We start from the raw sequence: 112,316 nt of genomic DNA, 5'->3' as shown, positions 1-112,316 counted from the left end.
TTCGCTTTGCGCCCCCGCCGTGTGCCGGCGTGAGGGTGGCGTTCTTCACTTCCCGTACCGGTGTGAGTTGTCTCTCACGCAGGGGTGTTCGGGGTCGGGGGCGCATCGAGGCCGAGGACTCTGGCGGTGAACGCCGCGAGTTGCGCGCGCATCTCGTCGCGGGGCAGGGCCTTTTCACCGGCGAGGTGTTCGACGAGGTCGGCCCGGGTGGTGGCGAGCAGGGCATGCGCGGTGAAGCCGCCGTCGGACAGTCCCGGAATCCGCTCCAGCAGCTCGCGCAGCAGTGTGTGCCATCGCTCGTAGTGCTCCGCGCCGTACGGGCTGGTCCCGCCGGTCTGCTCCAGGGCGAGCGCGAGATGACGGTTGTCGAGCTTGAAGCACAGGACGGCGTCGAGCAGAGCCGGCACGCGCACCAGGGGTGGGGCGGCGGGTCCCAGTGGGGGCGGCCCCTGCTCGACCGCGCTCCTGATCGGTTCGAGGCGCGCCTCGTACAGCGCGCGGATCAGCCCGGTGCGATCGCCGAAGGCGCGGAAGAGGGTCGCCTTGCCGACGCCGGCCGCGGCCGCGATGCCGGCCATGGTGACGCTGTCGGGGCTCTGGCATTGCGCGAAGAGCGCGTCGGCTGCCGCGAAGACGGCCGCCCGGTTCCGCAGGGCGTCCTTGCGGGGTCTGCGCTCGGTCACGTGGTTCCTCCCTTGGGGTTCTTGCGGGGTTCTTGCGGGGGTTCTTGCCGCGCCTTGCCGCACTTCGCCGTGCCGCGCCTTGTCCTGCGTCCCGCCTCGCTTTCGCCTTCGCTTTGCGTTGCGAAGCGGACCCGCGGTCCGTATTGTCGACTGAAGCGGACCACGGGTCCGTATCGTACGGGACGGAGGAATCCATGCCCACACCCACGTACACCGCACCGGAAGAGCTCTACCGCCACAGCCTGCGGCTGCTCCTCGACAAGGACATCGCCGGCTGGGTCGGCCTGTGGGCCGAGGACGGTGTCATGGAGTTCCCCTTCGCGCCGCCGGGCTGGCCCGGGCGGCTGGAGGGACGGGAGGCGATCGCCGCCTACATGCGCGACCATCCCGCCCACATCGACCTGCACGACTTCCCCGACCTGCGGATCCACCAGACCACGAGCCCCTGGACCATCGTGGTCGAGATGCGCGGAGTGGGTCGCCTGGTCGAGACGGGGGCACCCTTCGACATGACCTACATCGCCGTCGTGACGGTCCGGGAGGGACGCTTCACCTCCTATCGCGACTACTGGAACCCCCTCGCCGTCCAGCAGCCCGGCCTGGACTTCGCAGGGGGCGGTGCCCGATGAGCGGCACCCTGGTTCTCGGGGCCACCGGTACCACCGGCAGCCGTACCGTGGCGCAGCTGGTCGCCGCCGGCCAGCGCGTGCGGGCCGCGAGCCGCCGGGCCACCCGGCTTCCGGGCGCGGAAGCGGTCCGCTTCGACTGGTACGACCCCGCCACCCACGCCGACGCGCTCGCCGGAGCCGCACGCGTCCATCTCGTCCCGCCGGTCGGCGATCCGGACCCGGCCGCCGTCATGCTGCCCTTCCTCCGCCGGGCCGGCGCCGCGGGCGTGCAGCGCGCCGTACTGCTCAGCTCCTCGGCCATCCCCGAAGGGGGCCCCGGAGTGGGGGCGGTGCACGAGGCTCTGCCCGGCCTGTTCGACCAGTGGGCGGTCCTGCGGCCCTCCTGGTTCATGCAGAACTTCACCGGCACGCACGCCCACGCCCGGAGCATCCGCGAGGAGGGCGCCATCCTCACCGCGGCCGGGACGGGCCGGGTCGGATTCGTCGACGCCGACGACATCGCCGCCGTCGCGGTCCGTGCCCTCACCGACGACCGGGCACCCAACAGTGCTCCGGTCCTGACCGGACCGGAGGCGCTCGGCTACGACGACATCGCCGCCGTCCTCACGGAGGTCACCGGTCGGCCCGTGGTCCACCGGCAGCTGACGTACGAACAGATGCGGGACCGGCTGGTGGCCGCCCAACTGCCGCTGGAGTTCGCCGCGATGCTGGCCGGGATGGACCGCGCCATCGCCGAGGGCGCCGAGGACCGCACCACCGACGCCGTCCAGCGCCTCACCGGCCGCCCTCCGCACAGCTTCCGGGCGGTCGTGGAACGGGAGTTGAAGAGCCGGCAGTCGTCGGCCGACACCGGTCCCACCCGGTAGGCGAGGGCGACCGCCCGGACGCGGTCGCGCAGTCCGAAGGCTAGGCGGGGCGCGCAGGCCGACGGCCGGGGGCTGCCGGGGGCTGCGGCGTGGTGCAAGGGGATCCGATGCCCTGTTGTGCCCCAGCTGTGCCCCACCGGATCTGACGCATATCGGCCATCGGTTGTACGGTCGGCACGAGTTGATGTTCGTGCGGACGGCTGTACGCGCCGTACGCGTTGGTCGTACGCGGTGTACGGGGGAGGCGGTCGCGATGACCGGTGCCGGTGGGGAAGTGGCGGACGCGATGGACGCGATGGACATGGCGGACGCGGTGGGCGTGGTGGACGTGGCGGACGCCGTGGAGCGGGGCATGCGCCGGCTGCCCAGGGTGAGCGGCTTCGCCCAGTGGCCGCGGCAGGGCTCGCCCAAGGAGGAGGGCAAGGCACTGCGCACCAGCGTGCCGCGCAGCGCACACCGCACCCTCGACCTGGACGCCGACCGCCCCGACGCGGTGCGCGCGGTCACCGAGTCCAACGCCGGCCGGATACCCGAGCTGACCCCCATCCGCGTCGGCCGGATGGCGGCCACCCCGTTCGCCTTCCTGCGCGGCTCGGCCGGACTCATGGCGTACGACCTGGCCCGCACCCCCATGACCAGGATCGGCACCCAGATATGCGGAGACGCGCACGCGGCCAACTTCGGCCTGTACGGCGACCCCCGCGGCGATCTCGTCATCGACCTCAACGACTTCGACGAGACCGTGCATGGCCCCTGGGAATGGGACCTGAAGCGCCTCGCCGCCTCGCTGGTCCTCGCCGGGCGGGAGGCCGGCGCCGACGAGGACACCTGCCGTGCGGCTGCGCAGGACACGGTCGGCGCCTACCGCCGCACCATGCGGCTGCTGGCCAAGCTGCCCGTGCTCGACGCGTGGAACGCCATCGCCGACGAGGAACTGGTCTCCCACACCGACGCCCACGATCTCCTCGGCACCCTGCAGCGGGTCTCGGAGAAGGCCCGCGCCAATACGAGCGGCCGGTTCGCGGCGAAGTCGACCGAGGCGGTCGAGGACGGCGGACGCCGGTTCGTGGACGCCGCGCCGGTGCTGCGCCGGATCCCGGACGAGGAGGCCCACGCGGTCGCCGCGTCCCTGGAGTCGTACATCCACACGCTCAGCGAGGACCGGCACCCCCTGCTCGCCCGGCACGCGGTGCACGACGTGGCTTTCCGGGTGGTCGGCACCGGCAGCGTCGGCACCCGGTCCTACGTCGTGCTGCTCCTCGACCACCGTGAGCAGCCGCTGGTGCTCCAGGTGAAGGAGGCCCGGCCCTCGGTCCTGGTCCCGCACCTGGCCACCGTCGGCTTCGAGACACCGCCGGTGGACCACGAGGGCCGCCGGGTGGTTCTGGGCCAGAAGCGGATGCAGGTCGTCAGCGACATCCTGCTCGGCTGGACGACCGTCGACGGGCGCCCCTTCCAGGTCCGCCAGTTCCGCAACCGCAAGGGCAGCGTCGACCCCGCCGCCCTCGCCGCCGACCAGGTCGACGACTACGGCCGGATGACCGGCGCCCTGCTGGCCCGCGCCCACTCCCACAGCGCCGACCCGCGGCTGATCGCCGGGTACTGCGGCAAGAACGAGGAACTGGACGAGGCGATCGCCGCCTTCGCCGTCGCCTACGCCGACCGCACGGAGGCGGACCACGCCGAGCTGGTGACGGCGGTACGCGCGGGGAGGATCGCGGCGGAGCCGGGGGTGTGAAGCCTGGCTGGGCCTGGGGATGCCGAGAAGGTGGGGAAGCCGAGAAGGTGGGGAAGCCGAGAAGGTGGGGAAGCCGAGAGCTTGGGGGAGCGACCAGCCACGAAGGGACCCGCACCCGGCCCCCGGCCCACACCGCCCCGGCCCACACCGCCCCCGGTCCAGGCCGGGCGCAGCGCTACGCTGAGGGCGTGACGACCCCGGAACCCGATCAGTCCCAGGCGCCGCGGCCCGAGGAGGAGCCCCAGGAACGGTCCCAGCAGCGGCCCGAGGAACGGCTTGAGCAGGCCGTACGGGCCGCCGAGCAGGCGCTGATCGAGTACGAGATCGCCGTGGAGACCTTCCGCGTCGAGGTCGAGAACTTCTCCCGGCTGCACGAGCAGAAGCTCGGCCCCCTCTACGCCCGGATCGAGGAGCTGGACGCCGAGATCGCCGAGGCGAAGGCCGCCCGTACCGGCGACCCGGAGGACATCCGCCGCGCCGAGGAGGCCCGCGCCCGCGTCCTGCCGATCCCCGGCGTGGAGGAACTGCTGCACGGCTGGATGGACGGCCAAGGCCTGTTCCCGGAAGCCGGCGCCATGCTCACCGACCAGGCCGTACGGCCCCCGGAGCGGGTGCGGCCCAGCGAGGAGGCTCGCAAGCTCTACCGCGAGCTGGCCCGCAAGGCCCACCCCGACCTCGCGCAGGAGGAAGCGGAACGGCAGCGGCGCGAGGAGTTCATCACCCGCGTCAACGCCGCCTACGCCCGCGGCGACGCGACCCTGCTGAAGGAGCTGGCCGAGGAGTGGGCGGCCGGCCCGGTACCGCCCGAGCGGCGCCCGAGCCCCGCCGAGGAGCTGTACGCCCGCCTCGAATGGCTCGCCCAGCGCAAGGAACTGCTCACCCTCGTCGCCCGCGAACTGGAGGAGGGCGCGATCGCCGGCATGCTCCGGCTCGCCCCGGACGACCCCGACGGCCTCCTGGACGAGATCGCCGGCCGACTGCGCACCGACATCGCCGAGCGCGAGGCAGAGCTGGCGGCCCTGCTGACCCAGGGCTGAGCCGCAGCCGGGGCGGGGCTGAGCCGCGGCCGGGGAGAGCCGAGCCGCGGCCGGGGCAGAGCCGAGCCGCGGCTCGCCTCCGATGGTGCCCGGACCTTCGGGTAGCGTCGGAGACATGAATTTCGCAGCCCGGGTACCCACGGTCGAGGTCACGGACCTCAAGGACGGCGACTTCCTGCTGGACGTCCGCGAGGACGACGAGTGGCAGGCGGGCCACGCCGAGGGGGCGCTGCACATCCCCATGAGCGACTTCGTGGCCCGCTACGGCGAGCTGACCGAGGCCGCCCCGCAGGACGGTCGCGTCCACGTCATCTGCCGCTCCGGCGGCCGCTCGGCCCAGGTCACCATGTACCTGGTCCAGCAGGGCATCGACGCGGTCAACGTCGACGGCGGCATGCAGATCTGGCAGGCGGCGGGCCGCCCGGTGATCACGGACGAGGGCGAGCCCGGCTTCGTGCTGTAGCTCGTCCGCGGCCGAGGGCGGTAGCTCTTCCGCAGCCGGGGCGGCAGTTCTACCGCGGCCGGGGGCGGCGCGGATCAGCCCAGCGGATGTGCGGCCAGCAGATCCCCGAGCCTCTCCTCGTGTGCCGACGCCGGGCCGAGCGCCAGCTCCAGCTGCTTGGCCCAGGCGTGATACCGGTGCAGTGGAGAGTCGGTGTCGGCGCCGAACCCGCCGTGCAGATGCTGTGCCGTCTGCACCACCCGGCGCACCCCCTCCGCCGCCCAGATCTTCGCCACCGCGACATCCCCGGCGGCGGGCAGTGCCCCCGACGCCCCCGAGGCGATCCGCCAGGCGGCCTGCCAGAGGGTGGCCTCCATGGCGCGCAGATCGATGTACCGGTCCGCGGCCTGCACGGCCACCGCCTGGAACGTCGCGATCGGATACCCGAACTGCTCCCGCTTCCCGGTGTACTCGGCGGTCATGCCCAGCACCCGCTCGCCCAGCCCGAGCGCCAGCGCGCACGTACCGGTGGCGAGCAGCGCATACAGCCGCTCCCAGGCGCCATCGGCCTCGATGACGTCACCCGCGTCGATCCGCACGGACCTGAGCCGCAGTTCGGCCAGCCGCTCCCCGCTGGTGGACACCTGCTCGGCGAGGACCACCCCGTCCCGCTCGCGCGGCACCAACGCGAGCACGGTCCGCTCGGCGCCCGTCCCCTCCGCGTGCGCCGGTACGACGACCAGGTCCGCGTCGTACGCCCACGGCACCGCCGTCTGCACCCCGTCCAGCACCCAGTCCGTACCGTCCCGCCGTGCGCCGACGGCCAGTTCGGCCGGGTCATGGCCACTGCGGCCGTTCGCCGCGACCGTCAGCACCAGCTCGCCCCGCCCGGCCCGCGCCAGCAGCCGCCGCGCCAACTCCGGCCCGCCATACGTCTGCACGGCCGCTGCCGCCGCGCTGTGCTCCAGCAGCGGCACCCGGGCGAGCACCTTGGCGGACTCGCGCAGCACCAGGCACAGTGCGATCGCGTCCAGCCCGGAACCGCCGTGCGCCTCGTCGAGCAGCAGACTCAGCAGATCCGCCTCGGCCAGCCGGGACCACAACTCCCGGTCGAACCCCTCGGCCACGGCACCGGTGGTGAGCGCCGGGCTCGGCACCGCGTCCGGCACCACGCCGGCGAACACCCCGCGCGCCGCCTCGGCCGCCGCCCCCTGCTCCTCGGTGAAGGTGAAGTCCACGACCTGTCCTCCCGGCGAGTCCGCTGATCTGACGGTCCGTCAAGATAGAACAAGTTCTAGGAGAAGGAAATGCCCCGGCCTGAAGCTCAGCTACTCCTGGGGCTCCTGGGGCTCCTGGGGCCCTCCCCCCTCCCCCCTCCCTCCCCTTCCCTTCCCCATGTCCCGTCGTCCCGTGCAGCCCTCAACGGTCGAAGTCCAGCTCCACCTGTTCCGTCAGGGGATGCGACTGGCAGGCCAGTACATATCCGGCTTCCGTCTCCTCCGTTTCCAGGGCGAAGTTGCGGTCCATGCGGACCTCGCCCGAGACCAGGAAGGCGCGACAGGTCCCGCAGACTCCGCCCTTGCAGGCGTAGGGCGCGTCGGGGCGGTTGCGCAGGACCGTCTCCAGCAGGGACTCGCTTTCCTGTACCGGCCAGGTGCCGCCGCGTCCGTCGAGCCGGGCGGTGACCGTGCTGTGCGCGGGGGTCCCCGCGGTGGCGGACGAGGGCGCGCCCGCGTCCACGTGGAAGATCTCCTGGTGGATGCGGGAGCGGTCCACACCCAGCTCGCGCAGCGCCTGCTCCGCGCCCCCTACCAGCCCGTACGGCCCGCACAGGAACCAGCCCGCGACCCGGTCGACCGGCAGCAGCGCGGGCAGCAGCCCGCTGAGCCGCTCGCGGTCGAGCCGGCCGGACGGCAGGCCCGCCTGCTGCTCCTCGCGGGAGAGCACCGTCACCAGCTGAAACCGCTCGGGGTAGCGGTCCTTCAGGTCGGCGACCTCCTCCAGGAACATCGTCGAGGCCGCCGTGCGGTCACTGCGTATGAGGCAGAACCGGGCCGCCGGCTCGCGTGCCAGCAGCGTGGAGACGATGGACAGGACCGGGGTGATGCCGCTGCCGCCGACGACCGCCGCGTACAGCCCCGGTGCCGGTTCCAGGATGAAGCGGCCGGCCGGAGTCATCACCTCCAGGACGTCGCCGACGTTGATCTCCTTCAGCGCGTAGGCCGAGAAGGCCCCGCCCTCCACCAGCCGCACCCCCACCCGCAGCGTGTCCGGGCCCGCGCCGGCCGGGTCGGGCGCGGGGGAGCAGATCGAGTAGGTGCGCCGTATCTCGGCGCCGTCGACCTGTCGGCGCAGCGCCAGGTGCTGCCCGGGGGCGTGCCGGTACTCCTCGCGCAGCTCGGGCGGGACGGTGAAGGTGAGGGCGACGGAGTCGTCGGTGATCCGGTCGACCGTGGCCACCGGGAGCGGGTGGAAACGCGCCATCACAACTCCTTGAAGTGGTCGAACGGTTCACGGCAGGCGAGGCAGCGGCGCAGTGCCTTGCACGCGGTGGAGGAGAACCTGCTCAGCAGCTCGGTGTCGGCGGAGCCGCAGTGCGGGCAGTGGACGGGATCGGTCAGTACGGCGGAAGCGGTGGATGCGGTCGGCTTGGTGGGTGCGGTGAGTTCGTCCTCCGTCCGGGTCCGGCCCAGGGTCAGCGGGACCGGGCCGGATGCGGCGTGCACGCGTGGGGGAGCGATGCCGAACTCCTGCAGTTTGCGCCGCCCTTCGGGGCTTATGTCGTCGGTCGACCAGGCGGGTGTGAGCACCGTGCAGACCGTGACCTCGCGCATGCCATGGGCGCGCAGCACCCGTTCGATGTCCACGCTCATGGCCTCGATGGCGGGGCAGCCGGTGTAGGTGGGGGTCAGGTCGACCTCGACCGCGTCGCCGTCGTGGAGGTGCACCGCGCGCACCACGCCCAGCTCCTGGAGTGTGAGCACCGGCAGTTCGGGGTCGGGCACCGAGCCGGCGAGCTCCAGCAGCTCCGCCTCCAGGGCGGTGGCGGTCACCATGACGCCCCCGGGTGGCTGCGATGCAGATGCTGCATCTCGGCGAGCATCCGCCCGAACGGCTCGGTGTGCAGGCCCTGACGGCCGGCGCCGGCCGACCAGGCGCCGGTGCGCGCTCCTTCGGGCACGGTCAGGGTGGCCCGGCCGAGGACGTCGGTGACCGATTCGAGCCAACGGTCCTCCATGGCCGGCCAGTCGACGTCCAGGCCCTCCGCCTGCTGGAACATCTCCCCGGTGAACCGCCACAGTGCGTCGCAGGCCCGCTGCATCCGCTCGTGGCTGGTCTCCGTGCCGTCGCCGAGGCGGAGGGTCCACTGCTCGGCGTGGTCGCGGTGGTAGGCGACCTCCTTGACCGCCTTGGCGGCGAGGGGCGCGAACGGGCCGTCACCGGCGGCCAGTTCGGCGTAGAGCAGCTGCTGGTAGGTGGAGAAGTACAGCTGGCGGGCGATCGTGTGGGCGAAGTCGCCGTTCGGCTGCTCGACCAGCTGGAGGTTGCGGAAGGCCCGCTCCTCGCGCAGGTAGGCCAGTTCGTCCTCGTCGCCGGCCAGGGAGAGCAGGATCCGGGCCTGGCCGAGCAGGTCGAGGGCGATGTTGGCGAGGGCGACCTCCTCCTCCAGGACGGGGGCGTGCCCGGCCCACTCCCCCAGCCGGTGGGAGAGCACCAGGGCGTCGTCGCCGAGGGCGAGCGCGGCGGTCACCGGGACGGTGGCGGGGCCGGTGGCGGTCACAGGTGCTTCACCCCTTCCGGGATCTCGTAGAACGTCGGGTGCCGGTAGGGCTTGTCGGCGGCCGGTTCGAAGAACGGGTCCTTCTCGTCCGGCGAGGACGCGGTGATCGCGGCGGCCGGGACGACCCAGATCGACACGCCCTCGCCGCGGCGGGTGTACAGGTCGCGGGCGTTGCGCAGGGCCAGCTCCGCGTCCGGGGCGTGCAGGCTGCCGGCGTGGGTGTGGGAGAGGCCGCGCCGGGAGCGCACGAAGACCTCCCACAGGGGCCAGTCGGTGGTGCTCATGCTCGCTCCGCTCCTGTCTCGCCTGTCTCGCCTGTCTCGTGTGGTGTCTCGCCGGGGGTGCCGGTGTGCTTGGCCGCGTACGCGGCGGCCGCTTCCCGTACCCAGGCGCCCTCGCCGTGGGCGCGTCGGCGTTGGGTGATCCGCTGCTCGTTGCAGGGGCCGTTGCCCTTGAGGACCTCCCAGAACTCCGTCCAGTCGATGGGGCCGAAGTCGTGGTGTCCGCGCTCCTCGTTCCACCGCAGGTCCGGGTCGGGAAGGGTGAGATCCAGGGACTCGGCCTGGGGGACGCAGATGTCGACGAAGCGCTGGCGCAGCTCGTCGTTCGAGTGGCGCTTGATCTTCCATTCCATCGACTGCGCCGAGTGCTGGGAGGCGTCGTCGGGCGGGCCGAACATCATCAGCGAGGGCCACCACCAGCGGTTGACCGCGTCCTGTGCCATCGCGTGCTGCTCCGGGGTGCCCTTGCTGAGGGCCAGCAGCAGCTCGTAGCCCTGGCGCTGGTGGAAGGACTCCTCCTTGCAGATCCGGACCATCGCGCGGGCGTACGGACCGTAGGAGCAGCGGCACAGCGGGACCTGGTTGGTGATCGCGGCGCCGTCCACCAGCCAGCCGATCGCTCCGACGTCGGCCCAGGTCAGGGTCGGGTAGTTGAAGATCGAGGAGTACTTCTGGCGGCCGCTGTGGAGCTTGTCGAGCAGCTCGTCGCGGCCGGTGCCGAGGGTCTCGGCCGCGCTGTACAGATACAGGCCGTGGCCGGCCTCGTCCTGGACCTTGGCCATCAGGATCGCCTTGCGGCGCAGCGAGGGGGCGCGGGTGATCCAGTTGGCCTCCGGCTGCATGCCGATGATCTCGGAGTGCGCGTGCTGGGCGATCTGGCGGACCAGGGTCGCGCGATAGGCGTCGGGCATCCAGTCGCGGGGCTCGATGCGTTCGTCTGCGGCCACGGCCGCGTCGAAGGCGTGCTGGTAGGCCGCCGTGTCGACGGTGTCCGGTGCGCCGTCCGCCGGTGTGCGGGCCGTGCGCTGCGCGGCTGCTGTGGCCATGCGGTCCCCCTGACCTCGGGCTCTTGGGTGAATCTGTCCCGACCGATCGTTCGGTCCGTGCGCATCAATGGTGTGCCGGGGCGTCGTGGGGTGTCAACCGCTGTGGAAAACTCCGGCGGGCGGCCTGTGGACAACGTCCGGGAGGGCGGGCGCCGGCGGTCGCGGCGCCGTACCGCGTGGCGAGGACCACGGACCTCGGCCGTACCCGGGGCTGCGCCCGGTGGGCGGGGCTGAGTACCGTTCCGTGGAACGCCGAGAAGTGGCGTGGGTGAAACGTGGGGCGCTCGTGGTGGCGCCACAGCACCGAGCTGGATACCTGACGAACGACCGAGCCGAAACGGGGGACGGGGCGGAATGGACGCGTACGACGAGGACTCGGGGGCCCGACCCGGCCCCGACGGGTCGGCCGGGGCGCGTCTCCCGGAGACTCCCCCGGCCGGCGTGGACGCCGGCGCGGTCCCCCTGACGGGAGCGGATGCCGCGGGCCGTGCGGATTCCGGCGCGGACTCCAGCAGTGCGGATTCCGGCGGCGCGGACACCGCACCCCGCTCGGACACGGCGGCCGAGTCCGCCGCCCCGGCCGAGCCTGCCGGCTTGGTCGAGTCCGCTGCCCCGGTCGAGCCCGTCGGCTTGGCCGAGCGCGCCGTCCCGGTGCCGTCACCCGAGCCCGCCGCCCCGGTGCCGCCGTCCGCGCCCGGTGCCCCGGTGTCGCCCGGCGTATCCCGTACCGGCGTGGCCGCCCTCTCCCCCCGCTACCAGGTCGTCGCGGCGCTGGCGCTCGCGGTGGTCGGTGTCGCCGCCTGTGTCCATGTGCTGATGGTGTTCCTCAGCCTCGCCCCCGCGAACACGGTGACCAAGCAGCACGGCAAGGCCGTCGAGGAATGGGTGTACCCGGAGTTCGAGCAGAACTGGAAGCTGTTCGCGCCGAACCCGCTGCAGCAGAACATCGCCGTCCAGGTGCGTGCCGTGGTGCGCGTGAAGGACGGCGGGCTGCGCACCACCGGGTGGACCGACCTCTCCGCACAGGACGGTCGCGCGATCGACGGCAACCTGGTGCCGAGCCACACCCAGCAGAACGAGGTGCGCCGCGCCTGGGACTTCTTCACCGCCACCCACGGCCCCGACAACCGCTCGGTGGGCATGCGCGGCTCCCTCGCCGAGCAGTACCTGCGCCGGATGGTGGTGATGCGGCTGTACCGGAGCTATCCGGCCGACCGGGAGGGCGTCATCCAGCGCGTGCAGATCCGTTCCAGCACGACCAATGTGCAGCCGCCCGAGTGGGGCCGTGAGCGCGTGTCCGACAAGCCCGTCTACCGCGTGCTGCCCTGGTGGACCGTGACGGCCGGCGAGGCCGCGGGAGGTGTGCGGTGAACAGGCTCTCCCTGATCCTCTCCCGCGGTATCGCCCGAGCCACCGGCGCGGCTCTCGGGCCGTATCAGAGCGCGGTGATCCGCATCGGGTTCGCCGGGACCTGGCTGCTGTTCCTGCTGCGCGAGTTCCCCCACCGCCAGGAGCTGTACGGCCCGGCCGGACCGTGGGGCTGGAACCTCGCCAAGGAGCTGACCGCCGACAACCACGCGTTCACGGCTCTGCTGTGGTCCGACGGGCAGGCGTGGTTCGAGTGCTTCTACCTCCTGGCGATCGCCGCAAGCGCGGCGCTGCTGCTCGGCTGGCGCACCCGGACCGCGTCCGTGCTGTTCATGGTGGGGGTGCTGTCGCTGCAGAACCGCAGCGTCTTCGTGGGCGACGGCGGCGACAACGTCCTGCACCTGATGTCCTTCTACCTCGTGTTCACGCGGTGCGGACAGGTGTGGTCCCTGGACGCGCGGCGGGCGGCGCGCGCCGAGGCGGCACGCGCGCGTGGGGAGCGGGTTTCCGCCGACCGGGTGGGACCGGCTCTGTGGGCGGTGTTCGGCCTGGCGCTGGGCATAGCGACGTTCACCGGCCGGTTCGACAACGGCTGGATGATCCCCGCGCTGCTGTGGAGCGCCTGGGCGGTGCTCGGCCTGTGGTGGGCCGTCGGCCGCTGGGCGAAGTCGCCGGAACCGCGGATCCTGCTGGACGTCATCGCCAACATCCTGCACAACGGGGCCCTGGTCGTGATCATGGCGGAGGCCTGTCTGATCTACGCGACGGCCGGCTGGTACAAGATCCAGGGCTCGCGCTGGCAGGACGGTACCGCCGTCTACTACCCGCTCCACCTGGACTACTTCTCGCCCTGGCCCGGACTCGCGGACCTGATGTCCGCCAGCGGCACGATGATGATGATCGTGGCCTACGGGACGGTCGCGGTGCAGGTCGCCTTCCCGTTCACCCTGTTCAACCGGCGGGTCAAGAACGTCCTGCTGATGCTGCTGATGATCGAGCACTCGGTGATCGCGGTCGTGCTCGGGCTGCCGTTCTTCTCGCTGGCGATGATCACCGCGGACGCGGTCTTCCTGCCGACGTCGTTCCTGCGCCGGCTGGGCGCGCTGGTGGCACGCGCGCGTGTGCGGACCGTCCGGCGCGGCGACCCCACGGTGCCCGCGCCGCGCTCACCGGAGGAGAGCCCGCAGGGGGCCGCGTAGGGTGCACGGCATGACCGACCCGCTGACCCGCTGGCGCAAGCACGCCGATGCCGCCGTGCTGCTCGACGGCTTCCATGCCCTCAAGCACGCGCTGCGCTTCGGGGCCGAGGTCCCGGTGGCGGTCACCACCGACCGGGGCGCCACGCTCGCCCTCGCCGAGGAACTGGCCGGGGACGTACGGGACGCGCTGGACGGGCTGCTCACACAGGTGTCCGCGGAGACGTACGCCTCGCTCGTCCCGCGGCCCCATCCGACCGGCGTGGCCGCGCTCGCCGTACGGCCCTCGCGCGAGGCCAACCTGCGTACGCTCGCCCGCATCCCGCGCGGCGCGCCCGTCGTGGTCCTGGACAACCCCCGCAACCTCGGCAACGCCGGTGCCGTGATCCGGCTGGCCGCCGGCTTCGGGGCGACCGGCGTGGTCACCACGGGCACGCTCGACCCCTGGCATCCCACGGTGGTGCGCGGCGGCGCCGGCCTGCACTTCGCGACCGCCGTGGAACGCCTGGGCGTCGACGAGCTGCCCGCCGGGCCGCTGTTCGCCCTCGACCCGGAGGGCGAGGACATCCGGGGCAGCAAGCTGCCCGACGACGCCGTGCTGGCCTTCGGTTCGGAGCGCAGCGGGCTGTCGGCCGAGCTGCGCGCGCGTGCCGACCATCTGCTGGCCCTGCCGATGCGCCCCCAGGTCTCCAGCTACAACCTCGCCACCAGCGTGGCGATGACGCTGTACCACTGGAGTGCCACCGGGGGCGCACCCTCCTGAGCGGTCGCTACGCCTGCCGGCGGACCTCCACCACCCTGAAGCGGTTGGCCACGAACGCGCCGTCGGTGAGGGCCGCGTTCGCCGCCGGGTTGCCGCCCGAGCCGTGGAAGTCGGAGAAGGCCGCGGTCTGGTTCACGTACACCCCGCCGGTCAGGTTGAGCGACAGCTGGGCCGCCTCCTCCAGGCACACCTCCTCGATCGCCCGCTCGACCTCGGGGTCGGTGGTGTAGGCGCCGACCGTCATGGCGCCCTTCTCACGGATCGTGCGGCGCAGCAGCTCCACCGCGTCGCCGGCCGAGTCGACCGCGACGGCGAAGGAGACGGGGCCGAAGCACTCGCTCATGTAGGCGGCCTGGTCGTCCGGCTTGGCGCCGTCCAGCTTGACGACGACCGGGGTACGCACGACCGCGCCGGGGAACTCGGGGTTGCTGATCTCCCGTGAGGCGAGGGCGACTTCGCCGAGGCCGGCGGCGGCCTCCAGGCGGGCCTTGACGTCCGGGTTGACGATCGCGCCCAGCAGGGCGTTCGCGCGCGCGTCGTCGCCGAGGAGACCGTCGACCGCGCGGGCGAGGTCGGCGGAGACCTCGTCGAAGGTCTTGGGGCCCTGGTCGGTGCGGATGCCGTCCCGCGGGATGAGCAGGTTCTGCGGGGTGGTGCACATCTGGCCGCTGTACAGGGACAGCGAGAACGCCAGGTTCGACAGCATGCCCTTGTAGTCGTCCGTGGAGTGCACGATCACCGTGTTGACGCCGGCCTTCTCCGTGTAGACCTGCGCCTGGCGGGCGTTGGCCTCCAGCCAGTCACCGAAGGACGTCGACCCGGTGTAGTCGATGATCCGGATCTCGGGGCGGGTCGCGAGGGTCTTGGCGATGCCCTCGCCGGGGCGCTCGGCGGCCAGCGCCACCAGGTTCGGGTCGAAGCCGGTCTCGGCGAGCACCTGGCGCGCGAGCTGCACGGTGAGGGCGAGCGGCAGCACCGCGCGCGGGTGCGGCTTGACCAGGACCGCGTTGCCGGTCGCCAGGGAGGCGAACAGGCCCGGATAGCCGTTCCAGGTCGGGAAGGTGTTGCAGCCGATGACCAGGGCGAGGCCGCGCGGGACCGGTGTGAACCGCTTGGTGAGGGCCAGCGGGTCGCGCTTGCCCTGCGGCTTGGTCCACTCGGCCGTCTCGGGCGTGCGGACCTGCTCCGCGTACGCGTACGCCACCGCCTCCAGGCCGCGGTCCTGGGCGTGCGGGCCGCCGGCCTGGAACGCCATCATGAACGCCTGCCCGCTCGTGTGCATGACCGCGTGCGCGAACTGGTGGGTGCGGTCGCTGATCCGCTTGAGGATCTCCAGGCAGACCATGGCCCGCAGCTCTGCGCCAGCCTCCCGCCAGGCGCGCTGTCCGGCCTTCATCGCGGGCAGCAGCACGTCGATGTCCACGTGCGGATAGGTCACGCCCAGCTCGATGCCGTACGGGGAGACCTCGTCGCCCACCCAGTCGTCGATGCCGGGCTGGTCGGCGAGGTCGAGGCGGTTGCCCAGCAGGGCGTCGAAGGCGGCCTTGCCCGTCGCCGCGTCCAGGCTGCCGTTCTCGCCGTAGGCCTTCGGATGCTCGGGATGCGGCGACCAGTACGCGCGCGTGCGGATCGCTTCCAGCGCCTGGTCCAGAGTGGGCCGGTGCTTCGCGATCAGAGCGTGGGCGGTCAGTTCGGCGGCCATGCGAGACCAACTCCTCATCTGGAGAACTCGTCGTCGAGTTCACAACCTGGGAAGAAAGTGGCGCGGTTTCGAGCAGTCAGAGCTAGAGTAACCGAACGATCGGTCGGGACAAGGGGGTCCGCCGCATCTGTGGAAAACGTCGTGCGGGAGGATCGCGCACATGACAGCACTCGACCTCAGCAGCCCCGTGGCCGTCGTCGGCACCGGCACCATGGGCCAGGGCATCGCCCAGGTCGCGCTGGTCGCAGGCCACCCAGTGCGGCTGTACGACACCGTCGCCGGGCGCGCCCGGGACGCTGCCGCGGCGATCGGTGCCCGCCTCGACCGGCTCGTGGAGAAGGGCAGGCTCGGTGCCGCCGACCGGGACGCGGCCCGTGCCCGCCTCGCGCCCGTGGAAAGCCTCGCGGAGCTGGCGGACTGCGGACTGGTCGTCGAGGCCGTCCTGGAACGGCTGGACGTCAAACAGCAGCTCTTCGGTGAGCTGGAGGAGATCGTCGCCGAGGACTGCCTGCTCGCCACCAACACCTCCTCGCTGTCGGTGACGGCCATCGGCGGTGCCCTGCGCCGTCCCGGCCGCTTCGTGGGCCTGCACTTCTTCAATCCGGCCCCGCTGCTGCCGCTGGTCGAGGTCGTCTCCGGGTTCGCCACCGACGTCACGTCGGCCACGCGCGCGTACGAGACCGCCCGCGCCTGGGGCAAGACCCCGGTGGCCTGCGCCGACACCCCGGGTTTCATCGTCAACCGGATCGCCCGGCCGTTCTACGCCGAAGCCTTCGCGGTCTACGAGGCCCAGGCCGCCGACCCGGCCACCATCGACGCGGTCCTGCGCGAGTCCGGCGGCTTCAGGATGGGCGCCTTCGAGCTGACCGACCTGATCGGGCAGGACGTCAACGAGTCGGTGACCCACTCCGTGTGGCAGTCCTTCTTCCAGGACGTGCGCTTCACCCCGTCCCTGGCCCAGCGCCGGCTCGTGGAGTCCGGCCGCCTCGGCCGCAAGACCGGGCACGGCTGGTACGACCACTCCGAAGGCGCCGAGCGGCCCGAACCGCACACCGCCGACAAGGAGCAGCCGCCCGCGTACGTCGTCGCCGAGGGCGGCCTCGGCCCCGCGGCCGAACTGCTCACGCTGATCCGCGCGGCGGGCATCCAGGTCCGCGAGGAGGACGAGGACAACGGCACCCGCCTGGTGCTGCCGAGCGGCGGCCAGCTGGTCCTCGCCGACGGGCAGACCTGCGTGGAGTTCCGGGACGTCGTCCACTTCGACCTCGCCCTGGACTACCGCGCGGCCACCCGCATCGCCCTGTCCGCCTGCCACGAGACCTCGCCGCAGACCCTCGCCGAGGCCACCGGCCTCTTCCAGGCCCTCGGCAAGGACGTCAGCGTCATCGGTGACGTCCCCGGCCTGATCGTCGCGCGCACCGTCGCCCGGATCATCGACCTCGCCCATGACGCCGTCGCCAAGGGCGTCGCCACCGAGGAGGACATCGACACGGCCATGCGCCTCGGGGTGAACTACCCGCTCGGCCCGTTCGAGTGGGACCGCAGGCTCGGCCGCGAGTTCGCCTTCGACGTGCTGGACGAGATGCACGAGCGCGATCCCTCCGGACGCTACGCGCCCTCCCTCGCGCTCTACCGCCACGCGTACGCCATAGACAAGCGGGAGAGCACCTCATGACCACGGCCAAGCGCGACACGTACACGCCCGAGACACTGCTCTCCGTGGCCGTCCAGGTCTTCAACGAGCGCGGCTACGACGGCACCTCCATGGAGCACCTGTCCAAGGCCGCCGGCATCTCCAAGTCCTCGATCTACCACCACGTCAGCGGCAAGGAGGAGCTCCTGAGCCGGGCCGTCAGCCGCGCCCTGGACGGCCTGTTCGCCATCCTGGAAGAGGAGCACGCGCGCGTGGGGCGGTCCGTGGACCGGCTGGAGCACGTGGTGCGGCGCATGGTCGAGGTCCTCATAGGCGAGCTGCCGTACGTGACGCTGCTGCTGCGGGTGCGCGGCAACACCGCGACCGAGCGGTGGGCGCTGGAGCGGCGGCGCGACTTCGACCACCGGGTCGCGGAGCTGCTGAAGGCCGCGGCGGCCGACGGCGACGTCCGCGGCGACGTCGAGGTCCGCCTGGCCACCCGGCTGGTCTTCGGCATGATCAACTCGATCGTGGAGTGGTACCGGCCGGACCCGCGGGGCGTCGGCGAACGCGAGGTGGCCGACGCGGTGGTCCGGCTGGTCTTCGCGGGCCTGCGCCGGGACTGACGTCAGGCCGCCGGCGCACCTTCGGTCACGCCGGCGGCACACCTTTACGCCTCCGGTGCACCTTTTATGCCTCCGGCTCCAGGTCCTCCTCCTCGAACACCAGCAGCGTGCGGGTGCTGAGCACCTCGGGGATCGCCTGGAGCCGGGTGAGCACCAGCTCGCGCAGCGCCCTGTTGTCGGGCGTGTGCACCAGCAGCAGCACGTCGAAGTCACCGCCCACGAGCGCGATGTGGGAGGCACCGGGCAGCTGCCTGAGCTGCTCGCGGACCGTGCGCCAGGTGTTCTGGACGATCTTCAGCGTGATGTACGCCGACGTGCCGTGCCCGGCCCGCTCGTGGTCCACGCGCGCGGCGAAGCCGCGGATGACGCCGTCCTCGACGAGCCGGTTGATGCGTGCGTAGGCGTTGGCGCGCGAGACATGGACGCGTTCGGCGACGGACCGTATCGAGGCGCGGCCGTCCGCCTGCAAGATCTTCAGAATGTCCTGATCGATGGCGTCGAGCGGCCGTGGCGGCGGCAAGGGGGCGCCGTCCAGCGGGCGCGGCGGCGAAAGTGCGGCGCCGTCCTGCGGTCCGTCGGCCATTTGTTCAGCTGCCATTGCCCCCCGCTCCCTCGCCGTGGACGTCCTGCTTTCATTCCAGGCTGTGGAGAACCGTTTGTCCACAGCCTGGAGGGGCCTGTAGCCAAAATGTGCCGACGACCGAACAATCGGTTGGTGAGGCGCTTCACAGCCGACGCGCCTCCCGTAGCCGCTCCCACGAGGAGGTGCCGTCATGACGGTCATGGAGCAGCGGGGCGCGTACCGGCCATCGCCGCCGCCCGCCTGGCAGCCCCGTATGGACCCCGCGCCGCTGCTGCCCGACGCCGAGCCCTACCGCGTCCTCGGTACGGAGGCGGCCGCCAAGGCCGATCCGGACCTGCTGCGCCGGCTCTATGCCCAGCTGGTGCGCGGCCGCCGCTACAACACACAGGCCACCGCCCTCACCAAACAGGGCCGCCTCGCCGTCTACCCCTCCAGCACCGGCCAGGAGGCCTGCGAGGTCGCCGCCGCCCTGGCCCTGGAAGAGCGCGACTGGCTCTTCCCCAGCTACCGCGACACGCTCGCCGTCGTCGCCCGCGGCGTCGACCCCGTCGAGGCCCTCACCCTGCTGCGCGGCGACTGGCACAGCGGCTACGACCCCTCCGCCCACCGCGTGGCCCCCCTCTCCACCCCGCTGGCCACCCAGCTGCCGCACGCCGTCGGTCTCGCCCACGCCGCCCGCCTCAAGGGCGACGACGTGGTCGCGCTCGCCCTGGTCGGCGACGGCGGCACCAGCGAGGGCGACTTCCACGAGGCGCTGAACTTCGCCGCCGTCTGGCAGGCACCCGTCGTCTTCCTCGTACAGAACAACGGCTTCGCGATCTCCGTCCCGCTCGCCAAGCAGACCGCAGCGCCCTCCCTGGCCCACAAGGCCGTCGGGTACGGCATGCCGGGCCGGCTGGTCGACGGCAACGACGCGGCGGCCGTGCACGAGGTCCTCAGCGACGCCGTACGGCACGCGCGTGCGGGCGGCGGCCCGACCCTGGTGGAAGCGGTGACCTACCGGATCGACGCCCACACCAACGCCGACGACGCCACCCGCTACCGCGCCGACGCCGAGGTCGAGGCCTGGCGCGCCCACGACCCGATCGAGTTGCTGGAGGCGGAGCTGACCGGGCGCGGGCTGCTCGACGAGGCCGGTATCGAGACCGCCCGGCAGGACGCCGAGGAGATGGCAGCCGACCTGCGCGACCGCATGAACCGCGACCCCGAACTGGACCCCATGGCCCTCTTCGACCACGTCTACGCCGAGACCACCGCCCAACTACGGGAACAGCGCGCCCTGCTCAGGGCCGAACTGGAAGCCGAGCAGGAGCAGCACGGCGAGCGGGAAGGCGGCGCCCGATGACCACTGTGGCCGTCAAGCCCGCCACCATGGCGCAGGCCCTCACGCGCGCGTTGCGTGACGCGATGGCCGCCGACCCCGCCGTGCACGTCATGGGCGAGGACGTCGGCGCCCTCGGCGGTGTCTTCCGGGTCACCGACGGCCTCACCAAGGAGTTCGGCGAGGACCGCTGCACCGACACCCCGCTCGCCGAGGCCGGCATCCTCGGCACCGCCGTCGGCATGGCCATGTACGGCCTGCGCCCGGTGGTGGAGATGCAGTTCGACGCCTTCGCCTACCCCGCGTTCGAGCAGCTGATCAGCCATGTCTCCCGGATGCGCAACCGCACGCGCGGCCGGATGCCCCTGCCGATCACCATCCGCGTCCCGTACGGCGGCGGCATCGGCGGCGTCGAGCACCACAGCGACTCCTCCGAGGCGTACTACATGGCCACGCCCGGAGTGCACGTGGTCACGCCTGCGACCGTCGCCGACGCCTACGGCCTGCTGCGCCAGGCCATCGCCTCCGACGACCCGGTCGTCTTCCTGGAGCCGAAGCGGCTGTACTGGTCGAAGGACACCTGGAACCCCGAGCATCCGACGGACGTCGAGCCCATCGGCCGGGCGGTCGTCAGGCGCCCGGGCCGCAGCGCCACCCTCCTCACCTACGGCCCCTCCCTGCCGGTCTGCCTGGAGGCCGCCGAGGCCGCGCAGGCCGAGGGCTGGGACCTGGAAGTCGTCGACCTGCGCTCGCTGGTGCCGTTCGACGACGAGACGGTCTGCGCGGCCGTCCGGCGCACCGGACGCGCGGTCGTCGTCCACGAGTCCACCGGGTTCGGCGGACCGGGCGGCGAGATCGCGGCCCGGATCACCGAGCGCTGTTTCCACCACCTGGAGGCGCCGGTGCTGCGCGTGGCCGGCTTCGACATCCCCTACCCGCCGCCCATGCTGGAGCGGCACCATCTGCCCGGCGTCGACCGCATCCTGGACGCCGTGGCCCGGCTGCAGTGGGAGGCCGAGGGCTGATGGCACAGGTGCTGGAGTTCAAGCTCCCCGACCTCGGCGAGGGACTCACCGAGGCGGAGATCGTCCGCTGGCTGGTCCAGGTCGGCGACGTCGTCGCCGTCGACCAGCCGGTCGTCGAGGTCGAGACGGCCAAGGCGATGGTCGAGGTCCCCTGCCCCTACGGCGGTGTGATCACCGCCCGCTTCGGCGAGGAGGGCACCGAACTGCCGGTCGGCGCACCGCTGCTGACCGTCGCGGTGGGACCGGCGGTTCCCGCGGGCGAGACCGAGGGATCGGGCAACGTCCTGGTCGGATACGGCACCTCGGAAGCGCCCACACGGCGCCGCAGGGTACGGCCGACGCCGGTGGCGACCCGCGGCGCGAACACCGGGACCGGAAGTGACGGCACCCCGCTCGCGAACCCCGGGCCCGGCGGAGCCGGTACGCCGGTCGCGAGCGCGCCGTCCGGGACGCCGGCGGCCGGGCGGCCGGGCGCGGCCGTGGCGTTCACCGAAGGGGCGCGGCAGAACGGGACCCCGGTCTCCCCCGGTACGGCTCACGCAGGCGTGGCCGCACCGCACGCCGAAGGCCCCGTGCCCGTGATCTCCCCGCTGGTGCGCAGGCTCGCCCGCGAGGGCGGCGTGGACCTGCGGCAGCTGGCGGGCTCGGGCCCGGACGGGCTGATCCTGCGCGCTGACGTCGAGGACGTCCTGCGCGGCCGGGCCGCCCCGGGCAGCCGTACGGCCGAGGCGGCCGGCGCGGCGGCCGCGGCCGTCACGACCCCGCCCGCCCCCACCTCTTCGGCCACGCGCGTCGCAGGCATCCGCGTCCCCCTCAAGGGCGTGCGCGGCGCCGTCGCCGACAAGCTGTCCCGCAGCCGCCGGGAGATCCCGGACGCCACCTGCTGGGTCGACGCCGACGCGACCGAACTCATGCGCGCGCGTGCCGCGATGAACGCATCCGGTGCGCCGAAGATCTCCCTGCTGGCGCTGCTCGCCCGCATCTGCACGGCCGCGCTCGCCCGGTTCCCCGAGCTGAACTCGTACGTCGACGCCGAGGCCCGTGAGGTCGTCCAGCTCGACCACGTCCACCTCGGATTCGCCGCGCAGACCGAGCGCGGGCTCGTCGTGCCGGTCGTCCGGGACGCCCACGCGCGCGACGCCGAGTCGCTGACCGCCGAGTTCGCCCGGCTCACCGAGGCCGCCCGCACCGGGACGCTGACCCCGGGGGAACTCACGGGCGGCACCTTCACGTTGAACAACTACGGGGTCTTCGGCGTCGACGGCTCCACCCCGATCATCAACCACCCCGAGGCGGCCATGCTCGGCGTCGGCCGGATCGTCCCCAAACCCTGGGTGCACGAGGGCGAGCTGGCGGTGCGCCAGGTCGTCCAGCTCTCGCTCACCTTCGACCACCGGGTGTGCGACGGCGGCACGGCCGGCGGCTTCCTGCGCTACGTGGCGGACTGCGTGGAGCAGCCGGCGGTGCTCCTGCGCACGCTGTGACCCCCGCGGGGCTCGGAAGCAGGGCCCCGCGGACGATACAAGCGCGGTCTCCCGGGACATACTCGGGGGATGAGCGACAACGCCCCCGCCACCGGGACGCCAGTGCCGTACGACGCCGTCGTGCTGGCCGGCGGCGCCGCCCGGCGGCTCGGCGGGGCCGACAAACCCGGACTGCGGGTCGGGGGCCGGACGCTCATCGACCGGGTGCTCGCGGCCTGCGCGGGCGCCGGCACCACCGTCGTGGTGGCCGGCCGGCGGCCCACCACGCGACCGGTGCGCTGGGCGCGCGAGGAGCCGCCCGGCTCCGGACCGGTCGCCGCGCTGGCGGCCGGCCTGCGGCTCACCACCGCCGAGCACACCGTCGTCCTCTCCGCCGACCTGCCCTTTCTCCAACCGGACACGCTGCGGCACCTGTTGACCGTGCTGCGCGAGACCGACGCCGACGGCGCGCTGCTCACCGACGCCGACGGCCGTGATCAGCCGCTCGTGGCCGCCTACCGGACCGCCGCGCTCCGCCGCGAGCTGGCCGCCCTCGCCGCCGCGCCCGACGGCCTCGCCGGACTGCCCCTGCGCCGCCTGACCGGCGCCCTCAGCCTCACCCGAGTCCCGGACCCCCTCGCGTCCTTCGACTGCGACACCTGGGACGACCTCGTCAACGCCAGGGCACGCATCAGGGAGCATGGGCACGTGTTGGAAGAATGGATCTCCGCAGTCAAGAACGAGCTGGGCATCGACCTGGACGTCGACACCGGCGTCCTGCTCGACCTGGCCCGCGACGCCGCGCACGGCGTGGCCCGGCCCGCCGCCCCGCTGACCACCTTCCTCGTCGGATACGCAGCGGCCCAGGGCAAGGGAGGCCCCGAAGCGGTCGCCGAGGCCGCGCGCAAGGCGGTCGCGCTCGCGCTGCGCTGGGAGGAAGAGAACAACGGCGGCGGGAAAAACGGGGGCGGAAAAGAGGGCAGCGGGGGCGCGAGCGCCCAGGACGCCGGATGACCGCCCCCGGAACCCGGGCCGCAGCGCCCGCCGAGGACAGCGACGACCTCGACGTCGAGGAGGCCCTGGCCCTCGTGAGGGAAGCCAAGGACGACCACCCGGGCCAGGTGCCCGCACCGGCACCCGCAGCGCACGGCGAGGAGCACCGCGCCATCCCATGGCGCCAGGCCCGCGAGACCGCCGCCCGCGCCGCCCGCGCCCGTGCCCGCCGTGCCCCCGTCACCGTGCCCCTCGGCGACACCCTCGGCCTCGTCCTGGCCGCCCCGCTCGACGCGCTCACCGACCTGCCCTCCTTCGACACCTCCGCGATGGACGGCTGGGCGGTCGCCGGGCCCGGCCCCTGGGACGTACGGGACGAGGGCGTGCTCGCCGGGCACGCGCAGCCGGAGCCGCTCACCGACGGCGAGGCGGTCCGCATCGCCACCGGCGCCCGCATCCCCGCCGACACCACCGCCGTGCTGCGCAGCGAGCACGGCCGCACCGACGCACAGGGCCGGCTCCACGCCACCCGGGAACTGGCGCACGGCCAGGACATCCGCCCGCGCGCCCAGGAATGCCGCGGCGGCGACCAGTTGCTGCCCGTCGGCACCCTGGTCACTCCCGCCGTCCTGGGCCTCGCCGCGGCGGCCGGATACGACACCCTCACCGCCGTACCGCGTCCGCGTGCCGAAGTCCTCGTCCTCGGCGACGAATTGCTGACCGAAGGACTGCCGCACGACGGGCTGATCCGGGACGCGCTCGGCCCCATGCTGCCGCCCTGGCTGCGCGCGCTCGGCGCCGAGGTCGTCGCGGTGCGCCGGATCGGCGACGACGCCGAGGCCCTGCACCAGGCCGTCACCGGCTCCGCGGCCGACCTCGTCGTCACCACCGGCGGTACCGCGGGCGGACCGGTCGACCATGTCCATCCCGTCCTGGAGCGCATCGGCGCCGAACTCCTCGTCGACGGCGTCAAGGTGCGCCCCGGCCACCCCATGCTGCTGGCCCGCACCAAGGACGCCCAGCACCTCGTCGGCCTGCCCGGCAACCCCCTCGCCGCCGTCTCCGGCCTGCTCACGCTCGCCGAGCCGTTGCTGCGCACCCTGGCCGCCCACCCGGCCCCCGAGCCGTACACGCTGCCGCTCAAGGAGGCGATCCAGGGGCACCCGCACGACACCCGGCTCGTCCCCGTGGTGCTGCGCGGTGACTGCGCCGCTCCGCTGCACTACAACGGTCCGGCCATGCTCCGCGGCATCGCCGCCGCCGACGCACTCGCCGTCGTACCGCCCGGTGGGGCCGGGCAGGGTCAGGAGACCGAGCTGCTGGACCTGCCGTGGGCGGCCGCGGGCATCGAGGTGTGTTTCACGTGAAACTTCCGGGCCATGACGCCATCGCCCGCCAGGCGGGCGACCATCTGGTGACCCATCGGGTGAAACTCCCGAAGAAAGTGGTGGAGCGCCCGATCCGCCAGGTCGTCAAACGGCTGCTCATGGCCCTGCTCGTGCTGGTCGCCACTGCCCTGGTCGTCTACGCCGACCACGACGGCTACCACGACAACGCCGATGACTCGGTCGACCTGCTCGATGCCTTCTACTACGCCACCGTGACGCTCTCCACCACCGGATACGGCGACATCACCCCGGTCAGCGACGGTGCCCGGCTCACCAACATCTTCGTCATCACGCCCCTGCGCGTGCTGTTCCTGATCATTCTGGTCGGCACCACGCTGGAGGTCCTCACCGAACGCACCCGGGAGGAATGGCGCCTGAACCGCTGGAGGTCCGCCTTGCGCGACCACACCGTCGTCATCGGCTTCGGCACCAAGGGACGGTCGGCGATCCAGACCGTCTGCGCGACGGGGCTGAAACAGGAGCAGGTGGTCGTGGTGGACCCGAGCGCCAAGGCCGTCGACGCGGCGACCGCCGAGGGCTACGCGGGGGTCATGGGTGACGCCACCCGCAGTGATGTGCTCCGGCGGGCCGAGCTGCACAAGGCCCGGCAGATCATCGTCGCTCCCCAGCGCGACGACACCGCCGTCCTCGTCACGCTGACGGCCCGGCAGCTCAACCGGAGCGCGAAGATCGTGGCCGCCGTACGCGAGGAGGAGAACGCACCGCTGCTCCAGCAGTCCGGGGCCGACGCCGTCATCACCAGCGCCAGCGCCGCCGGCCGGCTGCTCGGCCTCTCCGTGCTCAGCCCCGCCGCCGGCATGGTCATGGAAGACCTGATCCAGCAGGGCAGCGGGCTGGACCTCGTCGAACGCCCGGTGGTCCGCGCCGAGGTGGGCAAGCGGACGCGTGAGACCGACGACCTCGTGGTGAGCGTCGTACGCGGGCACCGGGTGCTCGGTTACGACGACCCGGCCATCGGCGCCCTCCAGCTGACCGACCGGCTGATCACGATCGTCCGCGCGTCCCCCGGTGCCCAGGTCACCCCGGACAACCGGCCGTTGCCCCGCAGCTGACGCGGCGTCCTGCACATCCGGCGGCGAGCGGGTCAACCCCGGACAGGCCGGCTGCGGGGAGTAGCGTCACGGGCATGCATGCGATCACGATTCCCGAACCTGGCGGTCCCGAGGCGCTGGTGTGGGCGGAGGTCCCCGACCCGGTGCCCGGCGAGGGCGAGGTGCTGGTCGAGGTGGTGGCCAGCGCCGTCAACCGTGCCGACATCCTGCAGCGACAGGGCTTCTACAACCCGCCGCCCGGCGCCTCCCCCTACCCCGGCCTGGAGTGTTCCGGCAGGATCGCCGCACTCGGCCCCGGAGTCTCCGGCTGGGCCGTCGGCGACGAGGTGTGCGCGCTGCTCTCGGGCGGCGGATACGCCGAGAAGGTCGTCGTACCGGCCGGGCAGCTGCTGCCTGTGCCCGAGGGTGTCGACCTCACCCAGGCCGCCGCGCTGCCCGAGGTGGTCTGCACGGTCTGGTCCAACGTGTTCATGATCGCCCACCTGCGGCCCGGCGAGACGCTGCTCGTGCACGGCGGGTCCAGCGGCATCGGCACCATGGCGATCCAGCTCGCCAAGGCCGTCGGGGCCAAGGTCGCGGTGACGGCCGGTACGAAGGAGAAGCTGGAGCGCTGCGCCGAGCTGGGCGCGGACATCCTGATCAACTATCGCGAGCAGGACTTCGTCGCCGAGGTCAAGGCGGGCACCGGGGGCGACGGGGCCGATGTGATCCTGGACAACATGGGGGCGAAGTACCTGGAGCGCAACGTCCAGGCGCTCGCCGTCAGCGGGCGTCTCGCGATCATCGGTATGCAGGGCGGGGTCAAGGGCGAGCTGAACATCGGCACGCTGCTCGGCAAGCGGGCCGCGATCAGTGCGACCTCGCTGCGGGCGCGGCCGCTCAGTGAGAAGGCGGCGATCGTGGCGGCGGTGCGGGAGCATGTGTGGCCGTTGCTCGCCGGCGGGCATGTGCGGCCGGTTGTGGACCGGGAGTTGCCGATGGCCGAGGCGGCCGAGGGACATCGGGTGGTGGAGGCGAGCGGGCACGTCGGCAAGGTGCTGCTGGTGACGCCGTAGCGCCATGGGATGGTGCCCTGCCCTTGGGGGAACGGCCTGCCGTCGTCAGTCCTTGCGGAGTCTCAGGCCCAGGAAGGCCAGGGCCAGGCCGAGGCCGATGAGGACCAGGCCGGTGCCCAGGGGGAGGATCTGCAGAACCGGCTGGGTGGCGGTCCGGCCCTGCTGGGGGGCGTTCTGGGTGCGGGGCTGGTCGAGACCGGCCTGGTCGGGGGCGTCCGAGGGGGGCGAGGTCGCGGACGGGAGGACCGCGGTCTCCGGTTCCTCCGGCCGGCCGGTGCCCGGAGCCTGGGTGGGTACGGGGTCGTTGTCACCCTCCACCTCGGCCGCGGGCCCGTCCGGCCGGCCCGGCCGCATCCGCCCCTCGCCGGCCCGGCTGCCCGCACGGGTCGGCTCGACCGTCGACACCGGGCGGTAGGAGGCCGAGGCCGAGTCGGAGGGCATGGCGGCCGGCGAGGGGCGGATGCCGGGGGAGCCCCCGGGATCGTGCCTGCGGGCCCGGTCGTGGCCGGGAGCGCGAGCGTGATCGGCGGGGGCGAGGGCGTCCGGGGTCTTGTGGGCCGTCTCCCGCGAGTGGCCCGGGGGGTCCGGGCGGCGGAGGTGCCTCGGTGCGGCGGGGCTGCCCGCGGCGGGGATGTGGCGGTGGGCCGGGACGGGGGAGGTTCCGGCGCCCGGGGCGGCGGCGTAGGCGGGGGCGGTGCCGTACGCGGGCACGGTCGTCGCGAGGACGAGGAGCAGTCGTACCCAGTGGTGGGTGATGCGCAGCCATGGAGTCACGCCGGTGACCTCCCGGAGCCCGGATGTCGTGATCGATGGATGACCGACGGAATCCAGCCTCACATTCCATGGCAAACAGGGCATTTCAGGATGCGCCGTAGGGTCTAAACGGTGGATCACCCCCATGAGGGGGCACCACGGTGGTGAGGTGTAGGGGTGCGAGAGAATGGCTGCATGGAGATGCCGAGGAACGAACGGTCGCCGGAGAATCCGCAGATCCTGGTCGTGGGCCAGGACGGTATGGCGCTCAGTGGCGGCAACGGAGACGAGGACTCCCGCGAGATCCCGGTGACGGACCAGGTGGAACAGCCCGCCAAGGTCATGCGCATCGGCAGCATGATCAAGCAGCTCCTGGAGGAGGTGCGTGTCGCTCCTCTGGACGAGGCGAGCCGGGCCCGGCTCAAGGAGATCCACCGCAGTTCGGTGAAGGAGCTGGAGGACGGCCTCGCCCCCGAGCTGGTCGACGAGCTGGAGCGGCTCTCCCTGCCGTTCATGGACGACGTGACCCCCAGCGACGCGGAACTGCGGATCGCGCAGGCGCAGTTGGTGGGCTGGCTGGAAGGCCTCTTCCACGGGATCCAGACCACGCTGTTCGCCCAGCAGATGGCCGCGCGGGCCCAGCTGGAGCAGATGCGCCGCGCGCTCCCGCCGGGCGTGACCGGCCACGAGGGCGACGACCCCCGCGCCGCGGGCCGCTCGGGCGGGCCCTACCTGTAACGCCCCCGCCCGACAGCTTCACCTGACAGCCCCGCCTGACAAGCCCCACCCGACGACGAACGGAGCCCGGCACGCAATCGTGCCGGGCTCCCCTGTCATCCGCAGGCGGCCGGTGTCAGGCAGGGTTGCCTGTCGAGACCGTGAGCTCGATCGTTCCTGGGTTCTTCTTGTCGACGGCCGTGCCCTCGGACGGGAACTGGTCGAGGACGGTGTCCTTGCCCCAGGTGTTGTCGTTCTGCGACGTGATCTTGTACTCCCAGCCCGCGGCCTGGAAACACGCCTTCACGGAGTTGAGGTCCTTGTACCGGAAGTCGGGCAGATCGATCTTGGTCTCGTCGTTCCAGTTCTTGTCCGGCTCCGTGCATTTGGTCTTGTCGATCACCCGGGTCCGGTCCGGCCCGCGGTAGCCCGCCTGGTGGGACGAGGCCGAGGCGCTCGCGCCACCGCCGCCGCCCTTGTCGTCACTTCCGCCGTTGCTCATCGTCAACGCGACGACGAGGGCGACAACCGCGACGAGCGACACCACGACCGAGCCGATGATCACCGGCTTGTTGCTCTTGCCGCCGTCGGCACCCGGCGCGGACGGCTGTGCGGCCGGCTGCGGCGCGCCCGCGTACGGCGGCGGGGTCTGTGCGCCCTGCGGGCCGTAGCCCACCGGAGGCGTCTGATAGCCGGCCTGCTGCGGGTAGCCGTAGGCCGCCGGGGCGGGCGTCTGCGGTGCGCCGTACGGGCCGGGCTGGTACGGCGTCTGGACCGGCCCCGGGGCCGCCTGGGCGGTCCGGTCGACCGGCGGGAACACCGCGGAGCCGACGCCCGAGCCGCTCTGCATCGGCATGGCGCCCGGCACGATGCTCGGCGCGGCCGCCTGGAAGGAGGCGGCGACGCGCAGGCACTCGTCGCGCATGGCCTCGGCGGTCGGAAAACGCTCGTTCGGGTTCTTCTTCAGCGCACGGGCGACCAGCGCGTCCACCGCGGGCGGCAGGGACCGGTTGATCGAGGAAGGAGCCACCGGCTCCTCCTGCACATGCGCGTACGCGATCGCCAGCGGCGAGTCCGCGTCGAACGGCAGCCGCCCGGTGACCAGCTGGAACAGCATGATGCCGACCGAGTACAGATCGGAGCGGGCGTCCACGCCACGGCCGAGGGCCTGCTCCGGCGAGAGGTACTGCGGGGTGCCGACGACCATGCCGGTCTGGGTCATCGACGTCACGCCGGACTGCATGGCACGGGCGATGCCGAAGTCCATGACCTTGACCACGCCGCGCTTGGTCATCATCACGTTGCCCGGCTTGATGTCGCGGTGGACCAGCCCCATCTCATGGCTGATCTCCAGCGCCGCCAGCACGTCCGCGGTGACCTTCAGCGCCTTGTCGGCGGGCATCGCGCCGTACTGCTGGATGTCCGCATCGAGGACCGAGCCGAGCGGGCGGCCCTCGATGTACTCCATGACGATGTACGGCGTCGTCAGGCCGCCGAGATCGTCCTCGCCGGTGTCGAAGACGGAGACGATGTTGGTGTGCGTGAGCTTGGCCACGGCCTGGGCCTCGCGGCGAAAGCGCTCGCGGAAGGCCTGTTCCCGGCCGAGTTCCGTGTGGAGTGTCTTGATCGCGACCTGGCGGTCGAGCACGGCGTCGTACGCCAGGTGCACCGAGGCCATGCCGCCCTCGCCGAGCAGGTCCCGCAGCTGGTAGCGACCGCCGGCCAGCGACTGCCCCGTATACCGGCCGTGTGCGCCGTCCTGGCTCATCTCTCCGTGTCCCCCACTGGCCGTCCGGCGTCTTAGCTCATCGCACGGGCCTTGATCGAATGTGTCATTCCCGGCCAAGTCTGCCCCAGGGCACTGACACGTCAAGCTCGGTGCCCGTTCCGTGACCGTACGCGCAAGAAGCGTCGCGCAAGCGTTACAGGGGGCGTACCAGCGGTACACAGAATTTGCACGACAGCGCGTGCTACAGGTTTCATGGCCGGTCTGGCTCCGGCCGGTCCCGGTTCCGGTTCCGAACCGGCGGCTGGCGCCGAGGCTGTAGCGTGGCCGACGGAGACCGTGACAACACCGCGCGCACCGCGGGCAGAAACGACGGCGAGGACTGATGGCACAGACGCAGCGCGCCCAGGGCCCGTCCGACCCCGAGGCGACTGGCGGCGGCATGTCGGACGCGCCGGAGATGTGGGGCAACGGAGGGCTCGTCGGCGACGGCCGGTACCGGCTGACCCACCGGCTCGGCCGGGGCGGCATGGCCGAGGTCTTCGCGGCCGAGGACGTCCGGCTGGGCCGTACCGTCGCGGTCAAGCTGCTCCGCGCGGACCTGGCCGAGGACCCGGTCTCCAAGGCCCGCTTCACCCGCGAGGCACAGTCGGTCGCCGGTCTCAACCACCACGCGATCGTCGCCGTGTACGACTCCGGCGAGGACTTCGTCGGCGGTCAGTCCGTGCCGTACATCGTGATGGAGCTGGTCGAGGGCCGCACCATCCGCGATCTGCTGATCAACGCCGAGGCGCCGGGCCCCGAGCAGGCCCTGATCATCGTCTCCGGGGTGCTGGAAGCGCTCGCCTACTCGCACCAGCACGGCATCGTGCACCGTGACATCAAGCCCGCCAACGTGATCATCACCAACAGCGGCGCCGTCAAGGTGATGGACTTCGGCATCGCGCGCGCCCTGCACGGCGCCTCGACAACGATGACGCAGACCGGCATGGTCATGGGCACGCCGCAGTACCTGTCTCCTGAGCAGGCGCTCGGCAAGGCCGTGGACCACCGCTCCGACCTGTACGCGACCGGCTGCCTGCTCTACGAACTCCTCGCGCTGCGGCCCCCGTTCACCGGCGAGACCCCGCTGTCGGTGGTCTACCAGCACGTCCAGGACATCCCGACCCAGCCCTCCGCCATCTCCGACGGCTGCCCGCCGGAGCTGGACGGCCTGGTCATGCGCTCGCTCGCCAAGGAACCGGACGACCGGTTCCAGACGGCCGAGGAGATGCGCGGCATGGTCCAGTACGGCCTGCAGATGCTGTACGAGCAGGGCGGCCACACCGGCACCTGGAACACCGGCCCGGTGGCCGCGCACGACGGTCGGCACACCCCGCCGGGCGGCTTCACGGGCACGACCGCGATGCAGCACCCGGGCGAGTACGGCGCCGGGACCGCGCAGATCCCGCAGCCGATCCTGCCGTCCGGTTACGGCAACGGCGACGACGGCGGTTTCGAGGGGCACGGCAACAAGGGCAGCGGCCGCGGCAAGCTGTGGATCCTCGCCGTCCTCGCGGTCATCGCGATCGCGGTGGGGGTTGCGCTGGCCGTGCGGGGCACGAGCGGCAACGCCGGCACCGGCTCCGACACCAAGCCGCCGACGACGCACTCGCAGACCTCGAAGGACGACTCGACCTCCCCGAGCCCGTCGGACGACACCACCGACCAGCCTTCGGACCCCGCCACCGGCAACGGCTCGGGCACGGACTCGGGTGGGTCCGGCTACACCCCGTCATCCACGCCGTCGCAGTCGCAGAGCACCGGCCCGACCAACCAGCCGACGAATCCGTCGACCTCGCCGTCGGACTCCTCGAACCCGACGACCGGGGGCACCGACGCGGGCACCACGGACGGCGGCACGGACGCGGGTACGACGGACGGCGGCACGACCACCGGCACCACGAACGGCGGCACGACCACCGGCACCACGAACGGCGGCACCAACGCGGGCACCACGGCGGACGGCGGCACGAGCCTGCCCACCGGTTGAAGGACGCCTACGGCGCCGGCGCCGGCCTCTCCTTGAGCCCACCCGCCGGCGCCCGCCTCGGCCGATCCACGGCGTCCGCGTGAGCAGGTCGGGTACTCACTCCACGAACGCGTCGCACACCGCGTCGTACGCGCGGGTCCACCACACCACGAGCGCCGAAGCGGCCGGAAACTGGCAGTCCGCGCGCGTGTCACCGCGTTCGTAGTGCCAGCGCAGCATCCAGAAGTCGTTCAGGCGCTCCCACCACACCCGGTGCACGGCCGCCGCCAGCTCGGAGGGCGTGGCACCGGCCGCGCGCCGGTACGCGCGCGCGTAGGCGCGCACTTTCGGCAGGTCCAGGGCGCCCGCGGGCCGTACGAAGAAGATCGCGGCGGCGCGTACGGCCTCCTCGGCGCGGGGCTGCACGCCCAGCCGGTCCCAGTCGACGATGGCGGCCGGTGCGTCGCCCTTGTAGAGCACGTTGAACGGGTGGAAGTCGCCGTGCACCCAGCCCACCGAGCCGCCGGGCGGCGGGCGCCGGTCCGCGTGCTGCTCCACGAGCGCGCGGCGTTCCAGCAGCCGGTGCCGGGCCAGTTCGTCGAAGGCGTCGGCGGGGCGGTGCCGGCGCACCTGGGCGAGCAGGTCGTCGATGAGGGCGAACGTGTCGTCGGGGTCGGCGCTCTCCACCGGGTGGGGGCTCGTGGCCGGGCGTGTGCGCCCCTTGGGTGGCATCACGCGCTCCAGACAGGCGTGCACGGCGCCCAGAACCGCCCCCAGGCGTGCGCTCTCCCCGCGGGTGAGCTGGCCGCCGTGGCGGTGCCTGCCGTCGATCCAGGGGTGCAGGGCGTAGGCGTGGCCGCCGACGACGGCGACCGTACGGCCGTCGCGGTGCGCGAGCGGCACGGAGACCGGGACACCGAGGTCGGCCAGGCGCTGGGTGGCGCGGTGCCGGCGCTCGATGGCGGCCGGGTCGGCGGTGTCGGGGTCGAAGTGATGCTTGAGGAAGTAGCGGCCGCGGGTGGTGCACAGCCGGTAGCCGCGGTTCAGCAGACCCTGCTCGACCGGCTCACAGGTGACGGCGCTACCGGCCGCGTACAGGCGGAGCAGGGCGCCCAGAGGGGGCGCATGAGGTACGAGCGGTGGTACACATGAGCGCGGCACGCCGCAGATGGTAGGGCACGAAAAGCGGCTGTGAGCTGGGGCTTGTCACAGGCAGTCGCTGGCGATCGCTTTCGGTCACAGGGCAGGCCGCACACGCCAGGTTTTATCAAAGATTTCCGTTGCTGCCGCTCTTTTCCGCCTGCATACGGGCGACATAAGCGGCGGCCTGTGAACGGCGCTGCATGCCGAGTTTGGAAAGCAGACTCGAAACGTAATTCTTGATCGTTTTCTCGGCGAGATGCAAACGCTCGCCGATCTGCCGGTTGGTGAGCCCTTCACCGATGAGATCGAGGAATTTCCGCTCTTGCTCGGTGAGTTGCGCGAGCTTGTCGTCCGTCCGCGCGCCGCCGCCGTCGCGCAGCCGCTCCAGCAAGCGCGCGGTGGCGACGGGGTCCAGCAGGGACTTTCCGGCGGCCACGTCCCGTACGGCCTGCAGCAGTTCGTTGCCGCGGATCGCTTTCAGGACGTATCCCGAGGCACCCGCCATGATCGCGTCGAACAGCGCCTCGTCGTCCGCGAACGAGGTCAGCATCAGGCACCGAACCGTCTCGTACTGGGAGCGGGCCTCCCGGCACACCTCGACTCCGCCGCCGTCCGGAAGCCGCACGTCCAGCACCGCCACGTCGGGCCGGGTGGCCGGAATGCGCACCAGCGCGTCGGCCGCCGTGCCGGCCTCGCCCCCCACCTCGATATCCGGCTCCACGGAGAGCATCTCGTGGACGCCCCGGCGGACCACTTCATGATCGTCGAGCAGAAATACGGTGATTTTTCCTGCTTCGTGCGCTGAATCAGTCTCACACACAAACTCTTCCCGTGAGCTGGGTCAGCGGGATAACGTGCGGTTGCTCCGGCCTTTCGCAAGGCTGTGACCAGCACGCTTCCACACGTTCTCGATTTACTTGGAAATCCAAGCAAAATCGCAGGTCAAGTGGGGTTTCACAGAAATGTGGAGCACTGGGTAACGTGATGGTTGCAGGGCGCTCGCCGGGGTACCTGTCACGCCTGTTCCCGGCCGAGTGGCACCCACCCCGTGCCCGGTGGCCGAGACAGGTGAGCCGCACTGGCCTACCGGCAACCCCGGGGGCCGGAACGACGGAGGAGCACACGTGACCGTGGACAGCAGTGCCGCGCGCAAGCCGCGACGCAGCGCCGCAGGCAAGGCCGGCACCACCGGCAGCAAGGCCGGCACGGCCGGGGCGAAGTCCGGCACGGCCGGGAACGCGTCCGGAACCACCGGCACCAAGCGCACCACCCGCACCAGCCGCGCCGCGGCCAAGAAGAGCACCGAACCGGAGCTCGTACAGCTGCTGACACCCGAGGGCAAACGGGTCAAGAACGCCGAGTACGACGCCTACGTCGCCGGCGTCACCCCCGAAGACCTGCGCGGCCTGTACCGCGACATGGTGCTCACCCGTCGCTTCGACGCCGAGGCCACCGCCCTGCAGCGCCAGGGCGAGCTGGGCCTGTGGGCCTCGCTGCTGGGCCAGGAGGCCGCCCAGATCGGCTCCGGCCGCGCCCTGCGCGACGACGACTACGTCTTCCCGACCTACCGTGAGCACGGCGTCGCCTGGTGCCGCGGGGTCGACCCGACCAACCTGCTCGGCATGTTCCGCGGCGTGAACAACGGCGGCTGGGACCCGAACAGCAACAACTTCCAGCTGTACACGATCGTCATCGGCTCCCAGACGCTGCACGCCACCGGCTACGCGATGGGCATCACCAAGGACGGCGCGGACAGCGCGGTCATCGCCTACTTCGGCGACGGCGCGAGCAGCCAGGGCGACGTGGCCGAATCGTTCACCTTCTCCGCGGTCTACAACGCTCCCGTGGTGTTCTTCTGCCAGAACAACCAGTGGGCGATCTCCGAGCCGACCGAGAAGCAGAGCCGGGTGCCGCTGTACCAGCGCGCCCAGGGCTTCGGCTTCCCGGGCGTCCGTGTGGACGGCAACGACGTCCTGGCCTGTCTCGCGGTCACCCGCTGGGCCCTGGAGCGGGCGCGCAGCGGCGAGGGCCCGACCCTGGTGGAGGCGTACACGTACCGCATGGGCGCCCACACCACCTCCGACGACCCCACCCGCTACCGGCACGACGACGAGCGCGCCGCCTGGGAGGCCAAGGACCCGATCCTGCGCCTTCGCCGGTATCTGGAGGCCGCAAACCACGCGGACGAGGGATTTTTCGCGGAACTCGAGACCGAGTCCGAGGCGTTGGGCAAACGAGTGCGCGAGGCGGTTCGTGCCATGCCCGACCCGGATCACTTCGCCATCTTCGAGAACGTGTACGCGGACGGGCACGCGCTCGTCGACGAGGAGCGAGCGCAGTTCGCCGCCTACCAGGCGTCGTTCGCGGACGCAAGCGAAGGGGGTCGCTGAGATGGCCGAGAAGATGGCGATGGCGAAGGCCATCAACGAGTCGCTGCGCCGTGCCCTGGAGACGGACCCCAAAGTCCTCGTCATGGGTGAGGACGTCGGCAAGCTCGGCGGCGTGTTCCGCGTGACGGACGGTCTGCAGAAGGACTTCGGCGAGAGCCGCGTCATCGACACCCCGCTGGCGGAGTCCGGCATCGTCGGCACCGCGATCGGCCTGGCGCTGCGCGGCTACCGCCCGGTGGTGGAGATCCAGTTCGACGGCTTCGTCTTCCCGGCCTACGACCAGATCGTCACCCAGCTCGCGAAGATGCACGCCCGCTCGCTGGGCAAGGTCAAGATGCCGGTCGTCGTCCGCATCCCCTACGGCGGCGGCATCGGCGCGGTCGAGCATCACTCGGAGTCGCCCGAGGCACTGTTCGCGCATGTGGCGGGCCTGAAGATTGTTTCCCCGTCGAACGCCTCGGATGCGTACTGGATGATGCAGCAGGCCATCCAGAGCGATGACCCGGTGATCTATTTCGAGCCGAAGCGGCGTTACTGGGACAAGGCCGAGGTCGATGCCGAAGCGATCCCGGCGCCGTTGCACAAGGCGCAGGTGGTCCGCGAGGGCACGGACCTGACCCTGGCCGCGTACGGTCCGATGGTGAAGTTGTGTCAGGAGGTGGCGAACGCGGCGGCCGAGGAGGGCAAGTCCCTGGAGGTCCTGGATCTGCGTTCGGTCTCCCCGCTGGACTTCGACACCATCCAGGCGTCGGTGGAGAAGACCCGCCGTCTGGTCGTGGTCCATGAGGCGCCGGTGTTCTTCGGTTCGGGTGCGGAGATCGCCGCGCGGATCACCGAGCGGTGCTTCTTCCATCTGGAGGCGCCGGTGCTGCGGGTGGGCGGCTACCACGCGCCGTATCCGCCGGCGCGGCTGGAGGAGGAGTATCTGCCGGATCTGGACCGCGTGCTCGACGCCGTCGACCGCTCGCTGGCGTTCTGAGGAGAGGGTCGTGACGACGATGACGGAAGCGTCTGTGCGCGAGTTCAGGATGCCGGACGTCGGCGAGGGACTCACCGAGGCCGAGATCCTCAAGTGGTACGTCCAGCCCGGTGACACGGTCACCGACGGCCAGGTGGTGTGTGAGGTCGAGACCGCGAAGGCGGCCGTCGAGTTGCCGATTCCCTACGACGGTGTAGTCCGGTCCCTGCACTTCCCCGAGGGCACCACGGTCGACGTCGGCACCGCGATCATCGCGGTAGACGTGGCGGGCGGTGCGGCACCGGCGGAAGCCCCGGCGGAGCAGCCGAAGGCGGAACCCGTCGCCGTGGCGGAGGAGCCGAAGCCGGAGGGCCGCCAGCCGGTCCTGGTGGGCTACGGCGTGGCAACGTCCTCCACGAAGCGCCGGCCCCGCAAGGGCGCCGAGGTCACCGCCCCGGCGGCGGCCCAGGCGATCCAGACCGAGCTGAACGGTCATGGCCACGGCGCGGTCGCCGAGAAGCCCCGCCCGCTGGCGAAGCCGCCGGTGCGGAAGCTGGCCAAGGATCTCGGTGTCGACCTGGCCATGGTCATCCCGTCCGGTGCGGACGGGATCATCACCCGCGAGGACGTCCACGCGGCGGCCGCGCCTCAGTCGGCCACGTCGGCCGGGCCGGCCCAGCTGGCCGAGCCGGTGCCTGCGGTCGCCGCTCCCGCTGTGTCGCAGGGGCCGGTCGCGTCGTACGACACGGGTCGTGAGACGCGTATCCCGGTGAAGGGTGTGCGTAAGGCGACGGCGGCGGCGATGGTGGGTTCGGCGTTCACGGCGCCGCATGTCACGGAGTTCGTGACGGTGGATGTGACCCGGACGATGAAGCTGGTCGAGGAGTTGAAGCAGGACCGGGAGATGCAGGGCCTGCGGGTCAATCCTCTCCTTCTGATCGCCAAGGCCTTGCTGGTCGCGATCAAGCGGAACCCGGACATCAACGCTTCCTGGGACGAGAGCGCCCAGGAGATCGTGGTGAAGCATTACGTCAATCTGGGGATCGCTGCGGCCACTCCGCGTGGTCTGATCGTGCCGAACATCAAGGACGCGCACGACAAAACGCTGCCTCAACTGGCTGCTGGTCTGGGTGAGTTGGTGGCGACGGCACGGGAGGGGAAGACGTCGCCTGCGGCGATGCAGGGTGGCACGGTGACGATCACGAATGTCGGGGTGTTCGGTGTCGATACCGGTACGCCGATCCTCAATCCCGGTGAGTCGGCGATCCTTGCGGTGGGTGCGATCAAGTTGCAGCCGTGGGTGCACAAGGGCAAGGTCAAGCCGCGTCAGGTGACCACGCTGGCATTGAGTTTCGATCACCGGCTGGTCGACGGTGAGTTGGGCTCGAAGGTACTGGCGGACGTGGCGGCGATCCTGGAACAGCCGAAGCGATTGATCACCTGGGCCTGACCGCCTCTGGTGGGTAGTTTCTGGAGTCCGGGAGGACGGCCGCAAAATCGGCTTGCGGCCGCCCTCTCCCAGGCCTTGGTTTCTGCCAGTACCTCCTCGGCGGACCGCTCACGCGAGGTGACGATGCTTCTGACGCAGCTGCCGTAGATTTACGGCATGGCAACGGGGGAGAAGACTGCGGCTCGGCATGCCAGGTCTCGGGCGGCGGAGCGCGGTGGGGTCGGGCGAGCCTCTGTGCTCATGGCCGGCGGGACCGTCGTATCGCGGGCCGGCGGGCTGATCCGGCAGGTGCTGCAGGGAGCCGCGCTCGGGACAGGGCTGCTGGCCACCACGTACAACACGGCGAACACCGTGCCGACCAGCCTGTACACCCTGCTGATCGGCGGTGCGCTGAACGCCGTGCTCGTGCCGCAGCTGGTCCGGGCCCGGGCCACGCACGCCGACGGCGGGCGGGCGTACGAACAGCGGCTCGTGACGCTCGTCGTGAGCGTGCTGGCCGTCGGGACCGTGCTCGCCGTGTGGGCGGCGCCGGAGATCGTGAGCCTGTACATAAGGGATACGCCCAAGGAACACGACGCGTTCCGGCTGACCGTCGTCTTCGCCAGGTTTCTGCTGCCACAGATCTTCTTCTACGGGCTGTTCGCCATCGTCGGCCAAGTGCTCAACGCCCGCGAGAAGTTCGGCGCCATGATGTGGACGCCGGTGCTCAACAACGTTGTCCTCGTCGCCATGTTCGGCGTCTACCTCGGGATGATGACCGTCCCTCACTCCGTCGCCGACGTCACCGGCACCCAGGTCCGCTGGCTCGGTGTCGGTACGACCCTCGGGATCGCCGTACAGGCCCTCGCGCTCATCCCCTTCGCGCGCGCCGCCGGTTTCCGGTTCCGGCCCCGTTTCGACTGGCGTGGCGCGGGACTCGGCTCCGGTATCCACGCGGCGAAGTGGACGCTGCTGTTCGTGCTGACCAACCTGGTCGCCCTCACCGTGGTCACGCATTACGCCAACGCCGCCGACACGCGGCTGCCGACGGCCGGCGTCGGCTACACGGCGTACAGCTACGCGCAGACCATCTGGATGCTGCCCCAGTCCATCGTCACCGTCTCCCTGGTCACGGCCCTGCTGCCGCGTATGAGCAACGCGGCGGCCGAGGGGCGGATCGGTGATCTGCGCGCCGATCTGTCCCGGGCGCTGCGGGTCAGCGGGGTCGTGATCGTCCCGGCCGCCTTCCTGTTCACCGCGCTCGGGCCGGACATCGCCGCTCTCCTCTTCGCCCATGGCGCGGCCGACCCCGCCACCGCCCAGCCCCTCGGCCATATGCTCCAGGCCTTCGGGCTCGGACTGATCCCGTTCTCGGCGCAGTATCTGCTGCTGCGTGGCTTCTACGCCTTCGAGGACACCCGTACGCCGTTCTTCATGGCCGTGTGGATCGCCGTCGTCAACATCGCCCTCGCCACCGCCTGCCATCTGCTGCTGCCCGCGCGATGGGCGGTCACCGGCATGGCCGGCGCCTACACGGTCTCCTACTTCGCCGGACTCGTCCTCACCGCCCGCCTGCTGGCCCGTCGCACCGGCGGCCGGCTCGACGACGGCACCCTGCGCGGCACCTACGCAAAGCTGCTGTGCGCCGGAGGCGGAGGCGGGGTGGCGGGCTGGGCGGCGGCACGGGGCTGTGCCGGTGTGCTGGGGGACGGCACGGCGGGCGCGATCCTGACCACCACGGCCGGCACGCTCGCCCTCGCCCTCGTCTATCTGGTGCTGGCCAGGTTGCTGAAGGTCGGCGAACTCCGACGGATCCCGGGCCTCGGCTGAACTCCAGCAAGCCCTCGTCCCGGAGTTCCCGCAGGTCGCGCAGGACGGTGTTGACGTTGATGTCCAGGGTCGCGGAGAGATGGCGGGCCGAGGGCAGGCAGCAGAACGGGCCCGTCGCTGGTCGCGACGGGCCCGTGCTGGTGTCCGCTGGTGTGTCAGCCGAGCTTGGCGAAGCCGTAGTCGAGGAGCTTCTTCGCGTCCGCCTCACGCTGCGGGATGGAGGTGGAGGCGAGGACGGTGCCGATGATCGTCTTGCCGTTCCGGGTCGCGGCGAAGACCAGGCAGTACTTGGCCTCCGGGCCGGAGCCGGTCTTGACGCCGATGGTGCCGCTGTAGCTGCTGAGGAGCCCGTTGGTGTTGGTCCACGCCGCCATCGTGCGGATACTGCCCGTCTTGGTGACGGTCTTCGCGGTGTACGACTTGGTCTGCACGATCGTGCGGAACGTGGAGTTCTTCATCGCGCTGCTGGCGATCTTCGTCAGATCGCGCGGCGTCGACCAGTTGTTGCCGTTGCCGATGCCGTCGAACGAGTCGAAGTGGGTGTTCTTCAGACCCAGGCCGCCGGCGGCGGCGTTCATCTTGCCGATGAAGTTCTTCACGCGCGCGTCGCGGGTGGAGCCCGAGCCGTAGGTGTCGGCGAGCGCGAAGGCGGCGTCGCAGCCGGACGGCAGCATCAGGCCGTACAGCAGCTGCCGGACGGTGACCTTGTCGCCGACGATCAGGTGCGCCTGGGAGGCGTTGTTCTTGACGACGTAGTCGCTGTACGCCTTCTGGATCGTCACCTTGCGGTCGAGGTTGAGGTTCGACTGCGCGAGCACGACCTTGGCGGTCATGATCTTGGTGGTGGAGCCGGTGGACCGCTGGGTGTCCGCGGCCTTCGTGTAGAGCGAGGCGCCGTTCGCGTTGTTCATCACGTAGCCGCCGGCGGCCACGATCGAGGGCGTCGTGACGGCCTGAGCGGGCGCCGCGGTGAGGGCGCCGGTCGCGAACAGCGCGCCGGAGGTGACGGCGACGGCGGCGGCTCTGCGGATACGCGTGGCGCGGGTGCCCTTAATGCCGGTAATCAAAGTGATGTACCCCGAATGTGTTGAATGCCCCTGAGGTGCGGCCGAGTCGAGTGGCAGAGCAGAGGGCCGCACGTGTGAGACACGTAAGTAGCACAGAAGGTTGTGTCGTTGCTGCGGGCGATTTTCGCCACGCCCGACGCCCTGACCGGTGTCGGTCCGGATGCTGGACGCCGCTGCCGCATGCGTACGTGTTGTATCTATCATGTGGGCATGAAGACGGCCGTACACCACCCCGCCCGCGCGCACGAAAAGCCACCGCCCGCCGCCGACCGTGTGTACGCCCATGTCAAACAGGGTGTACTGGACCGTCGCTACGAGGGCGGCACCCTGCTCACCGAGGGTGAGCTGGCCGAGGCCGTCGGGGTCTCGCGCACGCCCGTGCGGGAGGCGCTGCTGCGGCTGGAGGTCGAGGGCCTGATCCGGCTCTACCCGAAGAAGGGTGCCCTGGTGCTGCCCGTCTCCGCGCAGGAGATCGCCGACGTGGTGGAGACCCGGCAGCTGGTCGAGGAGCACGCCGCCCGCAAGGCCGTACCCGCCGCGCCCGGTCTGCTGGAGCGGCTGACCGAGCTGCTGGAGCTGCAGAAGGCCCAGGCCGCTGCCGGTGACCTGGCCGGGGCCGCGATCACCGACCGCTCCTTCCACGCCGAGATCGTGCGCAGCGGCGGCAACGAGATCCTGTCCCGGCTGTACGACCAACTGCGCGACCGGCAGCTGCGGATGGGCGTCGCCGTCATGCACTCCCACCCCGACCGGATCGCCAAGACGCTCGCCGAGCACGAGGAGATACTGGACGCGCTGCGCGCCGGGGACGCGGAGGCGGCCGTCGAGGTCGTGCACCGGCATGTGAGCTGGTTCGAGCACCTCGCCCGGGGTGAGGTCCGATGAGCGGTCCGGCGCGGAATGTCACTCTTCCGGGTGATCCGCCGGGCGGCCGGCCTGCCATCACCGTGTGGTCAATCGGCGTCGCCGTCTACTTGGTCGCCGTCATCTTCCGTACGTCACTGGGCGTGGCGGGACTGGACGCGGCGGACCGCTTTCATGTCAACGCCTCCGCCCTGTCGACGTTCTCCATACTCCAGCTGCTGGTCTACGCCGGCATGCAGATACCCGTCGGCCTGCTGGTCGACCGGCTCGGCACGAAGAAGGTCCTCGGTATCGGGGCGGTCCTCTTCACCGCCGGGCAGCTGGGCTTCGCCTTCTCGCCTTCGTACGGCACCGCCCTCGCCTCCCGCGCCCTGCTGGGCTGCGGTGACGCGATGACCTTCATCAGCGTGCTGCGGCTCGGCACCCGCTGGTTCCCGGCCCGGCGCGGGCCGCTGGTCGCACAGCTCGCGGGGCTGGTGGGCATGGCGGGCAACCTGGTCTCCACCCTGGTCCTCGCCCGGCTGCTGCACGGCATCGGCTGGACCCCGGCGTTCGCCGGCAGCGCCCTCGCGGGTGCCGTCGTCCTCGTCCTGACGCTGCTGTTCCTGAAGGACCACCCCGAGGGGTTCGAGCCGGAGCCGTCCCCGCATCAGGGCGCGGCCTACGTGCGCCGGCAGATCGCGGCGGCCTGGCGGGAGCCCGGCACCCGACTCGGGATGTGGGTGCACTTCACCACGCAGTTCCCGGCGATGGTGTTCCTGCTGTTGTGGGGGCTGCCGTTCCTGGTCCAGGCGCAGGGGCTCAGCCGGGCCACGGCCGGTGAACTGCTCACGCTCGTCGTGCTGTCCAACATGGTGATCGGCCTGGTCTACGGCCAGATCGTCGCCCGGCACCATGCGGCGCGGCTGCCGTTGGCCTTGGGCACGGTGGGGGCGACCGCGCTGCTGTGGGCCGCGACGCTGGTGTATCCCGGGGAGCGGGCGCCGATGTGGCTGCTGGTGACGCTGTGTGCGGTGCTGGGGGCGTGTGGGCCGGCCTCGATGATCGGGTTCGACTTCGCGCGGCCGGCCAACCCGCCCGAGCGACAGGGGACCGCGTCCGGAATCACCAACATGGGCGGGTTCGTCGCCTCGATGACGACGTTGTTCGCGGTCGGGGTGTTGCTGGATGCGACGGAGGACGACTATGCCGTGGCGTTCAGTGCCGTGTTCGTGCTGCAGGCGCTCGGGGTCAGCCAGATACTCCGGCTTCGGGGGCGGGCGGCTCGGCGTGAGCGTGAGCGGCTTGTGGCCAGCCGGGTGGAGACGGTGCACGTGCCTGCGGCGTGACCGGGTTCTCCCACCCGCGCACCCCGTTTCCAGTCGGCTGAGAGGCCGGCCTACCCGCTCGGGCCCTCGCCGTTGAAGCAGGTTTCGGCTACGGCTTTCGGCTACGGCGTTACCGTGAAGTTGTTCAGGATTGCTGTCGTCAGGGCCGGGTCGCCCTCTGTTTTGATGCGGTCTGTCGCCGTCTCCGGGGTGATGCGGCCGCAGGCGAGGCGGACGTAGGTCTCCCAGTCGAGGGTGAGGGTGGCGGCGGGGCCGAGGGCGGGGGCGGTTTCCAGGGTGCCGCGGCCCTGGATGTCGACGCGGATCGTGCGCAGGAACTCCACCGGGCCGTGCACGTCGAACACGATCGCCGAACTGCGCGGTGCGTCCGCGTCCTTCGCGACGACCTTGGGGAGTGCTTCCAGGAGGGCGTCCCGGACCACGTGCGCGCCCGGCGAGTCCAGGTTGCCGGGGCGGCCGAGGGCCGTGCGGAGGTCCTGCTCGTGCACCCACACGTCGAAGGCACGGGCGCGGTAGGCCTGTTCCACCGTGATGTCGGTGCCCAGCGGGCCGCGTACCGTGGTGCCGGGGTCGCGGGACTCGTTGCGCAGCTGGCGGTTGCGGCGGATGACCGTGTACTCCAGCTCGGCCGTCATCTCCGGCGCCGTGTGGTGGCGGCGGACGTCGACCTGCATCTCCATGTACCGCTGGTGCTCGGTGGTGACGTGGAAGAGGTCACGCGGGAGCGAGTGGATCGGGCGCGGGTCGCCGAGCATCTCGCAGTCCATACCGATCACATGGGACACGACGTCCCGCACCGACCAGCCGGGGCACGGGGTCCGCCGGTTCCACTCGCCGTCCGCGAGCGACTGGACCATCTCGGATATCGCTTCGATGGAGTGCGTCCAGGCGTCGGCGTAGGGCTGGAGGGTGGGATGCAGACTCACGGAACGGGACCCCTCGGCGGTCGGTACACGGTCAGGTTGTGGCGGCGCTGCCAACGGCGGCGGTGGCAACTCGGCGGGCGTCTGGGTCTCCTCCGGCTCTCGGCATCGCTCGAACCGGGGGGACCCCCAAGTTACGCTGCTTGCAGGCACCCCGGCAGTGCTTTCATGTGACGATCGTAGGCCTGTGTGGACGACTCGAATGCCAGGACGGTGGTAGTGTGCGCGCCTCGTTGATCCAGATCGCCGTGAACGAGGACGAATCGGTCGACTCCCGGCGGCAGCGGGTGGCCGCACTGGTCCGGCAGCAGTCCGGGTCCGACCTCGTCGTGCTGCCCGAGCTGTGGACGACCGGTGCGTTCGCCTACGAGGAGTTCGGCCGCGCGGCCGAGCCACTCGAAGGCCCGACGTACGAGACGATGGCCAAGGCCGCGAGCGACGCGGGGGTGTGGCTGCACGCGGGCTCCGTCCCCGAGCGAGCGGCATCCGGCAGCGGCTCCGCCGCGGGTGACGGCACTCTCTACAACACGTCTCTCATCTTCTCCCCCTCCGGTGAGCTGGCTGCCGCCTATCGCAAGATCCATCGCTTCGGTTTCGACAAGGGCGAGGCCGTACTGATGGGTGCCGGGCGGGACCTGGTGACGGTCCGGCTGCCCGGAACCACGCTCGGCGTGGCCACCTGTTACGACCTCCGTTTCCCCGAACTCTTCCGCTCACTGGTCGACGCCGGCGCCGAGACGCTGGTGATCCCGGCGGGCTGGCCCGAGCGCCGACGCGCGCACTGGACGCTGCTGGCTCAGGCGCGGGCGGTGGAGAACCAGGCGTTCGTGCTTGCGTGTGGAACGGCCGGGACCCATGCGGGAGTTCCGCAGGCGGGTCACTCGATCGTGGTGGATCCGTGGGGCGAGGTGCTCGCCGAGGCGGGCCCGGACGAGCAGATCCTCACCGTCGACTTCGACCCGGCGAAGGTGGCGACGACGCGGGAGCAGTTCCCGGCGCTGAAGGACCGCGTGCTGGGCCTGGAGCCACCGCGGCGCTAGGCGTACTGCCTTGAGAGGTCGGGCACGCCCCGCCTCCGTCGGTCAGGGCACGCTCCACCTTCGTCAGTCGTCCTCCCGTTCCTTCTGCGCCAGGTGGATCACGCACACCGCCACCGCGATGAGCAGCGCCGGGTCCACGTCGTCGCGCACGATGTCGACGCCGTACGTGTCCCTCAGGTGCAGCCAGCGCCGGGAGATCACCGCGAGGAGTTCGCCGTCGTACTCGATGGCGAACTCGTGGTCGAGGATCTTGCCGCTGACGTCCAGCACGGTGCCGTCGGCCAAGGACACCCGGTAGTGGTTGCGCAGCAGGGACAGCCGTTTGCGCCTGATGGTGGCAAGGCCCTCGCCGTCCCGCTCGATCACCATGGTGTCGCGCAGGGCGAACATCTTCTGGTGGATGTCGATCAGGACACGTCCGTGGGCGTCCTTGAGCTGGAAGGTGTCCCGCAGCCGCATGGCCTTGCCGTCGACGAGGAACACCTTCCGGCCGTGCTCGTCCTCGATCCAGTAGTCGTCACCGATACCGAGAAGCCGGTCGCGTACGAGGAGTCTCATGCGGGTACCGTTCCCCGTCGCGGCGCGATCATCACGAAGCCGGAAGCCGGAAGCCGGAAGCCGGAACAGGACGCGATCGTCACGTCGTCGGCAGGAGCGGAGACCGTGGTCCGAAGCGTCTGCGGTAGTCCGACGGGCTCAGCCCCGTCTCCCGGCGCAGGCGGGCCCGTAGATTGGCCGCGGTGCCCAGGCCGCTGCGGGCCGCGACGACGTCCAGGCGCTCCTCGCCCCGTTCGATCAGCCGGCACGCCAGCGCCACGCGTTCGCCGGTGAGCCAGGCCAGCGGAGTCGTCCCCAGCTGGGCGCGGAATCGGCGGTGCAGGGTGGCCGGGCTGACGGCCGCGCGGGCGGCGAGGTCCGCCACCGTCAGCGGCTCCCCCAGTCGTTCCTGCACCCAGGCCAGCAGCGGGCCGAGCGATTCGTCGGGCACGTCGGGTACCGGGCGCTCCACGAACTGCCGCTGGCCGCCGTCCCGGTGGGCGGCGAAGACGAGCCGCCGCGAGACGGCGTTCGCGAGTTCGGCGCCGTGGTCGCGGCGCCACAGGTGCAGGCCGAGGTCGAGCGCGGCCGCGCTGCCGGCGGCGGTGAGGATGTCGCCCTCGTCCACGAACAGCACATCCGGCTCCAGCAGCACCCTGGGATGCAGCTCCCGGAAGGTGTCCACCCACATCCAGTGCGTGGCGGCCCGTCGCCCGTCGAGCAGCCCGGCCTCGGCGAGGGCGAAGCTGCCCGTGCAGAAGCTGACGACGCGGGCCCCGCGCGCGTGGCTGCGCCGGATGGCGTCGAGGACGTCGGCACCGCGCGGTACCACGTTGTCGGGGCGGCCCGGTACGACCAGGGTGTCGGCCTCGTCCACCGCCTCCAGGCCGGGCACGCCGGTCAGGGTGAAGAAGCCGTGGTTCATCCGCACCCCGGACGCGGGCGCGCACAGCGTCACCTCGTACAGCGGCTCCGGAAAGCCCAGTTCGGGCCTCGGCAGCCCGAACAGCTCGGTGGCGACCCCGACCTCGAAGGGGTTGGTGCCCTCGTCGACGATCACGGCGACCCGATGTGCCCTACGCGGGCGTCGGTGAGAGGATCCTTGCGACATATGCGATTCCTAGCACTCGTACGACGCCGAGGGCCACCCGCACGATGAACCCATGGAACCCATCTCCCTCGAAGCCGCCCTCGCCTCGTTCACCGAGCAGTGGAGCCCGCGCATCGTCACCACCGTCAATGACTACGACGTACGTGTGGCGAAGGTGGAGGGTGAGCACCTCTGGCACGTCCACGATCACACCGACGAGTTCTTCCTGGTCCTCGACGGCGAACTGCGGATCGGTCTGCGTGAGCCGGCCGGAGAGCGCACGGTCGTGCTGCCCAAGGGCTCGGTGTTCACCGTCCCGCGCGGGACCGAGCACAAGCCGTACGCACGCGTGCCCACCGAGATCCTCGTCCTCGAACCGAGCGGCACCCTGTCGGTCGGCGACCGGCACGAGGAGGTGCCGGACCACGTGGACGCCACCACCGGTCATGCCCTGTCCTGACGCTCCGTCGGAATCCACCGGTCGGGGCTGTCCACAGGACGCGGAGCCCCTCGGACCGGGGTGTCCATAGTTGTCCACAGGCGCCGAAGTGGCTGTCGGAGTCGGGTGGCACTCTTGAGCCATGACCGACTCCGCACCCCGACGCGCCCGCGTCCGCGCCCCCGAGCTGATCGGCAAGGGCGGCTGGCTGAACACGGGCCACACCGCGTACACCCTCGCCGACCTGCGCGGACGCATCGTCGTCCTGGACTTCTGGACCTTCTGCTGTATCAACTGCCTGCACGTCCTGGACGAGCTGCGCGAGCTGGAGGAGAAGCACCGGGACACGGTGGTCGTCATCGGCGTGCACTCCCCGAAGTTCGTGCACGAGGCGGAGCACCAGGCGGTCGTGGACGCGGTGGAGCGCTACGGCGTGGCGCACCCGGTGCTGGACGACCCGGAGCTGGCCACCTGGAAGCAGTACGCGGTGCGTGCCTGGCCGACGCTCGTCGTGATCGACCCGGAGGGATATGTCGTCGCCCAGCACGCGGGCGAGGGCCATGCCCACGCGATCGAGCGGCTGGTCGAGGAGCTGGAGGCCGAGCATGAGGTGAAGGGCACGCTGCGCCGCGGCGACGGGCCCTATGTGGCGCCCGAGCCGGAGCCGGGCACCCTCCGTTTCCCGGGCAAGGCGCTGCCGCTGCCCGGCGGGACCTTCCTGGTCAGCGACACCACCAGGCACCAGCTGGTGGAGCTGGCCAAGGACACCGAGACCGTCGTACGGCGCATCGGCTCCGGCACGCGCGGGTTCGCGGACGGCGGTCCCGCGGAGGCGGCCTTCAGCGAGCCGCAGGGCCTCGCCCTCCTCGACGCCGGCTCGGTGGTCGTGGCCGACACCGTCAACCACGCCCTGCGCCGGCTGGACCTCGCCACCGGCGCGGTGACGACCCTGGCCGGCACCGGCAGACAGTGGTGGCAGGGGGCCGCGACCGCCGGCCCGGCCCGCGAGGTGGACCTCTCGTCCCCCTGGGACGTGGCGGTCTTCGGCGGCAAGGTGTGGATCGCCATGGCGGGCGTCCACCAGCTGTGGACGTACGACCCCGGCACCGAGACCGTCGCCGTCGCGGCGGGCACCACCAACGAGGGCCTGGTCGACGGCCCCGGCGCCGAGGCCTGGTTCGCGCAGCCCTCCGGCCTCGCGGCCACCGCCGAGCGGCTCTGGCTCGCCGACTCCGAAACGTCCGCCCTGCGCTGGGTGGATCTCGACGGGTCCGTCCACACGGCCGTCGGTACCGGTCTGTTCGACTTCGGCCATCGCGACGGCGCCGCCGAGCAGGCCCTGTTCCAGCACCCGCTGGGTGTCACCGCCCTGCCGGACGGTTCGGTCGCGATCGCCGACACCTACAACCACGCCCTGCGCCGCTACGACCCGGCGACCGGCGAGGTCACGACGCTCGCCACCGATCTGCGCGAGCCCAGTGACGCCGTGCTCGCCGGCGAGGACATCGTGGTCGTGGAGTCGGCCCGGCACCGGCTGACCCGGCTGCGGCTGCCCGAGGAGGCGGTGCGCGTGGAGTCGGTCGCCCACCGCACCCGGCGCGCGGCCACCGAGGTCGCCCCGGGCCGGCTGAAGCTGGACGTCATCTTCCAGGCCCCGGCCGGCCAGAAGCTGGACACGCGGTATGGCCCCTCCACCCGCCTGCTGGTCTCCGCCACCCCGCCCGAGCTGCTGCGCAAGGGGGAAGGGGCAGACACGGACCTCTCGCGCGAGCTGGAGCTGAACCCTTCCGTCATGGAGGGGGTGCTGCACGTCTCGGCGATGGCAGCCTCCTGCGATGACGACCCGGCCAACGCATATCCTGCCTGCCATGTGCACCAGCAGGACTGGGGCGTTCCGATCCGGCTCGTGGAGGGTGGGGTGGAGCGGCTGCCGCTGGTTCTGGCCGGGATGGACGAGTAGCGCCGTGGGGCGTGGGGGCCGGTTCGTCGGCTGCTGCGCCGCACATCGATACAGCCCCGCGCCCCCGGGGGCGCGGGCAACCCCTTGAGCCCGACTAGCCTTCCAGGAACGCCACCAGCGCGTTCGCCAGCAGGAACGGGTCGTCGGCGCCGCACAGTTCGCGGACGCTGTGCATGGAGAGGATCGCGACGCCGATGTCCACGGTCCGGATGCCGTGCCGGGCCGCGGTGATCGGGCCGATCGTGGTGCCGCACGGCATGGAGTTGTTGGAGACGAACGACTGGAAGGGCACGTTCGCCTTCTCGCACGCCGCGGCGAAGACCGCGCGGCCCGAACCGTCCGTGGCATAGCGGTTGTTGACGTTGACCTTGAGGATCGGGCCGCCGTTGACGCGCGGGTGGTGCGTCGGGTCGTGCCGCTCCGCGTAGTTGGGGTGGACGGCGTGGCCCGTGTCGGAGGACAGGCACACCGTGCCGGCGAAGGCGCGGGCCCGGTCCTCGTAGGTACCGCCGCGGGTGAACACCGAGCGCTCCAGGACGGATCCGAGCAGCGGGCCGTCCGCGCCGGTGTCCGACTGGGAGCCGTTCTCCTCGTGGTCGAACGCGGCCAGCACGGGGATGCGGGTGAGCGGTGCGCCGGAGGTGGCGACGGCGGCCAGCGCGGCCACGCCCGCGTGCACCGACAGCAGGTTGTCCATCCGGGGACCGGCGACCAGGTCCCGGTCCCGGCCGAGGTAGGCGGGGGCTTCCACCGGGTGTGTCATCAGGTCCCAGCCGGTGACGGAGCCGGCCGCAAGACCGGCCTCCTCCTCCAGGAAGGCGATCAGATCGCCGTCCCGCACATCGTCGGCGAGACCCCAGATCGGCTGCAGATGGCGCTGCTTGTCGAGCTTGAGCCCCTCGGTGCTGACCGAACGGTCCAGGTGGATGGCGAGCTGGGGCACACGCAGCAGCGGCCGGTCCACGTTGACCAGCACCGTGGAACCGTCGCGCAGGCTCAGCCGGCCGGCCAGGCCCAGGTCGCGGTCGAGCCAGGAGTTCATCAGCGGACCGCCGTAGATCTCGACGGCGACCTGGCGCCAGCCGTGCGCCCCGCTGTCCGGCCGTGGCTTGATCCTGAGGTTCGGGGAGTCGGTGTGCGCGCCGACGATGTGGAACGGCGTGTGTGCCTCAGCGCCCTCGGGGACGTACCAGGCGATGATCGCGCCGCCGCGCAGCACGTACTTGCCACCGCTGGTCCCGTCCCAGGCGTCCGTCTCGGCGACCTGCCGGAAGCCCGCCTTCTCCAGCCGCTCCGCGGCATTCGCCACGGCGTGGTACGGCGATGGGCCGGCCGCCAGGAAGGACATCAGGTCGTCGGTGTGGCCGCGGTCGAAGCGGGCTGGTGCGCTCATAGGATTCACCTTAACGACGTGCACGGGCCCGCTCCCGGAAAGGGAGCGGGCCCGCACAGTATCTACAGGGACGTATCTGCAGGAACGGTCTGCAGGAGCGACTTACAGGGACGTATCCGCCGACCTGTCCGCAGGAACGCTTTCTTAGAACGCGGCCTCGTCCAGCTCCATCAGGTCCAGCTCGACGCCCTCGGCGACCTTGCGGGCGAGCGTGACGCCCGGCAGGACGTTCGCGGCGAAGAACTTCGCCGCGGCGATCTTGCCGGTGTAGAACGCCGTGTCCTTGGCGGAGGCCGAGGCCAGCTTCTCGGCGGCGATCGCGGCGCCCTTCAGCAGCAGGTAGCCGACGACGACGTCACCGGAGGCCAGCAGCAGGCGGGTGGTGTTCAGGCCCACCTTGTAGATGTTCTTGGTGTCCTGCTCGGTGGCGGCGAGGTCGGTCAGCATCAGACCGACGATCGCCTCCAGTTCCACGGCCGCCTTGGCCAGGTGCTCACGGGCGCCGGCCAGCTCCGTGCCGCCGGTGCCGAGCGCCAGGAACTTCTTGATGTCCTCGGCGAGGGAGTTCAGCGCGGCGCCCTGGTTGCGGACGATCTTCCGGAAGAAGAAGTCCTGGCCCTGGATCGCGGTGGTGCCCTCGTACAGAGTGTCGATCTTGGAGTCGCGGATGTACTGCTCGATCGGGTACTCCTGCAGGAAGCCGGAGCCGCCGAAGGTCTGCAGCGACTGGGCGAGCTGCTCGTAGCCCTTCTCGGAGCCGTAGCCCTTGACGATCGGCAGCAGCAGGTCGTTCAGCGCGTGCTCGGCGGAGGCGTCCTCGCCGTTCGCCTCCTTGACCTGGATCGCGTCCTGGACCGAGGCGGTGTACAGCACCAGGGCGCGCATGCCCTCCGCGTACGCCTTCTGCGTCATCAGCGAGCGGCGCACGTCCGGGTGGTGGGTGACGGTGACCTTGGGCGCGGTCTTGTCCAGGAAGTTGGCCAGGTCCGGGCCCTGCACGCGCTCCTTGGCGTACTCCAGCGCGTTCAGGTAGCCCGTGGACAGCGTGGAGATCGCCTTCGTGCCGACCATCATGCGAGCGAACTCGATGATGCGGAACATCTGGCGGATGCCCTCGTGCTTGTCACCGATGAGCCAGCCCTTGGCGGGGTGCTGGTCGCCGAAGGTCATCTCGCAGGTGTTGGAGGCCTTCAGGCCCATCTTGTGCTCGACGTTGGTGGCGTAGACGCCGTTGCGCTCGCCCAGCTCGCCGGTCTCGAAGTCGAAGAGGTACTTCGGGACGAGGAAGAGGGACAGGCCCTTGGTACCCGGGCCGGCGCCCTCGGGGCGCGCCAGCACGTAGTGGAGGATGTTCTCCTCCATGTCGTGCTCACCGGAGGTGATGAAGCGCTTCACGCCCTCGATGTGCCAGGAGCCGTCCTCCTGCTGGATCGCCTTGGTGCGGCCGGCGCCCACGTCCGAACCGGCGTCCGGCTCGGTGAGCACCATGGTGGAGCCCCAGGTCTTCTCCACGGCGATCTTGGCGATGTGCTTCTGGACCTCATTGCCCTCTTCGAAGAGGATGCCGGCGAACGCCGGGCCCGAGGAGTACATCCACACGGCCGGGTTGGCGCCCAGGATCAGCTCGGCGTAGGCCCAGATCAGGGAGCGCGGCGAGGTGGTGCCGCCGATCTCCTCGGGCAGGCCGAGCCGCCAGTACTCGGAGTCCATGAAGGCCTGGTAGCTCTTCTTGAAGGACGCCGGGACCGGCGCGGTGTTGGTCTCCGGGTCGAAGACCGGCGGGTTGCGGTCGGCGTCGGCGAAGGACTCCGCCAGCTCGTTCTCCGAGAGGCGGGTCATCTCCTCCAGGATGCTCTTGGCGGTGTCGACGTCCATCTCCTCGAACGGGCCGGTGCCGTACACCTTGTCGCGCCCCAGTACTTCGAAGAGGTTGAACTCGATGTCGCGGAGATTCGACTTGTAGTGCCCCATGGCGATGGCTCCGTAGAGAGATCGGCGAGGCACTGGCTCCTCGCACCTAGTTCACGTACCAACAAGTAGCTCCGATGATGCTACCCGTCGGTAATAAGAAGCAACCCCTATCGGCCGAGTGTGAGAAGGGTCTACTCCTCCCCGTCCGTCCCCCCGTCTGCGAGCCTGTCCGAGACGCCGCTCGCGGACCCGGGGGCGAGCCCGTCCGTGAGCCCGTCCGTGAGCAGGGCCGCCCACCGGTCCGGGTGCTCGGCGAAGGGCAGGTGGCCGCCCGCTATCTCCACCAGCCGGGCCCCGCGGATCCCCGTCGCCACCGCACGGTGCAGCCGGGGCGGGATCAGCGGATCGTCGACGGGCGAGACGACCAGGGTGGGCGCGGTGATCCGGGCCAGGTCGGCCGTCACGTCCAGCCGTTCCACCAGCTCGACGTGCTCCGGCGTGCCCACCGGGACGCCCGCGCCCGTCTCCTTGACCGCGGTCTCCAGCTCCTGCGGATCCATCGCCTCCAGCGCGGCCGGGCTCAGGCAGCGTGCGAGCAGGAAGCGCCCCAGCGTGTCCGTGTCACCGGCCGCGATGAGCGAGCGCCACACGCGCGCGGTGAGCCGGACCCCGGTGTCGGCGCGGGCGAAGGGCGCGGTGAGAGCGAGCGCCGTGACCCGCTCCGGGTGTCGCGCGGCCAGCCGTATCGCCACCGCGCCGCCCAGCGAGAATCCGGACACGGCGAACCGCCCGACCCCCTCCGCGTCGGCGGCGGCCGTCAGTCGGTCGGCCAGCTCGTCCAGCTCCAGCCGCCGGGTGGCGCGTGGGGTGCTGCCCGCGCCCGGGTAGTCGATGCCGATCACCCGGTACCGCGCTCTCAACTGCTCCATCATCGGGCCGTAGTTGGCGGCGACGGAGCCGCCGGCGCCGTGGGCGAGGAGCAGGGCGGGGCGTGCTGTGCTGCCGGACATGAGGTGACCCCCCGGAGTCGCTGTCTGTAGCGGTCGATATGAAAACCGTAGCAGAATTATCTATCGATCGCTACATAAATTCTCCGGGCCCCACCGCGCCGGTCCGGCTCGGTACGCTTGCGCCCATGTACGGATACGGGCAGCCCATGGACGGCGGCGCCGCTCAGCAGCAGTACGGCTCGTCGCAGCAGCAGATGCCGGGCGGTGTCGGCGGGTACGGCCAGCAGGCGCCGCTGTACCCGGAGCCGTCCCCGCCCTCGCTCGCGGACGCGGTGCGCGCCTTCACCACCGGGCAGATGTCCGCCGAGGACTTCCAGCAGATCTTCGCCACGTCGAAGGTGTACTGCCCGCGCGGCGACACCCCCGGCTTCCTCGCCCTGCACAACACCCAGCAGCCGGTGATCCCGATGTTCACCTCGCTCAAGGAGCTGCGCCGGTACGCGGGCAAGGAGTCCAAGTACTTCGTGATCACCGGTGCGGAGGTGATCGACCTGTTGCCCACCGGCTACGGCTGCGTCCTGGACATGGAGGGCGAGCACCGGATGGTCTTCGACGCGAAGGCGGTCGAGCAGATGGTCGACTTCGCGATGCGGCGCATGTACGGCTGACCCGCGCGCCTGAGTGCGAGCCCGGAGGGAATTCCCTCCGGGCTCCTTCTGTTGGGGGTGGCAAGAAGTTCAATGCTCAACTAAAGTGAGCGCACAAGGAGGTACCGACCATGCCTGCAGTGACCGTCGAGAACCCGTTGACGCTGCCCCGGGTGACCACTCCCGCCGACGCCGTGGCGCGTCCCGTGCTGGCCGTCACGACCGCCCCGAGCGGTTTCGAGGGCGAGGGTTTCCCGGTGCGCCGGGCGTTCGCCGGGATCAATTACCGCCACCTCGACCCGTTCATCATGATGGACCAGATGGGCGAGGTGGAGTACGCGCCGGGCGAGCCCAAGGGCACCCCGTGGCACCCGCACCGCGGCTTCGAGACCGTCACCTACATCATCGACGGGATATTCGACCACCAGGACTCCAACGGCGGTGGCGGCACCATCACCAACGGCGACACCCAGTGGATGACCGCGGGCTCGGGCCTCCTGCACATCGAGGCCCCGCCGGAGTCCCTCGTCATGTCCGGCGGACTCTTCCACGGCCTGCAGCTGTGGGTGAACCTCCCGGCCAAGGACAAGATGATGGCCCCGCGCTACCAGGACATCCGCGGCGGCAGCGTCCGGCTGCTGACGACGCCGGACGGCGGTGCGCTGCTGCGCGTCATCGCGGGCGAGCTGGACGGCCACGAGGGCCCTGGCATCACCCACACCCCGATCACGATGGTCCACGCGACCGTCGCCCCGGGCGCCGAGGTCACCCTGCCCTGGCGCGAGGACTTCAACGGCCTGGCCTACGTCCTCGCGGGCCGCGGCAGTGTCGGCACGGAGCGCCGGCCGATCCACCTCGGCCAGACCGCCGTCTTCGGCGCCGGGTCCGCGCTGACCGTCCGCGCGGACGAGCGGCAGGACTCCCGCACGCCGGACCTCGAGGTCGTCCTCCTCGGCGGACAGCCCATCCGTGAGCCCATGGCGCACTACGGCCCGTTCGTCATGAACACCAAGGAAGAACTGATGCAGGCCTTCGAGGACTTCCAGAAGGGCCGCCTCGGGACGATCCCGGCGGTGCACGGGATGACCGAGAGCGGACCGCAGGGGCAGTGAGCCCGGTTGGTTGAGTCGAAGCCCCGTCCGACCCGGACGGGGCTTCGTGCGTGCCCCGGGCAGGACGCCGCGACGACACGGATGGCCCAACTCCGCAAGGCGTCACCCCGATCGTCACCATAACGTCACAAATGCGCTAATCGTTCCACGGCGCGCATTGAGTGGTCGCTCCTTGGTGGCCGACACCTCGCACTCAACGAGATCAGGAGACACATATGAGCAGCATCCGCAGGGCCATGGCATGTACCGCGGCCGGTGCCCTCCTCACCGTCGGCGGTGTCACGCTGGCCGCCCCCGCCCAGGCTCAGGCCCAGGTACCGACGGGCGTCGTCCAGCAGAGCGTGGCCGCGGTCCTGGGCGGCAACGGCAACGGCAACAACGGAAACGGCAACGGCAACGAGAACTGCGGCCTCCTCGGCCTCGGTTGCCTCCTGCACGGCCTGCTCGGCCTCTGAGGAAGCGCCGGCAACGCACGATCAGCCATCGCGTGAGCGGTCGCCCCGCCCCAGGGCGGCCGCTCACGCCTGCGCCGGGCCCGGCGGACGAGGCGGAAGCCCCGGGTACGGCGGCGGGGCGACGGCTTCACCCGCCCGTCACCCGCCCGGCCCCGTACGGCAGGACGCCCGCCGGCGCCCGTGATCCGCTGGACGTGTGCAGCTGTTGCCCGACCCCGTGCGCCGTCTCGCCGCCTGGTGTGCCGTGCTGCTGCTCGTCGCCGGGGTGGGCTGGGTCGCGGTGCGGTTGTGCGGCGAGTTCCGTACGGCCGTCACACCGGTGCTGCTCGCCCTGCTCGGGACCGCGCTGCTCGGCCCGCTGTACCGGCGGCTCGTGCGGACCGGCGTGCAGGAGTCGGTGGCGGCCGGGCTCACCTGTGTCGCCGTCGTGGCCGTCGTCGGCGGCGCCGTGTACATCGTCGTCGCCGCGCTGATCGACACCGGCGACCAGATCATCGCCTCGCTCCGGGACGCCGCCAAGTCCGTCTCCCAGCACTTCGGGGCCGCCGGCACCGGCCTGGACGACCTCGCCGCCAACTCCCGCAAGCTGCTGGGCAAGTTCGGCGGTACGGCCGTGTCCAACGTGATCAGCGGGGTCAGCGTGGCCGCCGAGAGCATCGCGATGGCGGTGCTCGCCCTGCTGCTCGTCTTCTTCTTCCTGCGCGACTCCCACCGGGCCGTCGAGACCCTCCGGTCCGTCGCGCCCGGCAACACCGCCGACACCCTGGAGGCGATGGCCCGGCGCGCCTTCGAGGCGGTGGAGGGGTTCATGCGCGGGACGACCGTCATCGCGCTCATCGACGCCGTGTGCATCACCATCGGGCTGCTGATCCTTCAGGTGCCGGGCGCGATCGGGCTCGGTGCGCTCGTCTTCGTCGGCGCCTACATCCCCTACCTGGGTGCCTTCATCTCCGGTGCGGTGGCGATTCTCGTCGCCCTCGCCGACCGCGGCTTCGTCATCGCGCTGTGGGCGCTCGGAGTGGTGCTCGCCGTGCAGGTGCTGGAGGGGCATGTGCTGCAGCCGGTCATCCAGAGCCGCACGGTGCAGATGCATCCGGCCGTGGTGATGCTCGCCATCACCGCCGGGGCCTCCGTCGCGGGCATCCTCGGCATGCTCCTCGCCGTACCGCTGACCGCGGCCGCCTTCGGGGTCGTACAGGAGCTGCGGACCCGTTACGCGGCGCCCGCCGACTCCCCGCCTGCTACGCCGTCCTCCGGCGCACCGAGTTCCGGCGCGCCCCCCGGCATGCCTCCCGCCGCGCCTCCCACGGCGTCCTCCGACTCGTAGAGCTCGAACCAGATGCTCTTGCCCTCGCCCCGCGGGTCCACCCCCCAGGCGTCCGCGAGCAGTTCGATCAGCATCAGACCGCGGCCGGAGGAGGCCAGTTCGCCGGGCCGGCGCCTGTGCGGGAGGTCGTCGCCCGCGTCGGTGACCTCCACCCGCAGCCGCCGTGCCGCCGCCTCGCCGGTCACCTCGGCGAGCAGCAGCGCGTCGGCGTCGGTGTGGACGAGGACGTTGGTGACCATCTCGGAGACCAGCAGCACCGCCGAGTCGATCTGCTCGGCGGGGGCCCAGTCGTGCAGCAGCTCGCGCAGATGCCGGCGGGCCTCGGCGATCCGGTCCGGCTCGTCCTGTGCCACCTGCAGCAGCGTGCGCCGCACCCGCGGCCGTACGGTCACGGTGGCGCCGCAGCCGCAGTCCTGCTGCGGGCGGCGCAGCAGGACCAGCGCGATGTCGTCCTCGCGCCGGTCGGTCAGGGGGCCGACAGTGTGGTGCGAGGACGGCCCGTGCACACCCTGCACCAGCGCGTCGGCCAGCGACTCCAGATCGGGGCCGGCGTCCCACCGGTGGGCCTCCAGGATCGCGCGCAGCCGCCGCCAGCCGCTCTCCAGGTCGTGTCCGCCGGTCTCGATCAGGCCGTCGGTGCAGAGCATCAGCGTCTCGCCGGGCTCCAGGGTGAAGCGGGTCGTCGGATAGTCCGCGTCCGGGTCGATGCCCAGCGGCAGCCCGCCCGCCGTCGGCCGCATCATCACCGTGCCGTCGGCCATCCGGATCGCCGGGTCCGGATGGCCGGCACGGGCGATCTCCAGCGTGCCGGTCACCGGGTCGGCCTCCACGTACACGCAGGTCGCGAAGCGGAGGTCGGTCATCTCGTCGTCGTGGGTGATGCCGTGCAGAAAGCGGGAGGCGCGGGAGAGCACGGCGTCCGGGCGGTGGCCCTCGGAGGCATAGGCGCGCAGGGCGATGCGCAGCTGGCCCATGAGGCCCGCGGCCCGTACGTCATGGCCCTGTACGTCGCCCATGGCCAGCGCGACGCGCCCGGAGGGCAGCGGGATCATGTCGTACCAGTCGCCGCCGACCTGGAGGCCGCCGCCGGTCGGGATGTACCGGGCGGCCACCTCCATGCCGGGGATCTCCGGGCCGAGCGAGGGCAGCATGGAGCGCTGCAGGCCCGCCGCCAGCTCCCGCTCCGACTCGGTGACCTCCGCGCGGGACAGCGCCTGGGCGAGCATCCGGGCCACCGTCGCGAGGACGGCGCGTTCGTCGGGGGTGAACGCCACGGGGTAGGTGAAGGCCGCCAGCCAGGCGCCCATCGTGCGTCCGGCCACCGTCAGCGGCAGAAAGGCCCAGGAGCTGCGGCCGAAGCGCCGGGCGAGCTGCCAGGTCGCCGGGTAGCGGGCCTTGTACTCCTCGGGGGAGGACAGATACACCGCGCGGCCCGTGCGGGCGACCTGGGCCGCCGGATAGTGGGTGGTCAGCGGCATGTTCGAGAAGGGGCCGAGGTCACCGGGCTGGTGCCCGTGCTGGCCGATGATCGTCAGCCGGTCGCCCTGCACCCCGAACACCACCAGCCCGTCCGGGGAGAACCCCGGCATCGACAGGCCGCCGGCCACCCGCAAGACCTCCGCCGTGGACTCCGCCTCCGCCAGCGCCCGGCCCGCGTCCAGCAGAAACGCCTCGCGCGAGCGCCGCCAGTCGCCGGTGACCGCACTGCGGGCGGCCTGGGTGCCCGGGGCCGGTTCGGTGACCTCCTGCAGGGTGCCGATCAGCTGGTACGCCTGCCGCTCGGGGTCGTAGGACGGTTTCGAGCGGCTGCGGACGACCCGCAGGACGTTCCCCTGCTCGTCCATGATCCGGATGCGCACCTCGGCGAGCGTGCCCTCGGCGACCGCCAGCGGGACCACCCCGGTGATCTCGTTCCAGTCGACCGGGTGCAGCCGGGCCCGGGTCTGGGCCTCGGTGAGGGTGGTCGCCTCCGCGGGCAGCCCGAGCAGCCGTGCCGCCTCCGCGTCCACAGTGACCAACCCGGCAGCCGTGTCCCAGTGCCACAGCCCGGTCGCGAGGGCGGCGAGGACGTCCCCGACGGACGGGAGAGACTCGCCAGTGCGCATTGCCCCACTTTAGGAAGATCCGTCCCAACGGTGCCACCGTAGAAAAGGAGGATCCTGTTCCCCCGGATATACGGAGGATCCTCCAGCGGAAGGCGCGGAAAAGGGTGGGGAGCCGATCTTGGGGTCCCCGGTACCCTTGATGGGTCCGGGCCCCGTGCCCGTTCTCGCGGGGGGAGCAACCCCGCCGCAGACCCACACACGAAGGACGATGAACGACGATGCATCGGTACAGGTCCCACACCTGCGGCCAGCTCCGCGCCTCTGACGTCGGCACCGACGTCCGGCTGAGCGGCTGGCTGCACAATCGGCGCGACCTGGGCGGCATCCTCTTCATCGATCTGCGTGACCACTACGGCATCACGCAGCTGGTCGCCCGCCCCGGCACCCCCGCGTACGAGGCCCTGGACAAGATCTCCAAGGAGTCCACGGTCCGCATCGACGGCCGCGTTGTTTCACGTGGAACCGAGAACGTGAACCCGGACCTGCCCACCGGTGAGATCGAGGTCGAGGTCGCCGAGGTCGAGCTGCTCGGCGCGGCCGCCCCGCTGCCCTTCACGATCAACGCCGAGGACGGGGTCAACGAGGAGCGGCGCCTGGAGTACCGCTTCCTGGACCTGCGCCGCGAGCGCATGCACCGCAACATCATGCTGCGTACGGCGGTCATCTCGGCGATCCGCCACAAGATGACGGCACTCGGCTTCAACGAGATGGCGACGCCGATCCTGTCCGCGACCTCCCCCGAGGGCGCCCGCGACTTCGTCGTCCCCTCCCGCCTGAACCCGGGCAAGTTCTACGCCCTGCCGCAGGCCCCGCAGCAGTTCAAGCAGCTGCTGATGATCTCCGGCTTCGACCGCTACTTCCAGATCGCGCCCTGCTTCCGCGACGAGGACGCCCGTGCCGACCGCTCGCCGGGCGAGTTCTACCAGCTCGATGTCGAGATGAGCTTCGTCGAGCAGGAGGACGTCTTCCAGCCGATCGAGCAGCTGATGACCGAGCTCTTCGAGGAGTTCGGCAACGGCCGCCACGTCACCTCCCCCTTCCCGCGGATCCCGTTCCGCGAGGCGATGCTCAGGTACGGCTCCGACAAGCCGGACCTGCGCGCCAAGCTGGAGCTGGTGGACATCACCGATGTCTTCGAGGGCTCGGAGTTCAAGGCGTTCGCCGGCAAGCACGTGCGTGCGCTGGCGGTGCCGGCGGTCCAGGACCAGCCGCGCAAGTTCTTCGACCAGCTCGGCGACTTCGCCGTCTCCCTCGGCGCCAAGGGCCTGGCCTGGGTCCGTGTCGGTGAGGACGGCGCGCTGTCCGGCCCGATCGCCAAGTTCCTCACCGAGGAGAACGTCGCCGAGCTGACCAAGCGGCTCTCGCTGGCCCCCGGCCACGCGGTCTTCTTCGGCGCGGGCGACTTCGACGAGGTCTCGAAGATCATGGGCGCGGTGCGGGTCGAGGCCGCCAAGCGCGCCGGGCACTTCGAGGAGGACGTCTTCCGGTTCTGCTGGATCGTCGACTTCCCGATGTACGAGAAGGACGAGGAGACCGGCGCGATCGACTTCTCGCACAACCCCTTCTCGATGCCGCAGGGCGGCCTGGAGGCCCTGGAGACCCAGGACCCGCTGGACATCCTGGGCTGGCAGTACGACATCGTCTGCAACGGCGTCGAGCTGTCCTCCGGCGCGATCCGGAACCACGAGCCGGACATCATGCTCAAGGCCTTCGAGATCGCGGGCTACGACCGGGAGACCGTCGAGGAGAAGTTCGCGGGCATGCTCCGCGCGTTCCGCTTCGGCGCCCCGCCGCACGGCGGCATCGCCCCCGGCGTGGACCGCATCGTCATGCTCCTCGCGGACGAGCCCAACATCCGCGAGACCATCTCCTTCCCGCTCAACGGCAACGCCCAGGACCTGATGATGGGCGCCCCGACCGAGCTGGAGGAGGCCCGCCTGCGCGAGCTGCACCTGAACATCAGGAAGCCGCAGCCGAAGTAGGGCACGAGCGCTGCCGAAGGGCTCCGGACCACCGCGGTCCGGGGCCCTTCGCGCATTCCCCGGCGGTCTCAGTCCCCCTCTTCTTCGCCCTGCTCGCCCTCCGGGTCCGGGGACGCGCCGTCCTCCAGCAGCCGCTCGGCGATGTCGTCGGACCACTGCTGGGCCCAGACGCGCAGCGCGGTGACCTGCTCCTCGGTCAGGCCGTAGCGGAAGAAGTCCACATCGGAGTAGAAGTCCGTGCCGGTCAGCCGGGACTGCAGGGTGGGCAGATCGAACGGGTCGTGGGCGTGCCGCCGGCCCAGCTCCTCCAGCTCGGGCAGCGAGAACCGGGCGGCCGCGGCCCGCGCGTCGACGAGATCGACGGCCGCACCCCGGTCGTACAGAGCCCGGATCTTCGTCCCGACGGCGTCCTCCAGCGAGAGCGCCGGGCCGTACTCGGTGAGCTCCGGCGGCTGCCAGAACGCCTCCTTGTGCAGGGCCAGGACACAGGGCTTGCCGGTCGGCGGGTCGGTGACGGTCAGCTGGGCGGTGAGCACGGTGCCGGCCCCGGACCGCACCGCCCGGCCGTGCGCCTCCAGGGCCGTGCCGAGGGCACCGGCGATCCGGTCCATCGGTTCGGCGCTCTCCGTGGCGAAGTCGACATTGGCGTGCGGGCGCCGCAGCAGGCCGTGCGCCTGGAGGGCATAGCCGCCGGCGAGGACCAGACCGTACGTGCCGCCCGCCGCGACGACGTCCGCGAGCAGCCGCCGGTGAGGTTCGGTGAGGTTCAAGATTTTTTTCCGGGTTCCTGTCACACGGGCGCGGGCCGGGGGTTCAAAGGGGTGTCCGAAGCTCTTCGCCCGCTCGAAGCTCGATGGGAGCCTCTCATGCGTACCGCCCAGATCGTCGTCACCCTGCTCGCCGCGCTGATGGCCGGTTTCTCCGGTGCCGTACTGCTGATGCGGGCCCAGTGGATCGTGAAGGCACTGACCGACTACCGGGTGCCGCAGGCGTGGTGGACCCTGCTGGGGGTGGCCAAGGCCGCCGGGGCCGTGGGGCTGGTGGTCGGGCTGTTCGTGCCGGTGATCGGGGTGCTGGCCGGGATCGGGCTGGTGCTCTACTTCCTCGGAGCCGCCGTCACCGTGGCGCGGGCCCGCTGGTACACGCACATTCCGTTCCCGCTCGTCTACGCCGCACCGGTGGTCGGCGCGCTCGTCCTCGGGCTCGCTGGCTGAGCCGGGGGCGTCCGGGAATCTCTCCGGTGAGTGCTTCCCGCAGTGGGACCCGACGGACGGGGCCAAGGGGAACTGGAACTCGCAGTACGACGCGGTCACCCTGCGCCCTCGACATCACCAAGGGCCCGGACCTGGTCACCGTCGAGCGCAGGTGAAGTAGGCCCACCGGATCGTGAAAAGGCGCCGAGCACGGGGCTCGGCGCCTTTTCACGGATCAGGGATCAGTGCTGCGCGATCAGCTCTCCTCGCCGCCGAAGCGCTCCTTGTACGCCGCCAGGTCCTCGTCCGTCAGCTTGGCGAACAGCACTGGCGGGACCGTGAACGGAGTGCCGGCGGGGACGGCGGTCAGGGCCTTCGCCTCTTCGGCGGTGACCCAGGCCGCGGTGTCGTCGGCCAGGGCGAACGCCTCGCGCATCGCCTTCGACGTGGCCGGGATCAGCGGCTCGGAGACCACCGCGTACAGGTGGATCAGATTCATCGCCGTACGCAGCGTGAGGGCCGCGGCGTCCTTGTCGGTCTTGATCTGCAGCCAGGGGGCCTTCTCCTCCAGGTAGGAGTTGCCGGCCGACCACAGGGCGCGCAGGGCCGCGGCGGCCTTGCGGAACTGCAGCGCCTCCATGTGGCCCTCGTACTCGGCGAGGAGTTCGGCGATCTGCTCGCCGAGCCTGGTCTCGGCCTCACCGGGGGTGCCGCCCGCCGGGACCTCGTCGCCGAAGCGCTTCTTGGAGAAGGACAGGACGCGGTTGACGAAGTTGCCGAGGGTGTCGGCGAGGTCCTTGTTGACCGTGGCGGTGAAGTGCTCCCAGGTGAAGGACGAGTCGTCCGACTCGGGCGCGTTGGCGATGAGGAAGTAGCGCCAGTAGTCCGCCGGGAGGATGTCCAGGGCCTGGTCGGTGAAGACGCCGCGCTTCTGCGAGGTGGAGAACTTCCCGCCGTAGTACGTCAGCCAGTTGAAGGCCTTGACGTAGTCGACCTTCTTCCACGGCTCGCGCACACCCAGCTCGGTGGCCGGGAACATCACCGTGTGGAAGGGGACGTTGTCCTTCGCCATGAACTCGGTGTAGCGGACGGGGTTCTCGCCGGAGTCCGCCTCGTACCACCAGGACTTCCAGTCGCGGTTCTCCGGGTCCTGGTCGGACCACTCCTTGGTCGCGCCGATGTACTCGATCGGGGCGTCGAACCAGACGTAGAAGACCTTGCCCTCGGCGGCCAGCTCCGGCCAGGTGTCGGCCGGGACCGGGACGCCCCAGTCCAGGTCACGGGTGATCGCGCGGTCGTGCAGGCCCTCGGTCAGCCACTTGTGGGCGATGGAGGAGGCCAGCTGCGGCCAGTCCTTGTCGTGCCGGGCGACCCATTCGCGGACCTCGTTCTCCAGCTTGGACTGGAGGAGGAAGAGGTGCTTGGTCTCGCGGACCTCCAGGTCCGTGGAGCCCGAGATCGCCGAGCGCGGGTTGATCAGGTCCGTCGGGTCCAGGACGCGGGTGCAGTTCTCGCACTGGTCGCCGCGGGCCTTGTCGTAGCCGCAGTGCGGGCAGGTGCCCTCGACGTAGCGGTCCGGGAGGAAGCGGCCGTCGGTGGGCGAGTAGACCTGGCGGATCGCCCGCTCCTCGATGAAGCCGTTCTCGTTCAGCTTGCGGGCGAAGTGCTGGGTGATCTCGCGGTTCTGCGCGGAGGAGCTGCGGCCGAAGTAGTCGAACGCGAGTGCGAAGCCGTCGTAGACCGCCTTCTGGGCGTCGTGCGCCTGGGCGCAGAACGCGTCGACCGGGAGACCCTGCTCCTTCGCGGCCAGCTCGGCGGGGGTGCCGTGCTCGTCCGTCGCGCAGATGTAGAGGACGTCGTGGCCGCGCTGGCGGAGGTACCGGGCGTACACGTCCGCCGGGAGCATGGACCCCACCATGTTGCCCAGGTGCTTGATCCCGTTGATGTACGGAAGGGCGCTGGTGATGAGGTGTCGAGCCATCGTGGCTGCTCCCAGGTCGCTGCTTTTTCTCAGGTTTCGAACCTTGAAATCGTAGCCGACAGAGGTGGGCCGCCCGCTTCCCGTTTTGCTGGGTGGAACGGGGTGGGAAGGGGGCGGCCCAATGGGGTGCGGGGTGGGGTGTGAGGTGGGGTGCGGGGTGGCTACCGCCGGTTATGGGCGGTTGTGATCGGTTATGGCCGCCAAGCGGCCAGTACGCCTTCGTAGAGCTCGGTGTCCGTCAGCTCGCGGGGGGTGGGGCCCGCGTGGAAGAAGGCCGTGTTCTCGGTCTTCAGTTTGCGGAGGTAGTCGAAGGCCTTGTTGTCGTGGTCTCCGAAGGCGACGAAGGAGAAGAAGACGGCGGGGTGCGTGGTCGCGGCCGCGGTGAGGGACTGGGTCGCGGGGGTCTTCGCGTCCGGGGCGCCGTCGGTCTGGAAGACCACCAGGGCGGGGGTGTCGGGGGTGCTGTTCTTGTCGTGGTGGGTGAGTACGGCGTCCACGGCGGCGTGGTAGCTGGTGCGGCCCATGCGGCCGAGGGCGGCGTGGACGTCGTCGATCTTCGTCTCGTGGTCCGGGGTGAGGGTGAGGTCGGTGGTGCCGTCGATCTCCGTGGAGAAGAAGACGACGTGGACCGTGGCCTCGGGGTCCAGGTGGGCGGCGAGGGCGAGGGTCTGGTCGGCGAGGGCCTGGGCGGAGCCGTCCTTGTAGTACGGGCGCATGCTCGCGGAGCGGTCCAGCACGAGGTAGAGCTTCGCTCGGGTGCCGGTGAGGTCGGCCTTCTTGAGGGCGGCTGTGGCTGCCTTGTAGGCGGTGGCGAGGGAGGGGGTGCGGGACTTGACCTTGGCGAGGGGGGTGGCGGGGGTTGTGGGTGCCGGGTTCTCCTCGGCGGGGGCCTCCGGCGTGGGTGCCGGGTCCGCCTCGGCTTCGCCTTCGGCGTCCGTGTTCCCTCCCGCACCACCCGTGCGGGTCTCGTTGTCGGGTGCGGGTGGCCCCTGTGGGGCGTCCTCGCCGTCGGCGGCCTGCGGCGTCGTCGTCTCTTCGGCCGCGGCCTCCTGAGCTTCAGCGTCCGGCTCGGCTGCCTCAACGGCCGGCTCTTCGCCCTCCGCCTTCACCGCAGCGTCCGGCTCCGCCGTCTCCGCGGGCCGGTCCTCAGCCTCGGGCTTCTCCTCAGTCCGCTCCTCGGCGTCCGTCTGGAGTTCGGGGTGGTTCGTGTCCGGCGTGGTTGTGGTCGGGTCCGTGGGGGTTGCCGGGTGGGGGACCTGGATGTTGTCGAAGGCCGCTGTCACCAGGTCGTGTTCGTCGGGGGACGAGCGGCGGGGTTCGGGGACTGTGGTGGTGGGAGAGGGGTGGGCGGGGTCGGCCGTAGTGGGCGTGGCCGCCGTGGGCGCCGCCGGGGTGCCGGGCTCCGTGGTGGGGGCGGTCGGCTCGGGGGTGGTCGGTTGCGCCGGGAGGCGGTCCGCACCCTCTGCCTCGGCGGCACGTGACTTGCGTGAGCGGCCGAATGCGTTCCGCAGGAGAGTGAGAATGCCCATGTGCGCAACCCTTCGCGTGAGTTGATGCCCGTTGATCCCTGGCCAGGACGGACACGTAAGGTTAGCGAAGGCGTCAGTGGGGGGAAGCGATCGACCGGGCCGCAGCGACCTCCTGGCGGAGAGGTTCCAGGACGCTGCCGGCGGGACCGGTGAGATCCGTGCGGACCGGGGTCAGGGTTTCCGCGTCGCGTACGCCCTCCGACAGCTCCCGCAGTTGCCGCACTACCTGGGTGATCTCGGCCGGGGACGGGGGCGGCGCGCCGTGCTTCACCCGGACGCGGGCCGCCGTCGTCGCGTCGATGATCCGCTCCACGGCGACGACCAGCGGCCACCAGGCGGCCGCGCGGCGGCCGGTCGGCGGTGGTTCGGTCAGGGCCCGCTGGAACTCCGTACGCAGGACCGAGAGGTCGCGGTAGAGGCGGCGGCGCATACGGGCCCGGGCCGCCGGGGAGGCGGCCGGATCGAACGCTGTTTCCACATAGGCCGCCGTGTCCGCCACCGCGTCGGCCAGGCCGGCGCCGACCCGGGTGCGCCAGCTCTCCGGCCAGAGGAGATAGCCGGCCGTCAGCGCGATGGCGCAGCCGAGGAGCGAGTCCGTCAGGCGGGGGAGCAGCAGTGCCGTGCCCTGGTGGTTCAGGATGTCGGACAGGAGGAGGATGACCGGGGTGATCGCCGCCGTCTGGTATCCGTAGCCCCGCGGGGTCAGCGCCGGGATCAACGGGGCCAGGATCAGCATCACCGGGACGTCCCACCAGCCCAGGGGGACCTCCGCCAGGACCACCGCCGCGATCACCAGGCCCGCCACCGTGCCGAGGGCGCGCAGCAGGGCGCGGGAGAAGACCGAGCCGAAGTCGGGCTTCATGACGAACGTGATGGTCAGCGCCACCCAGTAGGAGCGGGGAACGGGGATCAACGACACCAGGGCCTGGGCGATGCCGATGCAGACCGCGAGGCGCAGGCCGTAGCGCCAGGAGTTGGCCGACAGCGTCACGTTGCGGATCGCTCGTGCCGTGCGGATGCCCAGCGCGGCGGGGCGGCCCAGGCGGTCGTCGATGCCCCGGGGGTCGACGTCGGGGGCCGTGACGACCTCGGCCGTGTGGCGCAGCGCGTGGTCCACCGCGCGTGCCGTCTCCGTCGTGGGGAGGGGGAGGTCCAGCGCCATCGGGCCCGTGCAGCCCGTTTCGACCGCGCGGGCCAGGTGCTCGGCCGCCTCCGGGACCCGGGGCGGAAGGGGCAGGCCCGCCAGGTGGGCTGCGGGGGCCGCCTCCACCACCGTGGTGATGGCGTTCAACTGGGCCAGCAGACGGGTGAGTTCGCGGCTGCGGCCGTGGTGGCGGGCGCGCCGGGCCAGGATCAGGTCGTAGGCCTGGTTGAGGGACTGGGTGACGGTGCGGCGGGCGTCCTCGTACTCCTCGGTGCGGTCCGTGCCGGAGACGGTGAGGAGGGCTGCGACCGCGCGGTAGGTGGCCGCCACCGCCGCGCGTTCGGGCACGCCCGAGCGCAGCGGCCAGGCCAGCAGGGCGAGGAGGAGGACCAGGAGGCCGCCGCCCGTCATCAGGGCCGGGGCCAGCCACCAGGGGTGGGGGAGCGGGAGGCCCGCGCCCACCACGCAGTTCAGGAGGAGCAGCAGCCCGGAGACCGAGGCCACCGCGCCGATCGTCGAGATCATGCCGGACAGCAGCGCCACTGCGGTGACGGCGGCCACCGCGTACCAGCCGTGGCCGTACACCAGCGTGCCCAGCGTCACACCGACCGCGCCGAAGAGCTGCGGTACGGCGATGTTGAGGATGCGCATGCGGTAGGCGTCGGCGGTGTCGCCGATGACGCCGGACAGGGCGCCCATGGAGGCGAGGGCGCCGTACGCGGGATATCCGGTGGCGAGGCCGATCGCCAGGGGGAGGGCCAGCGCGAGGGCGGCGCGGGCCACGGCCGCCTTGTTGACGGGGGCGTGCTCGGGGCGGAGATTCCGGACCAGCCAGTCGGGAGGGGTGAGGCCGATGGGGAACTCTCGCGACATGCGGCCATTATCGCCGTCCGCCGCCGTTCACTCCGATCCGCGCCGGGTCATCCGCGCTGGTGGAGGGCGAGATCCACGACCAGGGCCCGGTGGTCGCTGCCGGTCACGCGCAGAAAGCGGGCGCCGGTCGCGGTGAAGTCCGAGGAGAGCAGGACATGGTCGATCTGGGTGCCGACGACCGAGGCGGTGCGCGCGGGCCAGCTGGCGGCGCGGTCGTGTCCGGCGAGACGGGCGGCGTCGGTCAGCCCGGTGTCGAGGATGCGGCGGAAGGCCGCGTGGTCCTGGGTGGCGTTGAAGTCGCCGGCGAGGACGGTGGGGGTGCGGGGGTCGGCGGCCGCGAAGGCGCGGAGCCTGCCGAGTTCGCGCCGCCACAGGCCGACCTGGTCCGGCAGCGGGGGCATGGGATGGGCGAGTTGGAGCCGTACGGCATGGCCGTGCACGTCGGCCACGGCGCCGGGCATGCCCATGGTGCCGGCGACACCGGCCGTCGGCTTCAGCGGAAAGCGGCTGAGGATGAGGGAGCCGTGGGAGCCGGCCGCGCGGACCGCCTGCCGGTACGGGTAGGCCGTCGCGAAGTCGGCCTCCAGCGTGGCCTGGCAGGTGTACTCGCACTCCTCGACGAAGACGACGTCCGGCCGGCGGTCGCGGATCCGGGGGACCAGGGCCGGGGTGCCGCGCCCGAACTCCACGTTGGAGGTCAGCACGCGCAGCGTGGCGAGCGGCGGCCCGTCCGGCTCGGCGGTTCTGCCGTACGGCTCCAGATACCAGGCGAGCAGGCCGAGTACGGCGACCGCGCCCACCAGGCCGGGCCACCAGCGGGCGAGCAGCGCGCACAGCAGGGCGACGCCGGCCGGCACGAGCAGCCAGGGCAGGAAGGCGAGCAGCTGGGGCACGGGGGTGACGCCGTCGGTGTCGGCGGCCCGGCAGCCGACCACTGTGCCGACTCCGGCCAGCAGCAGTCCGGTACTCCAGATGCCGAGCCTGCGTCCGGGGCGTCGGTTCACGGGGCGAGCCTAGGGCCGGGCGTCCGCCGCGCGCCAGGAATTCACCGGGGGCGCCCGGCGCCAGGAACTCACTGGGGGACATCCACGGGGGACATTCACAGGGTGTGGAGATCCGTGTGCCGCGCCGCGGCATCCACAGGCTGGGGAAGGCGGGCGCGCCGGCCGGCAGGACTCGTGAGACGGACGAGGTCAGACCCGGGCCCGGGTCGGTTCCTCGGCCGGAGCGGGCGGGTGCGCGGAAGCGGCGGTCGAGGCCGGAGCCGGGACGGCGGCGCCCCGGCGCCGTGCGGGACGCGCCACGCGCAGATACCGGATCAGCCAGGTGGCGAGGGCCACCGTGAGGCCGAGGCCGAGCAGCAGCCAGGAGACCGTGCGCAGGGTGCCGGTGAGGGCGTCGTACACCGCGCCCGCGGCCGGGTGGGGCACGTCGGCGGGCAGGTCGGCGAGGGTGAGGTCGCGGCCGACGGCGAGGGCCAGGGCGAGCAGCCCGCCGCCCAGAGCGGTGGCCAGCGCGGTCGCGACGACGGCGCGGCGGCGGCGGACGGCCAGGGTGATCCCGGTGGTGGCGCAGCCGACGGCTGCCACCGGCAGCCAGAAACCGGCGACTTCGAGCACGTGGAACCCCTTCCGGAGCAGGATCAGTTCGCCCGCCGGGAGCACCGAGACTGCGGTGTGCTCCACCGGGATGCGCGCGGCCAGCGGCACATGGTCGCGGGTCAGCTGGCGCTTGACCTGGTCGGTGACGGGGGCGAAATCGACGGTGACGGGTCCCGCGGCCGAGGTGGCGTCGCCCTCGTCGCGCAGGGCGCGCAGGACCGCGTCGTGGGTGATCTGGTTGCCGGTGTCCCAGGCCAGCCGGAAGGCCTCGGTCTGGGTGAAGGAGCGCGCGACGTCGCGCAGGAACGGCCGGACGGAGTCGGGTACCGGGCCGACGTCCAGATGGTGGTCGACCGCGCGCAGGATGCCGTCGCCGACGGTGTCCGCCACGGCCTCCCGCACGCTCGGGTCGGCGGCGAGCGGTGCCATCGCGGTGACGTAGCGGCCGGTGTCGGCGAGTCCGTAGGCGGCCCAGGCCGCGAGCGCGCCGAACGGCACGAGCAGGCAGGTCAGGGCGAGCAGTACGGCCGACAAGGCGCTCCTGAGGCGTGGGGGCACGCTTCCAGACAAGGGCCCCTCGGGCGGGGGCGCCAGCGGGAGGCCCGCGATCGGGGGACGGGCGGGCCGAACGGGTGTCATGGCGGAGCCGGGGGCCGCGTTCTCCGGTGGAGGGTTCGCCCGAACGGGTGTTTCCTGGTGCTGAGGAGGATGAAGCGACGTACGTGGTGACGGGGAGGAGAGGGAAAGAGGGGGGTCACAGGGGAGTGCGTGGGCCACGGTCGGCCGGCCGGGGCCCACGCACATGACACAGGGCGGTACGGCCCGCGCTTTCCAGGGCCGTGGACCGCTCAGCGGACCCGGTGCCCGAACGCGTCCTCGCGCGTGTAGTAGCGGTAGAAGAACACGGCGAAGGTGCACCCCGCGACGACCAGCGACATCAGCACGGACCGCTCCACCGAGTGGCCCGTCTGGATGTACAGGAAGCCGAACGCGACACCGGCGAACGCCGTCCACAGCAGCGCGTGCAGCTCCCGCTGCATCCGCGGGGCCAGCGTCAGCAGAGCCATGCACACCACCGCGAACACCAGCGCACTCACCCAGCCGAGCAGCAGGTTCCCGCCGGTGATGGCGCCGCCCTGACGGCTGTCGGCCGCCACCCAGTAGCCGTAGACCAGTCCCATGACGACCGGGACGGCGATGCGGGCGATGCGATGGGTGCGCGCGTCGAAGACGTCGGGCGGGCGGGTGCGCCCCTTGGATTGCCGGGTCGCGATCTCCTGCGTGCCGCCGGGGCGGGGCGTGCCGCCGGGCGCGGGTGCCGCGTGAGCCATGAGCGCACTCCTCTCTCCTTGCCCCCGCCTCCAGCGCACACCTGGGGACACGGCCCGGCAACTCGGCCGGGAGGGTGACGGGTGTCCGGATGCGCCCTGATCTCTCCCGTGTTTCGCCGAGGGCACGGAGGGCTGCCCGCCGTGACGGGTGCGGCGGACAAGGGAAGCGGAGGGCGAAGAGCGCGAAGGGGGACGATTGCGGTCCTGAGGCGCGGGTTTGCAGCCGCAGCGGTTACGGTGCTGGCTGGAAGGCGGAACAGGGTCGACAGGGGGAGGGACGATGCCCGGAACCGTGCTGTTGCTCGCTGCCGCGCCGCTCGGCCGGGGGCGGCTGGTGGACGCGGCCGGTGTGCTGCCGGTGCTGGCCGCCGTCGCGCCCGCCGTGCTGTCCGGGACCGACACCGCCAACGTGGTCGAACTCGCCGACCCGTTGGAGCCGCAGGCCGTGCTGACCCGGCTGCGGGCCGCGGCGGCGGCGCCCGCGCCGTTGACCGTGTACATCGCCGGGCAGCTGCAGTTGGACCGGCGCCAGCGGTTGCCGCACCTCGCGCTGGCGCGTACGACGCCGGCGACGGTTCGCTATACGGCGCTGCCCTGGCACTGGATCCGGGAGGAGTTGCGGTTGCGCTCCGCTGCGGACACGGGGCTCGTCCTGGACCTGCACGCGGATGCGGAGACGTGGCAGTACGTCGCCGAGCGGGGGCTGGACTGCGGTCGGAACACGGCCGTTTACGGTCGGGTCGCGGTGGGCGCCGGGCGGCGGGGGGTGGCTGTGCCGGCGTACATGAAGGCCGTGGCCACGTTGTTGCGGAGCGGACATCGGCCTTCCCTCGGGCAGTTGCACGAGCAGGCGTGGGCCCGGGTCGCGGAGTCGAGTGCGGGGCGGGACCTGGTGCTGGCGTTCCCCGGAGGCTCCGCCCCCAGACCCCCGTTCGCCCACCCGCCGACCCGCCCCGACTCGCCGCCCGCCCAGCCCGCCACCCCACCCGGCATCACCCATGCCCCACCCGGCATCACCCACGCCCCATCCGGCATCACCCACGCCCCCTACGCCGCCACCCAGGACGCCCGAGCCGTCCTGCCCGGCTTCCCCGCCCCCGCTCGCGACATCGGCGCCGGCGCCGGCACCCATGACCCGCACGTCCTCGCCTACGACGCCCGAGCCGTCCCGCCGGGCTTCCCCGCCCCCGCCCGCGACATCGGCACCGGCGCCGGCACCCGCGACCCGCACGCCCACACCTACGACGCCCGCGCCCTCTCGCTCGGCCTGCCCGCCCGCGCTCACGCCCCCGACTCCCCCCGGCAAGACCCCCACAGCGCCATCAGCGCCGCCGTTCAGGACGGGCGGCACGGGGATGCCGATGTTCTCGCCGCCGAGCTTGAGCGGACCGCCGTCGGTGCGTATGGGCCCGCCTCGGACGAGGCCCTGCACTGGGCCGAAGTCCGCGCGGATCTCGCGATGTTCGCGGGGGACGCGGTGCGCAGTTGCCGGGCCTGGCTGGCCGTTGCCGGGGTGCGGCTGGGGGCGGGGCAGGCGGTGGACGCGCCTGCCGTGGAGGCGGCCGTGGACCGGGCCCACCATCAGTGGGGGTGCATCGAGGACCCGGCCCCGGCTCGTGAACTCGGGCCCGCGCTCGCGGAGTTGAGGCTGCGGGTGCCGGGTCGTCGAACCGGCGCGCTGGAGAACGTCCAGGAGCATCTGCGCCAGCTCCAGGCGGCGGCGCAGTAGCGAGCAGTTAGCTATCGGTCCGTCACGCCGTCGGCAGTACGGCCAGTGCGCCGGAGACGAGGGTGCGGATGCCCGGGGCGACGGTGGAGAGGTCGGGGGCGAAGTGCGGGCTGTGGTTGCTGGGGACGGCCGCGAACTTCTCCGGCACGGTGTCCCCGGGGGCCTGGTCCCACACCTGCGGCGGGGTGGTCGTCACGAACCAGTACGCGTACGGGATGGAGCCGAGCGCCAGCTCGGGGAAGTCCTCGCTGCCCATCGCCGGGCCCGGGTCGAACACCGTGTCCGCGCCGAAGACCTCCCGGTGCACGGCGGCCACCGCGGCGTCGGTGGCGGCGTCGTTCACGGTCATGGGGAAGGTGTTGCCGACGGTCACCTCCGGCTCGCGCGGGCAGCCGGCGGCCAGGCACTCGCCGTGCGCGATGCGCCGGATCGCGGCCAGCATCCGCTGCCGTACCTGCTCGGACTGGCTGCGCAGGTTCAGCGAGATGCGCGCCTCGGACGGGATGATGTTGTGCCGGGTGCCGGCCTCGACGCGGCCCACGGTCAGCACCGCGGACTCACCGGCCGCCAGCTCCCGCGACACCACCGTCTGCAGCCGGGTGACCAGGTAGGCGGCGGTCACCACCGGGTCCACGGTCGCCTCCGGCCGTGAGCCGTGCCCACCGCGGCCGTGCACCACGATGTCGACGTCCGTCGACGCCGACATGATCAGACCCGGCGCGTGCGGGTACAGACCGGCCAGGCCGGGCGTCGCGTGCTGCCCGAGCAGGACGTCCGGGCGGCCGAAGCGCTCGTACAGTCCGTCCGCGACCATGCGCGCCGCGCCCTGCCCGGTCTCCTCGGCCGGCTGGCCCACCACCAGCAGGGTGCCCCGCCAGGTCTCCCGCCCGGCGGCCAGCGCTGCGGCGGCGCCGGTCAGCCAGGTGACGTGCAGATCGTGCCCGCAGGCGTGCATCACCCCGTCCACCTGCGAGGCGTACGGCAATCCGGTCTCCTCCCGCACCGGCAGCGCGTCCATGTCGGCGCGCAGCAGCACGGTCGGCCCGTCGCCGTTGGACAGTCGGCCCACGACACCGGTGCCGCCGACGCCCTCGGCGGTCTCGAAGCCGGCCTCCTTCAGCCGGCCGGCCAGCGTTCCGGCGGTGCGGTGCTCGCGCAGGGACAGCTCGGGATGGCGGTGCAGGTCGCGGTAGAGGTCCTCCAGGGACGGGACCGGGAGGTCGGCGGTGAGGTCCAGCGCGGTGCGGGCGGCAGGGGAAATCACCGGACCAGCGTATGCGGGCCGGACGCACGGGCGCCCCGCCGCGGGCGTCAATGGAGTTCATTGATTTGCGTCACCTGAGCGGAGTCGGCTGGCTACGCTCAGTACATGGTGAACATCCGGGCCCTCGACCCTGCTGCTTCCCCGTTGGACTACTTCGGAGCAGAGCTGCGGAGAAAGCGCGAGGCGGCGGGGCTGACCCTGAAGGAGCTGGGCGCGGTCGTCTTCTGCACGGGCTCGCTGATCGGCCAGGTCGAGACCGCGGCGAAGGTGCCGACACGGGAGTTCGCCGAGCGGGTGGACGCGGCGCTGCTGACGGACGGGTTCTTCTCGCGGCTGGTGGGGCTGGTACTGCGGAGCCAGCTGCCGAGCTGGTTCCAGCCGTTCGCGGAGATGGAGGCTACGGCGACGTACATCTCCACGTATCAGTGCCAGCTGGTGTACGGGCTTCTGCAGACGGAGGCGTACGCGGCGGCGCTGTTGTGCGTGGACCACCCGGACAGGGTCGACGAGATGGTTGCCGCCCGCCTGGAACGGCAGCGTGTCCTGGAGCGAGAGAACCCGCCCGCGCTATGGGTGGTCCTGGACGAGTCGGTGCTGCACCAGATGGTGGGCGACCGGGACGTGATGCGCGAGCAACTCGCCCGCCTGTTGACCTTCCGGGACAAGCCGTGGGTGCACATCCAGGTGCTGCCTTACTCCGTGGGCGCGCACACCGGGATGATGGGCTCGTTCACACTGCTGCGCTTCGACGACCACCCCGACCTCTTCTACTGTGAGAGCTACGACCAGGGGCACATGACGGCCAACCCACAGGCAATCAGGGAGCGTTCGGTCGGTTACGCTCGCTTGCAGGCTGCCGCCCTCTCTCCGGAGGACTCAGCGGACCTGATCGCCCGTGTGATGGAGGAACGCTATGGACACCAGCAAGCAGCTGAAGGCCGCGACGTGGCGTAAGTCCAGCTACAGCGGCACCAGCGGCGGCGAATGTGTTGAGGTCGCCGACCTCCCCGCCCTCGTCGCCGTCCGTGACTCCAAGAACCCCGGCCACGGCATCCTTGCCCTCACGCCCGCCGCCTGGGCCGACTTCCTCACGCATGCCGTGAAGTGACAGTCGAGCTCTGAACTGTCGGCCGGGGCTCCGCCGCCCGTGCCGGGCCCGCGTTCGCTGCCGTGACCAGTGCCGCCACGGCCACCACCGCGGCGGCGACGCCACGGACATACCTGGTGTTCTGCCGTTCGTAGGGTGCGGATGTACGTCCGGGCACGGTGACCTCGCAACACAACAGCGACCTATTAAGCAGACTTAATTCACCGTTTAACCTAGAGGCTGAGCGGGGCCAACGGCAAGGCTGTCAAGGCGAGTTGGTGGGGGCGGCGATGCGTGAGCGGGACGATCCGGCTGTCGTCGGGCGGCGTGTGCAGAAGTTGCGTACCCAACGTGGGCTGACGCAACGACAGTTGGCGGAGCCCGCCTACACACCCGCGTACATCTCTACCCTGGAGGCGGGCCGGGTGCGGGCCTCCGACGAGGCGTTGCGGCACATCGCCGGCCGGCTCGGCGTGGCCTTCGAGGAACTGGCCGTCGGCCGGCCCGCCCACCTCGCCACCGATCTCCGGTTCCGGCTCACCGAGGCCCAGCGGGTGCTCGCCGACGGCAGGGCCGAGGAGGCCGCCGTCCAGTACGCGGAGCTGCTCGCCGAGGCCGAGCCCCACGGGCTCGACCACCTGCAGACCGGCGCCCTCCTGGGGCTCGGCGAGTGCGCCCTGGAGACCGGGGAGCTGGCTCGGGCGCGGGAGTTCTTCGAGCGGGCCGAGGGCTGCCTCGCGGACGAGTCCCTTCCGACGCGCGTACCGGCCGTCCGCGGCCGCGCCGTCTCGCACTACCTCGCCGGGGAACTCCGCTACGCCGTCTACCTCCTCGAATCCACCCTCGACGAACTGAACCGCGGCGGGCTGCACGACCCCGACGCCCTGCTCCTGCTCTACGCCAGCGTCATCGGCCCGTACATGGACATGGGCGCCCACGCCCGCGCCGCCCAGGCCGCCGAGTTCGCCCTCGCGCTCGCGCCGCAGGCCGGCGACCCGGCGCTGATCGCCCGGATGCACCGCTCGGTGGCCCGCACCCTGATCGCCGAGGGCCGGGTCGCCGAGGCCGACGCCTCCCTCGCCAAGGCGGCCGAGCTCTACCGTCAGCTGCGGCTGCGCACCGAGCTGGCCAACTGTCACTGGATGCGGGGCTATGTGTATGCCCAGAACGGCGAGCTGGAGCGTGCGGAGAGTGAGCTGAGGCAGGCGTACGCCATGCTCTCCGAGACCCGGGCCGCCCTCTACCGCAGCCAGGCCGCCGTGGAACTCGCCGACGTGCTGCACCGCCGGGGGAAGTCGCAGGAGGCCGCCGTACTGCTGGAGGGCGTCCTCGGCGACTTCTCCTCCGAGCGCGGCGCGGTGCACGCCGCCGCGGCCCACCGCCTGCTCGGCATCATCGCCGAGGACACCCGGGACACCGAGGCCGCCGAGGAGCACTACGTCCGCGCGCTCAGCCTGCTGGAACGCGCGGGCGCCGCCGGCGACCTGGCCGACCTGTGCCGCCTCCTCGGCGACCTGCTGCGCCGCACGGGCCGGATCGACGCGGCCCTGGACGCCTACCGCACCGGCCTCGGCCATCGCACGATGCCGGGCACCACCACCCTGGGCCCGGCCCCGGCCCAGCCCCCGCTGTGAGACCCGGGGGCCGTCCGGCGATTCCCTCCCCACGGCCGTAAGGGCGTGGGAGATGCCCCTAGCCCCCGGCCCCGCGAGGACGGTCAGACCTGGGCCCGGCCCTGTCTGCGGACGTCCGCCAGGCGCAGCGCGCCGTCCTGGACGGCGGCCTGGGTGGTGTCGTTCGCCACGTCGCCCAGTCCGCCGTTGGTGAGGGCGAACGCGTCCTGGCCGATCCGGACGGCGGCCACGTCCAGCGTGAGCGTGGCCTTGGCTCCGTCGTCCCGCAGGGCGGCGATGCTGACGCGCAGGCCCTGGCGCGCGTCCCCGACCTGCGGCAGTGCGGCGTCGCTGACCCGGACGTCCTCCGTGATCTTGGTCTGCGTGGTGGCCGTGAACCGCGCGCACTGCTCCGGCATCGTCTTCAGCCAGGCCAGCGCCGCGTCGACGTCGGCGGGGCGGCGGGCGGCGATCTGGTAGCGCAGCTGGGCGTCGGTGTCCTCGTCGTCCAGGCCGACGGCGGCGCGGGCGGGGCCGCCGAGGAGTTCGTCGGTGTAGAGGGTGTCCAGCAGCCGCTGGCACGCGCCGGCCGAGGTGGTCGCCTTCAGCAGCTCGTCCCGCCAGATGGCCGCGCCCCGGGTCGCCGTCCAGGGAGCGCCGAGGTCGGTCTGGCTGATCAGCGCGGCCTGCGCCTGCCCGTCGGTGAGGGCGGAGCCGCCGGGCCGCGTGGACCCCTTCGGCGACTGGGCCGGCTTGTCGACCGTCGGGAGGGGCTGGGGCGCGGTCGCCGGTTGCCGCAGCCCGAGGGCCGCGCAGCCGCCGGCCGTGATGAGGCCGGCGGCTATGAGGGAGAGCCGCAGGCCGCGGGGGCGTATCGCATCGGTCAACGAGGTCGGCGAGAGCATCGAGGTGCCTCCGGGGCTGCGAGCCGCTGGTGTTCCTGCTCTCACGGCACCACCGCCCCGACCGCCCCACCAGCGCTCCGGGCCGTCCGGGTGAGTGGTCCCGCCGATCCGGGTGAACGGGCCCGCGGATCCGGGTGAACGGCCCGCGGATCCGGCGCAGCGAGCCCGCCGATCCGGGTGCGCGGGCAGCCGGAAATCCCTCGATCCGTGGCTGCGGCCTCTGCTACGGTCGCCGCATGCAGCGCGCCCAGCAGTGCCCGCCGTGCCCGCAGAGCACGACGACGCCGGACACCGTCCCGGCGCGCTGACACCTGACCAGCATCGAAGCCCCGGGGCGAGCGCCCCGGGGCTTCTGGCGTGTCCGGGGTGTTCGCCTCTCCTCGTGAGGAGACCCCCATGAACGACCTGCACCAGCTGCCCGACCACCGCCGCCTCGGCCGCGAACTCGACCTGTTCGACACCGACCCGCTGATGGGCGCCGGACTGCCGTACTGGCTGCCCGACGGCGCGGTCGTCCGGCACACCCTGGAGGAGTACATCCGCGAGGCCGAACGCCGGGCCGGGTACCGGCATGTGTACTCGCCCGCGCTCGGCAAACGCGACCTGTACGAGATCTCCGGGCACTGGGACCACTACCGCGACGACATGTACCCGCCCATGCAGGTCGGTGCGGACGAGGTCGTGCTGCGCCCCAGCCTCTGCCCCCACCACGCCCTGATCTACCGCTCCCGCTCCCACAGCTACCGCGAACTGCCCCTGCGCATCGCCGAGTTGGGCGGCATGTACCGTGCGGAACTCTCTGGTGTCCTCGGCGGGCTGACCCGCGTCCGGGCCATCCAGCTCAACGACGCCCATATCTTCTGCACCCTGGAGCAGGCGGTGGAGGAGGCCCGCGACGCGCTGGCGCTCATCGCCCGCGCCTACGCCGACCTCGGCATCGAGGCCGTACGGCACCGGCTGTCACTGCCCGGCGAGGGCGGCAAGTACGTCGCCGACCCCGAGCTGTGGCAGCGGGCCACCTCGCTGCTGAAGGAGGTCCTCGCCGAGGCCGGGGTGGAGTACGAGGAGGCGGCGGGCGAGGCCGCCTTCTACGGCCCGAAGATCGACGTGCAGATCGCCGACCCGGCCGGCCGCGAGTCCACCCTGTCCACCGTGCAGATCGACTTCCACCAGCCGGCCCGCTTCGACCTGCACTACATCGGCGCGGACGGCGCGAAACACCGCCCGGTGATGGTGCACCGCAGCATCATCGGCAGCGTCGAACGGGCCGTCGCCCATCTCCTGGAGGCGCACGCCGGAGCGTTTCCGGCCTGGCTGGCCCCCGTCCAGCTGGTGGTGCTGCCGGTCGCCGTGGAGCAGGAGGAGCGGGCGGCCGCGGTCGTACGGGAGGCCCGGGAGCTGGGCCTGCGCGCCGAACTCGCGGGGCCCGCCGAGGGCACCCTCGGCGCCCGGATCCGGGCCGCGCGCCTGGTGCCGTACCAGGCGGTGATCGGCGACCGGGAGGCCGGCGCGGGCCTGGCCGCCGTACGGCTGCGGGACGGCCGCCGGCCCGGCGCGCTGCCGGTGCCCGAGCTGCTGTCCCGGATCGCCGCGCGGGTGGCGGCGCGCGGCACCGTGCTGTGGGACTGATCTAGGGTGCTGGTGTCGGAGTCGGCATCGGTGTTGTACGACGAAGGAGTCCGTAGTGACCGGTCAGCCCATCCCCGTGATCATCGACTGCGACACCGGCGTCGACGACGCCCTCGCCCTGCTCCTCGCCGTACGCCACCCCGGCCTCGATCTGCGGGCGGTGACCTGCGTGGCCGGGAACACGGACGTCGACGGCGTGGTCCGCAACACCCTGACCGTGCTGGAGCAGGCGGGCGCCCCGGACATCCCGGTGGGCCGGGGCGCCGAACGCCCGCTGCTCGAACCGGCCCGCCCGGCCGAGCATGTGCACGGCTCCGACGGCATGGGCGACCTGGGCCTGCCCGCCCCGAAGCGGACCGCTTCCGAGCTGGACGCCGTCGCCCTGCTGCGCCGCGAGATCCTCGCCTCCCCGCGCCCGGTCACCCTGATCCCCACCGCACCCCTGACGAACATCGCCCTGCTGCTGCGCACCCACCCGGAGGTGACCCGCAACATCGAGCGGATCGTCTTCATGGGCGGCGCGGTCGGGACCGGCAACGCCACGCCGGTCGCCGAGTTCAACGTCTGGCACGACCCGGAGGCGGCGGCGATCCTGCTCACGGCCGGGGTGCCGATCACGATGTACGGCCTCGACGTCTTCATGCGGGTCGTCGTGGACGCCCCCGACGTCCATCGGCTGCGCCAGAGCAGCGACCCCGGCACCCGCCTGGCCGGCGAGCTCCTCGCGCACCGGCCGACCGCGGTGGGCGAGGAGCCGGAGGCGGAGGAGGCGGGCGGTCTCGGGGACGCCGGCGCGGTGTGCGCGGTCGCCGACCCGCAGGGCATCACCTCGCGCCTGCTCCCGGTCGAGGTCGCCCTCGCCCCCGGCCCCGGCCGGGGCCAGACGATCGTCGACCGCCGCCCGCGCCTGGGCGAGTCCGAGATCCACGAGGGCCGGCGCGAACAGGCCCTGGTGGACGTGGCGTTGGAGGTCGACGTGGACCGCTACGTGAAGCTGTACCTGGAGACGGTGGAGCGGTAGCCGGGGCGGCGTCCCGGCTGCACCTCGGGTCCACGGCGGCGCCGAAGGTTCCTTTTCCGGGCGATGTGGACAGATTCCCTGTGCTGTCGTCCGTCCTTCCCGAAGGCCCGAAGGGATCCCGTATGGCAGACCGCTCCCCGGACGTCTCCTCCAGGAACCCCGACTGGTGGCGCCAGGCCGTCATCTACCAGGTCTACCCCCGCAGCTTCGCCGACGCCGACGGCGACGGACTCGGCGATCTGCGCGGCATCACCCGGCGCCTGAACCATCTCGCCACCCTCGGCGTCGACGCCCTGTGGCTGAGCCCCTTCTACCCCTCCGAACTGGCCGACGGCGGCTACGACGTCGCCGACCACCGGGACGTCGACCCCCGCCTCGGCACCCTGGACGACTTCGACGCCCTGGTCGGCGAGGCCCACCGGCTCGGTCTGAAGGTCGTCGTCGACATCGTCCCGAACCACACCTCGCACCAGCACCCCTGGTTCCAGGAGGCCCTGCGCTCCGCCCCCGGCTCCGCCGCCCGCGACCGCTACGTCTTCCGCCCCGGCCGGGGCCCGCACGGCGAACTCCCGCCCACCGACTGGCAGTCCGTCTTCGGCGGCAGCGCGTGGGAGCGGATCCCGGACGGTGAGTGGTACCTGCACCTCTTCGCCCCCGAACAACCCGACCTCGACTGGGGCAACGACGACGTCCGCGCCGACTTCCGCACCACCCTGCGCTTCTGGTCCGACCGGGGCGTCGACGGCTTCCGCGTCGACGTCGCCCACGGCCTCGCCAAGGATCTCGCCGAGCCGCTGCGGGACATCGGCGGCCTGGGCGCCACCGGCGAGGCGGCCCTGCCCCTCGTCCCGCCGGGCAGCCACCCCTACTGGGACCGCGACGAGGTGCACGAGATCTACCGCGACTGGCGCAAGGTCCTCGACGCCTACCGCCCGGCCCGCAGCGCCGTCGCCGAGGCCTGGGTCCCGGGCGCCCGCCGGGCCCGGTACGCCCGCCCCGACGAACTCGGCCAGGCCTTCAACTTCGAGTATCTGGAGGCTCCTTGGGACGCGGCGGAACTGCGCCGGGTGATCACCGAGGAGCTGGCCACCGCCCGGGCCGCCGGTGCCTCCGCCACCTGGGTCCTCTCCAACCACGACGTCGTCCGCCACGCCTCCCGTCTGATGCTCCCGCCCGGCACCGACCCGGGAGCCTGGCTGCTGTCCGGCGGCACCGCACCCGCCGTCGACACCGGGGCCGGGCTGCGCCGGGCCCGCGCGGCGACCCTGCTGATGCTGGCGCTGCCCGGATCGTCGTACCTCTACCAGGGCGAGGAACTCGGCCTCCCCGAGGTCGCCGACCTGCCCACCGAGGCCCTTCAGGACCCGATCTGGGAGCAGACCGGCCATGCCCGCAAGGGCCGGGACGGCTGCCGGGTGCCGCTGCCGTGGACGACGAGCGGGCCCTCCTACGGCTTCGGCCCGTGCGCCGGCTGGCTGCCGCAGCCCCCGTCCTTCGCGTCGTACGCCGTCCGGGCGCAGACCGGGACGGACGGCTCGACCCTGGAGCTGTACCGCACGGCCCTGCGCCTGCGCCGCAAGCTCCTGGAGGGAGAGGATCTGACGTGGGCCGCCGACAGCCCCGCAGCCGTCCTGGACTTCACCCGCTCCCCGAGCTGGCGCTGCGTCACCAACCTCGGGGACGCGCCGGTGCCGCTGCCACCGGCGGAGGTACTGCTGGCCAGTGGGCCACTGGAGGGGAGGGGGATCCTCCCGCCGGACACCACGGTCTGGCTGGCGTGACCAGCGCCGACGCACCGCGGCGTGGGCGCGCTCAGCCCGCGGTCGGTGCCGGACTCGCCCCCGGCGAAGCCCCGGCCCCGCCCCCGCCCCCGCCTCCGGCGATCCCGTTGATGTCGGCGGGCGTGGACGTCGCGCCCGGCGGCGGCGTCAGCACCACCTGCGGCTGACCCGCCGGAGGCGGTGGCGGGGTCAGATCGGAGTTCGGCAGCTTCGGCGGGGTCGTCTGCTGGAAGATGGTCTGGTCGAAGTCGACCAGACCGGTCTTCTCCATCACCGTCATATGGTCCAGCACGGTGTCATTGGCCTGGTCGGCGAGGGCGCGCACCAGCGAGTTCTTGGTGGTGGACCGGATCTTCGAGATCGTGTTGAAGATCGCGCCGTGTGTCATCCGCAGGATGTTGGCGAAGTCGCTGTCGAACTTCCTGCCGCTGTCCGCCTTCAACTGGGTGACAAAACCCTGCTGTTGGGGGCTCGGCAGGTTGGGCAGTGTGATGTTCAGCATCGGCGCTATCTTGCGGCAGGTGGTGTCCAGCGCGGCGTGGCCGTCGACCAGGTGCTTGCTGGCCGTGATGACCCCCGGTGTGGTGCCCTTCTGCAGCCCGATCTGCCCCACCGGGTACTCCCACAGGCCGGCCGCGCGCACCTTCACCACGAAGTCCCGGTCCTGCTCGGTGAGCGGCCCCCACGGGGTGTTGGCGACGACACGGTCCTGGGCGGTGGTGACCTTGTTCAGGCCGAGCATGCTCGGGTAGGCCAGTGCCGCGAGCGTCACGGCCATCGCACCGCCCACGAAGAGGGTTCCCGTCGCGTTCCGCGAAAAGCGCAGCACCGTGCCTCCTGCCCGGTCGGGGAGCCGCCCACATGACGGCATGGGGCGGTTCGGACACACAGCAGTACGGATGCGGAAGACGTTTGTATCTGTGCGGCAGGTAAAGAAGAGTTGACCATTCCTCGGGAGAGAGGTGGGCAAACGCTGCCATAGATTCGCGGTATGCCCCCACAGCCTCCCCCCAGGATGCCCGCCGCGCTGCCTGTCCTGCCCTACCGCAAGCCCACCAAGGGCCGGGACTACTGGGTGTTCGACGACGCGCTGCCCGAGGCCGACGCCGTACGGGAGCGGTGTCTGGCCAAGGACGACTGGGTCGAGGGCTACCCGTACACCTCCGAGACCTGGCCCGGGCTGCGCGCCATGCCCGGACTGGAGCCGGGTGAACTCGCCGTCATCGAGAGGCTGGTGAAGAAGGCCACCGGGGCGAAGGATCTGTGGGTGCAGCAGGCGCCCGGCGGCGGCACCCTGAACCACAACTGCGTCCAGGTGGTCGGCGAAGGTGAGAGCGAGCCCCGCCCGCACACCGACTCCCGCGCGCTGTGCCGGTACGCGGCCGTGCTCTACCTCAACCCGGACGTCCCCAAGGACTGCGGCACCGCGTTCTACCGCCAGTCACTGCCGGGCGGCCGGCTCGGCGGCAACGTCGTCCAGGCCCCGCACAACAACCTGGTCGAGGCCCTGGGCACCCGGTTCGTGCCCGGCAACCACTTCGAGGAGGACGTCCGCGTCCCGCACCGGTACAACCGCCTCCTCCTCTACAACGCCAACCTCGTGCACAGCGCGACCGGTTACCACGGCAAGACGCTGGAGGAGAAGCGGATGACGGCGGTCTTCTTCTGGATGGCCTGACGTCACAGGACCAGCAGCACCCCGGCCACGACGGCGCACACGGCACATACGGCGCACACCGCGAGGGCCGCGCCGACGCAGCGGCGGCGCAGCTCCTCGTAGCGCTGCTCGTACTCGGCGCGCAGCGAGACGCAGCGGGCCGCAACGCGTTCCAGGTCCGCCCGGGCGCGTTGCAGGCTGTCGGCGACGTACCGGCGCTCGACGTCCTCGCGCTGCGCGGTCGTCAGCCACTCCATGGGCGCGGCGAACTCCCGTGCGCGCTGCTCCGCCTCGGCGATCCGGGCCTGCCAGAGCAGGTATCCCTCCACCTCGTCGGCCAGGGCACCGTCGGCGCCCGGCCTCGGCGGACCGTTCACCCCTGCCCTCGGCCGGTCCGGGCCGGGAGCTGGTGCTCGTGCTCGGCCAGCGCGATGTCGGGGTGGTGCAGGTCGAACGCCGGGGACTCGCTGCGGATCCGGGGCAGGGTGACGAAGTTGTGCCGCGGGGGCGGGCAGGAGGTCGCCCACTCCAGCGAACGGCCGTAGCCCCACGGGTCGTCCACGCCGACCGGCTTGCCGTACCGGGCCGTCTTCCACACGTTGTAGAGGAACGGCAGCATCGACAGACCGAGCAGGAACGAGCCGATCGAGGAGACCGTGTTCAGGGCGGTGAAGCCGTCGGAGGCCAGGTAGTCGGCGTAGCGGCGCGGCATGCCCTCGGCGCCCAGCCAGTGCTGGACCAGGAACGTGGTGTGGAAACCGACGAACAGCGTCCAGAAGGTGAGCTTGCCGAGGCGCTCGTCCAGCATCTTGCCGGTCATCTTCGGCCACCAGTAGTGGAAGCCCGCGAACATCGCGAAGACGACCGTGCCGAAGACCACGTAGTGGAAGTGGGCCACCACGAAGTACGAGTCGGAGATGTGGAAGTCCATCGGCGGTGAGGCCAGGATGACCCCGGTCAGCCCGCCGAACAGGAACGTCACCAGGAAGCCCGCGGACCACAGCATCGGTGTCTCGAAGGACAGACTGCCCTGCCACATCGTGCCGATCCAGTTGAAGAACTTCACCCCGGTCGGTACGGCGATCAGGAACGTCATGAAGGCGAAGAACGGCAGCAGCACCCCGCCGGTGACGTACATGTGGTGCGCCCACACGGTGATGGACAGTCCGGCGATGGAGATGGTCGCGGCGATCAGGCCCATGTAGCCGAACATCGGCTTGCGGGAGAACACCGGGATCACCTCGGAGACGATGCCGAAGAACGGCAACGCGATGATGTACACCTCCGGATGGCCGAAGAACCAGAAGAGGTGTTGCCACAGCAGGGAGCCGCCGTTGGCCGCGTCGAAGACATGGGCGCCGAACTGCCGGTCCGCCTCCAGCGCGAACAGCGCGGCGGCCAGCACCGGGAAGGCGAGCAGCACCAGGACACCGGTGAGCAGCACGTTCCACACGAAGATCGGCATGCGGAACATGGTCAGACCGGGTGCGCGCATGCAGATGATCGTGGTGATGAAGTTGACCGAGCCGAGGATGGTGCCGAAGCCGGAGAAGGCCAGGCCCATGATCCACATGTCGCCGCCCGGACCGGGTGAGCGGACCGCGTCGGTGAGCGGCGAGTAGGCGAACCAGCCGAAGTCGGCCGCGCCGTCCGGGGTGAGGAAGCCGCCCACCGCGATGAGCGAGCCGAACAGGTACAGCCAGTAGGCGAACATGTTCAGCCGGGGGAACGCCACATCGGGCGCGCCGATCTGCAGCGGCATGATCCAGTTCGTGAAGCCGGCGAACAGCGGCGTCGCGAACATCAGCAGCATGATCGTGCCGTGCATTGTGAACGCCTGGTTGAACTGCTCGTTCGAGACGATCTGCAGGCCCGGCCGGGCCAGCTCGGCGCGCATGACGAGGGCCAGCACGCCGCCGATCAGGAAGAACGCGAAGGACGTCACCAGATACAGCGTGCCGATCGTCTTGTGGTCGGTGGTCGTCAGCCACTTCACCAGGACGCTGCCCGGCTGCCTGCCCCGGACCGGCACCTCGCTCTCGTACGAGTCCTCGGGCGCGGCGGCACCATGCGGTTCGTTGAGGATGCTCACACCTGCATCCTTGCTGCGCGACGGCGCGCGCGAAGCCCTGAGCGGCCGACGCGCAGCCGAACGCATGACGGATGCACACGGATGGCGCAAGCGCCGTCGCCCCTGGTGGCCTGCGGCTTTCGTGCGACAGGATGGGGCGATGACCGAACAGATGGATCAGTCCGCCGCCCGTACGCTCGCGTACCAGCCGGTCCAGGTGACCGGGCGGCTGGCGGTCGGGGGACTGCTGCTCGCCGGGCTCGCCTGGCTCGTACGAGGGGTGTGGGAGATGCGGCTCGCGGTCGCCGGGGAGCCGGCCTCCGGGCCGCCCGACCAGGGCTTCGGGGTGCACCGGCCGCTCAACTCGCTGGAGAATTCATACCACTTGGTGTCGTCGGCGGGCGGCGTGGTGGTCTTTCTCTGCGCCATGCTCTTCCTGTCCTGGCTGACCAGGCTGCGGGAGAACGCGCGGGCGCTGTCGGGGGACACGCCGAAGTACGCGGGGATATGGATGTTCCTCGGGTGGTTCGTGCCCGTGGTCAACCTGTGGTTCCCGCGGGGGATCGTCGTCGACGCCTTCCGCAGCAGCGCGCCCGGACGGAGGCTGCCCGTCTCCGTCAACGTGTGGTGGGGGCTGTGGCTGGCCGGGATGCTCACCGGGGTGGGGATCGTCTACCGCGACTCCACGGACCGGATCATCGAGCGCGCCTACACCGAGGGGTGGCAGCTGCTGGTGTCCGACGCCCTCGTCGTGGCGGCCGCCCTCGCCGGCGCCTTCGCCGTACGGGCCGTCACCGCCGCCCAGGTGGAGCGGATCCGTGCGGGGCAGGTGGCCGACGCCCAGGTGGCCGAGCCCGTCTAGCGGCTTGGCCCGGGGTGCGGTACGGATGCTGGGCATGAGCAGTATCGCCATCGTGGGTGCCGGACCGGGGCTCGGAGCCGCTGTCGCGCGGCGGTTCGGGCAGGAGGGGTACGCCGTCGCCCTCTTCGCCCGGGACGTGGGGCGGCTCGACGCGCTGGTACGGGACCTCGGCGAGGGCGGGGTGACGGCCCAGGGGTTCGTCGCGGACGTCCGCAGGCCGGAGGAGCTGGTGGCGGCGCTGGCGCGGGCGGCGGAGGAGCTGGGGACCGTCGAGGTGCTGCAGTACAGCCCGGTGCCGCACCGGGACTTCATGCGGCCCGTGCTGGAGACCGGGCACCGCGATCTGGTCGGGCCCATCGAGTTCTCCGTGTACGGGCCGGTCGCCGCCGTGCAGCAGGTGCTGCCGGGGATGCGGCGGCTGGGGCGCGGGACGATCCTGTTCGTCAACGGCGGGACCGCCGCCGTCCCGCACACCGACCGGGCGGGGACGTCCATCGCGTTCGCCGCGGAGAGCGCGTACGGGCATCTGCTGCACGAGCGGCTCGCGAGCGAGGGGATCCATGTCGCCCAACTGGTGATCCCGGGGGCGATCACACCGGGACATGTGCGCAAGGATCCGGCCGTGCTGGCCGAGACGCTGTGGGGACTGCACCGGGACCGGCACGGTTTCCGGCACTTCGCCGACGATCTGGACAGCTGCTGAGCCGGGCCGACGACCGGGTGGGCTGACTGGGCACTGTCAACCTGCGGGGTGGGGGTTTGTAGGCCAATATGGTGACGTTGGCCGTATCGCTCTCGTCAAGGGGGCCTGGAATGGCTGTCGAAATCCCCGCGATCATCAAGCCGTCCCGGTTCAGAAGCCGGGGAGGGCTGCTGGGCGAGTGCCTCGCCGAGTTCCTCGGGACGTTCGTGCTCATCTCCTTCGGCTGTGGTGTGGTCGCGATGGCGGTGGCGGCGCTGCCCGGTTCGGGCCGTGCCGCGACGCCCACGACGATCTTCCTCGCGGCCGGCGACTGGCTGCTGATCACCTGGGGCTGGGCGATGGCCGTCGTCTTCGGCGTGTACGTGGCCGGCGGCGTCAGCGGCGCCCACATCAACCCGGCGGTCACCCTGGCCATGGCCGTGCGCCGCGGGTTCTCCTGGGCCAAGGTCGTGCCCTACTGGTTCGCACAGGTCCTCGGCGCCTTCACCGGCGCCGCGCTCGTCTATCTCGTCTACCACGACGCGATCCACGCCTACGACCACGCGGCGGCCGGCCCGAAGGTGAACGGGCACACCAATGCCACCTTCTCGATCTTCGCGACCTTTCCGGCCGCCTACTTCCACGGCGGCGTCTGGGGACCGCTGATCGACCAGATCGTCGGTACGGCGTTCCTGCTCATGCTGATCGCCGCCGTCCTCGACGTACGCAACCAGGCCGTGCAGTCCAACCTCGGCCCGCTGGTCGTGGGCTTCGTCGTCGCCGCGATCGGCATGTCCTACGGCGCGAACGCGGGGTACGCCATCAACCCCGCCCGTGACTTCGGGCCGCGGCTGCTGACCTGGGTCGAGGGCTGGAGGAGCCTGGCGTTCCCGGGGAGCGTGTCCGGCACGTTCAGCGCGTACTGGTGGATCCCGATCGTCGGGCCGCTGATCGGTGGCGTGGCCGGGATCGTCGTGTACGACCTCTTCATCGGTGACGTCCTGCTGCTCCGGGCGGAACTGGTGGAGCCGCCGGAGCCGGGACGTTCGGCTCCGGTGCGCACCACCGACGAGGAGTAGGCCGGGAGGTGACGGCCCGTCAGGTCTCGGGTGTGCCGGATTCCTGTGCACCGGCGCACGCGGCCCGGCGGGCCGTCGCCGCGATCTCCTCCAGTGCCGCCAGATGACGGGCGACCGCCCTGCGGCCGCTGAGGGTGAGGGCGGCCCAGGTGCGCGGGCGCTTGCCGAGGTAGCCCTTGCGGATGCTGACGTAGCCCGTCTTCTCCAGTGCGGAGAGGGTCTTGCTCAGCGTGGAGTCGGAGACCTCGCAGTAGTCCCGCAGGACGGCGAACTCCGCCTCGCCGCACGCCGAGAGATAGGCGGCGAGGGCCAGCCGGGTCGGGTGGTGGAGTTCGCGGTCGAGGGCGGGGGGCGCGTCGTCCCTGGAGCCTGTCATGCGGTGCCGGCCTGACGGGTCGTGCGGGTCACGCGCAGGACGTGCTCCGCGCCGTGGGTCAGGCCGAAGGCGATGAGCCAGCCGGTCGTGCCGTACACGATCGCGGCCGGGAGGCTCATGGCCAGGGGGATGAAGGGCACCACCCAGGCGTGCCAGGCGGGGCGGCCGGGCCCGCGGTCCCGGCTGAACCAGCGGGTCACTCCGCCGTGGTGCGCGCCGAGCCACAACAGCACGAAGAAGCCGGTCAGGCTCACCAGGGCGGCGACCGTCAGCCAGGTCCCCCAGCGCGGCATCCGGTCGGCGAGGCCCAGTGCTATGAAGCCGACCGCGAAGGTCAGGCCCTGTCCGATGGCGTAACCGCGGGGCATCCCGCGCTCGGTCGCCTTGCGCGCCGCGCTCTGTGCGGCGCAGGCGGCCTTGAGCGCGTCCCGTGCCTGCCGGGCGTCCATCGGTTCCCCCGTGCTGTCCATGCGTGTACCTCCGGTGTGGGAGGAGCGGTTGGTCGTCCGCCCCTCGTGCATACCTTCAGCATGGACAGTACTTTCCAAGAATGCAAGTACTTTCCGAGCGCCCTGCGCGGTTGCCGGTCACTTCTCCCGGCGGCAGCTGATGGAGTTCGCGGACACGTTCCGGCAGGTGAGTCCGCTCCCGGGGCCGATGAGCCGCGCGAGCCGCGGTGCGATGTCCCGCTCGCAGTTCAGGGACGGGCTGTCATCGGGGTCGGCGTTCGCCTCGTCGCAGACCCTGCCGACAACGCTGCCGCTGTCGACCTTCGGGCCGGGCGGAGGCGTGTCCGCGGAAGCCGACGGGGCGAGGAGGCCCACGCCGAGCACCGGTGCGCTGAGCAGCGCTGCGACCTGGGCGCGGGTCGGCCACGGGATCCGTCGCGACATGACTGTCCTTTCGACTGGTTCATGCGAATGTCATGCGAAGCAACGCCATGATCAACGGCAGCGACGTGCTACGGACGCGGACACGCGCGGTGCGTTCGCGTGAACTCCCGCGTTCGGCCCCGGGGGCTCCCCTGCTCACAGCGGGCGGTGGGGCCAGTCCAGGAGGCGGGCGCCGATCACGGCGGTCTGGAGCATGTAGCGATGTGCCGGGTCGGCCGGGTTCGCGGCGGTGAGTTTGTGGATGCGCTCCAGGCGGTAGGTGAGCGCGCGCACGCTGAGCGAGAGCCGGCGGGCGGCCTCGGCGGCCACACAGCCGGCGTCGAAGTACGCGACCAGGGTCTCCAGCAGCGGACCGGCGCCGCCGCGGGCCGTGGTGAGCGGGCCGAGCGTGTGCGAGACCAGGTCCACGAGCGCCTGCCGGTCCCGGGCCAGTACCGGGTAGACGAGCAGGTCGGCGGCGCGCAGTACCGGCCCGGCCAGACCGAGACGGTCCGCCATCTCCAGCGCGGCGAGGGCCTCTTCGTACGACTGCACGATCCCGCCCGCGCCGTGCTGGGCGCGGCCGATGGCGACCCGCAGCGCCGCGCCGGAGGCGCCCGTCGCCGCGTACGCCTGCTGGGCGAAGTGCAGCAGGATCTCGTCCTCGTCGCCGGGCGCGATGCACAGCAGCCGGCCGTTCTTGGTGGTGAGCAGGGTGTTGTGGGAGTCGAAGCGGGCGAGTACGGCGGCCTCGACCCGGCGGGCGACCGGGCCGCCCTCGGCATAGGCGGACGGGCCCTCCGCGACGGCCACCGCGTACGCCCGGGAGAGCGTGAGGCCGAAGCGTTCGGCGCGCTCGGCGAGCCGGCCCAGGTCGCTGCGGCCGTAGAGCAGATCGTCGATGAACTCCCGGCGTGCGGCCTCCTCGCGGCGCACGGCGAGCCGCTGCGCGCGTTCGTAGCCCTCGGCGAACGCGTCGATCGCCTGCTCCACGGCGGCCAGCGTGGCCAGGCTGCTCTCGGCCGAGCCGTCCGTGGCCGGCCAGGCGGCGCGGGTGGCGGCCAGGTGGGCGACCACCAGCGCACGCAGTCCGTGCCCGGCGTCGGCGGCCTGTTCGCCGAGCGCCCGCCGGACCTTAAGTTCCTCCCTGGTCAGCCGCCGGCCGGTGGCCGCCGCCTCGGCCAACGTCCGCGCGAAGCCGCCCAGATAGTGCTCGGGCAGGTCATGCCGGTCCTGCTGCTCCCCCATGTCGGCCCTGTCCCCCGTGACTTCCCCGTGGTCTTCCCCGTGATCTTGACGGGCCGGTGACGCTTTCTTAGCGCGTGTCCGGCACGCAGAACCTAGTGAACACTGCCGGGAACCGGCAATGCGCGGGGGTGGGCCCCTGCCGCACCATCCTCTGCGGGGAGCACTACGGAGGGTTGCGGTGCCGGGCATCGGCAGATGCCCGGCACCGAAGCCACGGGGGGCTCCGGTTTCGTCTCTGACGCAAGGACGTGTGTCATGGAAGTCCTCGGCGTGCTCGTCGCCGTCTGTCTCGTCGTCGTGCTGCTGGCGCTGTTCGGGTTCTCGCGGCTGTACCGCAAGGTGGACCAGAGCCAGGCCCTGATCGTGTCGAAGACGCGGCGGGTCGACGTCTCCTTCACCGGGCAGGTCGTGCTCCCGATCCTGCACAAGGCCGAGGTGATGGACATCTCGGTGAAGACGATCGAGATCAGCCGCTCCGGCCGGGACGGGCTGATCTGCCGGGACAACATCCGCGCCGACATCCGGATCCTGTTCTTCGTGAAGGTCAACAAGACCGTCGAGGACGTCATCAAGGTCGCCCAGACCGTCGGCACCGAGCGCGCCAGCCACCAGGACACGCTGCAGGAGCTGTTCCACGCGAAGTTCTCCGAGGCGCTGAAGACCGTCGGCAAGCAGCTGGACTTCACCGACCTGTACACCAAGCGCGAGGAACTCCGCTACCACGTCATCGAGTTGATCGGCATCGACCTCAACGGCTACCACCTTGAGGACGCCGCGATCGACTACCTGGAGCAGACCCCGGTCACCCAGCTCGACCCGGCCAACGTCCTCGACGCGCAGGGCATTCGCAAGATCACCGAGCTGACGGCGATCGAGCACGTGCGCACCAACGAGGCCCAGCGCACCGAGCAGAAGGAGATCACCCGGCAGAACGTCGACGCCCGCGAGGCCATCCTGGAGCTGGAGCGGCGGCAGGCGGACGCGGAGATCAAGCAGAAGCGGGAGATCGAGACCTCCCGCGCCCGCGAGGAGGCCGAGACCGCCCGCGTGGTGGAGGAGGAGCGGCTGCGCGCCCAGGGCGCCTTCCTGCGCACCGAGGAACAACTCGGCGTACAGCGCGAGAACCAGGCCCGGGAGATCGCCGTCGCCGCGAAGAACCGCGAACGGGTCATCGCCGTCGAGAACGAGCGCATCGAGAAGGACCGCCTGCTGGAGGTCATCGCCCGGGAACGGGAGACCCAGCTGACCCGGATCTCCGCCGACAAGGAGGTCGAGGCGGAGAAGCGGGAGATCGCCGAGGTCGTCCGGGAGCGGGTGGCGGTGGACCGTACGGTCGCCGAGCAGGAGGAGTCCATCAAGAAGCTGCGTCTCGTCGAGGAGGCGGAGCGCGAGCGGCAGGCCCTCGTCATCGCCGCCGAGGCCGAGGCGCAGGAGAAGCTGGTCAAGGACATCAAGGCCGCGGAGGCCGCGGAACAGGCGGCGACGCACCGGGCCGCGGAGGAACTCACCCTCGCCGAGGCCCGGTTGAAGACCGCCGACCTCGACGCCCGCGCCAAGCTGCGGCTCGCCGAGGGCGTCCAGGCCGAGGCCGCCGCCGAGGGCCTCGCCGCCGTTCAGGTCCGCGACAAGGAGGCCGAGGTCACCGTCAAGGCCGGCCGCGCGGAGGCGGAGGCCACGGAGGCCCGGCTGCGGGCCGAGGCGGAGGGCACCCAGGCCAAGGCCCTCGCGGAGGCGGAGGGCGCACGAGCCAGGGGGCTCGCCGAGGCCGAGGGTGCGCGGGCGGCCGCGGAGGCCACGGAGGTGCGGCTCAAGGCCGAGGCGGAAGGCGCCCGTGCGAAGGCGCTCGCGGAGGCCACCGCCATCGGCGAGAAGCTGAAGGCCGAGGCCGAGGGCCTCACCGAGAAGGCCGCCGCGATGGCCGCGCTGGACGAGGCCTCGCGCGGGCACGAGGAGTACCGGCTGCGGCTCGCGGCGGAGAAGGAGATCCGGCTGGCCGGTCTGGAGACGCAGCGGCAGGTCGCCGAGGCGCAGGCGAGCGTCCTCGCGACCGGGCTGGAGCACGCCGACATCGACATCGTCGGCGGGGAGTCCGTCTTCTTCGACCGGCTGGTCTCGGCGGTCTCCTTCGGCAAGGGCGTGGACGGCTTCGTCGACAACTCCCGTACGGCACAGGCGCTGGCGAAGCCCTGGCTGGACGGCACGAGCAGCTTCACGGAGGACCTGGGCCGCGTTCTGGGCTCCCTCGGCACGGCGGACGTGCGTAACCTGACGGTGTCGGCGCTGCTGATGAAGCAGATCAGGGGCGGCGGCCCGAATGCGGGACAGCTCCAGAAACTCCTCGACCGTGCGAGCGAACTGGGTCTGGCCGACACCCCGCTCGCCGCCCTGAACGGGAGCGGTGCGGGGAGCTGAGGCTGGGCGGGGGTGGGCGCAGCGGCGCGGCGCTATGCGGCTGACGTCAGCTGCAACTCCCCAGGGGCGCGGGGAACTGCGCGACAAGCCACGACGCACCCGCGCATGACCACGAAGGGAACCACCCCCCATGGCCACCGTCGACGCCGGTACCTACGAGGTACTCCGCGACCGGCTCGCCGTACACGCCGCCGACCTCGCCCGGAGGGCGGACGCACTCAACGCCCGCCGGAGCGAGGAGTTCGGGTCGGCGAAACTGGACCTCGTTGCCACCGCCCGGCTACGCACCCCGCATCCGTGCGTCCCGAGCGACATCGTGGCCGTAGGAGACACCCTGCTCTTCGGCGGAACCGGCGGAGCAGACGTGCTCGCGCTCCACGGCCGGGACGGCGAGCGGCTGCCCGAGGACGCCGTACCCGGTCTGCTGGACGACCCCGGGTTCGTAAGGGAGTTCAGCGCGCTGCACCGCTACTACCGCGAAGCGAGCCTGCTGCGGCTGCGCCGGGTCGACGGCCGGCTGCTCGCGGTGTTCCGCACCGGCGAGAAGGCCGACGACGTCCGCGTGCTGCGCTGGAGCGTCGCCGACGACGGCCGCACGGCCTTCCTGGACGCACGCGGCGACCGCGACGACGTCTTCCCGCCGGCCCAGGACGTGACCTGGACGCAGACCACCCGCGAGGACCACGTCCTCGAACGGGAGCGGCCCTACGTCGCCGTCCCCGGCGGAGCCGGAGTGTCGACCGTCGGGGGCGAGCTCACCGTACGCACCCGCGACGGTGACGGCCTGTACGCCGAACCCGTCCAGGAACCGCTGCAGTCCCTCGCGGACGCCGCCGTCGGGCACGCGCGCGTCGGCCCGCTGGTGCTGCTGCGGGTGCGGCCGTACAAGGAGGACACCGACCGGTACCTGGTGTTCGACACGCTGACCCGGACCGTCGTCCGGCTCGACGGCATCGGGCAGGCCTGCCGCCGGCTGCCCGAGGAGCAGGGCATCGTCTTCCCCGGCGGCTACTGCCTGGCCGGCGCCGGGCACAAGACGTACGAACTCGACGTGCGGGGGCTGGAGTTCGAGCGGGAGGTGCGCGCGCCGAACGGCGAGGACGTGCTGTACGCCTTCCGGTCCAGGTCCCAGGGACGCACGCTGCTGCTGTCGTACAACACGCTGCGCAAGGAGGTCGCGAACCCGCTGCCGTGCCGGGGCTGGGCACTCTTCGACGACGGTGCGCTCGCCGTGCTGCGCGCCGACGGCGACGAGCCCGCGCACACCCATCCGCTGCAGTGGTGGACCTCGCCGTACGTCTCCGACACCCACGCGGCCGCCCTGCGCACCGGCACCGGCGCGCTCGCCCGGGTCGGCAACGCCGATCTCGTGCGCGGGCTCGCCGACTGTCTGTCGGTGGCCCGGCTGGTGGCCGACGGCATCGAGACGAGCGAGGGCTACCGGGCGCTGGCCGCCGCCTGTGTGCGGGCCGCCGACACCAACCACTGGCTCGCCGACCCCGAACTCGGCGGCTTGGGCGGCCCGTTGGACGAGCTGCGGGTCACCGCCGAGCAGGTGCTGGCCGAGTTCGAGACCGTACAGGAGCTGACCCGGCAGGCAGCCGACGCCCTCGACGAGGCCGCGGAGCGGATCGCCGCCGTGGTGCGCCGGCTGCGCGGCGAGGCCCCGCGCGAGGCCGCCGCCTGGGTACGCGGACTGACCGAACTCCGGCATGCGCACGGGCACCTGCTCACGCTGCGGGAGCTGCGGTACGTCGACACGGACCGGCTGGCCGGGGTGGCGGCCGCCGCCGAGGGCGACCTCGCCGGATTCGGGCGGCGCGCGGTGGCGTTCCTGGCCCGCGAGGACGCCTTCACCGGGCAGCAGGAGGAGGTCGAGCGGCTGGTCGGGGAGGCGGCGGCCGTCGAGACCGTCGCGGGCGCCGCGCCCGTCGCCGCCCGGCTGGACGAGCTGGCCGACGGGCTGCGCACGGTCACCGACGTCGTGACCGGCCTCGACATCGCCGACGCCACGGTCCGTACGGCGGTCCTTGAGCGGATCGCCGAGGTGCTGGGCGGGGTCAACCGGGCGCGCGCCACCCTCGACGGCCGCCGCCGTGCGCTGCAGGACAGCGAGGGGCGGGCCGAGTTCGCCGCCGAGACCGCGCTGCTCGCCCAGGCCGTCACCGCCGCGCTCGCCGCGTCCGGCACCCCTCAGGAGTGCGACGACCAACTGACCTCCGTACTCGGCCGGCTGGAGGACCTGGACGGCCGGTTCGCCGAGTTCGACGACTTCCTCGCCGAACTCGACGGCCGGCGCACCGAGATCTACGAGGCGTTCGCCGCCCGCAAGCAGTCCCTCGCCGACACCCGCGCCCGCCGCGCCGAACAACTCGCCGTCTCCGCCGGGCGCATGCTGGAGACGATCGCCCGCCGGGCGGCCACCCTCCCGGACACCGACGCGGTCACCACCTACTTCGCCTCCGACCCGCTGGTCGCCAAGGTCCGCCGCACCGCCGGCGAGCTGCGCGCCCTCGACGACAGCGTGCGCGCCGAGGAACTCGACGGCCGGCTGAAGTCCGCCCGCCAGGAGGCCGCCCGCGCCCTGCGCGACCGCACCGACCTGTACGCCGACGACGGCCGCACCCTGCTGCTCGGCGGCCACCGCTTCGCCGTCAACACCCAGCCGCTGGACCTCACCCTGGTCCCGCACGGCGACGGCCTCGCCTTCGCGGTGACGGGCACCGACTACCGCCGCCCGGTGACGGACCCCGGTTTCGCCGGCACCCGCCCGTACTGGGACCGCCGGCTGCCCTCCGAGTCGCCCGAGGTCTACCGCGCCGAGCACCTCGCCGCCCGCCTGCTCGCCGAGCACGGCCCGGCCGCCCTCGCCGCCGCCGACGACCTGCCGGACCTGGTGCGCCGGGCGGCGCAGGAGTCGTACGACGAGGGCTATGAGCGCGGTGTCCACGACCATGACGCGACCGCCGTGCTGCGCGCCCTGCTGCCCCTGTACGAGGCCGCCGGCACCCTGCGTCACGAGCCCGCCGCCCGGGCCGCCGCCCAGCTGTTCTGGGCGCACGGCACGACGGACGAGGCCCGTACGGCCTGGCGGCGACGGGCGGTGTCGCTGGCCCGCGCCCGGGACGCCTTCGGCGCCGTACCGGCCATCGGGGAGCTGGAGCGGGAGCTGGCCGGGGCGATCGAGGCCTGGGACGCGCAGGCGGCGGGCGGCCCGGCCGCCGCGTACCTCTTCGAGGAGCTGACCTGCGGTCCGGAGGGCTTCGTCCTCGGCGTCACCGCGCGCACGCTGCTGGAGAAGTTCCGGCACGCGGACGGGAGTTACGGCGGCGATCCGGAGGGGCTGACGGAGCTGGCCGCGCGCCGGCAGGTGGTGGGGGCCTGGCTCGGTGCGTACGCCGCCGCCACCGGCGCCGAGGCCGGGCCGGGCGAGCTGGCGGAGGCGGTGGCCGCCGAGCTGTGCCCCGGCCTCCCCCGCTACGACGGCGACGCCCGGCTCACCGCGACGGCGGAGGGCCTGCTGGGCGCGCACCCGAGGGTGACCGACGGCCGACTGCCGCTGAGGGTGGACGAGTTCCTGGCCCGCACGACCCGTTTCGCGGCCGTGGAGGTTCCCGCCTTCCGCGCCTACCAGCGCCACCGTACGACCCTGGTGGCGGCCGAACGCGCCCGCCTCCGCCTGGACGACCACCGCCCCCGGGTGATGCCGGCGTTCGTGCGCAACCGCCTGGTCGACGAGGTGTACCTGCCGCTGATCGGCGACAGCCTGGCCCGCCAGCTCGGCACGACCGGCGAGTCGAAGCGCACCGACACCGGCGGTCTGCTCCTGCTGATCTCCCCGCCGGGCTACGGCAAGACGACGCTCATGGAGTACGTCGCCGACCGGCTCGGGCTGATGCTGGTCAAGGTCAGCGGCCCGGCGCTCGGCCACACCGTGACCTCGCTGGACCCGGCCGACGCCCCGAACGCCACCGCCCGCCGCGAGATCGAGAAGATCAACTTCGCGCTGGCAGCCGGCAACAACACCCTCCTGTACCTGGACGACATCCAGCACACCTCGCCGGAGCTGCTGCAGAAGTTCATCCCGCTGTGCGACGCGACCCGGCGCGTGGACGGCGTGGGGGACGGCGAGCCGCGCACCTACGACCTGCGCGGCAAGCGGTTCGCGGTCTGCATGGCCGGCAATCCCTACACCGAGTCCGGCGAACGCTTCCGCATCCCGGACATGCTGGCCAACCGGGCCGACGTGTGGAACCTCGGCGACGTCCTCACCGGCAAGGAGGACGTCTTCGCGCTCAGCTTCGTCGAGAACGCCCTCACCGCCAACCCGGTCCTCGCCCCGCTCGCCGCCCGCGACCACGCCGACCTGGACCTGCTGGTCCGGCTGGCCGCCGCCGACCCGACGGCCCGCGCGGACCGCCTCCGGCAGCCGATGCCACCGGCCGAACTCGGCCGTGTGCTGGAGGTGTTGCGCCATGCGCTGGCGGTCCGCGAGACGGTACTGCGGGTCAACGCGGCGTACATCGCCTCCGCCGCCCAGTCGGAGGCGGCCCGCACCGAACCCCCGTTCCGCCTCCAGGGTTCGTACCGCGACATGAACAAGATCGCCCAGCGGCTGCGCCCGGTCATGAACGACGCCGAACGCGAGGCCGTCGTCGACGACCACTACACGGCCGAGGCCCAGACCCTCACCACGGGCGCCGAGGCCAACCTGCTGAAACTGGCCGAACTGCGCGGCACGCTCGACACCGTCCGGGCCGCCCGCTGGACCGAGGTGAAGACGGCCCACGTCCGCGCCCGCGCCCTCGGCGGTCCCGAGGACGATCCCCTCACCCGCGCGGTGGCCGCGCTGGGCCTGCTGGCGGACCGGGTGGCGGCGGTGGAGTCGGCGATCACGCGGGCGCGGGCCGACGCCGGGGGCGAGGAGCGGTGACGGCCCGGGGAGCCGAGGGAAGGAAGCGGTGATGGCGTACTTCCTCGCGCCCCTGTCGGCCGCGCTCGCGTTCGTCGTCCTGATCACGGCGGTGCTGGTCCGCCGGGACAGACGGCTGGCGCGCCGCTACCGGAAGTGAGCCGGGAAGCCGGGGCCGTCCGCCGTCAGCAGCCGTTGTCCGGGTACAGCGGGACGAACTGGACGCGGGTGCGGGCGTCGGCGTCGACGACACGGTCGTAGTCGCTGCGTTCGACGCGGAACCAGACGTCGTTGCGCTCCCGGTCGCCGTTGACGTCGTCCAGGCGGACGCACCAGCGCTCCGGGCGCAGCTCCCTGCGGTACGTCTCGGTGCCGCTCCGCACCTGGTGACAGTCCTGGTAGTGCTCGGTGGTGTACCAGGTGCGGGTCCGGCGGCGGCTGCCGGAGCCGGAGCTCGCGGTGTGGCGGACCTGGCGGGTGCCGGTCGTGCACCTTCGGACCAGGTGGGGGCGGGTGGCCCGGGTGGTCGTCCGGGTGAGGTGGCGGAGCGTGTCCTTGATGCCGTGGACGGGGACCGGGGAGGGGGAGGCGACGACGGCGCCCGGGGACGCCGTGCCCGCGTGGGCGGCGTCGGTTCCGTGGCCGCCGCCGCACGCGGCGAGCGCGCCCAGCAGGACCGCCGTCACACCGGCGGTCCTCAGGCGGTTCCCGAACATGTGTCTGTCTCCCCGTTCCCCCGTGGCCGGAGGCGTAGCGTAACCGATCACCGCATCGCCGGCCCGGTCAGCCGAGGCAGACCAGGACCAGGCAGAGCTGGTGGGACGAGGGCGACGCCGGGTCCGGGGCGGACGCGGAGGTACCGCCGCTGCCGGTGGTGCCCGTGGGGGCGGAAGACGTCGGCTGGGTCTGCGTACCGGAGGACGACGGTGTAGTGCTCCGCGGGAGCGGGACGGGCGCCGCGGCCGGTGCGGACTGTGTGGTCGGTTGAGCCGCCGTCACGGCCGCGGTGGTGTGCGGGTGCTGGGCCGGCTGTGCCGTGTGCGGTGCGGCGGCGAGGGTCTGCTGGTGGGGGACGTCGGCCGTGGGTGTCCACGCCGCCGCGGGTGTGGCGGGCGTGTGCCGGTGCGTGGCCGCGGGCTGGGCCGGGGCGGACGCGGGCCCGCTGGGCGCGGCCGACGGGTGCTCGGTGAGGCCCATGCTCCGGTTGTCCGGCGCGCTGGCCGCCTGGGCCCGGCCGCCGGAGCCGCGGTCCATCGAGGCGACCGTCAGGCCACCGCCGACGAGTGCGACGGCGGTCGCCACCACGGCCCGGCGCTGGTTCTTCTTCCAGCGCGCCAGCTGCCGGCGCCGGGCCGCGCGTCCCTGCGGAGCGGCCGGGGCGTCCGTGACATCGGCGGACGGCTTGGCGGACGGTGCGGCGGCGGGCAGCCCGGCGGGGAGTTCCTCGGTGCCGAACCAGCCCTCGGCGGACATCTCAGGAGCCGGCGCCGCGAACCACCGCTGGTCGGCGAGCGGCGCCGACTGCTCGGGGCGGCTGCCGCGGGTACCGGGCGGGGCTATGTCGGGGGCGTAGGCACCGCACCCGGGACAGACCAGGGCGCCGTTGAGGTGGCGGCGGCACGAGGAGCAGTAGTCCATCTACGGTCTTCCTGAGTCCAGGGGGAGCGGGCGTCCGTCACGCTAACGAGGCTTTCGAAAGGCTGTGTGCAGCCCGTGTGGCACTCCTGCGCAGATTCGTGGGTTCCTTTCCCCGTGTCCCAGCCAGGTCCGTGCCGTTTCCGTCGGCATAGTGGCGGGCGGCTCCGCACCGGACCGGCAGGAGGAAACGCATGCTCGGCACAGATTTCCGCACCGGGTCGCCCATCTGGATCGACCTCGGCAGCCCCGACACACAGGCGGCCACGGCCTTCTACCACGCCGTCTTCGGCTGGGAGTTCGTCTCCGCCGGCCCGGAGGCGGGCGGCTACGGCTACTTCCAGAAGAACGGCGGCACGGTGGCCGCCCTCGGCCCGCTGACCGAGGCGGAGGCGCGGTCCGCCTGGATGACGTACTTCCGTACCGCCGACGCCCGCGCCACGAGCCGGGCCGTGACCGACGCGGGCGGTACGGTGCGCGCCGAGCCCATGACCATCGGCGACGCCACCTTCGCCCAGTTCACCGACCCGCAGGGCGCGCAGTTCGCGGTGCTCCAGTCCGACAAGGGCCTGCAGCGGGCCTCGGAGGACGACACACTGGTCTGGGTGGAGCTGCACGTCGGCGACCCGGACGCGGCCGTCGGCTTCTACCGCGGGCTGTTCGGCTGGCGTGCCGAGCCGATGCAGGCGCCGGGCATGACGTACCAGGTGCTCAGCGTCGCGGAGGGCGATCAGCAGCAGGGGTCCTTCGGCGGGGTGGCGCCGCTGCAGGACGCGCGGGAGGAGGCGCGCTGGGTGCCGTACTTCGCCGTGGCCGACGCGGACGCGCTCGTCACCGCCGTGCGCGACAACGGCGGCACGGTGCTGATGCCGGCGGTGAACGTCCCCGGCGTCGGCCGTATCGCCTGGCTGGCCGACCCGGCCCAGGCGGTGTTCGCCGTACTCAGGCCGGACCCGCGCCAGGCCTGACCCGGATCCGGCACCACGGTCGCCCTCGTGCACGGAGCGCAGTGCTGCTCCAGTAGCCCGGAACCGGTGCAGTAGCTTGCGAATCCGCCCGGAAACTCCGCCCTGAGTCTCCGTCCGGATTCATGTCACCGACCGTCACCCACGGGAGAGTCCCCCATGCCCCGACAGGCGCCGTATCTCGCCGTGGCCGACGCGTTGCGCGCCCGGGTGCTCGCGGGGGAGTGGGAGCTCGGCGAGCGGCTGCCGTCCCGGGCGCGGCTCGCCGAGGAGTACGGCGTCGGCCGCAATGTGCTGCAGCGGGCCGTGGACCGCCTGATCGTCGAGGGCCTGCTGGAAGGACGCGCGGGCTCGGGCACCTACGTCCGCACCCCGCGCGAGCGCCTGCGGATGCTCCGTTCGTGGCACCGCGAGCACCGGGGCGCCCGCGCCCTCGCCGGGCTGCCGGAGCGGGGGCGGGCCGGCACCTGGGACGCCCACACCCTGGTACGCGTCCCCGCCCCCGAGCCCATCGCCGAACGGCTCGCCATCAGCCCCGGCGACCTCTGCGTCAACACGCAGTACGAGTTCCTCGCCGACGGGCTGCCCGTCCAGCTCTCCGACTCCTGGGAGCCGATGGCCGTCACGGAGGGCACACCGGTCGTCCTGCCCGAGCGCGGCCCGCTCGCCGGCCAGGGCGTCGTGGCGCGCCTGCGCTCGATCGGCGTGACCGTCGAGACCGTCGTCGAGCTGCCCCGCCCCGCCCGCGCCGACCGCGCCGAGGCGAACCTCCTCGGAATCGGCGTCGGGGACCTGGTGCTCCGCATCGAGCGCACGATCCACGACTCCGACGGCCGCCCGGTGGAGACCGCCGACATCGTGGTCCCGGACGTACGCCGCGAAGTGGTCTACGAGTTCGCGGTGGACGCGAGGTGAACCGCGCCATGCCCCTACGCGCGACCAGGCCACACCGCGCCGCTCACGCCGGCAGGTTGAGCTGCCAGGAGACGCTGAACCGGTCGTTGATCCAGCCGAACCTGGCGCTGAAGCCGTAGTCGCCGAGCGGCATGAGTTCCGTGCCGCCTTCGGCGAGGGCCGTGTAGAGGCGGTCGAGTTCGGCCTCGTCCGCGCACTGCACGAACAGGGAGATCGCGGGTGTGAAGGTGAAGTCGTGCTGCACGGGGCTGTCGACGCACATGAGCTGCCGGCCGGCCGGCGAGAACGTCGCGTGCCGCACGGTCCCTTCCTTGCCGGGTCCCTCGGCGCCGTAGCGCGTGACGTGGACGACCTCGGAGTCGTCGAAGAGGGAGACGTAGAAGGTCATCGCGTCCTCGGCGTTGTGCGGAGGGCCACGGTAGCGCCGGGGCCCGGCCGCACCGGCCCGCCGAGGCGCGACATGCTTTACCCGGTCCCTACCTTCCGGACGACCTCCGGCCATGCGTGGTGCCCAGACTGCCGCTCGCGCGTCATCGTGACGCGTGTCGAGGAGGGGATCAGATGAACCGTCCGGGAATCGTGACCGCCGCCGCCACGGCCGTCGTCCTGTCCCTGGCCGGCACCGGACCGGCCGGCGCCCATGCCGGTACGCCGAAGCTCCGGGCACGCGACGACGCCTACACCGCGCACGCAGGGAAGACGCTGACCGTCGGCGCGCGGCACGGCGTTCTGGCCGACGACAGCGGCAGCCCGGCGACCCTCGTCGCGCACACGAAGACCGCCCACGGCACGCTCGCCCTCGACCAGGACGGTTCGTTCCGCTACACCCCCGACCCCGGCTACCACGGCACCGACACCTTCACCTACCGGATCAGCGACGCCGTACGGCTGTACCGGACCCGTCTCAAGCCGCTCGCCGTCATCGGCGGGGTGCCGGTCACCGCCGGGGGGTACGGTTCGTCGCTGTACCCGGTGCCCGGCGCGAAGGACGAGTTCTACGGCCTCACCGACCGGGGCCCGAACGTCGACGCGCCGAACGGCGAAAAGGCGCTGCCGCTGCCGGACTTCGACCCCGCGATCGGGAAGTTCCGGCTGACGGGCACCAAGGCGGTACTGGAGCGGACCATCCCGCTGCGCGCCGCCGACGGCACCCCGTACAACGGGCTCGTCAACTCCCGGGCGAGCACCGGCGAGAACCTCGTCGACCTGAACGGCAAGGCGCTGCCGCACTCCCCGTACGGCTACGACTCCGAAGGCCTGGTGGCCCTGCGCGACGGCACCTTCTGGGTGTCGGACGAGTACGGCCCGTACCTCACGCACTTCGACCGCCACGGCCGCGCCATCGAGCGGCTCTCCCCCTTCGACGGCTCGCTCCCGGCCGAACTGGCCAGGCGCGTGGCCAACAAGGGCATGGAAGGGCTGACCGTGACCCCCGACGGACACACCCTCGTCGGCATGATGCAGTCCGCGCTCCAGCAGCCCGACCTGCCGAGCGGCGTCAAGACCAAGAGCGTCACCACGCTGCGCATCGTCACCTGCGACCTGGGCACCCACGCCACACACGAGTACGTGTACCTGCTCGACGACCCCAGGACGAACGGCGGCGCGGTCAGCGAGATCACCGCGCTGGGCGGCACCCGCTTCCTCGTCGACGAACGGGACGGCAACACCGAACCGGGCGCCTACAAGAAGCTGTTCGCCATCGACCTCTCCGGCGCCACGGACGTCGGCCCGTCGGCCACGGTGCCGGGTGCGTCGTACGACGCGGCAAAAGGCGGTCTCCTCGTCGGCTCGTCCCGGCAGACGATCGAGGCCTCCGTGGGCGCCGGGAACACGGCGGCCGCCACGTCCGCCCTGAAGTCCGTGGGTATCACCCCGGTCGCCAAGACCCTCGGCCTCGACCTCGGCGCCCTGCTCACCGGCCTCGACCCGACCGGCGGCTTCTTCGGCCACGACAAGATCGAGGGTGTCGCCACGACGGACGGCGGCCGCACCCTCGTCGTCAGCAACGACAGCGACTTCGGCGTCGACGGGATCTCCGGCACGACCCCGGCCCCGCCCTACGCCCTGCACGCCAAGACCCTCCCGGACGGCACGCAGGACGACGGCGAGTACCTGGCCGTCGACACCACCCGCCTGCCCGCCGCGACCAGCACGGCGACCGTGACGATCACCGTCGAGTGACCCCCGGCCGGCCGGCTGGTCTCAGCGGACGCGGTGCAGGGCGTCCGGGGTGAGGTCGGCCAGGGTGGGGTAGCCGTCGACGGCCATGAGGAGGTCGGCCTCGGCGAGCAGGGTGCGCAGGACGTGGACGATGCCGTCGGTGCCGTCGAGGGCCAGGCCGTACGCGTAGGGGCGGCCGACGCCGACGGCCCGCGCGCCCAGGGCGAGTGCCTTGACGATGTCGGAGCCGGAGCGGACGCCGGAGTCGAACAGGACGGGCAGCTCCCCGGCGGCCTCGACCACGGACGGCAGGCAGTGCAGCGCGGGCAGTCCGCCGTTGGCCTGGCGTCCCCCGTGGTTGGAGCAGTAGAGGCCGTCCACGCCCGCGTCCTTGGCGCGGCGGGCGTCGTCGGGGTGGCTGATGCCCTTGAGGATCAGCGGCAGGTCGGTGATCGAGCGCAGCCAGGGCAGGTCGTCCCAGGTGAGCGGGTTGCCGAAGATCTGGGCCCAGTGCAGCACCGCGGCCCCGGGGTCGTCCTCGGGGGCCTTGGCGAGGCGGGCGCGGAAGACCGGGTCGCTGGTGTAGTTGGCCAGGCAATGGCCGCGCAGCTGGGGGAAGTTGCTGACGGCCAGATCGCGCGGGCGCCAGCCGGTGATCCAGGTGTCGAGGGTGACCACGATGCCCTTGAACCCGGCCTGCTCGGCACGGTGGACCAGGCTCTCGGCCAGCTCCCGGTCGGTCGGGGTGTAGAGCTGGAAGAAGCCGGGAGTGCCGCCGAACTCGCCGGCCACCTGCTCCATCGGGTCGACGGTCAGGGTGGAGGCGACCATCGGCACCCCGGTCCGGGCGGCGGCGCGCGCGGTGGCGAGGTCGCCGTGGCCGTCCTGGGCGCACAGCCCGATCACCCCGACCGGGGCCATGAACAGGGGAGAGGGCAGGCGCATGCCGAACAGGTCCACCGACAGGTCCCGCTCCTTCGCCCCGACCAGCATGCGCGGGACGAGCCCCCACTGCTCGAAGGCGGTGACGTTGGCCCGTTGGGTGTGCTCGTCCCCGGCGCCGCCCGCGACGTAGGAGCGCACCGACGGGGGCAGCGCGGCCTGGGCGAGCGGCTCCAGTTCGCCGTAGGTCATCGGCAGCCGCGGCACCACCCCGCGCAGCCCGTCGAAGTAGATCTCGTTCTGATAATCGGCGAACGCCATGATCCGGTCCTCCTGCTCCGGCCCGCCGAGCACGGCCACTGGGTCCGACAGCCGTGCTGCCAGCGGGGTCATCGGTATGTCAGTGCGATGTGAACCCCCGTGCCTAGTGTCCCAGTTGTTCGTTGCCGGGCAGGTCCACAACCCCAGGGGGAGATCAGACGATGTCGAAAACGAGCAGGCTGGCACGGGCCGTTCGCACCGCGGCCATGACGGCGGCGCTGACGGCCGGCGCCGCCGTCGCGTTCCCCGCCGCCGCGCACGCGGCCGACGCGGACCACTACTACATCGAGATCGGCGGCACGGGCGCCACGAGTCACACTCCCGGCTGCCCCACCACCACCTCGTCCTACAACGAGGCCAACGCGGCGCTCCAACTCGGCGACCACGCCGTCGAGGTGTGCTATCCGGCCACGGCCGGCCCGTTCATCGGTCCAGGCGGTCCGCTCATCGACCTCCAGAGCCTGCAGTTCCACCCCGACGCCGTCACCGCGCCGAACTACGACGCCAGCGTGCAGCAGGGCTACCAGGAGGCGTTGCGGGTGGCGCAGGACACTCACCGCGACCACCCGGACGCGCTCATCACGATCTCCGGCTACTCCCAGGGCGCCCAGGCCGCGGACCAGGTGCTCCAGACGATCGCGAGCGGCGCCACCGACATTCCGCGCTCGCAGGTCAACGGCATGCTCTACGCCGACCCGATGCAGCCCGGCACCGGTTTCACGGCCCAGATCCCGAAGGGCTGGGGCGTGCCCGGGTTCACCTCCCCGGGCGCCGGGCCCGCGGAGTTCAACGGCATCCCGGTCACCCGGTACTGCATCCACGGCGACCCGGTGTGCGACGCGTCCCTCCTGAACGCGCCCGGCTACTTCAACCTGCACGGGAACTACCCGCAGCGCGGCAACGTCATCGCCCAGACCCTCGGCGACGCCGGCGGCGACGGGATCCTGTGGCGGAACCCCGCCGGGGACCCGGCCTAGGCGCCAGGCAGTAGGGAGCAAGGAGCAACAGCGGCCCGGCCGACCGTACTTCGGCCGGGCCGAACCCGCCGCCACCCGGTGGCTACGCTTCGTCGGCTCCCGGCTGTTGCCGCCGGCGGTCGAGGTCGTCCAGCGCGCGGGAGATTCTCGCGCGGTTGGCGTCGGCGTCGGGAAGGGTGGTGGCCCGCTCGAAGAAGTCGCGGGCGCCGGCCAGGTCTTCCGCCACGGCGCCGTGCCAGAGCAGTCGATGGCGTATCGCGATCTCCGACGCGGTGCCGGTCTGCTCGTCCAGTATCGCGTGTGCCCGGCGCTGGAGTTCGGCCGCCGCCCCGGGGTTGCCCAGGTCGGCCTCCGCCGTGGACAGCCTGGCGAGGACGGCGGAGTACAGGGGAAGGTCCCCCAGTCGTCTGGCCAGGTCCTCGGCCTTGCCGAGGGTGCCCGCCGCCTCGGCCGGCCGGCCGAGGTCGAGTTGGAGGCGACCGAGGCGGAGCAGCGTCTTGCCGAGGAGCCTGGGGCTGCCCGCCTTCTCGGCGAGGGCGATCGCCTCCAGGTAGCGGTCGTTCGCCTTGTCGTACTCCCCGAGCTGGTGGTGGACGTCGCCGACGCGGGTCATGACCGACCCCGTGAGCCAGTCGTCGTGCGTCAACTCCCCCGCCAGGGCGAGGACTTCAGCGAAGTGCGCCATGGACTCCGCGATCCGCCCCTCCAGATTGGCGAAGGTCCCGAGACCGGCCGCGGCTCTGGCCTGCTCATGCCGGTCACCGGCCCGGCGGCTGATGTCCAGCGCCTCCGTGAACCAGGCGCGGGCCTGCTGGTACCGGCCCTGCAGCCCGTACATGATGCCCATGCCCGTGCGCAGGGCGGAGTCCATCCGGCGGTCACCGGCCTGAGCGACCCTCGGCAGCAGCAGCTCCAGCGCGGTACGGCACTCGTGGAACCGGCCCTGCCGGGTGAAGTAGTCGACCAGGCCCTCGGCGATCCAGCAGGCCTCGTCCAGCCAGCCCGCGGCCGCCGCCTGCCCGATCACGTCGACCAGTTCACCGCCCGCCGCGTCCAGCCAGATCGTGGCCTCCTCCCAGTCCGTGAACGGCCCGGTGCCCTGCGGGCCGGTCGGGTAGGACGTGGTGCCCCAGTCGCCGGCGCAGCGGGCGGCGGCCACGTACAGCCGGAGCACCCGGCCCCGGGCCGCCACGGCCTCGTCGGGTGCCGCGGCGGCGACGCGCCGGGCGTAGACCGCCACCAGGTCGTGCAACCGGTAGCGGTCGGCGGTCACCCGCTGCACCAGGCTGGCGTCGGCCAGGCTCTCCAGGGTGCGCTCGGCGTCGGCGGGCGTCCCGTCGAGCAGGGCGGCCAGCGTCAGCCGGTCCAGCCGTATGGCGGGCGAGACGCCCAGCGCGCGGAAGGCACGCTGCTCGGCGGCCGGAAGCTGGTCGTAGGAGATCCGGAACGCGGCCTCGACGCTGCGGTCCTCCACCGCGAGTTCGTCGAGCCGGCGCTCGCCGTCGGCCAGCCGCGCCACCAGCGCTTCCACCGCCCACAACGGGCGATCCTGGATCCGCGCCCCGACGATCCGCAACGCCAGCGGAAGCCGCCCGCACAGCGCGGCCAGTTCGCGTACGGCCACCCGCTCGCGCTCGGCCCCCGCGCCGCCGACGATACGGGTCAGCAGCCCCGCCGCCTCGTCGAGGCCGAGCGGGGGCAGCGAGATCCTGCGGTCCGCGTCCAGCCCCGTCAGGCGCCGACGGCTCGTCACCAGCACCACGCTGCCGGCACCGGCGGGCAACAGCGGTCGTACCTGCTCGGCGCGGGCGGCGTCGTCGAGGACGAGGAGCAGCCGCAGGGAGGCGGTCGCCGCCCGCCACGACGCGGTCAACTCGTCCAGGTCCTCGGAGTCGTCCCCCTCCCCGGCCCCCACGGCCCGCAGCAGCCGGCGCAGTACGCGTTGCCGCCCCACCGTCTCCCGGTCCTCGCGGTGCCCGTGCAACTCCACGAACAGGCAGCCGTCGGGGTACTGGTCCCGCAGCGCCCGTGCCGCGCGCACCACCAGCGCGGTCTTCCCGACCCCGGCCATGCCGTCCACGGCCCGTACGGTGACCACGCGGGCGTCGTCGACGGGGGCGACGAGAAGCTGGTGCTCGCGGTCCCGGCCGGTGAAGTTGCCTATTTCTACGGGGAGTTCATGGCGGGCGCGGCGCTGCTGGGGGGCGGGACCCGGACGCCGGGGTCCGGCCGGCCGGTGCGCCGGGTGGTCCGTCTCCGTGCGCTGCGGGGCTGTGCCGCCCCGGCGTACGGCGGCAGTGTCGCCGCCGGTCAGGAACGCGTCGTCGCCGCGCAGGACGGCCTCGTGCACCCTGCGCAGTTCGGTGCCGGGCTCCACGCCCTGCTCCTCCACCAGACGGCGGCGCACCGAGGCGTAGACGTCCAGCGCGTCGGCCTGCCGGTTGCCGGCATGCAGGGCACGCATGAGCAGCGCTGCCAGGGCCTCGTTGTAGGGGTGGGCCGTGGTCAGGGAGAACAGTTCCCCCACCGCCTCGGCGTGCCGTCCCGTGCGGAGCCGGCAGTCCACCAGGTCCTGCACCACCACGAGCCGCTGCTCGGCCAGCCGCAGCCGCTCTCCCGCCGCGAACGGCCCGGGGATTCCGGCCAGGGGCTCGCCGCGGAACAGTCCCAGTGCCGTGGACAGCGCGTCCACGGCGGCGTCCAGGTCTCCGGCGTCCCGCGCCGCGCGCCCTTCGGCGGCGATCTCCTCCCAGCGGGCCACGTCCACCCGCGCGCTGCCCGGGGCGAAGCGATAGCCGCCGCGCACGGTGTCGATCACGGAGTCCGCCGCGTCCTTTCCAGGAGCATCCAGGCAGCGGCGTAACCGGTGCACATAGACCGGGATAACCCGGTCGCCGGTGCCGGGGGGCTCCGCACCCCACACCCCGTCGAGCAGCTGCTGCCGGCTGACCGTCCTGCCAGGCCGCAGCAGCAGAGCTGCCAGGACGGCCTGTTCGCGAACCGGCCCGAGCTCCAGACTCGTGTCGCCGCGCCAGGCCAGGAGCGGCCCGAGCAGAGCGAAGCGAAGTTGCTGATTTGCTTCCGTGGACAACTCGCGCGGGATCGGCACACGGGGAGCTTATCCGCCCTGTGGCCACCGGCTAAGCCCCCCACAGGACCTGCGCCTCTCGCGTACGACCACACCACACGGCACCCCCGGATGGCGTTCCCCGATGAGCGCCGCGCGGAATGTCGCACTAGCCTCCGAAATGAGCGCAAAGTGGATCTTCTGATGCGCGCTCCACTCGACCCAAGGAGGAGAAATGCGCAGGCTTTCCAAGGCTGCCGCGGCGGCCGCGGTCATCGCTAGCGTCGGCATCATAGGCACCGGCACCGGCACCACCACCGCGCAAGCCGCGGTCATGCATCGAGGTGGGGGCTGCGATACCGACGACACGAACATTGACGTCCTGGGGGAGGTGGGTGTCGCCAATGGCCTGCTCGGCAACCTGCTGAACGGCGAAGGCGACCCGGGCGCGCAGGAAACCCACGTCGGGACCACGTGCGGAGGCGGGGGGTAGCCGTGCCGCACGGCTCACCGAATTGGGTATCGGCGCCCGGGCCCTGGGCCCGCCGCCCGAGTGGCCGTCAGTGGTCGTTCGTCTCCATGTGAGAGTGGAAGCCAAGGGCCCCGGACCATGACCGGTCCGGGGCCTTTGCGTTGGCTCATCGGCCTGCCGCTCCCGGGTCACTTTGGGGACGTACGGATCCCTGCGGGCAGCGCGCATGGCGATCGTCCTCGCCGTCCCCACCTGTCTGCTCCTCGCCCTGACCGGTCTGGGCGTCGCCGACCGCGCCCACGACTGGTCCGCCGCGCGGGCCACGGAGCCCAGGTCGGCATCGTGCTGCGGGAACAGGATCTCGTCCGCGAGCTCCAGCGCGAACGCGGCCTCACCAACGGCCTGTTGAACGGCGCCGTGCGGTACCGGGACGATGTCCGCAGGCAGCGGATGCGCACCGACGCCGCGCGGACGTCCTTGCGGGCGGCACTCTCGGACGGGAACGGCGATCTGCCCGCGGCCGCGGCCGCCGCCCTGATCGACGCCGGGGGCGCGGGGGCGCCCGACGGTGACCGGCGTATCGCGCAGGGCGTGCAGGCGCTGCAGGCCCTGGCGCGGGCCACGGAGGCGGTGGCCCTCGAACGCGGTTCCCTGAACGGCGTGTTCGCGGCACGGCGGTTCCGCTCCGGCGAGTACCTCGACTTCACCGAGGTCCGGGCCGCGCGGGTCGCCGCCCTCGGCCAGTTCCGCCAACTCGCAAGCGGCGCCGAGCAGTCGGCCCTCGACCGTGCCTTCGCCACGGCTGCCGCCCGCCGCGTCACCGGGTACGAGGCCAAGGCCGCGGCGGGCGCCGACGGCTCGACCCTGGACGTCGATCTCGCCCGCTGGTGGGCCGACATGACGACGCTCGTCGACGATCTGCACGGTGTGCGCAAGCAGGTCGGGGACGACGTACGGGCCCGGGCGGACCAGGTCGGCGGCGCGGCCACCCGGGAACTCGCCGGCTTCCTGGCGCTGGGCGCGCTGATCCTGGCCGTGGCCTCCGCGCTCGCGGTGTTCTCGGCCCGCTCCATCACCCGCCCCCTGGGCGCCCTGGCCGACGAGGCCGACGCGGTCGCGGGCACCCGGCTGCCGGACGCGGTCAGGTACATCCAGGAGGCCGATCCCGACACCCCGCCGTCCGCGGAGCCCGAGGCGGCCGAAGTCCCCGGCACCGCACGGGAGGTCTCGCGCCCGACCGCCGCCCTGCGCAATGCCGAGCGCACCGCCGTGGGCCTCGCCGTCGAACAGGCCGTGCTGCGGCGCAACAGCACCGAGTCCCTGGCCGGTCTCGGCCGCCGCAACCAGGCGCTCCTGAGCCGCCGGCTCGGGCTGATCACCACCTTGGAGAGCCAGGAGCTCGACCCGGCGCCCTCGCCGAGCTCTTCGAACTCGACCATCTGGCGACCTGCATGCGCCGCAACGCCGAGTCCATGCTGGTCCTCGCCGGCGAGGAGTCCCCGGCCCGCCGCTGGCCCGGTACGGTCACCGTCAGCGAGGTGGTGCAGTCGGCCGTCTCCGAGGCCGAGCAGTACCAGCGGGTCGCCGTCACCGACCTCGAACAGTGCCGCGTCCGGGGCCACTGTGTCGCCGAATTCTCGCACCTGCTGGCGGAGTTGGTGGAGAACGCGCTCCTGTTCAGCCCGCCCCGCCGGCCTGTCACGGTCCACGGCCGCGGGACGGCGGCGAGTACTGCCTGGCCGTGGTCGACCGGGGCATCGGGATGACCGCGCAGCGGATGGCCCGGGCCAACTCCCTGCTGTCCGGCAAGGGCGGTCCGCTGCTCGCCGCGCCCACCCGGTTCCTCGGGCACCACGTCGTCGGCGCGCTCGCGACCCGCCTCGGCGCCCATGTCGAGCTGCGCCCCACGGAGGGCTCGGGCGTCACGGCGTACGTCGCCCTGCCCACCACGCTCGTCCAGCAGCCGGACGCCTCGGCCACCGCGGCGGTCACATGAGCGCTACCGGGGGTCCACCCACAGCGCGGAGGCGATCGCGCAGAGGTCGCCGCTGTCCGGCAAGGGCGGTCCGCTGCTCGCCGCGCCCACCCGGTTCCTCGGGCACCACGTCGTCGGCGCGCTCGTGACCCGCCTCGGCGCCCATGTCGAGCTGCGCCCCACGGAGGGCTCGGGCGTCACGGCGTACGTCGCCCTGCCCACCACGCTCGTCCAGCAGCCGGACGCCTCGGCCACCGCGGCGGTCACGTGAGTGCTACCGGGGGTCCACCCACAGCGCGGAGGCGATCGCGCAGAGGTCGCCCCCGGCCGTGGCCAGGGCAACACCCATCCGGTGCTTGCGCCCTTCCTCCGAGAGGACCCACGCGTACGACACCAGCCGCGCGGCGACCGGCACCGGCCGGAGCAGCCGCCCGGTGAGCGAGGCGGTCACCGCCCCCTCCCGCAGCGTCCCCCGCAGCCGCCCCGCCGCGTTTCCGGGACAGTCGAGCGCGCCCCACACGAGCTCCGGCGGCAGCATGCCCTCGCTGTCGGCGAGCGCGGGCCCGGCCGTCCACGCGGTGGCCACCAGATCGCGTCCCGGTACGACCCCGCAGTGCTGGCGCAGCCCGGTGTCGGGCGTGCGGTCGAGTCCGCACCCGAAGCAGTCCACGGTCCCTTCGGGCGGATCCGCGCGGTATGCCTCGGCGGCCGCCCGCGCCTCGTCCCAGGAGGGCGGTTCGGGCGCCTCGATGTCCAGCTCGTCGGGCGTGGCCACCGCGAGCACCCCGTCCGCGCCGGTCAGTACGGCCCCGCCGTCGGCGGTCGCCGCGAGCTCCACCGGCACCTCCACCGGGGTCGGCCGCCGGAAGTCGACCCGTACGGTCTTGGCCGCCGTCCGACCGGCGAGCACCCCCGCGACATATCCGCCGAACGCCACCCCGGGATACCCTCGCAGCCGGCCGGGCACCCTGATCGTCTCGATGTCGGTCATGGCGCCCACTCCACCACACCCGCCGCCCCGGCGGTCCGCAAGGGCGAGGTACGTCCGAGCCCCGACCGGCTCTCCCCGAGAGGAACCCCGTGACCGTCGAACGCATCGGCCCGCCGCTCTTCGGCACGGAACGCGAGACGCTGCGGGCGTTCCTGGAGTTCCACCGGGCGACCCTGGCGATGAAGTGCGAAGGCCTGACGGAGGAGCAGCTCAAGGAGCGGTCGAGCCCGCCGTCCACCCTCTCCCTGCTCGCCCTGGTCCGTCACCTGGCCGAGGTGGAACGCGCCTGGTTCCGCCGGGTGTTCGACGACAACACCGCCCC

Annotated in this window: 100 protein-coding genes and 2 pseudogenes (1 of these 102 running past the window's edge); 58 read left to right on the top strand and 44 right to left on the bottom strand. The window is 72.1% G+C overall.

Annotated features, from left to right (window positions below; translation table 11 throughout):
* Nucleotides 1–74: 74 nt before the first annotated feature.
* Entirely contained in the window at nt 75–683 is a 609-nt protein-coding gene (locus AB5L52_RS21500) for a TetR family transcriptional regulator (RefSeq protein WP_369365691.1), read from the bottom strand.
* A gap of 194 nt (nt 684–877) precedes the next feature.
* Here AB5L52_RS21500 and AB5L52_RS21495 point away from each other — a divergent pair, with 194 nt between their 5' ends.
* The 5 genes from AB5L52_RS21495 (at nt 878) to AB5L52_RS21475 (ending at nt 5,416) form a co-directional block, all read left to right on the top strand.
* On the top strand, nt 878–1,312 hold the full coding sequence (locus tag AB5L52_RS21495; RefSeq protein WP_369365689.1) for a nuclear transport factor 2 family protein: 435 nt from the start codon (nt 878–880) through the stop codon (nt 1,310–1,312).
* Nucleotides 1,309–2,178 (top strand): NAD(P)H-binding protein, encoded by an 870-nt coding sequence (locus AB5L52_RS21490; RefSeq protein ID WP_369365687.1) that lies wholly within the window; start codon nt 1,309–1,311, stop codon nt 2,176–2,178. The genes AB5L52_RS21495 and AB5L52_RS21490 overlap by 4 nt, the downstream gene beginning before the upstream one ends.
* A 301-nt stretch (nt 2,179–2,479) precedes the next feature.
* Nucleotides 2,480–3,916 (top strand): DUF2252 domain-containing protein, encoded by a 1,437-nt coding sequence (locus tag AB5L52_RS21485; protein ID WP_351578278.1) that lies wholly within the window; start codon nt 2,480–2,482, stop codon nt 3,914–3,916.
* A 188-nt stretch (nt 3,917–4,104) separates the two neighbouring features.
* Nucleotides 4,105–4,953 carry a hypothetical protein gene (locus AB5L52_RS21480; protein ID WP_351578182.1) on the top strand — a complete coding sequence of 283 codons (849 nt, stop codon included), beginning with the start codon at nt 4,105–4,107 and terminating at the stop codon, nt 4,951–4,953.
* A gap of 115 nt (nt 4,954–5,068) precedes the next feature.
* On the top strand, nt 5,069–5,416 hold the full coding sequence (locus AB5L52_RS21475) for a rhodanese-like domain-containing protein (protein WP_351017118.1): 348 nt from the start codon (nt 5,069–5,071) through the stop codon (nt 5,414–5,416).
* A gap of 74 nt (nt 5,417–5,490) precedes the next feature.
* Here AB5L52_RS21475 and AB5L52_RS21470 read toward each other — a convergent pair whose 3' ends face one another.
* From AB5L52_RS21470 to paaA, 6 genes are all read right to left on the bottom strand, one after another.
* Complete coding sequence (locus AB5L52_RS21470) at nt 5,491–6,633, bottom strand: acyl-CoA dehydrogenase family protein (RefSeq protein WP_369365685.1); 1,143 nt, start codon at nt 6,631–6,633, stop codon at nt 5,491–5,493.
* 181 nt (nt 6,634–6,814) lie between these two features.
* The gene (locus AB5L52_RS21465; protein WP_369365683.1) at nt 6,815–7,879 is read right to left on the bottom strand and encodes a 2Fe-2S iron-sulfur cluster-binding protein; all 1,065 of its coding nucleotides are present in this window, start codon (nt 7,877–7,879) and stop codon (nt 6,815–6,817) included.
* Entirely contained in the window at nt 7,879–8,451 is a 573-nt protein-coding gene (gene paaD, locus AB5L52_RS21460) for a 1,2-phenylacetyl-CoA epoxidase subunit PaaD (protein ID WP_351566337.1), read from the bottom strand. Before paaD ends, AB5L52_RS21465 begins: the two co-directional genes overlap by 1 nt.
* A complete protein-coding gene (paaC, locus tag AB5L52_RS21455; protein ID WP_351017423.1) occupies nt 8,445–9,146 on the bottom strand; it encodes a 1,2-phenylacetyl-CoA epoxidase subunit PaaC in 702 nt (233 codons plus the stop codon). Before paaC ends, paaD begins: the two co-directional genes overlap by 7 nt.
* Nucleotides 9,147–9,172: 26 nt before the next feature.
* Nucleotides 9,173–9,460, bottom strand: a complete 288-nt coding sequence (gene paaB, locus AB5L52_RS21450) for a 1,2-phenylacetyl-CoA epoxidase subunit PaaB (RefSeq protein ID WP_014673816.1) — start codon at nt 9,458–9,460, stop codon at nt 9,173–9,175.
* Nucleotides 9,457–10,503: a 1,2-phenylacetyl-CoA epoxidase subunit PaaA gene (paaA, locus tag AB5L52_RS21445; RefSeq protein WP_369365681.1), complete on the bottom strand. Its 1,047-nt coding sequence runs from the start codon at nt 10,501–10,503 to the stop codon at nt 9,457–9,459. The genes paaB and paaA overlap by 4 nt, the downstream gene beginning before the upstream one ends.
* Nucleotides 10,504–10,857: 354 nt before the next feature.
* On the opposite strand from paaA, the gene AB5L52_RS21440 reads away from it, so the two are divergent.
* From AB5L52_RS21440 to AB5L52_RS21430, 3 genes are read left to right on the top strand one after another with little or no spacing between them, the layout of a single operon-like run.
* A complete protein-coding gene (locus AB5L52_RS21440) occupies nt 10,858–11,874 on the top strand; it encodes a DUF5819 family protein (protein ID WP_351566341.1) in 1,017 nt (338 codons plus the stop codon).
* Entirely contained in the window at nt 11,871–13,070 is a 1,200-nt protein-coding gene (locus AB5L52_RS21435; RefSeq protein ID WP_351017136.1) for an HTTM domain-containing protein, read from the top strand. Before AB5L52_RS21440 ends, AB5L52_RS21435 begins: the two co-directional genes overlap by 4 nt.
* 10 nt (nt 13,071–13,080) lie before the next feature.
* Nucleotides 13,081–13,830: a TrmH family RNA methyltransferase gene (locus tag AB5L52_RS21430; protein ID WP_351566344.1), complete on the top strand. Its 750-nt coding sequence runs from the start codon at nt 13,081–13,083 to the stop codon at nt 13,828–13,830.
* Nucleotides 13,831–13,837: 7 nt separating this feature from the next.
* Here the strand turns inward: AB5L52_RS21430 and paaN are convergent, their stop codons facing one another.
* Nucleotides 13,838–15,532 (bottom strand): phenylacetic acid degradation protein PaaN, encoded by a 1,695-nt coding sequence (gene paaN / locus AB5L52_RS21425; protein WP_351566347.1) that lies wholly within the window; start codon nt 15,530–15,532, stop codon nt 13,838–13,840.
* Between the two features lie 160 nt (nt 15,533–15,692).
* Here paaN and AB5L52_RS21420 point away from each other — a divergent pair, with 160 nt between their 5' ends.
* Nucleotides 15,693–17,207 carry a 3-hydroxyacyl-CoA dehydrogenase gene (locus tag AB5L52_RS21420; protein WP_351566350.1) on the top strand — a complete coding sequence of 505 codons (1,515 nt, stop codon included), beginning with the start codon at nt 15,693–15,695 and terminating at the stop codon, nt 17,205–17,207.
* A complete protein-coding gene (locus AB5L52_RS21415) occupies nt 17,204–17,791 on the top strand; it encodes a TetR/AcrR family transcriptional regulator (protein ID WP_351017148.1) in 588 nt (195 codons plus the stop codon). The genes AB5L52_RS21420 and AB5L52_RS21415 overlap by 4 nt, the downstream gene beginning before the upstream one ends.
* 64 nt (nt 17,792–17,855) lie before the next feature.
* Here AB5L52_RS21415 and AB5L52_RS21410 read toward each other — a convergent pair whose 3' ends face one another.
* A complete protein-coding gene (locus AB5L52_RS21410; RefSeq protein WP_351017426.1) occupies nt 17,856–18,374 on the bottom strand; it encodes an Lrp/AsnC family transcriptional regulator in 519 nt (172 codons plus the stop codon).
* Between the two features lie 190 nt (nt 18,375–18,564).
* Here AB5L52_RS21410 and pdhA (AB5L52_RS21405) point away from each other — a divergent pair, with 190 nt between their 5' ends.
* The 7 genes from pdhA (AB5L52_RS21405) to AB5L52_RS21375 all read left to right on the top strand — a co-directional run bounded on the left by pdhA (AB5L52_RS21405) (nt 18,565) and on the right by AB5L52_RS21375 (nt 26,692).
* Nucleotides 18,565–19,719, top strand: coding sequence for a pyruvate dehydrogenase (acetyl-transferring) E1 component subunit alpha (gene pdhA / locus AB5L52_RS21405; protein ID WP_351566353.1), 1,155 nt, complete (start codon nt 18,565–18,567; stop codon nt 19,717–19,719).
* Nucleotides 19,716–20,720 (top strand): alpha-ketoacid dehydrogenase subunit beta, encoded by a 1,005-nt coding sequence (locus AB5L52_RS21400; protein ID WP_351017154.1) that lies wholly within the window; start codon nt 19,716–19,718, stop codon nt 20,718–20,720. The genes pdhA (AB5L52_RS21405) and AB5L52_RS21400 overlap by 4 nt, the downstream gene beginning before the upstream one ends.
* Nucleotides 20,720–22,204: a dihydrolipoamide acetyltransferase family protein gene (locus tag AB5L52_RS21395; protein WP_351566355.1), complete on the top strand. Its 1,485-nt coding sequence runs from the start codon at nt 20,720–20,722 to the stop codon at nt 22,202–22,204. Before AB5L52_RS21400 ends, AB5L52_RS21395 begins: the two co-directional genes overlap by 1 nt.
* Before the next feature lie 69 nt (nt 22,205–22,273).
* On the top strand, nt 22,274–23,197 hold the full coding sequence (locus AB5L52_RS21390; RefSeq protein WP_351566357.1) for an NTP transferase domain-containing protein: 924 nt from the start codon (nt 22,274–22,276) through the stop codon (nt 23,195–23,197).
* Entirely contained in the window at nt 23,194–24,543 is a 1,350-nt protein-coding gene (locus tag AB5L52_RS21385; RefSeq protein ID WP_351566359.1) for a molybdopterin molybdotransferase MoeA, read from the top strand. The genes AB5L52_RS21390 and AB5L52_RS21385 overlap by 4 nt, the downstream gene beginning before the upstream one ends.
* Nucleotides 24,540–25,637 carry a potassium channel family protein gene (locus tag AB5L52_RS21380; RefSeq protein ID WP_351566361.1) on the top strand — a complete coding sequence of 366 codons (1,098 nt, stop codon included), beginning with the start codon at nt 24,540–24,542 and terminating at the stop codon, nt 25,635–25,637. Before AB5L52_RS21385 ends, AB5L52_RS21380 begins: the two co-directional genes overlap by 4 nt.
* Nucleotides 25,638–25,711: 74 nt before the next feature.
* On the top strand, nt 25,712–26,692 hold the full coding sequence (locus tag AB5L52_RS21375; protein ID WP_351017169.1) for an NAD(P)H-quinone oxidoreductase: 981 nt from the start codon (nt 25,712–25,714) through the stop codon (nt 26,690–26,692).
* Between the two features lie 45 nt (nt 26,693–26,737).
* Here the strand turns inward: AB5L52_RS21375 and AB5L52_RS21370 are convergent, their stop codons facing one another.
* A complete protein-coding gene (locus AB5L52_RS21370; RefSeq protein ID WP_369365677.1) occupies nt 26,738–27,466 on the bottom strand; it encodes a hypothetical protein in 729 nt (242 codons plus the stop codon).
* Between the two features lie 174 nt (nt 27,467–27,640).
* On the opposite strand from AB5L52_RS21370, the gene AB5L52_RS21365 reads away from it, so the two are divergent.
* A complete protein-coding gene (locus tag AB5L52_RS21365; protein ID WP_351017175.1) occupies nt 27,641–28,183 on the top strand; it encodes a bacterial proteasome activator family protein in 543 nt (180 codons plus the stop codon).
* Between the two features lie 115 nt (nt 28,184–28,298).
* Here the strand turns inward: AB5L52_RS21365 and AB5L52_RS21360 are convergent, their stop codons facing one another.
* Nucleotides 28,299–29,930, bottom strand: a complete 1,632-nt coding sequence (locus AB5L52_RS21360; protein ID WP_369365674.1) for a protein kinase — start codon at nt 29,928–29,930, stop codon at nt 28,299–28,301.
* A 343-nt stretch (nt 29,931–30,273) separates the two neighbouring features.
* On the opposite strand from AB5L52_RS21360, the gene AB5L52_RS21355 reads away from it, so the two are divergent.
* Nucleotides 30,274–31,920 (top strand): protein kinase, encoded by a 1,647-nt coding sequence (locus AB5L52_RS21355; protein WP_351566370.1) that lies wholly within the window; start codon nt 30,274–30,276, stop codon nt 31,918–31,920.
* Between the two features lie 96 nt (nt 31,921–32,016).
* On the opposite strand, the gene AB5L52_RS21350 is transcribed toward AB5L52_RS21355, so the two are convergent.
* Nucleotides 32,017–33,060, bottom strand: a complete 1,044-nt coding sequence (locus AB5L52_RS21350; protein WP_351017184.1) for a phosphotransferase — start codon at nt 33,058–33,060, stop codon at nt 32,017–32,019.
* 106 nt (nt 33,061–33,166) lie between these two features.
* Entirely contained in the window at nt 33,167–33,862 is a 696-nt protein-coding gene (locus AB5L52_RS21345) for a response regulator (protein WP_369365670.1), read from the bottom strand.
* A 304-nt stretch (nt 33,863–34,166) separates the two neighbouring features.
* Between AB5L52_RS21345 and pdhA (AB5L52_RS21340) the strand changes: the two genes are divergently transcribed.
* The 4 genes from pdhA (AB5L52_RS21340) (at nt 34,167) to murJ (ending at nt 39,649) form a co-directional block, all read left to right on the top strand.
* Complete coding sequence (gene pdhA, locus AB5L52_RS21340) at nt 34,167–35,432, top strand: pyruvate dehydrogenase (acetyl-transferring) E1 component subunit alpha (RefSeq protein WP_369365669.1); 1,266 nt, start codon at nt 34,167–34,169, stop codon at nt 35,430–35,432.
* Nucleotide 35,433: 1 nt separating this feature from the next.
* Nucleotides 35,434–36,411: an alpha-ketoacid dehydrogenase subunit beta gene (locus tag AB5L52_RS21335; RefSeq protein ID WP_369365667.1), complete on the top strand. Its 978-nt coding sequence runs from the start codon at nt 35,434–35,436 to the stop codon at nt 36,409–36,411.
* A 10-nt stretch (nt 36,412–36,421) separates the two neighbouring features.
* A complete protein-coding gene (locus AB5L52_RS21330) occupies nt 36,422–37,840 on the top strand; it encodes a dihydrolipoamide acetyltransferase family protein (protein WP_369365665.1) in 1,419 nt (472 codons plus the stop codon).
* A 240-nt stretch (nt 37,841–38,080) separates the two neighbouring features.
* The gene (gene murJ / locus AB5L52_RS21325; protein ID WP_351017199.1) at nt 38,081–39,649 is read left to right on the top strand and encodes a murein biosynthesis integral membrane protein MurJ; all 1,569 of its coding nucleotides are present in this window, start codon (nt 38,081–38,083) and stop codon (nt 39,647–39,649) included.
* On the opposite strand, the pseudogene AB5L52_RS21320 reads toward murJ, so the two are convergent.
* Nucleotides 39,633–39,746: pseudogene (locus tag AB5L52_RS21320) on the bottom strand (GntR family transcriptional regulator); the annotation flags it as partial. The gene murJ and the pseudogene AB5L52_RS21320 sit on opposite strands and share 17 nt — an antisense overlap.
* Nucleotides 39,747–39,804: 58 nt before the next feature.
* The gene (locus tag AB5L52_RS21315; RefSeq protein WP_351017202.1) at nt 39,805–40,716 is read right to left on the bottom strand and encodes a D-alanyl-D-alanine carboxypeptidase; all 912 of its coding nucleotides are present in this window, start codon (nt 40,714–40,716) and stop codon (nt 39,805–39,807) included.
* A 210-nt stretch (nt 40,717–40,926) separates the two neighbouring features.
* On the opposite strand from AB5L52_RS21315, the gene AB5L52_RS21310 reads away from it, so the two are divergent.
* Together AB5L52_RS21310 and AB5L52_RS21305 are read left to right on the top strand one after the other, a co-directional pair.
* Nucleotides 40,927–41,601 carry a GntR family transcriptional regulator gene (locus tag AB5L52_RS21310; RefSeq protein WP_351017205.1) on the top strand — a complete coding sequence of 225 codons (675 nt, stop codon included), beginning with the start codon at nt 40,927–40,929 and terminating at the stop codon, nt 41,599–41,601.
* A complete protein-coding gene (locus AB5L52_RS21305; RefSeq protein ID WP_369365662.1) occupies nt 41,598–42,908 on the top strand; it encodes a nitrate/nitrite transporter in 1,311 nt (436 codons plus the stop codon). Before AB5L52_RS21310 ends, AB5L52_RS21305 begins: the two co-directional genes overlap by 4 nt.
* A gap of 101 nt (nt 42,909–43,009) precedes the next feature.
* Here the strand turns inward: AB5L52_RS21305 and AB5L52_RS21300 are convergent, their stop codons facing one another.
* On the bottom strand, nt 43,010–43,834 hold the full coding sequence (locus AB5L52_RS21300) for a maleylpyruvate isomerase family mycothiol-dependent enzyme (protein ID WP_351017211.1): 825 nt from the start codon (nt 43,832–43,834) through the stop codon (nt 43,010–43,012).
* A gap of 218 nt (nt 43,835–44,052) precedes the next feature.
* Here AB5L52_RS21300 and AB5L52_RS21295 point away from each other — a divergent pair, with 218 nt between their 5' ends.
* Nucleotides 44,053–44,871 (top strand): carbon-nitrogen family hydrolase, encoded by an 819-nt coding sequence (locus AB5L52_RS21295; RefSeq protein WP_351017214.1) that lies wholly within the window; start codon nt 44,053–44,055, stop codon nt 44,869–44,871.
* A gap of 63 nt (nt 44,872–44,934) precedes the next feature.
* On the opposite strand, the gene AB5L52_RS21290 is transcribed toward AB5L52_RS21295, so the two are convergent.
* Together AB5L52_RS21290 and AB5L52_RS21285 are read right to left on the bottom strand one after the other, a co-directional pair.
* On the bottom strand, nt 44,935–45,429 hold the full coding sequence (locus tag AB5L52_RS21290; RefSeq protein WP_351017217.1) for an LURP-one-related family protein: 495 nt from the start codon (nt 45,427–45,429) through the stop codon (nt 44,935–44,937).
* 79 nt (nt 45,430–45,508) lie between these two features.
* Nucleotides 45,509–46,519 carry a GlxA family transcriptional regulator gene (locus AB5L52_RS21285; protein ID WP_369365659.1) on the bottom strand — a complete coding sequence of 337 codons (1,011 nt, stop codon included), beginning with the start codon at nt 46,517–46,519 and terminating at the stop codon, nt 45,509–45,511.
* 52 nt (nt 46,520–46,571) lie between these two features.
* Here AB5L52_RS21285 and AB5L52_RS21280 point away from each other — a divergent pair, with 52 nt between their 5' ends.
* Nucleotides 46,572–46,958, top strand: coding sequence for a cupin domain-containing protein (locus AB5L52_RS21280; RefSeq protein WP_351017223.1), 387 nt, complete (start codon nt 46,572–46,574; stop codon nt 46,956–46,958).
* A gap of 121 nt (nt 46,959–47,079) precedes the next feature.
* Nucleotides 47,080–48,897 carry an NHL domain-containing thioredoxin family protein gene (locus AB5L52_RS21275; protein ID WP_369365658.1) on the top strand — a complete coding sequence of 606 codons (1,818 nt, stop codon included), beginning with the start codon at nt 47,080–47,082 and terminating at the stop codon, nt 48,895–48,897.
* A gap of 94 nt (nt 48,898–48,991) precedes the next feature.
* Here AB5L52_RS21275 and AB5L52_RS21270 read toward each other — a convergent pair whose 3' ends face one another.
* The 3 genes from AB5L52_RS21270 to AB5L52_RS21260 all read right to left on the bottom strand — a co-directional run bounded on the left by AB5L52_RS21270 (nt 48,992) and on the right by AB5L52_RS21260 (nt 53,211).
* On the bottom strand, nt 48,992–50,290 hold the full coding sequence (locus tag AB5L52_RS21270; protein WP_369365657.1) for a M18 family aminopeptidase: 1,299 nt from the start codon (nt 50,288–50,290) through the stop codon (nt 48,992–48,994).
* A 144-nt stretch (nt 50,291–50,434) separates the two neighbouring features.
* Complete coding sequence (locus tag AB5L52_RS21265) at nt 50,435–52,261, bottom strand: acyl-CoA dehydrogenase (RefSeq protein ID WP_351017231.1); 1,827 nt, start codon at nt 52,259–52,261, stop codon at nt 50,435–50,437.
* A 131-nt stretch (nt 52,262–52,392) separates the two neighbouring features.
* The gene (locus AB5L52_RS21260; protein WP_369365653.1) at nt 52,393–53,211 is read right to left on the bottom strand and encodes an alpha/beta fold hydrolase; all 819 of its coding nucleotides are present in this window, start codon (nt 53,209–53,211) and stop codon (nt 52,393–52,395) included.
* Nucleotides 53,212–53,336: 125 nt separating this feature from the next.
* Between AB5L52_RS21260 and AB5L52_RS21255 the strand changes: the two genes are divergently transcribed.
* The 4 genes from AB5L52_RS21255 to AB5L52_RS21240 all read left to right on the top strand — a co-directional run bounded on the left by AB5L52_RS21255 (nt 53,337) and on the right by AB5L52_RS21240 (nt 56,692).
* Nucleotides 53,337–53,819, top strand: a complete 483-nt coding sequence (locus tag AB5L52_RS21255; RefSeq protein WP_351017236.1) for an SseB family protein — start codon at nt 53,337–53,339, stop codon at nt 53,817–53,819.
* 110 nt (nt 53,820–53,929) lie between these two features.
* Nucleotides 53,930–54,910, top strand: a complete 981-nt coding sequence (locus AB5L52_RS21250; RefSeq protein ID WP_351017239.1) for a pirin family protein — start codon at nt 53,930–53,932, stop codon at nt 54,908–54,910.
* A gap of 215 nt (nt 54,911–55,125) precedes the next feature.
* A complete protein-coding gene (locus AB5L52_RS21245) occupies nt 55,126–55,365 on the top strand; it encodes a hypothetical protein (protein ID WP_351017242.1) in 240 nt (79 codons plus the stop codon).
* Between the two features lie 196 nt (nt 55,366–55,561).
* Nucleotides 55,562–56,692: an AI-2E family transporter gene (locus tag AB5L52_RS21240; protein WP_351017245.1), complete on the top strand. Its 1,131-nt coding sequence runs from the start codon at nt 55,562–55,564 to the stop codon at nt 56,690–56,692.
* Here the strand turns inward: AB5L52_RS21240 and AB5L52_RS21235 are convergent.
* On the bottom strand, nt 56,578–58,797 hold the full coding sequence (locus tag AB5L52_RS21235; RefSeq protein WP_369365650.1) for a SpoIIE family protein phosphatase: 2,220 nt from the start codon (nt 58,795–58,797) through the stop codon (nt 56,578–56,580). The genes AB5L52_RS21240 and AB5L52_RS21235 overlap by 115 nt on opposite strands.
* A 218-nt stretch (nt 58,798–59,015) precedes the next feature.
* Here AB5L52_RS21235 and aspS point away from each other — a divergent pair, with 218 nt between their 5' ends.
* Nucleotides 59,016–60,779, top strand: a complete 1,764-nt coding sequence (gene aspS / locus AB5L52_RS21230; RefSeq protein ID WP_351017250.1) for an aspartate--tRNA ligase — start codon at nt 59,016–59,018, stop codon at nt 60,777–60,779.
* 68 nt (nt 60,780–60,847) lie between these two features.
* On the opposite strand, the gene AB5L52_RS21225 is transcribed toward aspS, so the two are convergent.
* Entirely contained in the window at nt 60,848–61,549 is a 702-nt protein-coding gene (locus tag AB5L52_RS21225) for a hypothetical protein (protein WP_369365648.1), read from the bottom strand.
* A 96-nt stretch (nt 61,550–61,645) separates the two neighbouring features.
* Here AB5L52_RS21225 and AB5L52_RS21220 point away from each other — a divergent pair, with 96 nt between their 5' ends.
* Nucleotides 61,646–61,993 (top strand): DoxX family protein, encoded by a 348-nt coding sequence (locus AB5L52_RS21220; protein ID WP_369365646.1) that lies wholly within the window; start codon nt 61,646–61,648, stop codon nt 61,991–61,993.
* Between the two features lie 235 nt (nt 61,994–62,228).
* Here AB5L52_RS21220 and metG read toward each other — a convergent pair whose 3' ends face one another.
* From metG to AB5L52_RS21190, 6 genes are all read right to left on the bottom strand, one after another.
* Nucleotides 62,229–63,953 (bottom strand): methionine--tRNA ligase, encoded by a 1,725-nt coding sequence (metG, locus tag AB5L52_RS21215; protein WP_369365645.1) that lies wholly within the window; start codon nt 63,951–63,953, stop codon nt 62,229–62,231.
* A 191-nt stretch (nt 63,954–64,144) separates the two neighbouring features.
* Complete coding sequence (locus AB5L52_RS21210) at nt 64,145–65,482, bottom strand: VWA domain-containing protein (RefSeq protein ID WP_369365643.1); 1,338 nt, start codon at nt 65,480–65,482, stop codon at nt 64,145–64,147.
* A 73-nt stretch (nt 65,483–65,555) separates the two neighbouring features.
* A complete protein-coding gene (locus tag AB5L52_RS21205) occupies nt 65,556–67,499 on the bottom strand; it encodes an FUSC family protein (protein ID WP_369365642.1) in 1,944 nt (647 codons plus the stop codon).
* A 47-nt stretch (nt 67,500–67,546) separates the two neighbouring features.
* Nucleotides 67,547–68,503 (bottom strand): endonuclease/exonuclease/phosphatase family protein, encoded by a 957-nt coding sequence (locus AB5L52_RS21200; protein ID WP_369365640.1) that lies wholly within the window; start codon nt 68,501–68,503, stop codon nt 67,547–67,549.
* A gap of 189 nt (nt 68,504–68,692) precedes the next feature.
* Nucleotides 68,693–69,658, bottom strand: a complete 966-nt coding sequence (locus AB5L52_RS21195; RefSeq protein WP_369365638.1) for a hypothetical protein — start codon at nt 69,656–69,658, stop codon at nt 68,693–68,695.
* 290 nt (nt 69,659–69,948) lie between these two features.
* A complete protein-coding gene (locus AB5L52_RS21190; RefSeq protein WP_351017271.1) occupies nt 69,949–70,431 on the bottom strand; it encodes a hypothetical protein in 483 nt (160 codons plus the stop codon).
* Between the two features lie 280 nt (nt 70,432–70,711).
* On the opposite strand from AB5L52_RS21190, the gene AB5L52_RS21185 reads away from it, so the two are divergent.
* Nucleotides 70,712–72,160, top strand: a complete 1,449-nt coding sequence (locus AB5L52_RS21185) for a hypothetical protein (protein ID WP_369365636.1) — start codon at nt 70,712–70,714, stop codon at nt 72,158–72,160.
* Nucleotides 72,161–72,182: 22 nt separating this feature from the next.
* Here the strand turns inward: AB5L52_RS21185 and AB5L52_RS21180 are convergent, their stop codons facing one another.
* Complete coding sequence (locus AB5L52_RS21180) at nt 72,183–73,424, bottom strand: amidohydrolase (RefSeq protein ID WP_351017276.1); 1,242 nt, start codon at nt 73,422–73,424, stop codon at nt 72,183–72,185.
* Between the two features lie 105 nt (nt 73,425–73,529).
* On the opposite strand from AB5L52_RS21180, the gene AB5L52_RS21175 reads away from it, so the two are divergent.
* The 3 genes from AB5L52_RS21175 to AB5L52_RS21165 all read left to right on the top strand — a co-directional run bounded on the left by AB5L52_RS21175 (nt 73,530) and on the right by AB5L52_RS21165 (nt 76,145).
* Nucleotides 73,530–74,378: a Scr1 family TA system antitoxin-like transcriptional regulator gene (locus AB5L52_RS21175; protein ID WP_369365634.1), complete on the top strand. Its 849-nt coding sequence runs from the start codon at nt 73,530–73,532 to the stop codon at nt 74,376–74,378.
* Nucleotides 74,338–74,532 carry a DUF397 domain-containing protein gene (locus tag AB5L52_RS21170; RefSeq protein ID WP_369365632.1) on the top strand — a complete coding sequence of 65 codons (195 nt, stop codon included), beginning with the start codon at nt 74,338–74,340 and terminating at the stop codon, nt 74,530–74,532. Before AB5L52_RS21175 ends, AB5L52_RS21170 begins: the two co-directional genes overlap by 41 nt.
* A 269-nt stretch (nt 74,533–74,801) precedes the next feature.
* The gene (locus tag AB5L52_RS21165) at nt 74,802–76,145 is read left to right on the top strand and encodes a helix-turn-helix transcriptional regulator (RefSeq protein ID WP_351017284.1); all 1,344 of its coding nucleotides are present in this window, start codon (nt 74,802–74,804) and stop codon (nt 76,143–76,145) included.
* An 83-nt stretch (nt 76,146–76,228) separates the two neighbouring features.
* Here AB5L52_RS21165 and AB5L52_RS21160 read toward each other — a convergent pair whose 3' ends face one another.
* Nucleotides 76,229–77,029, bottom strand: a complete 801-nt coding sequence (locus AB5L52_RS21160) for a hypothetical protein (RefSeq protein WP_351017287.1) — start codon at nt 77,027–77,029, stop codon at nt 76,229–76,231.
* A 396-nt stretch (nt 77,030–77,425) separates the two neighbouring features.
* On the opposite strand from AB5L52_RS21160, the gene thrS reads away from it, so the two are divergent.
* The 3 genes from thrS to AB5L52_RS21145 all read left to right on the top strand — a co-directional run bounded on the left by thrS (nt 77,426) and on the right by AB5L52_RS21145 (nt 81,460).
* Nucleotides 77,426–78,658 carry a threonine--tRNA ligase gene (thrS, locus tag AB5L52_RS21155; RefSeq protein ID WP_369365629.1) on the top strand — a complete coding sequence of 411 codons (1,233 nt, stop codon included), beginning with the start codon at nt 77,426–77,428 and terminating at the stop codon, nt 78,656–78,658.
* Between the two features lie 55 nt (nt 78,659–78,713).
* Nucleotides 78,714–79,679: a nucleoside hydrolase gene (locus AB5L52_RS21150; RefSeq protein ID WP_351017293.1), complete on the top strand. Its 966-nt coding sequence runs from the start codon at nt 78,714–78,716 to the stop codon at nt 79,677–79,679.
* Between the two features lie 122 nt (nt 79,680–79,801).
* Nucleotides 79,802–81,460 (top strand): glycoside hydrolase family 13 protein, encoded by a 1,659-nt coding sequence (locus tag AB5L52_RS21145; RefSeq protein ID WP_369365627.1) that lies wholly within the window; start codon nt 79,802–79,804, stop codon nt 81,458–81,460.
* A 31-nt stretch (nt 81,461–81,491) separates the two neighbouring features.
* Here AB5L52_RS21145 and AB5L52_RS21140 read toward each other — a convergent pair whose 3' ends face one another.
* Nucleotides 81,492–82,250 (bottom strand): DUF4142 domain-containing protein, encoded by a 759-nt coding sequence (locus AB5L52_RS21140; protein WP_369368946.1) that lies wholly within the window; start codon nt 82,248–82,250, stop codon nt 81,492–81,494.
* Nucleotides 82,251–82,451: 201 nt separating this feature from the next.
* On the opposite strand from AB5L52_RS21140, the gene AB5L52_RS21135 reads away from it, so the two are divergent.
* Nucleotides 82,452–83,138, top strand: coding sequence for a DUF6445 family protein (locus tag AB5L52_RS21135; RefSeq protein ID WP_351017298.1), 687 nt, complete (start codon nt 82,452–82,454; stop codon nt 83,136–83,138).
* Between the two features lie 2 nt (nt 83,139–83,140).
* On the opposite strand, the gene AB5L52_RS21130 is transcribed toward AB5L52_RS21135, so the two are convergent.
* Both AB5L52_RS21130 and ctaD read right to left on the bottom strand, forming a co-directional pair.
* Nucleotides 83,141–83,494 (bottom strand): cytochrome C oxidase subunit I, encoded by a 354-nt coding sequence (locus tag AB5L52_RS21130; protein WP_351017301.1) that lies wholly within the window; start codon nt 83,492–83,494, stop codon nt 83,141–83,143.
* Nucleotides 83,491–85,209: a cytochrome c oxidase subunit I gene (ctaD, locus tag AB5L52_RS21125; protein ID WP_351017303.1), complete on the bottom strand. Its 1,719-nt coding sequence runs from the start codon at nt 85,207–85,209 to the stop codon at nt 83,491–83,493. Before ctaD ends, AB5L52_RS21130 begins: the two co-directional genes overlap by 4 nt.
* Before the next feature lie 139 nt (nt 85,210–85,348).
* On the opposite strand from ctaD, the gene AB5L52_RS21120 reads away from it, so the two are divergent.
* The 3 genes from AB5L52_RS21120 to AB5L52_RS21110 all read left to right on the top strand — a co-directional run bounded on the left by AB5L52_RS21120 (nt 85,349) and on the right by AB5L52_RS21110 (nt 87,811).
* The gene (locus tag AB5L52_RS21120; protein ID WP_369365623.1) at nt 85,349–86,050 is read left to right on the top strand and encodes a DUF4328 domain-containing protein; all 702 of its coding nucleotides are present in this window, start codon (nt 85,349–85,351) and stop codon (nt 86,048–86,050) included.
* Nucleotides 86,051–86,084: 34 nt separating this feature from the next.
* A complete protein-coding gene (locus AB5L52_RS21115) occupies nt 86,085–86,753 on the top strand; it encodes an SDR family NAD(P)-dependent oxidoreductase (RefSeq protein ID WP_369365621.1) in 669 nt (222 codons plus the stop codon).
* A gap of 110 nt (nt 86,754–86,863) precedes the next feature.
* Nucleotides 86,864–87,811, top strand: a complete 948-nt coding sequence (locus tag AB5L52_RS21110) for an MIP/aquaporin family protein (protein WP_351017309.1) — start codon at nt 86,864–86,866, stop codon at nt 87,809–87,811.
* Between the two features lie 19 nt (nt 87,812–87,830).
* Here the strand turns inward: AB5L52_RS21110 and AB5L52_RS21105 are convergent, their stop codons facing one another.
* The 4 genes from AB5L52_RS21105 to AB5L52_RS21090 all read right to left on the bottom strand — a co-directional run bounded on the left by AB5L52_RS21105 (nt 87,831) and on the right by AB5L52_RS21090 (nt 90,307).
* Nucleotides 87,831–88,187 (bottom strand): transcriptional regulator, encoded by a 357-nt coding sequence (locus AB5L52_RS21105; protein WP_351017312.1) that lies wholly within the window; start codon nt 88,185–88,187, stop codon nt 87,831–87,833.
* Nucleotides 88,184–88,657 carry a hypothetical protein gene (locus tag AB5L52_RS21100; protein WP_369365620.1) on the bottom strand — a complete coding sequence of 158 codons (474 nt, stop codon included), beginning with the start codon at nt 88,655–88,657 and terminating at the stop codon, nt 88,184–88,186. Before AB5L52_RS21100 ends, AB5L52_RS21105 begins: the two co-directional genes overlap by 4 nt.
* 117 nt (nt 88,658–88,774) lie before the next feature.
* A complete protein-coding gene (locus tag AB5L52_RS21095; RefSeq protein ID WP_369365618.1) occupies nt 88,775–89,080 on the bottom strand; it encodes a hypothetical protein in 306 nt (101 codons plus the stop codon).
* A 135-nt stretch (nt 89,081–89,215) separates the two neighbouring features.
* Nucleotides 89,216–90,307 (bottom strand): PucR family transcriptional regulator, encoded by a 1,092-nt coding sequence (locus AB5L52_RS21090; protein ID WP_369365615.1) that lies wholly within the window; start codon nt 90,305–90,307, stop codon nt 89,216–89,218.
* A 255-nt stretch (nt 90,308–90,562) separates the two neighbouring features.
* Here AB5L52_RS21090 and AB5L52_RS21085 point away from each other — a divergent pair, with 255 nt between their 5' ends.
* Together AB5L52_RS21085 and AB5L52_RS21080 are read left to right on the top strand one after the other, a co-directional pair.
* The gene (locus tag AB5L52_RS21085; protein ID WP_369365613.1) at nt 90,563–92,719 is read left to right on the top strand and encodes a flotillin family protein; all 2,157 of its coding nucleotides are present in this window, start codon (nt 90,563–90,565) and stop codon (nt 92,717–92,719) included.
* A gap of 130 nt (nt 92,720–92,849) precedes the next feature.
* Nucleotides 92,850–97,652 carry a DNA repair ATPase gene (locus tag AB5L52_RS21080; RefSeq protein WP_369365611.1) on the top strand — a complete coding sequence of 1,601 codons (4,803 nt, stop codon included), beginning with the start codon at nt 92,850–92,852 and terminating at the stop codon, nt 97,650–97,652.
* Between the two features lie 164 nt (nt 97,653–97,816).
* Here the strand turns inward: AB5L52_RS21080 and AB5L52_RS21075 are convergent, their stop codons facing one another.
* Nucleotides 97,817–98,347, bottom strand: a complete 531-nt coding sequence (locus AB5L52_RS21075) for a hypothetical protein (RefSeq protein ID WP_369365609.1) — start codon at nt 98,345–98,347, stop codon at nt 97,817–97,819.
* A gap of 67 nt (nt 98,348–98,414) precedes the next feature.
* Nucleotides 98,415–99,269, bottom strand: a complete 855-nt coding sequence (locus AB5L52_RS21070) for a hypothetical protein (RefSeq protein ID WP_369365607.1) — start codon at nt 99,267–99,269, stop codon at nt 98,415–98,417.
* Nucleotides 99,270–99,460: 191 nt separating this feature from the next.
* Between AB5L52_RS21070 and AB5L52_RS21065 the strand changes: the two genes are divergently transcribed.
* Nucleotides 99,461–100,234, top strand: a complete 774-nt coding sequence (locus AB5L52_RS21065; protein WP_369365605.1) for a VOC family protein — start codon at nt 99,461–99,463, stop codon at nt 100,232–100,234.
* A 156-nt stretch (nt 100,235–100,390) separates the two neighbouring features.
* Nucleotides 100,391–101,146, top strand: coding sequence for a GntR family transcriptional regulator (locus tag AB5L52_RS21060; protein ID WP_351017338.1), 756 nt, complete (start codon nt 100,391–100,393; stop codon nt 101,144–101,146).
* Nucleotides 101,147–101,189: 43 nt separating this feature from the next.
* Here AB5L52_RS21060 and AB5L52_RS21055 read toward each other — a convergent pair whose 3' ends face one another.
* On the bottom strand, nt 101,190–101,648 hold the full coding sequence (locus AB5L52_RS21055) for a VOC family protein (protein ID WP_369365602.1): 459 nt from the start codon (nt 101,646–101,648) through the stop codon (nt 101,190–101,192).
* A gap of 59 nt (nt 101,649–101,707) precedes the next feature.
* Between AB5L52_RS21055 and AB5L52_RS21050 the strand changes: the two genes are divergently transcribed.
* Nucleotides 101,708–103,330 carry an esterase-like activity of phytase family protein gene (locus AB5L52_RS21050; protein WP_369365600.1) on the top strand — a complete coding sequence of 541 codons (1,623 nt, stop codon included), beginning with the start codon at nt 101,708–101,710 and terminating at the stop codon, nt 103,328–103,330.
* Between the two features lie 21 nt (nt 103,331–103,351).
* Here the strand turns inward: AB5L52_RS21050 and AB5L52_RS21045 are convergent, their stop codons facing one another.
* On the bottom strand, nt 103,352–104,512 hold the full coding sequence (locus tag AB5L52_RS21045) for an alpha-hydroxy-acid oxidizing protein (protein WP_369368945.1): 1,161 nt from the start codon (nt 104,510–104,512) through the stop codon (nt 103,352–103,354).
* A 161-nt stretch (nt 104,513–104,673) separates the two neighbouring features.
* Between AB5L52_RS21045 and AB5L52_RS21040 the strand changes: the two genes are divergently transcribed.
* Nucleotides 104,674–105,489, top strand: coding sequence for a cutinase family protein (locus AB5L52_RS21040; RefSeq protein WP_369365598.1), 816 nt, complete (start codon nt 104,674–104,676; stop codon nt 105,487–105,489).
* An 82-nt stretch (nt 105,490–105,571) separates the two neighbouring features.
* Here the strand turns inward: AB5L52_RS21040 and AB5L52_RS21035 are convergent, their stop codons facing one another.
* The gene (locus AB5L52_RS21035; RefSeq protein ID WP_369365596.1) at nt 105,572–108,598 is read right to left on the bottom strand and encodes a BTAD domain-containing putative transcriptional regulator; all 3,027 of its coding nucleotides are present in this window, start codon (nt 108,596–108,598) and stop codon (nt 105,572–105,574) included.
* A 193-nt stretch (nt 108,599–108,791) separates the two neighbouring features.
* Between AB5L52_RS21035 and AB5L52_RS21030 the strand changes: the two genes are divergently transcribed.
* From AB5L52_RS21030 to AB5L52_RS21005, 6 genes and pseudogenes are all read left to right on the top strand, one after another.
* A complete protein-coding gene (locus tag AB5L52_RS21030) occupies nt 108,792–109,049 on the top strand; it encodes a hypothetical protein (RefSeq protein ID WP_369365594.1) in 258 nt (85 codons plus the stop codon).
* Between the two features lie 205 nt (nt 109,050–109,254).
* Nucleotides 109,255–109,437, top strand: a complete 183-nt coding sequence (locus tag AB5L52_RS21025) for a hypothetical protein (protein ID WP_369369092.1) — start codon at nt 109,255–109,257, stop codon at nt 109,435–109,437.
* Nucleotides 109,371–109,922 (top strand): annotated as a pseudogene (locus AB5L52_RS21020) (nitrate- and nitrite sensing domain-containing protein); the annotation flags it as partial. The gene AB5L52_RS21025 and the pseudogene AB5L52_RS21020, both read left to right, overlap by 67 nt.
* Before the next feature lie 557 nt (nt 109,923–110,479).
* A complete protein-coding gene (locus tag AB5L52_RS21015) occupies nt 110,480–110,794 on the top strand; it encodes a hypothetical protein (RefSeq protein ID WP_369369091.1) in 315 nt (104 codons plus the stop codon).
* Complete coding sequence (locus AB5L52_RS21010; RefSeq protein WP_369369090.1) at nt 110,791–111,024, top strand: hypothetical protein; 234 nt, start codon at nt 110,791–110,793, stop codon at nt 111,022–111,024. The genes AB5L52_RS21015 and AB5L52_RS21010 overlap by 4 nt, the downstream gene beginning before the upstream one ends.
* Nucleotides 111,025–111,148: 124 nt before the next feature.
* Entirely contained in the window at nt 111,149–111,274 is a 126-nt protein-coding gene (locus AB5L52_RS21005; protein ID WP_369365592.1) for a hypothetical protein, read from the top strand.
* A 3-nt stretch (nt 111,275–111,277) separates the two neighbouring features.
* Here the strand turns inward: AB5L52_RS21005 and AB5L52_RS21000 are convergent, their stop codons facing one another.
* Nucleotides 111,278–111,994 (bottom strand): hypothetical protein, encoded by a 717-nt coding sequence (locus AB5L52_RS21000; protein WP_369365590.1) that lies wholly within the window; start codon nt 111,992–111,994, stop codon nt 111,278–111,280.
* 89 nt (nt 111,995–112,083) lie between these two features.
* Here AB5L52_RS21000 and AB5L52_RS20995 point away from each other — a divergent pair, with 89 nt between their 5' ends.
* On the top strand, nt 112,084–112,316 hold the 5' end (the start) of the coding sequence (locus tag AB5L52_RS20995) for a DinB family protein (protein ID WP_351017360.1). It continues 277 nt past the right edge of the window; 233 of the gene's 510 nt are visible here — the first part of the coding sequence; it begins with the start codon at nt 112,084–112,086; the stop codon falls past the right edge of the window.

Origin of the sequence: Streptomyces sp. CG4, assembly GCF_041080655.1 — a bacterium.
Taxonomy (GTDB): Bacteria; Actinomycetota; Actinomycetes; order Streptomycetales; family Streptomycetaceae; genus Streptomyces.
The sequence above is the reverse complement of the archived record's forward strand: the minus strand, read 5'-3'. Positions and strand labels throughout refer to the sequence as shown.

Bases quoted from the DNA above. Each gene is read 5' to 3' on its own strand.
- AB5L52_RS21495 (WP_369365689.1), top strand. From the start codon at position 878: ATGCCCACACCCACGTACACCGCACCGGAAGAGCTCTACCGCCACAGC.
- AB5L52_RS21490 (WP_369365687.1), top strand. From the start codon at position 1,309: ATGAGCGGCACCCTGGTTCTCGGGGCCACCGGTACCACCGGCAGCCGT.
- AB5L52_RS21485 (WP_351578278.1), top strand. From the start codon at position 2,480: ATGGCGGACGCGGTGGGCGTGGTGGACGTGGCGGACGCCGTGGAGCGG.
- AB5L52_RS21475 (WP_351017118.1), top strand. From the start codon at position 5,069: ATGAATTTCGCAGCCCGGGTACCCACGGTCGAGGTCACGGACCTCAAG.
- AB5L52_RS21465 (WP_369365683.1), bottom strand. From the start codon at position 7,879: ATGGCGCGTTTCCACCCGCTCCCGGTGGCCACGGTCGACCGGATCACC.
- paaD (WP_351566337.1), bottom strand. From the start codon at position 8,451: ATGGTGACCGCCACCGCCCTGGAGGCGGAGCTGCTGGAGCTCGCCGGC.
- paaB (WP_014673816.1), bottom strand. From the start codon at position 9,460: ATGAGCACCACCGACTGGCCCCTGTGGGAGGTCTTCGTGCGCTCCCGG.
- paaA (WP_369365681.1), bottom strand. From the start codon at position 10,503: ATGGCCACAGCAGCCGCGCAGCGCACGGCCCGCACACCGGCGGACGGC.
- AB5L52_RS21440 (WP_351566341.1), top strand. From the start codon at position 10,858: ATGGACGCGTACGACGAGGACTCGGGGGCCCGACCCGGCCCCGACGGG.
- AB5L52_RS21430 (WP_351566344.1), top strand. From the start codon at position 13,081: ATGACCGACCCGCTGACCCGCTGGCGCAAGCACGCCGATGCCGCCGTG.
- paaN (WP_351566347.1), bottom strand. From the start codon at position 15,532: ATGGCCGCCGAACTGACCGCCCACGCTCTGATCGCGAAGCACCGGCCC.
- AB5L52_RS21420 (WP_351566350.1), top strand. From the start codon at position 15,693: ATGACAGCACTCGACCTCAGCAGCCCCGTGGCCGTCGTCGGCACCGGC.
- AB5L52_RS21415 (WP_351017148.1), top strand. From the start codon at position 17,204: ATGACCACGGCCAAGCGCGACACGTACACGCCCGAGACACTGCTCTCC.
- AB5L52_RS21410 (WP_351017426.1), bottom strand. From the start codon at position 18,374: ATGGCCGACGGACCGCAGGACGGCGCCGCACTTTCGCCGCCGCGCCCG.
- pdhA (WP_351566353.1), top strand. From the start codon at position 18,565: ATGACGGTCATGGAGCAGCGGGGCGCGTACCGGCCATCGCCGCCGCCC.
- AB5L52_RS21400 (WP_351017154.1), top strand. From the start codon at position 19,716: ATGACCACTGTGGCCGTCAAGCCCGCCACCATGGCGCAGGCCCTCACG.
- AB5L52_RS21395 (WP_351566355.1), top strand. From the start codon at position 20,720: ATGGCACAGGTGCTGGAGTTCAAGCTCCCCGACCTCGGCGAGGGACTC.
- AB5L52_RS21390 (WP_351566357.1), top strand. From the start codon at position 22,274: ATGAGCGACAACGCCCCCGCCACCGGGACGCCAGTGCCGTACGACGCC.
- AB5L52_RS21385 (WP_351566359.1), top strand. From the start codon at position 23,194: ATGACCGCCCCCGGAACCCGGGCCGCAGCGCCCGCCGAGGACAGCGAC.
- AB5L52_RS21375 (WP_351017169.1), top strand. From the start codon at position 25,712: ATGCATGCGATCACGATTCCCGAACCTGGCGGTCCCGAGGCGCTGGTG.
- AB5L52_RS21365 (WP_351017175.1), top strand. From the start codon at position 27,641: ATGGAGATGCCGAGGAACGAACGGTCGCCGGAGAATCCGCAGATCCTG.
- AB5L52_RS21360 (WP_369365674.1), bottom strand. From the start codon at position 29,930: ATGAGCCAGGACGGCGCACACGGCCGGTATACGGGGCAGTCGCTGGCC.
- AB5L52_RS21355 (WP_351566370.1), top strand. From the start codon at position 30,274: ATGGCACAGACGCAGCGCGCCCAGGGCCCGTCCGACCCCGAGGCGACT.
- AB5L52_RS21335 (WP_369365667.1), top strand. From the start codon at position 35,434: ATGGCCGAGAAGATGGCGATGGCGAAGGCCATCAACGAGTCGCTGCGC.
- murJ (WP_351017199.1), top strand. From the start codon at position 38,081: ATGGCCGGCGGGACCGTCGTATCGCGGGCCGGCGGGCTGATCCGGCAG.
- AB5L52_RS21310 (WP_351017205.1), top strand. From the start codon at position 40,927: ATGAAGACGGCCGTACACCACCCCGCCCGCGCGCACGAAAAGCCACCG.
- AB5L52_RS21305 (WP_369365662.1), top strand. From the start codon at position 41,598: ATGAGCGGTCCGGCGCGGAATGTCACTCTTCCGGGTGATCCGCCGGGC.
- AB5L52_RS21290 (WP_351017217.1), bottom strand. From the start codon at position 45,429: ATGAGACTCCTCGTACGCGACCGGCTTCTCGGTATCGGTGACGACTAC.
- AB5L52_RS21285 (WP_369365659.1), bottom strand. From the start codon at position 46,519: ATGTCGCAAGGATCCTCTCACCGACGCCCGCGTAGGGCACATCGGGTC.
- AB5L52_RS21280 (WP_351017223.1), top strand. From the start codon at position 46,572: ATGGAACCCATCTCCCTCGAAGCCGCCCTCGCCTCGTTCACCGAGCAG.
- AB5L52_RS21275 (WP_369365658.1), top strand. From the start codon at position 47,080: ATGACCGACTCCGCACCCCGACGCGCCCGCGTCCGCGCCCCCGAGCTG.
- AB5L52_RS21270 (WP_369365657.1), bottom strand. From the start codon at position 50,290: ATGAGCGCACCAGCCCGCTTCGACCGCGGCCACACCGACGACCTGATG.
- AB5L52_RS21265 (WP_351017231.1), bottom strand. From the start codon at position 52,261: ATGGGGCACTACAAGTCGAATCTCCGCGACATCGAGTTCAACCTCTTC.
- AB5L52_RS21260 (WP_369365653.1), bottom strand. From the start codon at position 53,211: ATGTCCGGCAGCACAGCACGCCCCGCCCTGCTCCTCGCCCACGGCGCC.
- AB5L52_RS21255 (WP_351017236.1), top strand. From the start codon at position 53,337: ATGTACGGATACGGGCAGCCCATGGACGGCGGCGCCGCTCAGCAGCAG.
- AB5L52_RS21250 (WP_351017239.1), top strand. From the start codon at position 53,930: ATGCCTGCAGTGACCGTCGAGAACCCGTTGACGCTGCCCCGGGTGACC.
- AB5L52_RS21245 (WP_351017242.1), top strand. From the start codon at position 55,126: ATGAGCAGCATCCGCAGGGCCATGGCATGTACCGCGGCCGGTGCCCTC.
- AB5L52_RS21235 (WP_369365650.1), bottom strand. From the start codon at position 58,797: ATGCGCACTGGCGAGTCTCTCCCGTCCGTCGGGGACGTCCTCGCCGCC.
- aspS (WP_351017250.1), top strand. From the start codon at position 59,016: ATGCATCGGTACAGGTCCCACACCTGCGGCCAGCTCCGCGCCTCTGAC.
- AB5L52_RS21220 (WP_369365646.1), top strand. From the start codon at position 61,646: ATGCGTACCGCCCAGATCGTCGTCACCCTGCTCGCCGCGCTGATGGCC.
- metG (WP_369365645.1), bottom strand. From the start codon at position 63,953: ATGGCTCGACACCTCATCACCAGCGCCCTTCCGTACATCAACGGGATC.
- AB5L52_RS21210 (WP_369365643.1), bottom strand. From the start codon at position 65,482: ATGGGCATTCTCACTCTCCTGCGGAACGCATTCGGCCGCTCACGCAAG.
- AB5L52_RS21205 (WP_369365642.1), bottom strand. From the start codon at position 67,499: ATGTCGCGAGAGTTCCCCATCGGCCTCACCCCTCCCGACTGGCTGGTC.
- AB5L52_RS21190 (WP_351017271.1), bottom strand. From the start codon at position 70,431: ATGGCTCACGCGGCACCCGCGCCCGGCGGCACGCCCCGCCCCGGCGGC.
- AB5L52_RS21185 (WP_369365636.1), top strand. From the start codon at position 70,712: ATGCCCGGAACCGTGCTGTTGCTCGCTGCCGCGCCGCTCGGCCGGGGG.
- AB5L52_RS21175 (WP_369365634.1), top strand. From the start codon at position 73,530: ATGGTGAACATCCGGGCCCTCGACCCTGCTGCTTCCCCGTTGGACTAC.
- AB5L52_RS21170 (WP_369365632.1), top strand. From the start codon at position 74,338: ATGGACACCAGCAAGCAGCTGAAGGCCGCGACGTGGCGTAAGTCCAGC.
- AB5L52_RS21165 (WP_351017284.1), top strand. From the start codon at position 74,802: ATGCGTGAGCGGGACGATCCGGCTGTCGTCGGGCGGCGTGTGCAGAAG.
- AB5L52_RS21160 (WP_351017287.1), bottom strand. From the start codon at position 77,029: ATGCTCTCGCCGACCTCGTTGACCGATGCGATACGCCCCCGCGGCCTG.
- thrS (WP_369365629.1), top strand. From the start codon at position 77,426: ATGAACGACCTGCACCAGCTGCCCGACCACCGCCGCCTCGGCCGCGAA.
- AB5L52_RS21145 (WP_369365627.1), top strand. From the start codon at position 79,802: ATGGCAGACCGCTCCCCGGACGTCTCCTCCAGGAACCCCGACTGGTGG.
- AB5L52_RS21135 (WP_351017298.1), top strand. From the start codon at position 82,452: ATGCCCCCACAGCCTCCCCCCAGGATGCCCGCCGCGCTGCCTGTCCTG.
- AB5L52_RS21120 (WP_369365623.1), top strand. From the start codon at position 85,349: ATGACCGAACAGATGGATCAGTCCGCCGCCCGTACGCTCGCGTACCAG.
- AB5L52_RS21115 (WP_369365621.1), top strand. From the start codon at position 86,085: ATGAGCAGTATCGCCATCGTGGGTGCCGGACCGGGGCTCGGAGCCGCT.
- AB5L52_RS21110 (WP_351017309.1), top strand. From the start codon at position 86,864: ATGGCTGTCGAAATCCCCGCGATCATCAAGCCGTCCCGGTTCAGAAGC.
- AB5L52_RS21105 (WP_351017312.1), bottom strand. From the start codon at position 88,187: ATGACAGGCTCCAGGGACGACGCGCCCCCCGCCCTCGACCGCGAACTC.
- AB5L52_RS21100 (WP_369365620.1), bottom strand. From the start codon at position 88,657: ATGGACAGCACGGGGGAACCGATGGACGCCCGGCAGGCACGGGACGCG.
- AB5L52_RS21095 (WP_369365618.1), bottom strand. From the start codon at position 89,080: ATGTCGCGACGGATCCCGTGGCCGACCCGCGCCCAGGTCGCAGCGCTG.
- AB5L52_RS21090 (WP_369365615.1), bottom strand. From the start codon at position 90,307: ATGGGGGAGCAGCAGGACCGGCATGACCTGCCCGAGCACTATCTGGGC.
- AB5L52_RS21085 (WP_369365613.1), top strand. From the start codon at position 90,563: ATGGAAGTCCTCGGCGTGCTCGTCGCCGTCTGTCTCGTCGTCGTGCTG.
- AB5L52_RS21080 (WP_369365611.1), top strand. From the start codon at position 92,850: ATGGCCACCGTCGACGCCGGTACCTACGAGGTACTCCGCGACCGGCTC.
- AB5L52_RS21075 (WP_369365609.1), bottom strand. From the start codon at position 98,347: ATGTTCGGGAACCGCCTGAGGACCGCCGGTGTGACGGCGGTCCTGCTG.
- AB5L52_RS21070 (WP_369365607.1), bottom strand. From the start codon at position 99,269: ATGGACTACTGCTCCTCGTGCCGCCGCCACCTCAACGGCGCCCTGGTC.
- AB5L52_RS21065 (WP_369365605.1), top strand. From the start codon at position 99,461: ATGCTCGGCACAGATTTCCGCACCGGGTCGCCCATCTGGATCGACCTC.
- AB5L52_RS21060 (WP_351017338.1), top strand. From the start codon at position 100,391: ATGCCCCGACAGGCGCCGTATCTCGCCGTGGCCGACGCGTTGCGCGCC.
- AB5L52_RS21055 (WP_369365602.1), bottom strand. From the start codon at position 101,648: ATGGCCGGAGGTCGTCCGGAAGGTAGGGACCGGGTAAAGCATGTCGCG.
- AB5L52_RS21050 (WP_369365600.1), top strand. From the start codon at position 101,708: ATGAACCGTCCGGGAATCGTGACCGCCGCCGCCACGGCCGTCGTCCTG.
- AB5L52_RS21045 (WP_369368945.1), bottom strand. From the start codon at position 104,512: ATGGCGTTCGCCGATTATCAGAACGAGATCTACTTCGACGGGCTGCGC.
- AB5L52_RS21040 (WP_369365598.1), top strand. From the start codon at position 104,674: ATGTCGAAAACGAGCAGGCTGGCACGGGCCGTTCGCACCGCGGCCATG.
- AB5L52_RS21030 (WP_369365594.1), top strand. From the start codon at position 108,792: ATGCGCAGGCTTTCCAAGGCTGCCGCGGCGGCCGCGGTCATCGCTAGC.
- AB5L52_RS21025 (WP_369369092.1), top strand. From the start codon at position 109,255: ATGGCGATCGTCCTCGCCGTCCCCACCTGTCTGCTCCTCGCCCTGACC.
- AB5L52_RS21015 (WP_369369091.1), top strand. From the start codon at position 110,480: ATGCGCCGCAACGCCGAGTCCATGCTGGTCCTCGCCGGCGAGGAGTCC.
- AB5L52_RS21010 (WP_369369090.1), top strand. From the start codon at position 110,791: ATGACCGCGCAGCGGATGGCCCGGGCCAACTCCCTGCTGTCCGGCAAG.
- AB5L52_RS21000 (WP_369365590.1), bottom strand. From the start codon at position 111,994: ATGACCGACATCGAGACGATCAGGGTGCCCGGCCGGCTGCGAGGGTAT.